This is a genomic window from Pseudomonas sp. S1(2024), assembly GCF_046557535.1.
This window is the reverse complement of sequence record NZ_JBKGFP010000001.1, coordinates 446,164-554,589: the sequence shown is the minus strand read 5'-3', so window position 1 is coordinate 554,589 and position 108,426 is coordinate 446,164. Positions and strand designations below refer to the sequence as shown.

At 55.9% G+C, this 108,426-nt stretch carries 122 protein-coding genes and 1 tRNA gene (2 of these 123 cut by a window edge); 57 read left to right on the top strand and 66 right to left on the bottom strand.

From position 1 onward, the window contains the following. The 4 genes in view from ACLCGK_RS03005 to ACLCGK_RS02990 are tightly spaced (at most 18 nt apart) and all read right to left on the bottom strand, a layout consistent with a single transcriptional unit that may run on beyond the window. A protein-coding gene (locus ACLCGK_RS03005; protein WP_410951245.1) for a DNA topoisomerase crosses the window boundary here: on the bottom strand, positions 1-1,261 show its 5' portion. It extends 1,376 nt beyond the left edge of the window; 1,261 of the gene's 2,637 nt are visible here — the first part of the coding sequence; it begins with the start codon at positions 1,259-1,261; its stop codon lies off the left edge, out of view. Then, positions 1,258-2,001, bottom strand: a complete 744-nt coding sequence (locus ACLCGK_RS03000; RefSeq protein ID WP_410951244.1) for a lytic transglycosylase domain-containing protein — start codon at positions 1,999-2,001, stop codon at positions 1,258-1,260. Before ACLCGK_RS03000 ends, ACLCGK_RS03005 begins: the two co-directional genes overlap by 4 nt. Before the next feature lie 18 nt (positions 2,002-2,019). Continuing rightward, the gene (locus ACLCGK_RS02995) at positions 2,020-2,466 is read right to left on the bottom strand and encodes a DUF1064 domain-containing protein (RefSeq protein ID WP_410951243.1); all 447 of its coding nucleotides are present in this window, start codon (positions 2,464-2,466) and stop codon (positions 2,020-2,022) included. A 2-nt stretch (positions 2,467-2,468) separates the two neighbouring features. Next, the gene (locus tag ACLCGK_RS02990; protein WP_056799949.1) at positions 2,469-2,765 is read right to left on the bottom strand and encodes a hypothetical protein; all 297 of its coding nucleotides are present in this window, start codon (positions 2,763-2,765) and stop codon (positions 2,469-2,471) included. Positions 2,766-2,965: 200 nt separating this feature from the next. Here ACLCGK_RS02990 and ACLCGK_RS02985 point away from each other — a divergent pair, with 200 nt between their 5' ends. The 7 genes from ACLCGK_RS02985 (at position 2,966) to ACLCGK_RS02955 (ending at position 9,630) form a co-directional block, all read left to right on the top strand. After that, the gene (locus ACLCGK_RS02985; RefSeq protein WP_410951242.1) at positions 2,966-5,074 is read left to right on the top strand and encodes an ATP-dependent helicase; all 2,109 of its coding nucleotides are present in this window, start codon (positions 2,966-2,968) and stop codon (positions 5,072-5,074) included. 190 nt (positions 5,075-5,264) lie between these two features. Further along, positions 5,265-5,576, top strand: coding sequence for a hypothetical protein (locus tag ACLCGK_RS02980; RefSeq protein ID WP_056799943.1), 312 nt, complete (start codon positions 5,265-5,267; stop codon positions 5,574-5,576). Positions 5,577-5,597: 21 nt separating this feature from the next. Further along, positions 5,598-7,478: an AAA family ATPase gene (locus tag ACLCGK_RS02975; protein WP_410951241.1), complete on the top strand. Its 1,881-nt coding sequence runs from the start codon at positions 5,598-5,600 to the stop codon at positions 7,476-7,478. Further along, entirely contained in the window at positions 7,471-8,373 is a 903-nt protein-coding gene (locus ACLCGK_RS02970; protein WP_410951240.1) for a hypothetical protein, read from the top strand. The genes ACLCGK_RS02975 and ACLCGK_RS02970 overlap by 8 nt, the downstream gene beginning before the upstream one ends. A 130-nt stretch (positions 8,374-8,503) precedes the next feature. Then, positions 8,504-8,737 carry a hypothetical protein gene (locus ACLCGK_RS02965; protein ID WP_410951239.1) on the top strand — a complete coding sequence of 78 codons (234 nt, stop codon included), beginning with the start codon at positions 8,504-8,506 and terminating at the stop codon, positions 8,735-8,737. 225 nt (positions 8,738-8,962) lie between these two features. Continuing rightward, the gene (locus ACLCGK_RS02960) at positions 8,963-9,247 is read left to right on the top strand and encodes a hypothetical protein (RefSeq protein ID WP_056799937.1); all 285 of its coding nucleotides are present in this window, start codon (positions 8,963-8,965) and stop codon (positions 9,245-9,247) included. Positions 9,248-9,351: 104 nt separating this feature from the next. After that, positions 9,352-9,630 carry a hypothetical protein gene (locus ACLCGK_RS02955; protein ID WP_410951238.1) on the top strand — a complete coding sequence of 93 codons (279 nt, stop codon included), beginning with the start codon at positions 9,352-9,354 and terminating at the stop codon, positions 9,628-9,630. A gap of 416 nt (positions 9,631-10,046) precedes the next feature. Here ACLCGK_RS02955 and ACLCGK_RS02950 read toward each other — a convergent pair whose 3' ends face one another. Further along, complete coding sequence (locus ACLCGK_RS02950) at positions 10,047-10,481, bottom strand: hypothetical protein (protein ID WP_410951237.1); 435 nt, start codon at positions 10,479-10,481, stop codon at positions 10,047-10,049. 61 nt (positions 10,482-10,542) lie between these two features. Here ACLCGK_RS02950 and ACLCGK_RS02945 point away from each other — a divergent pair, with 61 nt between their 5' ends. Further along, entirely contained in the window at positions 10,543-10,959 is a 417-nt protein-coding gene (locus ACLCGK_RS02945) for a DUF4326 domain-containing protein (protein ID WP_410951236.1), read from the top strand. On the opposite strand, the gene ACLCGK_RS02940 is transcribed toward ACLCGK_RS02945, so the two are convergent. The 5 genes from ACLCGK_RS02940 to ACLCGK_RS02920 form a co-directional block, all read right to left on the bottom strand. Further along, positions 10,939-11,520 carry a hypothetical protein gene (locus tag ACLCGK_RS02940; protein ID WP_056799927.1) on the bottom strand — a complete coding sequence of 194 codons (582 nt, stop codon included), beginning with the start codon at positions 11,518-11,520 and terminating at the stop codon, positions 10,939-10,941. The two genes, ACLCGK_RS02945 and ACLCGK_RS02940, sit on opposite strands and share 21 nt — an antisense overlap. A 10-nt stretch (positions 11,521-11,530) precedes the next feature. After that, positions 11,531-13,792, bottom strand: a complete 2,262-nt coding sequence (locus ACLCGK_RS02935) for a hypothetical protein (protein WP_410951235.1) — start codon at positions 13,790-13,792, stop codon at positions 11,531-11,533. 61 nt (positions 13,793-13,853) lie between these two features. Then, entirely contained in the window at positions 13,854-14,972 is a 1,119-nt protein-coding gene (locus ACLCGK_RS02930; RefSeq protein ID WP_410951234.1) for a hypothetical protein, read from the bottom strand. A gap of 1 nt (position 14,973) precedes the next feature. Next, on the bottom strand, positions 14,974-16,365 hold the full coding sequence (locus ACLCGK_RS02925) for a hypothetical protein (protein ID WP_410951233.1): 1,392 nt from the start codon (positions 16,363-16,365) through the stop codon (positions 14,974-14,976). Then, positions 16,355-17,041, bottom strand: coding sequence for a hypothetical protein (locus ACLCGK_RS02920; protein WP_410951232.1), 687 nt, complete (start codon positions 17,039-17,041; stop codon positions 16,355-16,357). The genes ACLCGK_RS02925 and ACLCGK_RS02920 overlap by 11 nt, the downstream gene beginning before the upstream one ends. Positions 17,042-17,113: 72 nt before the next feature. Between ACLCGK_RS02920 and ACLCGK_RS02915 the strand changes: the two genes are divergently transcribed. After that, on the top strand, positions 17,114-17,611 hold the full coding sequence (locus tag ACLCGK_RS02915) for a hypothetical protein (RefSeq protein ID WP_056799911.1): 498 nt from the start codon (positions 17,114-17,116) through the stop codon (positions 17,609-17,611). On the opposite strand, the gene ACLCGK_RS02910 is transcribed toward ACLCGK_RS02915, so the two are convergent. Further along, positions 17,608-17,895 carry a hypothetical protein gene (locus ACLCGK_RS02910; protein ID WP_410951231.1) on the bottom strand — a complete coding sequence of 96 codons (288 nt, stop codon included), beginning with the start codon at positions 17,893-17,895 and terminating at the stop codon, positions 17,608-17,610. The genes ACLCGK_RS02915 and ACLCGK_RS02910 overlap by 4 nt on opposite strands. 59 nt (positions 17,896-17,954) lie before the next feature. On the opposite strand from ACLCGK_RS02910, the gene ACLCGK_RS02905 reads away from it, so the two are divergent. Continuing rightward, positions 17,955-19,508, top strand: a complete 1,554-nt coding sequence (locus tag ACLCGK_RS02905; RefSeq protein WP_056799907.1) for a hypothetical protein — start codon at positions 17,955-17,957, stop codon at positions 19,506-19,508. Between the two features lies 1 nt (position 19,509). On the opposite strand, the gene ACLCGK_RS02900 is transcribed toward ACLCGK_RS02905, so the two are convergent. The 5 genes from ACLCGK_RS02900 to ACLCGK_RS02880 form a co-directional block, all read right to left on the bottom strand. Next, positions 19,510-20,721, bottom strand: coding sequence for a hypothetical protein (locus tag ACLCGK_RS02900; RefSeq protein ID WP_410951230.1), 1,212 nt, complete (start codon positions 20,719-20,721; stop codon positions 19,510-19,512). 132 nt (positions 20,722-20,853) lie between these two features. Then, positions 20,854-21,201, bottom strand: coding sequence for a hypothetical protein (locus ACLCGK_RS02895; RefSeq protein WP_256659164.1), 348 nt, complete (start codon positions 21,199-21,201; stop codon positions 20,854-20,856). A gap of 23 nt (positions 21,202-21,224) precedes the next feature. Beyond that, positions 21,225-22,913, bottom strand: a complete 1,689-nt coding sequence (locus tag ACLCGK_RS02890; RefSeq protein WP_410951229.1) for a DNA topoisomerase — start codon at positions 22,911-22,913, stop codon at positions 21,225-21,227. Further along, entirely contained in the window at positions 22,913-23,401 is a 489-nt protein-coding gene (locus ACLCGK_RS02885; protein WP_056799896.1) for a hypothetical protein, read from the bottom strand. Before ACLCGK_RS02885 ends, ACLCGK_RS02890 begins: the two co-directional genes overlap by 1 nt. Before the next feature lie 16 nt (positions 23,402-23,417). Beyond that, positions 23,418-23,897: a hypothetical protein gene (locus tag ACLCGK_RS02880; protein WP_056799893.1), complete on the bottom strand. Its 480-nt coding sequence runs from the start codon at positions 23,895-23,897 to the stop codon at positions 23,418-23,420. Between the two features lie 104 nt (positions 23,898-24,001). Between ACLCGK_RS02880 and ACLCGK_RS02875 the strand changes: the two genes are divergently transcribed. From ACLCGK_RS02875 to ACLCGK_RS02855, 5 genes are read left to right on the top strand one after another with little or no spacing between them, the layout of a single operon-like run. Further along, a complete protein-coding gene (locus tag ACLCGK_RS02875) occupies positions 24,002-24,217 on the top strand; it encodes a hypothetical protein (RefSeq protein WP_056799890.1) in 216 nt (71 codons plus the stop codon). An 11-nt stretch (positions 24,218-24,228) separates the two neighbouring features. Beyond that, a complete protein-coding gene (locus tag ACLCGK_RS02870) occupies positions 24,229-25,359 on the top strand; it encodes a hypothetical protein (protein ID WP_410951228.1) in 1,131 nt (376 codons plus the stop codon). A 10-nt stretch (positions 25,360-25,369) separates the two neighbouring features. Further along, positions 25,370-26,002 (top strand): hypothetical protein, encoded by a 633-nt coding sequence (locus ACLCGK_RS02865; protein WP_082476851.1) that lies wholly within the window; start codon positions 25,370-25,372, stop codon positions 26,000-26,002. Between the two features lie 29 nt (positions 26,003-26,031). After that, complete coding sequence (locus ACLCGK_RS02860) at positions 26,032-26,448, top strand: hypothetical protein (protein WP_156675981.1); 417 nt, start codon at positions 26,032-26,034, stop codon at positions 26,446-26,448. Then, a complete protein-coding gene (locus ACLCGK_RS02855) occupies positions 26,448-28,913 on the top strand; it encodes a DotA/TraY family protein (RefSeq protein ID WP_082476849.1) in 2,466 nt (821 codons plus the stop codon). Before ACLCGK_RS02860 ends, ACLCGK_RS02855 begins: the two co-directional genes overlap by 1 nt. Positions 28,914-29,024: 111 nt before the next feature. Here the strand turns inward: ACLCGK_RS02855 and ACLCGK_RS02850 are convergent, their stop codons facing one another. Then, a complete protein-coding gene (locus tag ACLCGK_RS02850; RefSeq protein ID WP_056799878.1) occupies positions 29,025-29,393 on the bottom strand; it encodes a hypothetical protein in 369 nt (122 codons plus the stop codon). Between the two features lie 188 nt (positions 29,394-29,581). Between ACLCGK_RS02850 and ACLCGK_RS02845 the strand changes: the two genes are divergently transcribed. Next, a complete protein-coding gene (locus tag ACLCGK_RS02845) occupies positions 29,582-30,838 on the top strand; it encodes a hypothetical protein (RefSeq protein ID WP_410951227.1) in 1,257 nt (418 codons plus the stop codon). 91 nt (positions 30,839-30,929) lie between these two features. Here ACLCGK_RS02845 and thyA read toward each other — a convergent pair whose 3' ends face one another. Both thyA and sbcB read right to left on the bottom strand, forming a co-directional pair. Continuing rightward, positions 30,930-31,907: a thymidylate synthase gene (gene thyA / locus ACLCGK_RS02840; protein WP_410951226.1), complete on the bottom strand. Its 978-nt coding sequence runs from the start codon at positions 31,905-31,907 to the stop codon at positions 30,930-30,932. A 72-nt stretch (positions 31,908-31,979) separates the two neighbouring features. Next, positions 31,980-33,641 (bottom strand): exodeoxyribonuclease I, encoded by a 1,662-nt coding sequence (gene sbcB / locus ACLCGK_RS02835; RefSeq protein ID WP_410951225.1) that lies wholly within the window; start codon positions 33,639-33,641, stop codon positions 31,980-31,982. A 116-nt stretch (positions 33,642-33,757) separates the two neighbouring features. On the opposite strand from sbcB, the gene ACLCGK_RS02830 reads away from it, so the two are divergent. Further along, positions 33,758-34,108, top strand: a complete 351-nt coding sequence (locus ACLCGK_RS02830) for a hypothetical protein (protein ID WP_056799867.1) — start codon at positions 33,758-33,760, stop codon at positions 34,106-34,108. A 48-nt stretch (positions 34,109-34,156) separates the two neighbouring features. Here the strand turns inward: ACLCGK_RS02830 and ACLCGK_RS02825 are convergent, their stop codons facing one another. From ACLCGK_RS02825 to ACLCGK_RS02710, 24 genes are all read right to left on the bottom strand, one after another. Further along, positions 34,157-35,122, bottom strand: a complete 966-nt coding sequence (locus ACLCGK_RS02825; protein ID WP_410951224.1) for an ATPase, T2SS/T4P/T4SS family — start codon at positions 35,120-35,122, stop codon at positions 34,157-34,159. Positions 35,123-35,180: 58 nt separating this feature from the next. Then, the gene (locus tag ACLCGK_RS02820; RefSeq protein ID WP_056799861.1) at positions 35,181-35,729 is read right to left on the bottom strand and encodes a type 4 pilus major pilin; all 549 of its coding nucleotides are present in this window, start codon (positions 35,727-35,729) and stop codon (positions 35,181-35,183) included. Positions 35,730-35,868: 139 nt separating this feature from the next. Beyond that, complete coding sequence (locus ACLCGK_RS02815; protein ID WP_410951223.1) at positions 35,869-36,936, bottom strand: type II secretion system F family protein; 1,068 nt, start codon at positions 36,934-36,936, stop codon at positions 35,869-35,871. Positions 36,937-36,970: 34 nt separating this feature from the next. Continuing rightward, positions 36,971-40,168: an ATPase, T2SS/T4P/T4SS family gene (locus ACLCGK_RS02810; protein ID WP_410951222.1), complete on the bottom strand. Its 3,198-nt coding sequence runs from the start codon at positions 40,166-40,168 to the stop codon at positions 36,971-36,973. 162 nt (positions 40,169-40,330) lie between these two features. Continuing rightward, entirely contained in the window at positions 40,331-41,164 is an 834-nt protein-coding gene (locus ACLCGK_RS02805; protein WP_410951221.1) for a hypothetical protein, read from the bottom strand. Between the two features lie 4 nt (positions 41,165-41,168). Continuing rightward, on the bottom strand, positions 41,169-42,554 hold the full coding sequence (gene pilO2 / locus ACLCGK_RS02800; RefSeq protein ID WP_056799850.1) for a type 4b pilus protein PilO2: 1,386 nt from the start codon (positions 42,552-42,554) through the stop codon (positions 41,169-41,171). Between the two features lie 9 nt (positions 42,555-42,563). Further along, positions 42,564-44,204: a hypothetical protein gene (locus tag ACLCGK_RS02795; protein ID WP_410951220.1), complete on the bottom strand. Its 1,641-nt coding sequence runs from the start codon at positions 44,202-44,204 to the stop codon at positions 42,564-42,566. Between the two features lie 15 nt (positions 44,205-44,219). Continuing rightward, a complete protein-coding gene (locus ACLCGK_RS02790) occupies positions 44,220-45,071 on the bottom strand; it encodes a toxin co-regulated pilus biosynthesis Q family protein (RefSeq protein ID WP_410951219.1) in 852 nt (283 codons plus the stop codon). A 97-nt stretch (positions 45,072-45,168) separates the two neighbouring features. Beyond that, positions 45,169-45,420 carry an IcmT/TraK family protein gene (gene icmT, locus ACLCGK_RS02785; protein ID WP_056799842.1) on the bottom strand — a complete coding sequence of 84 codons (252 nt, stop codon included), beginning with the start codon at positions 45,418-45,420 and terminating at the stop codon, positions 45,169-45,171. A 45-nt stretch (positions 45,421-45,465) separates the two neighbouring features. Further along, entirely contained in the window at positions 45,466-46,605 is a 1,140-nt protein-coding gene (locus ACLCGK_RS02780; RefSeq protein ID WP_082476843.1) for a type IV pilus twitching motility protein PilT, read from the bottom strand. A 55-nt stretch (positions 46,606-46,660) separates the two neighbouring features. Then, entirely contained in the window at positions 46,661-47,560 is a 900-nt protein-coding gene (locus ACLCGK_RS02775; protein WP_056799835.1) for a type IV secretory system conjugative DNA transfer family protein, read from the bottom strand. A gap of 9 nt (positions 47,561-47,569) precedes the next feature. Continuing rightward, positions 47,570-48,082, bottom strand: coding sequence for a DotD/TraH family lipoprotein (locus ACLCGK_RS02770; protein ID WP_410951218.1), 513 nt, complete (start codon positions 48,080-48,082; stop codon positions 47,570-47,572). Between the two features lie 67 nt (positions 48,083-48,149). Then, positions 48,150-51,167 carry an ATP-binding protein gene (locus ACLCGK_RS02765; protein ID WP_410951217.1) on the bottom strand — a complete coding sequence of 1,006 codons (3,018 nt, stop codon included), beginning with the start codon at positions 51,165-51,167 and terminating at the stop codon, positions 48,150-48,152. Positions 51,168-51,176: 9 nt separating this feature from the next. Beyond that, the gene (locus ACLCGK_RS02760) at positions 51,177-51,383 is read right to left on the bottom strand and encodes a hypothetical protein (protein ID WP_056799827.1); all 207 of its coding nucleotides are present in this window, start codon (positions 51,381-51,383) and stop codon (positions 51,177-51,179) included. Beyond that, complete coding sequence (locus ACLCGK_RS02755; RefSeq protein ID WP_410951216.1) at positions 51,380-52,564, bottom strand: hypothetical protein; 1,185 nt, start codon at positions 52,562-52,564, stop codon at positions 51,380-51,382. Before ACLCGK_RS02755 ends, ACLCGK_RS02760 begins: the two co-directional genes overlap by 4 nt. A 379-nt stretch (positions 52,565-52,943) precedes the next feature. Next, a complete protein-coding gene (locus ACLCGK_RS02750) occupies positions 52,944-53,609 on the bottom strand; it encodes an HNH endonuclease (protein ID WP_177339532.1) in 666 nt (221 codons plus the stop codon). A gap of 74 nt (positions 53,610-53,683) precedes the next feature. Beyond that, positions 53,684-54,067, bottom strand: a complete 384-nt coding sequence (locus ACLCGK_RS02745; RefSeq protein WP_410951215.1) for a hypothetical protein — start codon at positions 54,065-54,067, stop codon at positions 53,684-53,686. A gap of 163 nt (positions 54,068-54,230) precedes the next feature. Next, positions 54,231-55,619: a hypothetical protein gene (locus ACLCGK_RS02740; protein WP_410951214.1), complete on the bottom strand. Its 1,389-nt coding sequence runs from the start codon at positions 55,617-55,619 to the stop codon at positions 54,231-54,233. A gap of 16 nt (positions 55,620-55,635) precedes the next feature. Further along, positions 55,636-57,045 (bottom strand): DotG/IcmE/VirB10 family protein, encoded by a 1,410-nt coding sequence (locus tag ACLCGK_RS02735; protein WP_410951213.1) that lies wholly within the window; start codon positions 57,043-57,045, stop codon positions 55,636-55,638. Positions 57,046-57,047: 2 nt separating this feature from the next. Continuing rightward, entirely contained in the window at positions 57,048-58,106 is a 1,059-nt protein-coding gene (locus tag ACLCGK_RS02730; protein ID WP_056799809.1) for a DotH/IcmK family type IV secretion protein, read from the bottom strand. 70 nt (positions 58,107-58,176) lie between these two features. Then, positions 58,177-58,872 (bottom strand): DotI/IcmL family type IV secretion protein, encoded by a 696-nt coding sequence (locus ACLCGK_RS02725; RefSeq protein ID WP_056799806.1) that lies wholly within the window; start codon positions 58,870-58,872, stop codon positions 58,177-58,179. 11 nt (positions 58,873-58,883) lie between these two features. Beyond that, positions 58,884-59,183 carry a hypothetical protein gene (locus ACLCGK_RS02720; protein ID WP_056799804.1) on the bottom strand — a complete coding sequence of 100 codons (300 nt, stop codon included), beginning with the start codon at positions 59,181-59,183 and terminating at the stop codon, positions 58,884-58,886. Positions 59,184-59,706: 523 nt separating this feature from the next. Further along, positions 59,707-60,231, bottom strand: a complete 525-nt coding sequence (locus ACLCGK_RS02715) for a hypothetical protein (RefSeq protein WP_056799801.1) — start codon at positions 60,229-60,231, stop codon at positions 59,707-59,709. Beyond that, complete coding sequence (locus tag ACLCGK_RS02710; protein WP_410951212.1) at positions 60,228-60,923, bottom strand: hypothetical protein; 696 nt, start codon at positions 60,921-60,923, stop codon at positions 60,228-60,230. The genes ACLCGK_RS02715 and ACLCGK_RS02710 overlap by 4 nt, the downstream gene beginning before the upstream one ends. Before the next feature lie 781 nt (positions 60,924-61,704). On the opposite strand from ACLCGK_RS02710, the gene ACLCGK_RS02705 reads away from it, so the two are divergent. The 3 genes from ACLCGK_RS02705 to ACLCGK_RS02695 all read left to right on the top strand — a co-directional run bounded on the left by ACLCGK_RS02705 (position 61,705) and on the right by ACLCGK_RS02695 (position 63,921). Beyond that, positions 61,705-62,085: a hypothetical protein gene (locus tag ACLCGK_RS02705; protein ID WP_056799796.1), complete on the top strand. Its 381-nt coding sequence runs from the start codon at positions 61,705-61,707 to the stop codon at positions 62,083-62,085. Then, positions 62,063-62,653, top strand: a complete 591-nt coding sequence (locus tag ACLCGK_RS02700; protein ID WP_056799793.1) for a hypothetical protein — start codon at positions 62,063-62,065, stop codon at positions 62,651-62,653. The genes ACLCGK_RS02705 and ACLCGK_RS02700 overlap by 23 nt, the downstream gene beginning before the upstream one ends. Positions 62,654-62,757: 104 nt before the next feature. Then, the gene (locus ACLCGK_RS02695) at positions 62,758-63,921 is read left to right on the top strand and encodes a ribonucleotide-diphosphate reductase subunit beta (RefSeq protein WP_410951211.1); all 1,164 of its coding nucleotides are present in this window, start codon (positions 62,758-62,760) and stop codon (positions 63,919-63,921) included. Between the two features lie 43 nt (positions 63,922-63,964). On the opposite strand, the gene ACLCGK_RS02690 is transcribed toward ACLCGK_RS02695, so the two are convergent. Next, positions 63,965-64,480, bottom strand: coding sequence for a hypothetical protein (locus ACLCGK_RS02690; protein ID WP_056799789.1), 516 nt, complete (start codon positions 64,478-64,480; stop codon positions 63,965-63,967). A 113-nt stretch (positions 64,481-64,593) separates the two neighbouring features. On the opposite strand from ACLCGK_RS02690, the gene ACLCGK_RS02685 reads away from it, so the two are divergent. Then, positions 64,594-64,836: a hypothetical protein gene (locus tag ACLCGK_RS02685; protein WP_410951210.1), complete on the top strand. Its 243-nt coding sequence runs from the start codon at positions 64,594-64,596 to the stop codon at positions 64,834-64,836. 62 nt (positions 64,837-64,898) lie between these two features. Here ACLCGK_RS02685 and ACLCGK_RS02680 read toward each other — a convergent pair whose 3' ends face one another. The 4 genes from ACLCGK_RS02680 to ACLCGK_RS02665 all read right to left on the bottom strand — a co-directional run bounded on the left by ACLCGK_RS02680 (position 64,899) and on the right by ACLCGK_RS02665 (position 67,346). After that, the gene (locus ACLCGK_RS02680) at positions 64,899-65,792 is read right to left on the bottom strand and encodes a nucleotidyl transferase AbiEii/AbiGii toxin family protein (protein ID WP_410951209.1); all 894 of its coding nucleotides are present in this window, start codon (positions 65,790-65,792) and stop codon (positions 64,899-64,901) included. A gap of 52 nt (positions 65,793-65,844) precedes the next feature. After that, a complete protein-coding gene (abiEi, locus tag ACLCGK_RS02675) occupies positions 65,845-66,375 on the bottom strand; it encodes a type IV toxin-antitoxin system AbiEi family antitoxin (protein WP_410951208.1) in 531 nt (176 codons plus the stop codon). 125 nt (positions 66,376-66,500) lie between these two features. Next, on the bottom strand, positions 66,501-66,674 hold the full coding sequence (locus ACLCGK_RS02670) for a hypothetical protein (RefSeq protein ID WP_410951207.1): 174 nt from the start codon (positions 66,672-66,674) through the stop codon (positions 66,501-66,503). A gap of 132 nt (positions 66,675-66,806) precedes the next feature. Then, positions 66,807-67,346: a hypothetical protein gene (locus ACLCGK_RS02665; protein ID WP_410951206.1), complete on the bottom strand. Its 540-nt coding sequence runs from the start codon at positions 67,344-67,346 to the stop codon at positions 66,807-66,809. Between the two features lie 111 nt (positions 67,347-67,457). Here ACLCGK_RS02665 and ACLCGK_RS02660 point away from each other — a divergent pair, with 111 nt between their 5' ends. From ACLCGK_RS02660 to ACLCGK_RS02645, 4 genes are read left to right on the top strand one after another with little or no spacing between them, the layout of a single operon-like run. Further along, positions 67,458-67,862, top strand: coding sequence for a hypothetical protein (locus ACLCGK_RS02660; protein ID WP_410951205.1), 405 nt, complete (start codon positions 67,458-67,460; stop codon positions 67,860-67,862). A 10-nt stretch (positions 67,863-67,872) separates the two neighbouring features. Then, positions 67,873-68,112, top strand: a complete 240-nt coding sequence (locus ACLCGK_RS02655; RefSeq protein WP_056799770.1) for a hypothetical protein — start codon at positions 67,873-67,875, stop codon at positions 68,110-68,112. Between the two features lie 4 nt (positions 68,113-68,116). After that, positions 68,117-68,425: a hypothetical protein gene (locus tag ACLCGK_RS02650; protein ID WP_410951204.1), complete on the top strand. Its 309-nt coding sequence runs from the start codon at positions 68,117-68,119 to the stop codon at positions 68,423-68,425. Between the two features lie 27 nt (positions 68,426-68,452). Next, positions 68,453-68,887: a hypothetical protein gene (locus ACLCGK_RS02645; RefSeq protein ID WP_410951203.1), complete on the top strand. Its 435-nt coding sequence runs from the start codon at positions 68,453-68,455 to the stop codon at positions 68,885-68,887. Between the two features lie 61 nt (positions 68,888-68,948). On the opposite strand, the gene ACLCGK_RS02640 is transcribed toward ACLCGK_RS02645, so the two are convergent. After that, positions 68,949-69,107 carry a hypothetical protein gene (locus tag ACLCGK_RS02640; RefSeq protein WP_410951202.1) on the bottom strand — a complete coding sequence of 53 codons (159 nt, stop codon included), beginning with the start codon at positions 69,105-69,107 and terminating at the stop codon, positions 68,949-68,951. On the opposite strand from ACLCGK_RS02640, the gene ACLCGK_RS02635 reads away from it, so the two are divergent. The 4 genes from ACLCGK_RS02635 (at position 69,106) to ACLCGK_RS02620 (ending at position 73,313) form a co-directional block, all read left to right on the top strand. Further along, positions 69,106-70,326 (top strand): RtcB family protein, encoded by a 1,221-nt coding sequence (locus tag ACLCGK_RS02635; RefSeq protein WP_056800096.1) that lies wholly within the window; start codon positions 69,106-69,108, stop codon positions 70,324-70,326. The two genes, ACLCGK_RS02640 and ACLCGK_RS02635, sit on opposite strands and share 2 nt — an antisense overlap. A gap of 101 nt (positions 70,327-70,427) precedes the next feature. Then, positions 70,428-71,006 (top strand): hypothetical protein, encoded by a 579-nt coding sequence (locus tag ACLCGK_RS02630; RefSeq protein ID WP_410951201.1) that lies wholly within the window; start codon positions 70,428-70,430, stop codon positions 71,004-71,006. Between the two features lie 235 nt (positions 71,007-71,241). Next, positions 71,242-72,402: a hypothetical protein gene (locus ACLCGK_RS02625; RefSeq protein WP_410951200.1), complete on the top strand. Its 1,161-nt coding sequence runs from the start codon at positions 71,242-71,244 to the stop codon at positions 72,400-72,402. A gap of 224 nt (positions 72,403-72,626) precedes the next feature. Further along, positions 72,627-73,313 (top strand): lytic transglycosylase domain-containing protein, encoded by a 687-nt coding sequence (locus ACLCGK_RS02620; protein ID WP_410951199.1) that lies wholly within the window; start codon positions 72,627-72,629, stop codon positions 73,311-73,313. A 22-nt stretch (positions 73,314-73,335) separates the two neighbouring features. On the opposite strand, the gene ACLCGK_RS02615 is transcribed toward ACLCGK_RS02620, so the two are convergent. Further along, positions 73,336-74,103: a hypothetical protein gene (locus tag ACLCGK_RS02615; protein ID WP_056799753.1), complete on the bottom strand. Its 768-nt coding sequence runs from the start codon at positions 74,101-74,103 to the stop codon at positions 73,336-73,338. Positions 74,104-74,371: 268 nt separating this feature from the next. On the opposite strand from ACLCGK_RS02615, the gene ACLCGK_RS02610 reads away from it, so the two are divergent. The 18 genes from ACLCGK_RS02610 (at position 74,372) to ACLCGK_RS02525 (ending at position 84,040) form a co-directional block, all read left to right on the top strand. Next, the gene (locus tag ACLCGK_RS02610; protein WP_410951198.1) at positions 74,372-75,043 is read left to right on the top strand and encodes a hypothetical protein; all 672 of its coding nucleotides are present in this window, start codon (positions 74,372-74,374) and stop codon (positions 75,041-75,043) included. Between the two features lie 177 nt (positions 75,044-75,220). Beyond that, complete coding sequence (locus tag ACLCGK_RS02605; RefSeq protein WP_410951197.1) at positions 75,221-75,718, top strand: single-stranded DNA-binding protein; 498 nt, start codon at positions 75,221-75,223, stop codon at positions 75,716-75,718. Positions 75,719-75,886: 168 nt separating this feature from the next. Continuing rightward, complete coding sequence (locus ACLCGK_RS02600) at positions 75,887-76,192, top strand: hypothetical protein (protein ID WP_410951196.1); 306 nt, start codon at positions 75,887-75,889, stop codon at positions 76,190-76,192. A gap of 105 nt (positions 76,193-76,297) precedes the next feature. Then, positions 76,298-76,672, top strand: coding sequence for a single-stranded DNA-binding protein (locus tag ACLCGK_RS02595; RefSeq protein ID WP_410951195.1), 375 nt, complete (start codon positions 76,298-76,300; stop codon positions 76,670-76,672). Between the two features lie 77 nt (positions 76,673-76,749). Further along, positions 76,750-76,923, top strand: a complete 174-nt coding sequence (locus ACLCGK_RS02590) for a hypothetical protein (RefSeq protein ID WP_410951194.1) — start codon at positions 76,750-76,752, stop codon at positions 76,921-76,923. A 555-nt stretch (positions 76,924-77,478) separates the two neighbouring features. After that, the gene (locus tag ACLCGK_RS02585; RefSeq protein ID WP_410951193.1) at positions 77,479-77,847 is read left to right on the top strand and encodes a histone-like nucleoid-structuring protein, MvaT/MvaU family; all 369 of its coding nucleotides are present in this window, start codon (positions 77,479-77,481) and stop codon (positions 77,845-77,847) included. Between the two features lie 110 nt (positions 77,848-77,957). Then, positions 77,958-78,533 carry a hypothetical protein gene (locus ACLCGK_RS02580; protein WP_410951192.1) on the top strand — a complete coding sequence of 192 codons (576 nt, stop codon included), beginning with the start codon at positions 77,958-77,960 and terminating at the stop codon, positions 78,531-78,533. A gap of 329 nt (positions 78,534-78,862) precedes the next feature. Next, a complete protein-coding gene (locus tag ACLCGK_RS02575; RefSeq protein ID WP_410951191.1) occupies positions 78,863-79,114 on the top strand; it encodes a hypothetical protein in 252 nt (83 codons plus the stop codon). Between the two features lie 43 nt (positions 79,115-79,157). Beyond that, entirely contained in the window at positions 79,158-79,451 is a 294-nt protein-coding gene (locus ACLCGK_RS02570; RefSeq protein ID WP_056799729.1) for a hypothetical protein, read from the top strand. A gap of 243 nt (positions 79,452-79,694) precedes the next feature. Further along, a complete protein-coding gene (locus ACLCGK_RS02565) occupies positions 79,695-79,853 on the top strand; it encodes a hypothetical protein (protein ID WP_315695520.1) in 159 nt (52 codons plus the stop codon). Between the two features lie 178 nt (positions 79,854-80,031). Beyond that, entirely contained in the window at positions 80,032-80,256 is a 225-nt protein-coding gene (locus ACLCGK_RS02560) for a hypothetical protein (protein WP_410951190.1), read from the top strand. Between the two features lie 9 nt (positions 80,257-80,265). Next, the gene (locus ACLCGK_RS02555) at positions 80,266-80,760 is read left to right on the top strand and encodes a hypothetical protein (RefSeq protein WP_410951189.1); all 495 of its coding nucleotides are present in this window, start codon (positions 80,266-80,268) and stop codon (positions 80,758-80,760) included. After that, complete coding sequence (locus ACLCGK_RS02550) at positions 80,761-80,919, top strand: hypothetical protein (RefSeq protein WP_156675974.1); 159 nt, start codon at positions 80,761-80,763, stop codon at positions 80,917-80,919. Positions 80,920-81,058: 139 nt separating this feature from the next. Continuing rightward, positions 81,059-81,634: a hypothetical protein gene (locus ACLCGK_RS02545; RefSeq protein WP_410951188.1), complete on the top strand. Its 576-nt coding sequence runs from the start codon at positions 81,059-81,061 to the stop codon at positions 81,632-81,634. 557 nt (positions 81,635-82,191) lie between these two features. Then, positions 82,192-82,268 (top strand) — tRNA-Arg (locus ACLCGK_RS02540). 21 nt (positions 82,269-82,289) lie between these two features. After that, positions 82,290-82,547 carry a hypothetical protein gene (locus ACLCGK_RS02535; protein WP_410951187.1) on the top strand — a complete coding sequence of 86 codons (258 nt, stop codon included), beginning with the start codon at positions 82,290-82,292 and terminating at the stop codon, positions 82,545-82,547. Between the two features lie 41 nt (positions 82,548-82,588). Further along, on the top strand, positions 82,589-82,834 hold the full coding sequence (locus tag ACLCGK_RS02530) for a hypothetical protein (RefSeq protein WP_056799712.1): 246 nt from the start codon (positions 82,589-82,591) through the stop codon (positions 82,832-82,834). A gap of 138 nt (positions 82,835-82,972) precedes the next feature. Beyond that, positions 82,973-84,040: a hypothetical protein gene (locus tag ACLCGK_RS02525; protein ID WP_410951186.1), complete on the top strand. Its 1,068-nt coding sequence runs from the start codon at positions 82,973-82,975 to the stop codon at positions 84,038-84,040. 135 nt (positions 84,041-84,175) lie between these two features. Here the strand turns inward: ACLCGK_RS02525 and ACLCGK_RS02520 are convergent, their stop codons facing one another. Further along, the gene (locus tag ACLCGK_RS02520) at positions 84,176-84,562 is read right to left on the bottom strand and encodes a hypothetical protein (protein WP_410951185.1); all 387 of its coding nucleotides are present in this window, start codon (positions 84,560-84,562) and stop codon (positions 84,176-84,178) included. A gap of 128 nt (positions 84,563-84,690) precedes the next feature. Here ACLCGK_RS02520 and ACLCGK_RS02515 point away from each other — a divergent pair, with 128 nt between their 5' ends. Continuing rightward, positions 84,691-85,104 (top strand): hypothetical protein, encoded by a 414-nt coding sequence (locus ACLCGK_RS02515; protein WP_410951184.1) that lies wholly within the window; start codon positions 84,691-84,693, stop codon positions 85,102-85,104. A 169-nt stretch (positions 85,105-85,273) separates the two neighbouring features. Here the strand turns inward: ACLCGK_RS02515 and ACLCGK_RS02510 are convergent, their stop codons facing one another. Then, positions 85,274-86,593 (bottom strand): HDOD domain-containing protein, encoded by a 1,320-nt coding sequence (locus tag ACLCGK_RS02510; protein WP_056799700.1) that lies wholly within the window; start codon positions 86,591-86,593, stop codon positions 85,274-85,276. 307 nt (positions 86,594-86,900) lie between these two features. Between ACLCGK_RS02510 and ACLCGK_RS02505 the strand changes: the two genes are divergently transcribed. The 3 genes from ACLCGK_RS02505 to ACLCGK_RS02495 all read left to right on the top strand — a co-directional run bounded on the left by ACLCGK_RS02505 (position 86,901) and on the right by ACLCGK_RS02495 (position 92,281). After that, positions 86,901-88,154: a hypothetical protein gene (locus ACLCGK_RS02505; protein WP_410951183.1), complete on the top strand. Its 1,254-nt coding sequence runs from the start codon at positions 86,901-86,903 to the stop codon at positions 88,152-88,154. A 391-nt stretch (positions 88,155-88,545) separates the two neighbouring features. Continuing rightward, positions 88,546-91,191 carry a DUF2201 family putative metallopeptidase gene (locus tag ACLCGK_RS02500; RefSeq protein ID WP_410951182.1) on the top strand — a complete coding sequence of 882 codons (2,646 nt, stop codon included), beginning with the start codon at positions 88,546-88,548 and terminating at the stop codon, positions 91,189-91,191. Between the two features lie 220 nt (positions 91,192-91,411). Next, a complete protein-coding gene (locus ACLCGK_RS02495) occupies positions 91,412-92,281 on the top strand; it encodes a hypothetical protein (protein WP_410951181.1) in 870 nt (289 codons plus the stop codon). A 58-nt stretch (positions 92,282-92,339) separates the two neighbouring features. Here ACLCGK_RS02495 and ACLCGK_RS02490 read toward each other — a convergent pair whose 3' ends face one another. Beyond that, positions 92,340-92,588, bottom strand: coding sequence for a hypothetical protein (locus tag ACLCGK_RS02490; RefSeq protein ID WP_410951180.1), 249 nt, complete (start codon positions 92,586-92,588; stop codon positions 92,340-92,342). 72 nt (positions 92,589-92,660) lie between these two features. Continuing rightward, positions 92,661-94,781 (bottom strand): hypothetical protein, encoded by a 2,121-nt coding sequence (locus tag ACLCGK_RS02485; protein ID WP_410951179.1) that lies wholly within the window; start codon positions 94,779-94,781, stop codon positions 92,661-92,663. A gap of 146 nt (positions 94,782-94,927) precedes the next feature. On the opposite strand from ACLCGK_RS02485, the gene ACLCGK_RS02480 reads away from it, so the two are divergent. Then, the gene (locus tag ACLCGK_RS02480) at positions 94,928-95,767 is read left to right on the top strand and encodes a hypothetical protein (RefSeq protein WP_410951178.1); all 840 of its coding nucleotides are present in this window, start codon (positions 94,928-94,930) and stop codon (positions 95,765-95,767) included. Between the two features lie 73 nt (positions 95,768-95,840). Here ACLCGK_RS02480 and ACLCGK_RS02475 read toward each other — a convergent pair whose 3' ends face one another. Continuing rightward, the gene (locus tag ACLCGK_RS02475; RefSeq protein WP_410951177.1) at positions 95,841-97,148 is read right to left on the bottom strand and encodes a hypothetical protein; all 1,308 of its coding nucleotides are present in this window, start codon (positions 97,146-97,148) and stop codon (positions 95,841-95,843) included. A gap of 217 nt (positions 97,149-97,365) precedes the next feature. On the opposite strand from ACLCGK_RS02475, the gene ACLCGK_RS02470 reads away from it, so the two are divergent. The 3 genes from ACLCGK_RS02470 (at position 97,366) to ACLCGK_RS02460 (ending at position 99,214) form a co-directional block, all read left to right on the top strand. Next, positions 97,366-97,578, top strand: coding sequence for a hypothetical protein (locus ACLCGK_RS02470; protein WP_410951176.1), 213 nt, complete (start codon positions 97,366-97,368; stop codon positions 97,576-97,578). A gap of 76 nt (positions 97,579-97,654) precedes the next feature. Next, positions 97,655-98,326, top strand: a complete 672-nt coding sequence (locus ACLCGK_RS02465; protein ID WP_410951175.1) for a hypothetical protein — start codon at positions 97,655-97,657, stop codon at positions 98,324-98,326. Positions 98,327-98,617: 291 nt separating this feature from the next. After that, positions 98,618-99,214: a hypothetical protein gene (locus ACLCGK_RS02460; RefSeq protein WP_410951174.1), complete on the top strand. Its 597-nt coding sequence runs from the start codon at positions 98,618-98,620 to the stop codon at positions 99,212-99,214. An 88-nt stretch (positions 99,215-99,302) separates the two neighbouring features. Here the strand turns inward: ACLCGK_RS02460 and ACLCGK_RS02455 are convergent, their stop codons facing one another. Both ACLCGK_RS02455 and ACLCGK_RS02450 read right to left on the bottom strand, forming a co-directional pair. Continuing rightward, on the bottom strand, positions 99,303-99,899 hold the full coding sequence (locus ACLCGK_RS02455; protein WP_410951173.1) for a hypothetical protein: 597 nt from the start codon (positions 99,897-99,899) through the stop codon (positions 99,303-99,305). A gap of 99 nt (positions 99,900-99,998) precedes the next feature. Further along, on the bottom strand, positions 99,999-100,427 hold the full coding sequence (locus ACLCGK_RS02450) for a TM2 domain-containing protein (protein ID WP_120715417.1): 429 nt from the start codon (positions 100,425-100,427) through the stop codon (positions 99,999-100,001). 320 nt (positions 100,428-100,747) lie between these two features. On the opposite strand from ACLCGK_RS02450, the gene ACLCGK_RS02445 reads away from it, so the two are divergent. Further along, complete coding sequence (locus ACLCGK_RS02445; RefSeq protein ID WP_410951172.1) at positions 100,748-102,220, top strand: prepilin-type N-terminal cleavage/methylation domain-containing protein; 1,473 nt, start codon at positions 100,748-100,750, stop codon at positions 102,218-102,220. 336 nt (positions 102,221-102,556) lie between these two features. Further along, a complete protein-coding gene (locus ACLCGK_RS02440) occupies positions 102,557-103,291 on the top strand; it encodes a hypothetical protein (protein WP_410951171.1) in 735 nt (244 codons plus the stop codon). Between the two features lie 209 nt (positions 103,292-103,500). Here ACLCGK_RS02440 and ACLCGK_RS02435 read toward each other — a convergent pair whose 3' ends face one another. The 9 genes from ACLCGK_RS02435 to ACLCGK_RS02395 form a co-directional block, all read right to left on the bottom strand. Next, a complete protein-coding gene (locus tag ACLCGK_RS02435) occupies positions 103,501-103,815 on the bottom strand; it encodes a DUF805 domain-containing protein (RefSeq protein ID WP_056799667.1) in 315 nt (104 codons plus the stop codon). A gap of 77 nt (positions 103,816-103,892) precedes the next feature. Then, positions 103,893-104,264 carry a hypothetical protein gene (locus ACLCGK_RS02430; RefSeq protein WP_410951170.1) on the bottom strand — a complete coding sequence of 124 codons (372 nt, stop codon included), beginning with the start codon at positions 104,262-104,264 and terminating at the stop codon, positions 103,893-103,895. Then, complete coding sequence (locus ACLCGK_RS02425) at positions 104,261-104,857, bottom strand: RNA 2'-phosphotransferase (RefSeq protein WP_410951169.1); 597 nt, start codon at positions 104,855-104,857, stop codon at positions 104,261-104,263. The genes ACLCGK_RS02430 and ACLCGK_RS02425 overlap by 4 nt, the downstream gene beginning before the upstream one ends. Then, entirely contained in the window at positions 104,854-105,105 is a 252-nt protein-coding gene (locus tag ACLCGK_RS02420) for a hypothetical protein (RefSeq protein ID WP_410951168.1), read from the bottom strand. Before ACLCGK_RS02420 ends, ACLCGK_RS02425 begins: the two co-directional genes overlap by 4 nt. A 259-nt stretch (positions 105,106-105,364) precedes the next feature. Next, positions 105,365-105,910, bottom strand: coding sequence for a hypothetical protein (locus ACLCGK_RS02415; protein ID WP_410951167.1), 546 nt, complete (start codon positions 105,908-105,910; stop codon positions 105,365-105,367). A 13-nt stretch (positions 105,911-105,923) separates the two neighbouring features. Further along, complete coding sequence (locus ACLCGK_RS02410) at positions 105,924-106,169, bottom strand: hypothetical protein (protein WP_056799659.1); 246 nt, start codon at positions 106,167-106,169, stop codon at positions 105,924-105,926. Between the two features lie 2 nt (positions 106,170-106,171). Continuing rightward, positions 106,172-106,672, bottom strand: a complete 501-nt coding sequence (locus ACLCGK_RS02405) for a hypothetical protein (protein WP_410951166.1) — start codon at positions 106,670-106,672, stop codon at positions 106,172-106,174. 390 nt (positions 106,673-107,062) lie between these two features. Continuing rightward, positions 107,063-107,407, bottom strand: coding sequence for a hypothetical protein (locus ACLCGK_RS02400; protein WP_056799654.1), 345 nt, complete (start codon positions 107,405-107,407; stop codon positions 107,063-107,065). A gap of 153 nt (positions 107,408-107,560) precedes the next feature. Next, positions 107,561-108,426: the 3' portion of a hypothetical protein gene (locus ACLCGK_RS02395; protein ID WP_410951165.1), read on the bottom strand. It continues 139 nt past the right edge of the window; the window shows 866 of its 1,005 coding nt (coding positions 140-1,005); the start codon falls outside the window, past its right edge — the gene reads right to left on this strand; its stop codon occupies positions 107,561-107,563.

Below are 108,426 nucleotides of genomic sequence, written 5' to 3'. Positions count from 1 at the left end.
AGCATTTGGGCTTGAAGGGCTTGTACTTGGGGTCATTGCCGTCGTGAATATCCATGGCCTGTTGGGCGGCAGCAGCGAGCCCAGGCACATTCATCACCGACTTGATCAGTGGGTTGCGCTCGTTGGCCGGGTACAGGTTGGCCGGGAGCTCGCCATGCGCCGTGCGCGGGTAGGAGATGAAGCCTTGCGAGGCCAAGTCCTCAATCACCGTCTGGGCGATTTCACCTGTGATCTTGGTGGCTTTGATCAACGCCGATTTCGCGGCAACCAGGTCGAAGGTAATGGGCGGGTGCTGCTCGCTTGTGCCCTCGGAGTACTCCAGCACCTTGGACTGGGCGGCGTGTTGCTCAAGGCGTTTGACGAACTGTTGCACCTGTTGCTCGCCGGTAAACAACGGCTTGTCCAACTTGTTGTCACCATCATTGCCCTGTGGCTCCCAGGTGACCCCATCAATGACGTTCTCGGTCATCTCGCGGGTTACCTTGGGGGTGTATTCGGCGTTCAGCGAAATGCCCGAGGTGTTGAAGTCGCCGGAGATGTTGAAGAAGGTTTTCTGCACGAAGTTGCGGATCGCCTCCTCGCGCTTGTAGATCATGTACAGGGCGGCAGACTGCACGCGGCCCAGGGAGATCACGCGCTCGCGTGGCGATCCGCCGCGCCCCAGGTGATTGCCCAGCAACCCGTATTGGCCGTAGTGGCTGAACACGCGGGTGATGTACATGTAGGCATGATCGCAATGGGCGCGAGCTTCGGCAGCGCGGGCTAGCGACTTCTTTTCAAAGCCTGGCAGCAGGTTGGCCATGGACTTTTGCATACTGGCCGGGTCTTCACCGGAAGCAAGCCAGCAGCGGCGCACGCCCTTGTTCCAGTTCAGGTGTTCCAGGATCGACCAGCCGATGTATTCACCTTCGCGGTCAGCGTCCGTCGCCAGGATCACTTCGTCAGACTGATTGAGGGCTTGCTGGATGATTTTGAGGTGATCTTCGACACGTCGACCCTTGTAGTCGGGCGCGTCGACGATGGGGCGCAGTTTTTTGGTGCGGGGGATGTTCTCCATCGCCCTGGGGTTGTTCCAGCCAAGGCCTGGCTGGATTTCATCCGGTGCAGGAAGGGTCAGCAGGTGTCCCCGCGCTGGCACCATGTGAACGGTGTTGCCCATCCACTGCCCCGAGAAGCCCAGGGCGCTCTTGCTCCAGCCCATCGCTGCAGCCAGCTTTATGGAAACAGAGTTCTTTTCGGTAATTACCGTGATGGTTGTCATTCAATGAACCTTAACATACGACGTTTATTGTTTATCGCCACAACCTCGACTTTCGGGGTGACTGCCCTGGGCGTCGTGCGAGCCATAGGGGTGGAGAATTGGGGTTGGTTGCCGCCCCGGATGGACTGCTCAAGCGCTGCAAGCGAGGGGACGCCCTTGTCGGTAAACACCATCACGCCGGGGGCTACAGGTGCAGGGGGGCTGGCGGCAGGGCTGCCCCATCCAGTCGTTCTGGGCATGGCGGACGCTTCTTTGGGAGTGCCGATGACGGAGGCCAGATTGGAGTAGGCGGCGGCTATCTTCTTCAGGTAGCGGGTGCGAAATTTCGGGGTCTTTGAATGATAGTTGCCCACGGCCAGCCATGGCTTGCCGGGCACCTCACTCAGGCGTTTGGACAAGATCCAGGAGCCGGCTTGAATGTTCTTGCAAGGGTCGAACACCAGATCCTTCCAGCTGTAGCCCAGTTCGGCTTTGATGCTGGGCAGGTGTAGGGTGTTGACCTGCATGACACCCAGGTCGTAGGAGCCATTTGAATTGGGACTGATGGTGCCAACCCGACCGCCCTCGACCGCAATAATGGTCTTTAGCATCACGGGCTTTAGCTGGTAGCTTTGACTGGACTGATTGACACATTGATCGAGCACCGCCATGGACACGGGCTCTTCTTTGAAAACACCTGCGTGGGCTAGCAGCGGGCTGCCAAGCAGCATGGCAGTGCTAAGGATCAGTCTTCGAATCATGGTGGCTACCGTTTATTATTATGGGGATGCTTTTTTCGGTTTTCTGACTCTACCTGTTTCCAGGATTTCGATGCCAAGAATGTCCCTCATCAGTCGACGCTTCAGACGGTACTCCTGGGTTCTGAACCCCTTGACGTCCTCAACGACTGTCACATCCTGTTTTTTGTAAACAAAATCAGCCACATAGGTGCATATGTGTATACCACCGGCTGTCAATTCGTAGGGCACCTGGCGCTGCAGGTCAGTGATCTCACCCGCACGCAGCATCAGTTTCAAGTTCAGATACCGCTGATACTCCATTTTGGAGTCGAAGCGGCCCTCACTGGTGGTGATGACAATGGCATTGAATTTGCCATTGCGCCCCTTTTTACCTTTCGCTGCCTGGCTGTTCAACTCACGAAATTGCGCGGCGCTCATGCGATTGTTCGCCGGAATATCGGAGGAGGGGCTGGCCAGGCGGGACATGCTTACTCGCCTTCTTCTTCGTTCGACAGTGGCATCACCACTGGATTGCGGCCAGATTTACGACGCTTGGCATCTTCTTCACGTTGCCAGTCGTCCATGCAGTCTTTGTCGCACCAGCGCGGACGCTTGACCTTGGTTGGGTCTTCTCCCGCCGCAGGGGATGAATGAAGGGGTTCGTCACAAAAAAGGCACTTGCCGGTAGCTTTGGGTGAGTCAGAAACCTTTTTCCGCTGGGCTTCAAGGCTGCTCGCCAAAAATGCTTCCTGGAACTCGCCTGCTACATCTGCTTCATCAGCCATTTCAAAAATCCGTTGTAAATCATATTGTTAGTAGGAAGTCGATGGCTGATGCAGCCTTCGAGTAATGACTATATTGACGTTTGAGCTGTCGACCCGGACAATCTGCCAGCCGAACTGATTCTTGTCAATATACGCTATAATTGAATTATGACCCAGACCTGGGCGAGAATAGAAGCATGAATGCACCAGCGGGAGCCGGCATGGCACAGGCGATTACACTCAAAGACATCGTGGCACTGGATAGCGAAGAAGAGCGCATCGAGCTATTGATGCAGGGGCTCAATGAGCGGCAGCGCGAATGCGCCATGACCCTCAATGGTGCAGTTGCGGCGATTGCAGGCCCAGGCGCAGGCAAAACCAAAACCTTGATCGTGCGTACCGCGCACCTGCTGATCAAGGATGTGCCGGCTACTTCGATCATGCTGGTGACCTTCACCAACAAGGGCTCCGACGAGATCAAGGAGCGCCTGGAGACCATGGTGGGCGAGGTCGCCCAGTACATCACCGCAGGCACGTTCCACTCGATCATCTACAAGGTGATTCTTAAGGCCAATGCCAACCACCCGTACCTGGAATCGATCGGCATCGATTTCAACGAGTGCACCATTTTCGATGAAAGCGAGTCTTCAACCTTGTTCGAGGAAGCTATCAAGCAGCTCGACAAGGATACCCAGGAAATGATCGACGAGAAGCGCTGGGCCAAGAAGATCGAGGAGCAAATGGCTGCGGCCAGGGCCAAGGGGCATACCGCCGAAACCTATGCGCGGGAGATGATCGGTTTTGGCGATCCTTCTGACGTGCTGTATCGCGTCACCAAGGATGCCTGGGATCAGTACACCCTGTTGTGCCGTTCGGCCAATGGCATCGACTTTGACGATATCCTGGTCGTGGCCAATCAGCTGATGATGCGTGACCCACGCCTTGGCCAGGAGTTGGCGGAGCGGTACCGCTACATGATGCTGGATGAATACCAGGACACCAACCCGGTGCAAATGCGGATCATGGATCAGATCGCCAGGCACCATGAAAACATCCTGGTGGTGGGTGACGAAAAACAATCGATCTATGGCTTCCGGGGCGCGGACATCCAGGTCATCTTGACCTTCATGCAGCGCTACCGCAAAGCGGTCAAGATCGACATGAACATCAACTACCGGTCAACCCCGGCCATCCTCGAAGCTGCCAACGTGGTGGCGGCCCGGATGAACCAGAAGCTCTCCGATGGCGCCGTGTACAAGGATCATGACCAGTATCCGCAAGGCGCACCGGTTTCGATCGTGGCCTTCGAATCGGACAAGCAGGAGGCCGATGTCATCGCCAGGGGGATCAAGCGTGATCTGGCTAACGGTATCCCAGGCAAGGAAATTGCGATCCTTTATCACTCGCGCCAGGCCAAGCCGGCGATTGAGCAGGCGCTCGTGCAGAATGCGATCAACTACCAGGTGGTGGGTGACATCGGGTTCTATCAACGCGCCGAGGTTAAGAACGCCATCGCCCTGCTGCGCTTCACGTTCCGCCCATGGGATTCCATGGCCGCCTGCCGGCTGCTCAAGTGCACCAGCTTTGGCGTGTCGGACAAGAGTGCGAAGAAAGCCATGGCCCAAGGCAAGACCGCGCACGCCTATCTAGTGGAGATGGCCGCGAAAACCAATGCCAAGAAAGAGCCCTCGGCAGTGTCACTGAAACTGGCCCCGCTGCTGGACTCGATGCTCGCCATCCGCAAGCTGGTGGCCTATGGCGAACACGTGGACTACGTACGCACGGGCGTTGAGCGCCTGTGGGAAACCTACCTAGGCCCAGGCGTCCGCCGCGCTGCGGCACAGAAAGACAACGTGCCGCTGGACGATGCCATTGCCAACTCCCTGCAGAACGTCGCCTTCCTGCTCGACCGCTTCTTCCGCGAGCTGGAGGAGGGGCGCAAGCCCGAGGATATCCTTGAAGAGCTGAGCATGCTCGGCGACATGAGCCGGCAAACCGAAGCGGATCAGTTGCAGACCATCCGCATCATGACCATTCACGCCTCCAAAGGGATGGAAATGGGGCATGTGTACCTGCCGGCGCTGGACAAGGACACCACCCCCGGTGAAAAGGAGCAAGACAATGACGTCCTGGAGGAAAAGCGCCGGGTGCTGTATGTCGGCATGACCCGAGCGAAGCACAAGCTGGTGATGTCCTACGCCAAAACCAAGCGTAAATTCGGTCAGCTTATCGTCACCGAGATTTCGCCGTACCTCAAGGAAGTGTGCTCGGGGCTTGGCAAAACCCCCTTTAACTACAAAGCACCGCAGCAGGATGGCCCGAGTCGCTGATCACCGATTGGTTTGCCTGAAAATTGGCTCCTCGGAGCCAATTTGCATTTCTGTGGTGCAGCCGCATGCGCGAAAATAGCGACTTCCCCGGAAATACGAACCCTCATAAAATTGATTAAATCGAATAACATGTAAATTGACAAAATGGCAATTTACCTTATACTTTCTACATCACACTGGAGGATTCACCATGTCGACTACTGACGCTGCTGCAGACCTCAAGCAGGCTATTGAACTGGAGGGTCAAAATCAGGCGGATCTGATCCGTCTGGGTACCGAACTTCAGCATCACGAGGCTCAGGCTGCCGAGCTGGCGGCTCAGGCCAAGGCAGAAGGGTGCAACACCCTTGACGAGCTGCGTGCGCTGTTCACCACCGGCAATGCCGAAAACCTGCGGGCGGTCGCGGAATTCAAAAACACAGTCAGTGCCCGCCGCACCAAAATCAGCGAAATTCGAGACCAGCTCAACCGCCTGAATAACGCGCCTAGCGCTCGGGGGTAAGCGATGACTCTGCAGCCTACAGTGAACCCCCTTGACGAGCTGAACCTGTTGACCGCGACCGTCCAGCAGCTTTCCCGTGACGAAAGCGAGCTGAAAGGCGTGGCTCGGCAGGCCATGAACGACATGGCGCGGGTATCGGTTGAAATCGGCGCGTGTGATGCCCTGCTGATGCGTAAAGACGACATTCAGCATGCCCTGCTGGCGCTGCAGATGAAAGTGCAGGCCAAGAACAAGGGGGTTTTCGAAGACCTGCTGACCTCCCTGATTCATGAAATCATGCCTAACAAGACCAGTGAAAAGATCGTTTTCACCAGCTCGATGCGCAACAACCTGGCGGCGCTGGATGTGGACATCCTTTCCAACGGCGATCTGGAGAACGTCAGTCGTGACCGGGGCGGCAGCATTGCCAACATCGTGGCCATGGGCCTGCGCTTCGTCGTGTTGGCGCGCCACCCCAACCGACGCGTGCTGTTTTTGGACGAAGCGGACTGCCATCTGGCTGAAATGTACATTCCGGCCTTTGCGGCTGTCATGCAGCAGCTGGCGCACCGCCTGGGCATTCAGGTGATCTACATCAGTCACAAACCCGCTGCGTACTTCTCCGGCTACTCGCGGATCATCGAGATTTACAGCGAAAATGGCAAAACCCACTCGCGCACCATCAGCGATGAGGTGGTCGATGACAGCGTCGAGTATCCTGATAACGCCCTGCGATACATCCGCCTGAAGGACTTCGGGCCGCACGAGAACATCCTGGTGGAATTGGGCCCAGGGGTGAATGTGATCATTGGTGACAACGACCTTGGCAAGAGCAAGTTCATCACCGCCGTGTCGGAGTTGCTGGACAACGACGGCACCGAGACCCGGATTCGCCACCATCGCCCTCACTTCGAGGTGGAGATCGGGCTTGAAGAGGGCATGAGCCTGATCTGGAAATACGCCCGCAAAGGCAGTAACCGCACCAGCCTTGAGCTCAAAGACAAAAACGGGATGTGCATCGAAAGCTCGAACGCCGGCAAGGGCAAGGTGCCCGAATGGCTGCACACCTACCTGGCAATGGGGCGAATCCATGGCCAGGATATTCATGTGCATCCGCAGGATGAGCCCAAGTACCTCCTGTCGAGTCGATACACACCGATGGATCGGGCCAAGATGCTGCCACTGGGGCGTGAGTCGCGAGACGTTCAGCGCATGCTCCAGCAGTTCACCCAGCAGATCATGGATGCCCGCCAGCGCAAGGCTGCGCTGGAGATTGAGCTGAACCGGATCAAGAACCAGCTCAAGATCTTGTCGCCCTTGCTCGACGAGGCACCAGATGACGATTTGCTGTTCGGTCACGAGCAACTGATTCAGCAGTGTCAAAAAATGGCGCGTCTGGCGAAGCTGGATGCCAAGTTGAACCATGCCGAACAAGCGATCGGCATTTTGAAATCCGGAATTGAAGAGGTCAGTCGCTACTTCTTGGTGCCTGTCCAGCTGATGGAAACCCAGAAACTGCAGTCATTGATTCAGGGCATTGAGCGCAACAGCCAGGTGGTCAACATCCTCAGACAGCTGCGTAGCGTGCCTGGAGCGCCGGCAGTGCCAGTGCTGCATGACTCGAACAAGCTCAAGCATCTCGGGGTTCGCTGGGGCAAGAGCATCAAGGCGATTGAAATCCTGCAGGCGGTGCACGCGCTCCTCCCCGTAGCAGCACCAACCCTCAAGGACTTGTCGGCGCAGGCTGACTTGATCAATCGCCTGGACAAAACGTCCGCTGCTGTCGACGCCTGGAAGGGCAAGATCACAGCCTGCCAGCACGAAGCAGTCGCCATCAAGGAGCGCAAGGACGCCTTGATTGCGCAACTCGGTGGCATCTGCCCTACCTGCCAACAGACCATTGGAGCGCATTCCCATGCTTGAATTGAACCCGCAAAGCATTGAAACCTCCGTGATTACCGGCATGAAGGGCTTTCTTCTGATCGGTGACCCATGGTTGGGCTCAGAGCGCCGTGTAGGGCGCGTGGACAACACCTGGGACACGTCCATGGGCAAGCTGGTGAACGCCTTCGAGATCGCTGCTGAGCGGCAGCTGCTGCCTGTTGTCCTGGGTGACCTGCTGCACGAAAACCGTGATATGGGCAAAGTGCTGGAGATCATCAATGCGGTGAAGGGGCGCCAGGCTGTTCTGGTGCCCAGGGATGGCCGCTGGCTTGACCGTAGCAAAGGGCATATCGCCGCGATTCTCCAGGCTTCGGGTTTGGCACATGTCGCCGGATACAGCGCCAAGCGTTATCAAATCCAAGTCAATGACAATGGCCAATGGCATAAGCTGGAGATGGAGTGTCACACCTCCTGGGGTGGGCACAATCGACTGGATCAGGGCAGCCGTGCCCGCGTGGTGATTCCCGCCCTGGGGATTGTTGCAGAGCCCGATTCCTCGATTCCAACCATGGAGGCCGAGCAGGGTCATACGCTCATCAAGGCAGGCCGTCTGATCCGCCTAACTGCACTGGAAGAGTCGCTTGAGGTCAATGTGTTCGCCGTCACCCAGGACGGTGTTGAGCGCATCGCACTTAAAACTGTGCCGATCGTCTTCACCGATGCCTCAATGAATGCTGATCAGTTCCAGCAGGGGTTGGTCAGGGATAGTCAGTTCGTCGAGCGCCTGCGCGCCTCGACCGCCGAAAGCCTTGAGGAGGAGGGGAAGGAAGGCATGATCGAGCAGATCGATGCCATTTGCACGGAAATCGGTGCCGATGACTATGTTCGCACCAAGCTCTATGAGCTTTCCAAAGACGCGGCTGCAGCGGTTTGACCAACCTCCCAGGGTTGACTGGGGGCGCATCATGGGGCGTACCGTAGTAACAGCATTGATGGCCCTAATGCCAATCCGTTGACCCACAAAGGGTGCCCTTTGTAGGCACGAATACCAGCAAGGGGTCGGCATGAGTGCAAAATTGGTCATGCTGACTGCAGCGGAATTCAAATGGCTGCAACAACACCAGGCCCGGCAGTCTTCCAGCAAAACCCGATGGGGGCGACGAATCGCCCATGTCGCAATGATTGGCATTTGGTCGCTGGGGGCGCTGATTTGGCTCCAGGCATTTGAGTTTCAGCAAAAACCCGTACTGGACGAAGTTTCAGCCCCGCTGTCCTGGGTACTGGGCATCGCTCTGTGATGACCTGGCTGTAGTGCTATGCGTCACCCAATGGCGTGTAGCAAGAGTTTACCAACCCATTGTTTCTGCTCATTTTTCTCGTTGTCCGAAGCTGCCCCGAAGTTTAGGGGCGTCGTCGCTTCGTTCGCTTGCGAACGGCTCGCTTTTTGTTTTTTCGGGGTTATTTTGCGTCCAAAATATGAGAGCATGACAAAGCGTCAATTTCGGCGCATGTAGAGATAGGTCATGATTCGAATTCTCTGGATCTTCCCAGGCATGTGGGTTTCTGGGATCTTGTACATGCTGGTTTCCCGCTATCTGGAAATGGGTCACGCTGCTGGGTTCAGTCCGGTACTTGGGATAATGCTGACAGGTTTTTTTGGAACGATAATTGGCCTGCTGAAAGTCTGGATGCGCCCTGATGCTTCGTCGAGTGGGGCTCAGGCATTGGCCGAAGAAGCCCAGGTGACTAGGGTTTTCGGCGATGAAAAGGACGATGTCGCTGAGGAGGGGGCAGCGATCCCCCGGTGACCCCGACCTGAGCTTCAGGGTGGCCTGGTCAAAGGCTCTTGATTTATTCGGTGGCTGTGCGAACATGTGGCTGCGCCAATTTAGGCGTATATCGAGAATTGCTCATGCTAAAAATGCGTTGGATGATGCTCGGATTGTTCATGCCACTCACTGCATCAGCTGCCGAGCTAAACAAGCTTGATGACAGTATGCTCTGGGCTATCGCCATATGCGGGCTGATCGTCTTTGTTTGGACGAGTGCAGCAGTCTGTAGTCAAATGGGTGAGCGCACCGAATCAAGCGGTGGTCGTCGTAGCAATCAGAGCGGCTCTGGTGGCGGCACAGATGCTGGTGGCTGGGGTGACGGAGGCGGTTGCGGCGGTGATGGTGGTGGCGGCGACTAAAGCCGTTAGCATCCGAGTAATGACATTTCGCCCTTTTCCCAGGCGATACCAGGCCCGGTATCGCCACTGATCCTGCCAATCCGTTCGAGTTTCAAATGCCTGTGCTAGCCATTGCTGCCATATTGTTTGTCCTGTGTATCTGGGCCAACGACGCGTGGGGGGTGTTTCGCGGCTTGCCGACACCAGTGTTGATTGTCGCCTTTGTTTTCTGGTTTTGCATGAGTGCGTTCTTCCTGTGGTTGAGTGCTCCCACGAAGTCCGGACACGGTGGGAACGCCCAATCCGGAGGCGATGCTGGCGGGTATTTCGCCGACACAGATGCTGGTGGTGACGGGGGCGACTAAGACGGCCCCGCCTTCGCCATCACCTGGGCTGGGCGCGGGGCATGGGGCAGCCATCCTTGGCTCTCCAGACGTTCAGGCCAACTGAGCGTAGTCGTATTCGTCCTCGAATTTACGCTGTTTTTCGACGTGATCCTGCAGGGCTTTCCAGCCTGCAGATGAGATCCGGATCAACACCTCTTCATGGTGCGCCCGGTTGAAAAAGCCGCGCTCTGAAAGTGTCTGGGCCCCAGCCAGTAATTTTTGCGGGACGTCAATCATGAGAATTTCATCAGGTTTGCGCTCCACGCGATTAACCTGCCTCACGATGCTCTGCGCAACCCTCAGCTCGGTGGGAGAAAGGTCAGCCATCAGGGCCTTGTGCTGCTCCAGGCCAAAGACAATGGCTTCGTGGGCATTGCGGGCAATCACCTTGTACAACCAGGCGTCATCGGGAAAATCTGGAGCAATGGCCTTCGCGTCCCACAGGGTGGTGGTGGGGTCATAGGCAACGAACCAAGTCTCTTTCATTTTATTGTTCTCCTCGACTTATACTAATATTGTCTTCCTTGAGCACCCTTGCGGACAAGCCATGATTACCAAAGTCTCCAATATTCGCGCAAACAGCAATCACACCATTTTCATTGGGCGCAGCCGCGACCCCTATCATTTCGGGAACCCCTTTCCGATCGGCGGTAAAAACCCCCTGGATGAAAATCAGGTGTTCGACCGTGCGGGTTGCATCCTGGCCTTCCATGACTGGCTGGCAGGAAAGCCTGGGTACGAGAAGATCGAGCAAGACCGGCGACGCTGGATCCTTGAGAACCTGGAAACATTGCGCGGCCAGACGCTGGGCTGCTTCTGCGCACCGAAAGCCTGTCACGGGGATGCCTATCGCGTATTTCTCGGTGAAATCACGTACGACGATCTGCTGGACATTGTCCAGGGTCGCCCCAAAGTTCAGGTGGCCCCGGCGCATGAAGCCCCGCTACAGGGCAGCCTCCTCTGAGCCCCTCCGACTGAGGGGGAGGTGAATATCAAGCTGGGGCGGGTTGCTCATCATCTGCCTGAACTGCTCGATCACAAGGCGCGCCCGAGGCTCTGCCAGATGGTATTCGTACCATTCAAGGGAAAGCGCACATTCACCGATGCGCTTAACCACCTCTGGCTGCGGGATATTGCACTTGTAGCGGGGGTCGGTGTTTCGGGTGAGGATGATCTCAGCATAGCCAAACTGGTCTGCCGTAAGATCGAGAATCCAGCCCTGCTCGTGTTCCAGCCAGGCATGGGCTGACCACTGCTGATTCCTGGCAAGCATGCCCCCTGACGGATAATGATCATCCACCCTGAATTCATCGACAAAAGGCACGCCCTCGCGGGGCGTCCAGCCCGTCACACCCGCCTGGGTGAACAGGTGCAAGAGGTAGGCGGTCGTCAGCAAGCACATGTTTTGCGAGAGGGGGTCTCGCAGGTGATCGGGATAATTCCGCTTGAACCAGTCCCAGTCTTCACAGAGCAGGCCCCTGATGGGCACCAGGGCGTTTTTCAGCCTAACTCTGTGAAAGATCATGGGTAGCCACTCAAGTCGGCTCAGGGGACTCTTCACGCTCCCTGCTGCGCTCGTTGCTGCGGCCCTTCGAGAACATGGCCATCATCATCTTGACGATGCTCTGGATCATGGCGATGACTTTATCCATGTGCTCCTTGGCCTGCTTGGCGCATTCGCCTACGGCACCGGGCTCCTTGGCCTTTTCATCAACTACCGAGCGCACCTTGCGCAATGACTGGTCAGCCGCCCCGACAGATTCGGCCAGTGCCGGCGAGCCTTTCTTCTCGCCGTACTTGTGGGCCTTGGTCACGTCCTCCTGCAGGGATTTCATGCTGTTGGTCAACTCGCTCCAGCCACGCAGAGTCTGATCGGCGCTCAGCGGCTTGCCGTCAGCGTGCGTACCGGTCTCCAGCATCGAGGTCAGGCCGTTGATGTGGTTCATCTTGGCATTAATGCTGTTGGCGGTAACACCCGGATCAAAGGCATTGCGCGAGAACACACCAGGCCGAGACGACAGGCCTTTGAAGCTCGGCGTCTTGGGCAGGCCGAAACTAATATTGAACATCGGCGGGGGTGGTGGCGGCATGCCCATGCCGCCCATACCGCGTGGCATACCACCCATACCACCCATGCCGCTCATGCCCATGCCTGGGAAGGCGTCCTTGGGTTTGGTCGGATCTTGAGGCCGAGAAGCAGCCGCCCCTTTCGGGGCCGGAATGTGTTGGCCCGGATCAATCAAACGATCTGCTGCTGCCGCTGCCCCTGCTGCCGCTGTGCGGCGGGTTTGCGGATCTGGCTCACCTGGAATGTAGGCGTCACTGTCGGCGTCCTGCAGGGCAGGATCGTTGTTCTTTTCCTCAGCGCGCCTTTTGGCTTCTTCGATCGCCTTCGGATCCTGGGGTGCTTCGTTGATGTCCGTGCTCATACTCAATACCTCATCTGGATGAAAGCTTCCAACATCCAGGTTGTTAAGAACCAGTGTGTAGCGCCCCGAATCATCGTGAATTTTCTCAATACGAGTCGGCGCCTTGATTTTCGCCATCAGGCCGTCAGCCAGCTCCGCCTTGACGGCGTTCGCGAAGTCGCGGGGCACGTCGAGAATCCGGTTTTTGGCAATTTCGCCACGGTTCACCGAGCTCAGCACGAAATCCTTGAGCGCCCAGTCCTTGAAGCCTGCATTGCGGATCCTGATTTGGCGCAACGGGCCTGCCTCAAACTCCTTGAATGCCTTGTTGTAACGGGCCAGGTCATAACGTTTGGCCTCCATGCAATTTCTATCCAGCGTGGCAGCTTCCTCGGCGTCAGGCTCGTGATTGGGAAAATCTGCAGGGCCTTTGCCGTCAAAATAGGCCTTGGCCCACCGATCGACATCATCAATCGATCGCTCAAAAGACTCGTCCCACTCCATGTCGAATTTCGGGTCAAGCACAGGAAATTCAGCAAGGCTTGCTGGTACTTTTTCCACCGCCTTGGCCAGCTTGATGGCTTCATCCTGCTGCAGCGCTTCGATCTGGGCACGCATTTGAAGAATGTCTTCGCGTTGCTCAAAGCGCGCATTTTCCTCTGCTGCCTGGGCGCTGAGCGCCTCTATGCTGTTACCAGCATTAGCCGCCTCCCGCGAGCTGCGCTCCAACTCCTCAATGCTTGAGCCAGGTGCGGGCGCCATGAACTGCGCTGATGCTTCCTGAAGCTTGGCATGGATGCCCGAATCACTGAGCGCCTGCATGTTCAGTTCGGCAATAACAGTCTGTAGGCCAGCGATTTTCTGGCGATGATCAGGGATTTCCCCTTTCTCAGCCATCATCCTGGCCATGTCGACACGATCCTGATCGCTCCAACGATCAATGAACAGGTTGTCGACGGTGAAGGGTGGATCATATTCCACCTGGAAATGCCGCTTGTTTTCCAGGTCGTAGACGCCCTCAATGCCCGCATAGGCAAACAGCTCCTTCACGCGCTTAAAGTCGATCTTCCCCTTGTTGTCGGACAGGTAGTCAATCTGATCAAACAGCTGCGTTTCGATCTTGCGCGGCAAGTTGGCGCTTTGCACCATGCGCTCGATCTGATCCACGGCGATTTCGAGAGGCTGCTCCCCACGCGTCGAACGCAGAGGCTTGTCGGTCTCGTAGTCGTAGTAGTTCTTGATGTTTGATTCATCAATACGGGCAATCCACTGCTTGAAAAAGCGCTCCTGGTAGGGATTGCCTTTCAACAGGTTGCGGAAGTAGTACGCTACGCCAATATCATAGGATTTAGGCACTTCCCACTTGGGTAGGGATTGGGGCTCACTCATGGAAGCAATCTCTCTTATTTTCTCTATCGTGAGCGATGAGCAACAGTGCCATCAAGCCCGCTCACATTTTATTGGCAGGGTTGTCGATGACGCCCAGCACGTATTTGGCCAGCAGCTGTTCTTTGATCAGGCTGGATTCGTACCGATCAATCATTTGGCGCAACTGAATCGACTTCATGATCGCACCTTCGCGGTTGATGGCACTGGTCGTGTAGGTGTTGTCCTGAGTAACCCTGGTCACCCAGCTTTTCCCGTCAGTTGCCAGAGCGCCTTGGTCGGTGAAACGCAGGGCTGTTTGCGCTTCAAGTGCCGTCAACTTGGAGGGTTGTCCAGGTTCTGGCGGGGTACGCATCTGAATGTGCCGGTTGATGATAGCCCCCACATCATTCACTGCGTTCTTCATCCGCAGCTCTGTCAGGATTTCCTGAGGTTCGGTGGGGTCGGTCGGATTGAAACGCACGTACGGAGGGTAGGTGACATACGCATACGTCTGGGCCATTTCCAGGTCTTCGGGGCTGAATTGCGGGTTGTAGTTGCCCATGGGCATGAGAAGCCGAGGGTCGCTCGCCAATTCGCCTTTGCCCGCATCCCCCCAGGCCTTGATTTTGTCAAAAGTGGCGATCTGTGTGGCCAGATAAGCCGCATAGTTCTTCTGTGATTCAGTGAGCGTCGCTGATGCACCGGACGTTGACGCACTGGTGACCAGCCCGGTAATCCCCTGGCCTACGCTTTTGGCCTTGGCGTACAGCCCAACCACGTTTCCTGACACGGTGTCGATCACGTCTTGATAGGTGTCCAGCACCGAGCTGTCGCCACATGCCAGGTCGGAAATAGCAGTGCCATTGATGGTTGTCGTGCAGGCGTCGCGGGTCGGCAGTGATCGCTCCAGCTGGCGCTTGTTATGAATGTCGGTAAGCACCTGATTCATGCGCGCTACGGTGTTGGCCACACCATTGTTCATCGCCATGATCGAGCTGTCTTTACCCGTGTGGTACATTTGCATGATCGAATCGAGGTGTGCATATTCGATCGCCGCATGCATCTGCGTTTGAATGTCTTCATAAATCTGCTGGGCCAGCTTTGCGTAATCGTTCACTGGGATCAAGAAGGCGTTGGCTCCCAGTGACAGCACCAAGCAGCCAAGACCCAGCGTGTTACGCATCTTGCGCTTGAAATTCATGTTAATCCTCCGGAAGCTGTTCGCTGCGCGACATGATCAATGAATCGGAAATCGCCCAGATCCAGGCCAGGTGATGTTTGGCCTTGTCTCTGACACGATCGAATGAAAGGGTGATGTCCTGAAGCGGTAAGTTACCCTCATTCAGCCGATCCTTCAATTTTTCCTCAAACCGAGAAAAATCCATATGCTCATGCTGTGCCAGATAGGTTTCTTTGTCTTCATCGGACATGGCGCTGATTTTATCGATCAGGTCAGCTCCCGCATCTTCCCATGCCTCCGACATTTGGCTGTCGATGTGCGCAAGATAATTGGATTTCCACCGAGCAGCCTCATCCGGGAGTAAGTCCGGAATCTTGGTGTTGTCGAGGTAACCTTTTGCGAGGGTGCGAACGCGCTCAATCAGGGCCTGAGCGTCCTCATCTTCATATCCCATGTCCAGCGACTCAAATGAGTTTTCAAACAAGGGTAGCGGCATTCCGGGATCACTAGGCAGATACTCGATCGGCTCCAGCTCTTCCATCACGCATTCACGATAGGCTTTTTCCGCAGCGTCAAGGCAATGGGGCAGGGCGCTGCTGAAGAGATTCTCCTTGTCGGAAATCTGGGAGCGCTTGCTCCAGCTGTACGCCACGTCTTTCGCCAGGATCAGGGCAATTTTCGACAGCTCCCTGAGGACATCTTTCGGCTCATGCGCACACCACAGGCCATCCAGTCGCGACTGGGTTTTCAATGTCGCGGTAAACAGTGCCAGCTTGATCACGAGGTTGCCGTCACCGGTGGCATTTTCAGCCATTGAGTTCTCAAAATCACTGCTCTCCAGCACCCATTGCTGTGCAACCTGAACCAGGCCGCTCAAGGTCTCGATGGGGGTGTCCACGTACAGACTGGCCAGGTTTTTGGCCAGGGCCCTGCGCATGTAACGCAGCAAGATGTCCTGGCTGTCGGCGTTGTTGGCCGTCAAGCACAAATCCACCAAACTCAGGTGCTCCTTGCACTTCTGGGCGACCACCTGCTTCAAATCATCATCACTGAGGTGCGGGTTGCGTCGACGTTCACCCACATACAGAGGGGCTGCTTCAGTCATGGCCTGCAAAAACCCCTGCAGCGCACGGTAATACTGGATGCGACCCTGCCCCTGATCCAGCGGCTTGGACTCAGTGGAAGATTTTGGCTTCGGGGTTTCCAGCTTGGGCTGCTCGCGCCAGTTGGCGGGCGCGCGTTCGCGCTCTAAGGCGCGCAGACGCTCGCGCTCACGCACCCGGCGCACAAAGTGGTCATTGCTGCTGTCACTGCTCTCATCGGCGTCATTGAATCCTTTCTCCAGGTTATCCACCATAGAGATGGGATCATCGTCGTCATCGTGACTACGACCGGAACCGCGATTAGAGGCCATCTACACCACCCTCCAGGCCTGCCAGGCGCTCGAAGCGCTGGCGCTGCAATTGCTCCATCTCGAAGGCCTTCTCGCGAGCCTTGTTCAAAGCCAGGAGCGGCTCCGCTTCCATCAGCATGCCTTGCAAGTCGGACAAGGCGACCATGTTCGCATCCAGAAGGGGCAGGCCTTGGCCATCCTGATACTCCTGGGTGATCTTGAACAGACCGTGGATGACCATGTTGTGTGGCTTGATTTTGACCAGCTTTTGTTTGGGGTCAATCTCGAAGGTGTCACCGATCGCACGATCCAGAATCATGCCCATCAAGCCACGGGTCAAGGTGTCCAGGGTCGCCACCTCGCGCTCCTGGCTTTGCTGGATATTGATGTCGGTTTGCTGATCAAAACTCAAGTCTTCGAAGTGCTTAATGATCATTCCGCACGGTGATTCATTGCTGACCAAATAGCACGCATTGGGGAAAAGCCGCACGCCGTACACAAGAATCGCAATCTCCTCGGCGCGCATGGCCAGTCGAGATAGCAGTACGCCAGGGTGGGTTACCACTTCAACCGGGTGTTTTTCGTTGTCCACGTCGACCTTGTACGAGCTCATGTTCAGGCGCGCCATTGAGGCGTTGAAGGCTTCGCGTATGTCTTCGATCGATTCGATCGCAATAGCTCGGGGGTCGTTTGACATGATACAACCTTGCTTTGTTTTTTCTTTGATTCTAATATCTACCCATTCAATAAACAAGAAAATAGATAGCTCATGGCCAGAGATAACAACCCGCTTGAGGGGAAAACCCCTGAAGAGACCTTGCTGCTCAACCTTGGGCATGAGATTCTGAATTTTCGGAGTGATTTTCCAAAAAACTCGTTGAAGCATACCTTTGTGCTTAGCCCTTATGGCTCTTCCATGTTTGGACTCATGCCCTCGAACGGACAGGTGTATTTGGGCATACCCAAGCGATTTTACGAGAAATTCAAATCCGCGAAGTGGCTCTATGCTGCGCGGGTGACGGGGCAATCGGGCTTGTTTTTGGTGATGCAAATCGGTTCAGGGGAAAGTGCCCACCCGATTGGCCTCAGGATTTTTGTCCGGCTGATGCGACTCGATGCCCTGGGGGACGAGATCAAGATGCTCCGGGCAGTACCGATGGACAAGAAGGGCATCACCCGTGAAAACGATCTGCTGCAAGGCTTCAATTTGAAATTGATGCAGGTTAGTCGCTATGTCTGGGAGTTCTCCGAGAACGACGACTTCTAGGGGGCTTCGATCATCTCCACGCTGATCAGCCAGGCTTCTCCGCTGCCCCCGATGTTGCCAATCCAGAAGTCGGCACCTTGGGTAACGTATGCCAGCAGTGCGTGCGGCATTTGGAATTGAATGGAGCGCCCTGTGCCTAGCATGAGGGTCATTGCGCCATGTTCAATGGCGGCGGTCACAGGCATGTCCTGCGTATCGACCAGATCGGTGAAAAAACCGCAGCGAGGTTTCCCGGTTTCCTCGTCGACACCGATAAAGGTTAGATGAGAGTCCAGGGTGATCATGGGGTTTATTTCTCCGATTCGCAGGGTACACAATCAAGTATGACGTCCAGGTGATCAAGATGAAAGCCAAAGATCTGCTTCGCAACGCGATTGTGCTTAAGACGCAGGGCCAAAAAGGCCTCTCCGATCGCCTAACCAGCCTTGTGCGAGACATTGAGTTCAAGGGATTGTCGACCCTGGCTGCCTATGTCATGGCTTTGGTGGACAATGAGCGAGACCCAGTTGTTGGCCTAATGCGCCAGGCCAGCACGGACGAAATGGTGCGAAAGAAGCTGCTTGGCAACGCCATTTTGAAAATGTCCACCTTTAATAAAGTCCTGAACATGCGATTCGCCGTCCCAGGCACACTGCTGATGGACGCGGACGACCCCGCACTGGCAGACATTGTTGCGGTGCTTCCGCCCAAGCTGATCAAGGACGTTCGCTTTAAAAACCCTCATCTTGACCGGTTTGACGAAGTGCTCACTGGCCACATTCCGTTGGTCGGCTACCTGGAAAGCCTGTCGCAGTACGCCAAGGATCATCACCTCTACAAGCGCGCTCAAGCCGAGCTCCACCACGAGATTGGACAGGGCAAGAACTACAATTCCTTCGCCAGGATGGCCTTTCTGCGGCATGAGCAGCAGGACGAGTGTGCCCATTCATTTCGATTTGAAGGCGAGGATGGCTTGCGCTTCGCCGCACTGAAATTTTCGCCAAAATCTGTAGAGGCTTTTGCCCACACCTGGTACCCCCAGGATATCGCCAAAACCTATCTGTTCGGACATGAGCTGGGCCATTGCCTGACCTCAAGCGTGCTTCACGGCGAATCGTATGATCAGTTTGTTAGCGATGGCAATCGTGACAACCTGACGTTTCGCGAAGAGCTTTTTGCCGACATCTACTCCGCATGCCTTATGGCCAAGATCACTGGCTCCTGGGACTTCCTGCCATTGTGCATCCTGCCGTTCAGGGCTTCTGGCAGTGTGACCCACAATACCTTTGATGTGATGCAAAGCCTTCCAAAGTCCGGGGTTGATCCGAAATCATTCCAGGCGCTAAGTGATCGTGATCTGGTGATGGCTGCAGAGAATATCTACCGTGAGTTTGCTCATAGTGCCATGAGTACGCGGCACAAGCCTTTGCAGGATGCGGCAGCGTTGATGATCACCTATTCCCATCGAGGGGATCTGCACAGCGCGCAAGCCTTTGAGAATTCGCTGCGCACGGCAATCACCGCCGTTGGGGTCACCTCGACTGCAGATAATCAGCAGCTGGTAGTTCAATTCATGATGAAGCGTGTTCAGGCTGAAATTGACCTGATCGGCATGCGAGGTCAGATGGGTATCTCATCGCAATGGATACGCGAGAGCTTGCTGCACCTTTCCACCACCATTGATGCCAGCGGTAACGCCTGGGCCGCCAATAACCTGGGCAGAATTGCTGGCCTGGAGGATGACGCCATGCGATCTGAAATGATGACCATTATGTCCGATCAGGCGCTTTCCTCGTTGGAAAACTACGAGCAGACGGCCATGTCGATCGAGGTATTCTGGGAGGATTGGGGCAGGGATGAGTTGAAAATGGGTCGAAAGCCGGGCCCTATCGCTGAGGAAAGGGCCCTCGATCACTGAATCAGCCGAAGATTTTCAGAATGCGCTCACTAACGGCGGCGATGTTGGCTGCCAGCGCGGACATCGACTTGGCCAACTCCACAGCATCCTTGCGATACGACTCGTTTTGCAGGCGAAGATTCTGCGTTTTTTCATCGAACATCCGCGAAATCAAGCGGTTGAATTCCAGCATATCCTCACCACTCAGGCTCATGGAGTCCGCCGACTGGGACGGTTTCTCAGCCAGTTTCTGAGCCCGTTTTTGTGGTGCTGGCGCCGGGGCCGGCATGGCTGCTGGTTGTGCACCACTTTGCCCAGCTTCTGCTGCGCGGCGTTCAAGCTCCGCCTTCGATGGGCGACCGGGTCTGCGTCTTGTTGCTACGGGTTCGGTGAGCTCCAAGACAGGAGCAGCCTGTTGTCCGGCATCGACCTGTGTATTTGTGGCGGTACCAGCCGAGGCTGCTTCTGCGGCCCGGCGCTCGGCCAGCTCCTTGTTGGAAGGGCGACCGGGTCTGCGCTTGGTTGGGGTGGCGGTGACCCCTTCACTTGAAGCAGGAGCTGCTGCAGCGGCGACGGCTTTGACAGATTCCGGCTTGGGCAGTGCCTCGAAGAACGATTTTGGGAACTCAGTACGGCCTTTTTCGGTGAGTTTGAAGGTCATCTCATCCATGATTTTGTCCTGGATGACCAGTTCATTGGCAATGAGGTCGCCCAAAATGGCCTCATGACCATCAATTGCCATCAATTCTTCTTCGCGGCGCGTTTTGGTATTGAGCAATTGCAGTATTTGAAGGCGCGGCTCCAGGGGGGAGGGTGATCCGACTGGCGCGCCAGCCTGGGCAGTATTAGCCGAAGAAGCCGCCTGTTTCTGGCGCGAGCCTTGCTTGATATCCACCACCTTTTGGCCTTTGCCCGCTTTGCCCGCAGGCGCGGCTTTCGACGCGGCTTTGGCAGCGTTTTTCGAGGCAGCTTTTGGGGCGGCTTTTGCGGCAGCTTTCGGGGCCGGCGCGGCGCTCAGCTGGAATTTTGCAGCGCCTTCAGCCATTTCAAACTTGGGTGGGCCGGGCTCAGCGCTGTTGGTCGCAATCAGACCTTCCTTGAGCATTTGGTTAAGCGGAATGTTGACCTTGTTGCGCAAAGTGCCCAGCGACTTGGCGATTTCCTCAGCGGTCAAGGGGGTTTTCGATTTGGACAGGGCACCCAGAATGTCTTGGTGGGTAGCAGTGATATTCATGATGAGACTCCGTCGTACTCGATTTGGTGTGTTGCCGAGGCACGCTATGTTTGATGGAGCATAGAATGGCGCCGGAAACGCAAATTATCAAGTACTCGGAGACTCAAACGGTAAATAAGTGTCAAAAAAACCCTATTTCTTTTGCGCTTTTTTCACATTGCGCGGTTTTTTCATCAGGGTCTGGCGGTTTTTCAGCACCAGGTCGATGAACCCCGCCAAGGGCACCTGGTTCTTCAGCGGCAAGCTCAGTTTTTCGTAGATGCTTTCGCCGAATGCGGTCATCGAAGCATCATCCAGCAATGCCTGGGAAACCTCTTCTTTGCTTCTGGCCTTGATCAGGGTATTTACTTCTTTGAGGATCTGGCTGCTCAGTCTGATGTTGGCCATACCGCCATTGGCCAGGGCTCTGGCCGCACTCATAACACCCATTTTCTTATCTACCTTTCTGTTTTTATTAGGGTTTGTGAAGTATGTAGTCAACCCAGTTTTTCGTCAATAAGCATTTAAATCGGTGATGGCGAATTGTCCAGATCGGTGTGGCCAGGCGCCGGTTCGGCGACCACTTCGACCGAGTGTTGGGGCGGAGTTGCCGGAGCAGGGGAGTGTCCTTTGCTTTTGCCAGTGCTGCCGAGCGGCGCCTGCTTCAAGACCTTCCAGGCCGATTGCAAGCGGGCATCGATTGAAAGTCCAGGGGCCTTTTGCGTCAACACCTCTTCGATTTTGACAGCCACCAGGGGCTTGACCAATTCAGGGGAGCGCTCGGCCACAAGCTTGAGCATCAATTGCCCGCGCCCGTTAACCACGCCATAGCGATCCAGGTAGTTATGGGCAGTTTTTTGCGCATGAATCTTGATGGTCGAGGGTCTGCCGAGCTCCTCCCTGACCAACCTTTCCATCACCACATGCCCCACCTCGTGACGCCAGAGTGAAACGCCAGCCTGGTGAGTGTCTGCAGGTCGCGCCAACTCATTTCTCAGGGGGTGCTTGAGGTCGCCAAGGGGATCAGTATCACGCACAAATTCCAGGCTGCCCTTCCAGGATCGTAAGACATGCTCCCATCGCCGCCCGTCGTCATTGAGCTGAAGCTTGCCCGTTTCACGGGTAAACACCTCTCCCGGCTCCCCCAAGCGCATGCTGTGCATGGCAATGACGCGCAAGACCGCTTCGTCGGTAGAAAGGCTGCTGGTTGGAATGCTGGAGTCGGGAACATCTTCGACCATGGGCATGACTGCTTCGTGGGCTTCGTAGGAGCGGGCCAGCTTCTCCCCTTGCCGAAAAGCAGCCACCTCTCGGTCGAATGGTCTGCTGTAGACCTGCGCCATCCTTTCGGCCCAGCGCATACTGACTTCCCCGAGTTTTCGGCTGTCAGAGCGGGGGTAGCTGAGCTTCCCCTTTTCATAATTGCGCTGAAGTGACTCCAATACCGAATTGAGGGGTTCTTTCAACGATCTGCAGCAAAGCGACAATGCCTCTGGGCCGGTGAGGGGTTTGCACTCAAAGACCTGCTGCTCCTGGCGGAAAACTTCAATCACCGGGGTGGGCAGCGCATGCAGGAGACCAAGCACCGTCTCGGCGTGCACCGATTGCGTAGTCGGGAGGCGCATGATCGCATGCCAGCCATCTGGCAATGCCTTGTCAATCACCACTGCTTCAGCAGGGTCATCCTGCAAACTTCTGACTATGGGCGTTGTGATGCGCCCCATACTCATGCGCCACTTGTCATCCTCAGCTGTCAGCATGAAACCCAAGTGACGATCGAATAAGCGCCGGGCTTTGGCCGCACATACCCGGTCGGCATCAATTCGCATCCGATTGAGCTCTGCTTGCTCAACATGCTCGGCAGAAAACCCCACCAGGTGCACTCGGTCGACAATTTGATCCTTCAGGCACAGGTGGGCCACCTGGCTGGCGATGAGCTCCCCCTCGATATCGCTATCCGTGGCAATCAGGACTTCATCCGCCGATTCAATGAGCCCTTTGAGCTTGCGAATCTGATCGGGTCGCTTGGCTTGCCAGGCAACAATGTGAGGGTTGTTTGGGTCGAGCGCCAGCCGATCTTCGGGCAAGTCATAGAGCCGGCCATAAGTGGCAAGGATCCTGTCGTGTAGGAACCCTGCATCCTTCAGTGCGGCACGTAATGAATCAACCTTGCCGGGTGCCTCGATGACCCAGATCCGGTTTTTTCTCATCATTATTGGCCCGCATTTGCAGCCGCATTCCTGATTTGTTCGGTCACCATGTCACCAATGTTGGTATTGCCACTGTTGATGACGTCGATGCCGCCAACTTGCTGCGACTTGTTGTTGATACCGTTAACGGTGTCGTTCATTGCGCCACGGATCGACGAGTTGACAGTGTCTACCATGGAGCCAGTGACAGCCTTGACGATGGAACAGGCGTTGATTCCACCACCAGTGATCGAACCGAAATCAGGCAGGCCAGGTAGCTGCAAACCGAGGTCGCATCCGCCATCCGCATTCACATAAACAAACGGGTTGTTGGCCAGGCTGGCGTCGGTGTTGATGCCAACACAGGAATCCTTGATCAGGTTGCCGAATACAGCGTTGGCTTTGTCGATGTAGGTCTGGCATGCCCCGGCTGACGCAGGCTCTGCATTGAAGAGCGTCAATGCGCCGCAAAGCGAGATCAGGGCGGTGAGTTTCAGTGAGATCTGTTTCATGTCAGTAAATCCCTAATCAGTTGGACTTCAAAGGCCATTGAGAGTGCATGCCGATGACCTTTCTCACCCTCATCATCGTGGCAATACGCTCGACCAGCTGCTTGGCCAAATCGTAGTGAGGATGGTCAATGACATTGTTGGTAATATTGGTTGCTTCGAGGTAGCACAAGGTGCCCCAGCCGATCGGACTGTCCCCCGCCTGATGATTCAGCCAGTGAATGGCGAACACGCAGGTGCCGAAGGGCATACTCACCAGCAGAGGGATCAATTTCACCAGGACATCCTGGCTCTTTTCATCAATGGGCAATTGGGCAACGCGGGGCAGTGCGTGGGCCATGCGGATGAAAAGCTCGGGAAGCTCCTTGAAATTGTAGGTGAACGTCTCTTTCTTCTCGAACATCAGGATGCAGGCCCGAGCGTCAGGCTGCATGGATCCCCAAAATTCGGCGACAGCCTCCGGGGAGAACAAGGTTGGTGCGGCGGAAATTGAGTCCATGACGACCTCTTGGCCATTCTTTTTTTCATATATTGACTGATTGACGGGTAAATAGCCACCCCGTATGATCATCAATATAAGAATAAATAAGTAGCGGTGGGCCCATGTCTAGCCTCGTCCTTGCAAGCTTCCCAGCCTTTCCCTATACCCTCGAAGAAGTCGCCTCGCCCGACGCGAGCTATAGCGGCAGATCGCACAATCTCGAAACCATCAAAGAATCTCTCGTTGGCTTGAACAAGTATTTCGAGTCCTTTTGCCGTGAGCGTCAGGTTGCCGATCTGAGCAGAAACCTGAACCTTGGCATCGAACTGGCCCAGTGATAGGAATCCTCATGAAAACCCCGAAAAAATACAAGATGCGTGGGCTAGTGGCGGCCATGGCTGTAACGGGCATGCTGTCTACCCAGATGGCGAATGCACTGCTGCCTACAACCGACCCGGCGCTCCTGGCGCAGGCCATTTCGGCGAACATTCAGCGTGCTTTCGAGTGGGCAAAAGACGAGGCCATGCAGCTTGCGCAAATGGATTTAATGGGCGCTCTTTCGGCATTAGAAATAGACTCGCTGAACAACGGGTTCGCCAACATGATTGCCCGCTTCGGCAAAACCCAGCAGGATATCCAGAATACCGAGCAGCTGGAGAAATCGGTACCCGCCCAGGACGCCTGTCAAACTGTCACGGTTTCCAACATCCTGAACGATGCCTTGTGCGCCTCCGACAGTCAGGTAGAAATCATGGAAGCGACCCGCAAGGCCATTTCGGACATGAGCCGGGGTAAACCAGTGGGGAATACCGGCAAGGGGCCGACTGTCGAAGATGTTCAAGAAATACAGGTGAAGCAGTCGATTCAGACGCTTGAGGTCTGCAAAGGCCTGGTGGATGCCAAGGGCAACTCCCTGTGTGAAAAACCCTCGTTGGCAATCAGCCCGCCTGGTGGTCAACTGGACGCCAATGAATACAAGGCGGTGATGATTCAGAACGAGCTGGCCGCCAACGCCATCACCCCTGTTGTGGCCCTGTCTGCAGGGTTTGGGGTGGAAACCGGTACCTACAAGCAGGCCAAACTGCAGGATGATCGTCGAGAGAACGTGCGCAAATTGGCGCTGGCTTCGCTGGATGAGGTGACCATCATTCGCGATGGTACCCTGGAAGCCGATGGGCAGACCCGCAAACCGGGTGAATTGTTTGCCATGCAGAAATTCGCTGACGACCGCTTCGGCAGTGCCGACTGGCTTTGCCAGATAACCAACTCCTGTGCCAACAAATCAGCGAACAGCGGTTATGTGTCACCGGATGAGCTCCAGAAACGTGCCGCAGAAATGGATGCGTTCATGCTCCATCTCTCCGTACAGCAATACAAGCAGTCCCTGCGTCAGGAACAGTTGATGGCAAACCTGGTGTTGATGAACCTGGATCCCGTCAAAAACAACGCAGACACCGCATCCGCACGCTCATCGAAGTGAAACTAATGCCATGAAAACAACAAAAAATACCCCTTGGCTGGCCGCAATGGCACTCTTCCCCGGTTTTGCCAATGCTGCTGATGTGGACACGGTTGGCCAATTGAGCTCCCTGTTTTCAGTGGTGCTCGGCCTCGCTTCCTTCCTTGGCGTGCTGCTTTTCGCCAATGGCCTGATGGCCGTGTATCAGTCACAAACCGGACGCAGCAACAAAACCATTGGGCAAGCGCTCATCCACATGTTCGTCGGCACCTTCATGCTATCGGTAGGCTGGGTCTACGGCCTGATGAGAGCCTCATTTGTAAGCGCCAATGCAACCGGCGTCAGCTATGAAGGACGGGGCACCCTGGCGTTGGACTCAGCAGCCATCTCGGCGGGCAATGCGGCAGCTGCCACCGGCTTTGGCAAGTTCATGCCAGCACAGACGTTGCAGGCGGTCTTCGCCTTCGTCTTCCTGGTTGGGCTTATGGCCTTTGTCCATGGCATCTATCTGCTGAGAAACATTGGTGCCGATGGCGGTAGTCCGGACATGAAACGCGCCTGCATTTACCGAATTTTCGGTGGGCTCGTGTGTATGAACATCACCTGGTTCAGCTGCCTAATTGGCGGAATTCTAGGCATTGAAGCCATGTGCTTTGGAGAGTGACAATGGGCTTGTTCAACGAACTAAGAACCATGAGCCAGACTCAGATCAAATCGAATCTGAAGTTCAAGTCTCTGGCCGAAGATGTGAAGGCCCGCGTACGACAAGAAGAGGATCTGGCCGAAGATCAGGAATGGATGGAAGCCGATGAATTCCGCTTGCGCTACCGCAATGTGAAGATCGCCGCGCTGAGCGCGGCATTTTGCGCGCTGGTGTCATTCATCATGATCGCTTTCGCCAACACCATGCAGGAATTTCTCCTCGCACTGCTCTCGATGCTGGTGCTAAAATTGTTTTACGTGAAATTGAGTTTTTTGCTGTGGGCATCTCGACAGATCTTGGAGACAAGGGAAGTCAAATTCCTGCGCATTGGCGACTATTTTGCGGCAGTGTGTGCAGATCCACGTCAGCTTCTGCCATTGCCTATCGCCCCTAAGGTGAAACAATAATGACAATAAGAAAACACCTGGCTAATTTGCTGCTGTTTGTTTCATCGGTTTTTGCATCTATTGGTGCATACGCCGCAACAGCCGCTGAATCAGCTCAAGCCACGAGCTTCATGCACGATATCCTGGGTGCGACACCATCATCTACCGACCTGGCCGACCAAAGCCTGGTCATGCTGTTCGGCACCTTCATCTTTAAGCCCTTCGGTGGCTATCCCGGCACGGGCGAAGTAACCACCGTGCTGTCCCAGGTACTGGGCTACTCCAACATCGTGGCCATGATTCTCGGGGTCGTGATTCTGTCCTACACCATCCTCGGCGGCGCGGTTAAAACTGCCGCCGATGGCCAATTGCTCGGCCAGGGGTGGTCAAGCGTCTGGCTCCCCATGCGCACGGCCACTGCCTTTGGCTTGATCACACCGGTTTCTGATGGCCAGGGAGTCTTCTCTGTGGCCCAGTCGCTGGTGGTCTGGATGGTCATCGTGGGCTCGAACGCTGGCACCTGGGTGTGGGAAAAGGGGGCTGAAGTGTTGACGGTAGGCAGCCCTGCCATTCCGACCACGGCGGTCTATGATTTCAACGCTTACCGCAATGTTGTCGAGGTGTTGCATTGCTCGGTTGTTCGCCACAAATACCTGGTCTCCAAGGGGGTTTCCGGGGCCCAGACCGGCAACCTGAAATACAGCTTGGGCAGCAACGCCACGGTCAAGAAATTCTCCTATTCCAGTGGCTACACCCTGAATTTTGCTGAACTGAAAACCCTGAACTCGATCAGCTTCACTGATTGTGGCACCATCGCGTTCCCGAACAACACCAACGTGATGGGTGTCTACAACAGCGCGACATCCGGCACCACTGCTGAAAAAACCACGCTCAGCCGCATCCTGAACACCCAGAGCTGGGAAGACACCATTCGGACGAATTACGAAAGCAATATTCCGACTGCTTACCTGGCATTCCTGAACAACGTGCTGGGCAAGGTTGTCACGCTCTCTGATGGCCCAACCCGTGGCGAGATTGAGGCGGCACTGACCAACTATTCGTCCAATCCGGCTGACAAGGCTGTCTACGACAAGGTAGCTACCAACGCTGCGACGCTGAACGAGATTGGCAGTGCGTATCGCACCTACATCGCCGAAGCCAAAAACAAGATTGTGACCCCGGATATCGCCAGTCAATGGAAAACCACCATGAAAGAGGGTGGATGGATGGCTGCAGGCGCTTGGTTCTTCGAGGCCTCCAGGTTGCAGTCGGTGGTGTACAACTACCTGACCAGCCTCACCTCCAGCGCCACGTATGAGGGTAAAGCGACCAATTACGTGACGGGTTGCGGCTTCTTCCACTTCACCAGTTGTGATTCAGCAGCCAAGGATCAGGAGTCGCAGCTGCAGCGGATCGAGGCCCTTCAGAAAGTCGCCAGCACCTCTTCTACAGGTTCGAGCAGCACCCAGGTCATCGAACTCTCGGCGGGCGCTTCGGGCACGCTGGACGCTGGTTTCTTCAGCAGTGTGAGCAGCGCCATCGCCACAATGTTTATGAATGGTCTGATGAACTTTGGCAGCACCCAGGCAGTTGGCTCCAGTATTGGCCTGGTTAGCGGCATGACCACCAACACCTCCGGCATGCTCTCGCCGTTCACCGCCATTTCGTCCATGGGGCGTGGCCTGCAAAGCATCAACGAAACCATCTGGGCGATCGGTTTGGTCGCAGCAGGCATGGCGGGTGGTGCTGACAATGCCGCAGGTGCACTGCCGTTGCTTGGCGCGGCAGGTGGCGGTGTAGCGGGCGTGCTTCGTTACTTGATCGCCACGCTGGTGCCGCTGATGGGTGCCTTGCTTGGCATGTCCTTTGTGATGGCCATGGCCATTCCATTCATGCCTGTGATTACCTGGATCATGATGTGCTGTGGCTATCTGCTGACCGTCATCGAAGCAGTGGCAGCAGCGCCACTGGCGGTGATCATGATGGCGACCCCGGAAGGGGATGGTATCTCCGGGCAGAACATGCAAAAAGCCCTGCAGATGATCAATGCCATCATCCTGCGGCCAACCTTGAGCATTGTCGGCCTGTTCGCCGCGATGACCCTGTCGTACGTAGGGTTCAGCTTGATGAACACGCTGTTCTGGAAAGTGGCGGGTATGAACACCTCGCTGGGCCTGTATGAAATTATCGGCCTGATCACCATCTACATCAGCATGACGATGAAAATGTGTGAATACATGATTTCGGTCATGTACAAGATCCCGGATCAAATCCTGGATTGGATGGGCGGCGGAGTCTCCCGCCCGTTCGGTGAGCAGGAATCGATTGGAGAAATGAAAGGCGCCCTGGGCAAAGGCTCCAACCTCAATGAAAGCTCGTTCAAAGCCGTCAAGGGTGAGCATGACCGCAGCGTGGCCAAAGCCCGGTGGGAAAAGCAAAGGAAGTTCTATGACAGCATGATGGGTGAGGATGACAAGAAGGAGTAATCCTTCAGTCGCAACCCGCCAGGGTGGCCCATGAGGGCCACTCTTTCGTTTGGCCAAAGAAAAACCGCCGAAGCGGAAGCCAGGGCGGTTTGTTCATTGCAGGCAGAGCGATTATGCAGTTTGAGTTTCACCCTGAGCGCGATCGATCAGGAAGCGTGGCGGCTTGATGGCCCAGCACAGCAGGGTCACAACCACATAGAATCCCAGCTGGCCAAAGATCGCCGCGCTCGCGATAAACACCGAAGAACCCTCTGGCATCATCCAGGCCAGCAGTGCCACGGGGGCCGTCAGGATCTGGAAGAGGGTGGCGTAGAGGTCGACATTATCGCTGGCCAGCAGGTCGAAGGTGCTCAGCAGGCCGCCAGTGAGATAGGTGCTCAGCTCCGAAAGCGATGCGGCATCGTAGAGGATGCCCATGCACACACCGGCAGGCAGAACGAAGAATTTGAATACATACCAGATAACTGCAATGGCTTTCATGTCCATCTCCCCGCCGAGGCAATAATTTGTTGGCTGTCGTCAGTTTATGTTTTATGGCCAAATTGTCAAGGGTTTTTTGATGGTCGTTCCTGAGTATTGTGCATTGGTCGGGTTTTTGGGTTTGACCATTTATTTATGCGTATATTGCAACCTGACAATCTCCCCGTGCCATAATGGTGTTAAGAACCTTGAGGAGCATTCCCATGCAATTGTTTTCAGGCCTTGGGGCCAATACACCCATTGATCAGTACCAGGTCAAAAGCTGGTCTCAAGCGCTCGGTCGTGAAACCGTCATGGCCTCGTTGGAGCTCGATGAGCACGGCATCCTGCACGTGAGCGCTACCGACGCAGGGGCGGCATACTATGCCACACTGGGCCTTCCGGAAGCTGCTGATGGTGCTTATGTCGTCAACCTGCACGAAGCTCCCACATCGCTGATCGCCAAGGCCTTGGGGTTGCCAGGTGGCGATACCGCCTTCGAGCGCTCAATGGCCAAAACCACAGGTGAATCTCCGACCGGGTATGACATGCTGGAAGCTGCCCTGCAAGGCCATCCTGCGCAGAGTGGTCGCTTGGTCGCAGGCGAGGAAAAGGGTTCCCGTTTCGTGAAAATTGACGAGAAGCAGTTCGTTGAACCCAATGCCACCAGCCTCCCGGACTTGGCCAGTTTCTATGTCAGGTCGCAAGACACCTATCAAGGCATGGTCAAGACTGACGTGCTGATCAAGGATGGCTCGGAGATCATCCCGGCCTACATTGTCTCGGTGCAGCCAGGTGCGCATGAAAACGCCAGAGATCGCCTGGCCATCTATGCAGCAACCTTACTGGAAGCTGAAAAAATTGGCCATGTCGTCGCAGATAAAATGCGCGGTTTCACCACCACCGCTGATGGCCTGCCGGCCCTGATCTGTCAGGACGCGACCCGCCCGACCTTCGGGATCGTTGCGATTGGGCAATCGGCCAGAAATCCCAACGTCGCCCTGGTCTCTGTCGAGCACGCACTGCTGCATGCCAAGTCCTCAGTGGAGCCTGCCGGGGCCTTCCAGTTCGAGCAGAGCCAGGAAGTCATTCGGGCCTTGGCCAAGGCCAGCGCCCTGCGTGAATTTGCACAGGACGCCAAAGGCCTCTCGGCAATCCCACCTGGAAAACTCGACGGTGGTGTGCGCATTGGCAGGCTGGACATTCCCCGCCACATGACCATTGAATACCTGTCCCTGACTGCCCAGGCTGAAGCCCACACCCTCTCAGGCCCTGTGGCTGCGCTCAGCAAGCGCATCTCCCTCAATGCCACCGAGGTTGAAGACCAGATATCACAATTGCTCAAAGCCGTTTCACGCACGGCTGCGGGGCTGGTGGCTGAAATCGACCGTACCGTCTCAGCGGAAGTTTCTGCGCCAGAGCCGGAAAAACAGATCAAGGGTCAAAACGATTACGGGCTCTCCTGAGCAGGTCAGCAAGAAGAAAAAAGGGGAGCCTAAGCTCCCCTTTTTCATGCAGCGGTGGCAGCGACCCATCATTTTGCCACCTTGACCCCCTTCAAACCGCCATGGGTGCGGTCAGCACACCGTGATGTTGGTAGTCTTTGAGGGCAAAATCACCAGGTTCGATCAGGTCGAGCCATTCCGGCTGGTATACACCGGTCACCGCAAAATCAGGCACGCGCTCACTGATCTCCAGGGTAGGAAGTGGCAGCGGTTCACGGGTCAATTGCTCACGCACAACATCAAGGTGGTTTTCATAGATGTGTGCATCGCCACCGATGATGTAGTTGATCCAGCGTGGCGTATAGCCGGTCAGGCGGGCAAACAGCGACAACAATGCGGCAGCCTCGGCAAGATTCATGCCAAGCCCGAGGAAGGTGTCATTCGAGCGAAGGTAGAGGGAGATGGAAAGCTCTTTCTTCACCGGGTTCGGTAGGAATTGGTACCAGGCATGACAACTCGGCAGAGCCACACTTTCCAAATCTGCCGGGTTCCAGCCGTGGAAAATGATGCGCCTGTCCTGCGGGTTATGCATGATCTTGTCCAGGCATTCGCGCACCTGGTCAATTTCCTTATACAGCACCACGCAGTCTTCATTGTCCGGGTTCTTGAATTCAGCGAGAATCTCGTAACCCCGCCCCAGGGCATCCTTTATTTTCTCCAACTCGGTTTTTTTCAGTCGCTTGTAAGCCGGCCATTTGCGCCACTGCACCCCGTAGATCGGCCCCAGGTCATCATGCCCTTCGCGGTAGGGGTTGTTCAGCCATGCCTGGTTCTCGTTGGCATTTTGATCCCAAACCTTGCAGCCCAGGGCCCTAAATCCTGCTGCACTGGAGGTAGCACGTAGAAAGCCTACAAGTTCGCCCATTGCTGTCTTGAAGGGCAGGCGACGGGTGGTGATAGCCGGAAAACCCACCTTCATGTCAAAGCGCATGGTTGCACCTGGAACACTGAGGGTTTTAACCCCGGTTCGGTTTTCCACCAGGGTGCCTTCGTCCAAAATGTGAGTGAGTAGATCGTGGTATTGTTTCATCGCGAAAATCCCCAGGCTGAAAAAAATGTCCACCTGGTGGGGCCAGGTGGACGTGATGGCTAACCCTGGCAATCAGGGCTGATAGTCGAGTCCCGTCACGTTGTGTCGGGATTCACGGTTTTTCCGATCGGATTCGATCATGCCGATCTCGGTGCGACCAGCCTCCGGGGAGGCCGCTTTGTTCTGCAACTCGGCACTCAGCTCCTTAAGCGACTCGATCATGGCGAGGTTCTGCTCGACGAATGCCTCCATTTCCTTGACCGCACGCTCCTGGTCAGGGGTCAGCGCGGTACTGGCGCGCACTTCGAGCAACTCGGCCTGGTACATCGCGTAGTTGCGAGCATTCTTCGGAGGGTTCTCCTTGAACCAGGCATTTTCAAGGTGCTTGACCCACTCGCTGAGCTCTTCGGGGGTGTATTTGTCGAGGGCAATGACCTGCTCGGCATGGTTGGCCCACTTGGCGCGCAGCGAGAGGTCAAAAGCGCGCAGGCGATCCCTTGCATTGAGGGTGGCGAGCTGGTGGGGATCGGTGCTGATGATTTTGGGCTGCAAGCCATCAAGCCCCTCGGTTTGCACTGGGCGGCGCAGGGATGAGCGCAAGTTCTGTTCGTCACGCCCGAACATGCCCAGGCTGTAAATCCCTTCGTACACGTCCTCACAGGGCGGGAAGACACTCTTCATGCCTTCCTGGAGTCGCTCCCTGAAGCCTGGATCAGCCTCGATCATGGCAGCGTGCTTCAGGCAGCGTTCGATATCCAAACCAGCGCGCTGGAGCACGTCCTGGCGCTGATTGAAGATGTTGAGCGCACACACCAGTGGCTGCTTGTTGAGGGCAATGGCGCGAATCGAGGTGATGCCCTCGCCGTCGCCCAGGTCATTGATGCTGGTGAACATGCGGCGGTTGATCTCGCTAGGCGACAGACTCAGCAGCTCGGTGGGATCCTCGCGCAGGTCAATGCTCCACATCTTGGTCTTGTTCTGCACGCTGTCCATGATCACCGGCAGCATGATCGACAGGTGCCCTTGCTCACGCGGGAAAAACGAATTGATGACAGCCAACGGCTTGCGCTGCAGCACCAGGTCACTGGCAACAGTTTTGTCCGACAAGCTCAGGAAGTAGTCGAACAGCTTCGGACTGTTCTTCTTGACCAGGCGAAGCAGGTCAAGTGTCGCCATCACGTCGAACCGGGCGTCGTGCGCATACTCAAGCTTGATGCCGTTCTCCGCGCACAGATCGCCGAGCTTGAGAGTGTAGCGACCGGTAGCCGGGTTGATCGGCCAACGCAAGGTTTCCGGGCGCAATGCAAAGGCCAGCATGATCAGGCGCATGGCATCACCACGGGTGTTGCCGTTTCGCCATTCATGCTCGTAAGGATCGATCATGGTGCGGTAGAAGGCATTGCGCACCATTTCATCGTCGTAACCCTGCGAGTTGAAGCCCATCATCATCGAAGGAACGCTCGACCCCATGAACCACTCGCGAATACGGCCTGCCGCTTCCCACTCGGTTACTCCATTCTTGAGCAGGGACTCGATGGAAATACCGTGAATGGCGAATGCCTTGGGCCCTGGCACAACATCCGCTCGGGGCTTGACGTCGATCACCAGTTCGCTGCCAGGGATGATATTCAAGTCCTGGTCGACCTTCAGGCCGGCAAACTGCAAGATCTGGTCATGATGGTGCGAGAGCCCTGTGGCCTCAACGTCATACAGCGCAAATTCAATAGGTTTCAAGGTGGCATTCGCTCTGGAAATTGACAATATAGCCCTAAATGAAATGCTTGCAAACTATCATTCTGGGCAGATAGGTTTAGAATAACATGGGAGAAAACCTCTTTGGATCAATAACAATGAAAATCATACCCCTCAAAGAAAAGCACAAGCTGTCCGAAACGGACATTAGCAACCTCAGTCAGTGGATGATTAGCGGCAAGAGTCTGGAAGAGATGGCTTACAGCTTCAACGATCGCATTTCCGTGCCGCAGATCTTCATCGCAGCCGGGATCCTGGCCAAGGAAATGTATGACACCACGCTCGCCGAACTGTGCCCTCACCTGGTAGAGGAGCGCAGGGCGCTAAGTGAATCAAAGCATGGCCAATGGCAGGAAAAAAAGACCGAAAACCGCGTGCTGGACATGCTGCGCAAGCTGGTGGAAGACCTGACACTGTATGAGTACGAGATGATCATACGCCCAGCGTAATACCCCTGAAAAAGCCTGCTCAATTGCAGGCCTTGTCAGGACAAATGATCAATCCAGCTTGCGAAGCTCGATGGGCAGGTTGAGCTGAAACGCTTTGCGCTGCTGCAGCAGATCGTTCTTCAGGGTGTCTAGCGGCAAATTCCTGGCACGGATGGTGCCGGCAACGGCCTGGGTATCCAACAGGGCGTCAACCACCAGCCTGGCCTTGGCAGCCCCAGGCTGGGTCATCAGCTGCTGATGGAGGGCCATGCGAAAGCTCGAAGACAGCAGTTCCCTGACTTCTTCGGCGGTGATGGTACGAGCCGCCATTGAGCACAGTCGCTGAATGGATTGAATGATGTTGCCGGCATGCATGGTCAGCAGCACCAGTCGACCGTCAACCGCTGAACGCAGGGCCAGGGCCGCCGTTTCCGTGTCCCTGACTTCCCCGATCATCATCATCGCATTGGTCTTGGCGGGATAAGCGCGTAATGCTCCGCGAATAGCCTGGGCAAACTCTTCCTCACCGGATACAGGCCTTTGGAAGCAAATGCCCCCGCCATGATCGCCCTGCAAAGGCATCTCGATCGGATCTTCAATGGTGATGCAAATGCCTGAGTACCGCTTCAAACGCTCAACAATGACCGAAGCCAGGGTGGTTGACTTACCGTGCCCTGGGTTGCCCGATACGATGATCAGGCCGCCCTTGTTCATCCGCTCTGAAGTCAAATGGTGGGCAATCGGTGGGGGCATGCCAAGATCCTTCATGGAAAGGATCTCCGAGGGCATTTTGCGCAGGATGTACCATTCACCATTGGCGCTTGGGAAATAGGTGCAGCGGAAAGCCACTCTGCCGTCAGACAAGGTGCAGTCTTCAAGGCGCTTTTTCTTGGCCTGTTCTACCAAAAAAAGAGCACCTGCATGCATCTCGGGTGTTAGAGGTCGTTTCCCTGGATAGCTGTACCCAGCCTTGGGGTTTTCAATGGGCAGGTAAAGGTCTGTAACCGTCTCAAAGGGTGAATTGATAGCGTGCATCTTCAGGCCTTTTCTGTATGCGAAAAAAAAGGGCAGCCTCAGCTGCCCTGATTTTTTGTTAGCGTGCAGTCCAGGACATCGAGACTTCGCCCGAAGAGCCGCAGCCGCTGGTTGCTTGGGCCACGGTGGTGACAGTGGTGGTGCCGGCAACCGCTTTGTCGAAGTGACGGAAGGTGCGGGTCATCAGATCGACGCAGGTGGCGGCTGGAACCTTGGTGAAGGTCACAGTGAAGCTGTCATTTGCCACGTTGGTGGTATCCGGCACGATGGTCACAGCGCCAGTGTTCTGGTTCCAAGGGTGGCGGAAGCGCGAGGCAGTACCCGAAGCGCCACCAGTGCCAGAACGAACCAGCATGTTTTCTGGGACGTTGCCGAAGCGCATCGCCACATCAGCGGTCAGGCCGGTGTAGTCACCCTGGGTGGCAAACTGGTTGCGGATCACGGAGGTCAGGGCTGTGAGGCTGGCGGTGGCTTCCTGAACCTTGGACGATTCGTTAGCCGAGTTGAAGTAGACGAGGGCGCCGATGGTAATCACCGCCATCAGTGCAACAACCATCATGGTTTCGATCAAGGTCGCACCGGCTTGGCGACGGAAATTTAGCTTCATAGCATTACACCTTTTCTTGTTTTTATTGTGGTTGGGTAACGGTTCAAACAATATCACCTTAATTCGAATCCTTCAAGCCAATATATGGTTAAAGCGTAGTTTTTTGCTGTCCGTCACTATTGGCGTTTTGACAATGGCATCAGATGTTCGCAGCCTGGCCCATGGCGTTGGCAACTGCGTTGAAGCACATATAAATCCACCCGACATAAGCCGTAATGCCGAACATGGCACCCGCGTTGATAAGGCTTGAGATGACCGAAATCCTTTCGATCCCGCGCTTGACCGATTGGCGACCGATTTCATTGATCGCCTGCTGGAAATTAGCGTTATTGCTCATCATGTGCACGCTAACCATCATCTCTTGCGAGAGCAACCCAGTGTCCATGGATTCTGATAGCGACAACCCGTCCGCAATGTTGACGATCATCCGATCAAGGTGGTCTTGAAGATAAGCATCTGAATATTTGCTCAATTTCCCCATTGCATCCACGAACGGAACCCCTGAGCGCATCAATGCGGCGAGGGATATCAGCAGGTTGGCGCTGTGAAAGGCCTTGTAAAAGCTGTAGGGTGGGAACTTGTCCAGATACTTGCGCACCGTGCCGGTTGTTCTAGGCAAACTCCACCCAACCAGCACAGCCAATGCTACGAGCGCCAGGCCGACAAAAATCCCCTTGTTCTGCACGAACATGGCTGTGGAGTACATGCTTTTAGAGTTTTCCGGCCAAAGGCTTGGGTCAATCACCTCGGCGATACGCGGAATGATTTTCAGCGAGAAGAAGTAAATAAGCCCAATCAGAGCGAACACGAGCACCACAGGGTAAGAGAGCTTGTTAACAATCACCGACTTCATCTCTGTGGCTGCGCCCACAGCATCAATGGTGTTCTGCATGCCACTGACTGGGTCACCACTTTCCATACCTGCGCGCACGGACATTGCCTCGTTGGCAGGCACCCACCTCGAAAGCGCCTCCGAGAAATCAATCCCCGAGGACATTTGCAAAGAAATGTCTTCGAGAATGGTCACTTGATACATGAACCTTCTTGCCTTCGCTTTCTTGATTGAAGTCGCCAGATCGGTCACGATATCGTTTATGGCCACCCCTTGCTGGAGGTAGTCCAGGAAGGATTGGTACATATTTTTACGCGCATCAGCGCCAAACTGAAACTTTGTCCACCACTCTTTTGCCGCCAAAGTGAATGTCATAGTAGGCTCCAAACTTCATCCATAGCCCGAAGGTTCAATCTTCGGACTGGTCTTTCGAATCAGCTTTTGCTGGCTTCTTGGTTGCTGTCTTGCCTGCTGGCTTGACCCCAGTTTTGGGGGTCGCTTTCCCAGCGGCCTTTCCTGGCGCTTTCGCTGCCACCTGACCCTTGGTTTTCTGGGCACGAGCCACATCCAGGCTTTTCACATTGTCCTTGGATGCTTGTTCAGGGGTTGGCCCTGCGCCAGCAAGCAACTTCGATTTATAGGCCCTCGCCGGTTTAGCCTGAGCCTCCTTGGTCGTCTCCACGGACGGTGCTGTACTTGCATCAGCGCCAACTGGGGTCTCCTCCGGGGCTTCGGTGGCTGCAGGCTTGCGACTACGAGCCTTACCAGCAGCGCCTGATTTCAAGGGAACCACGGTGGAGGGTTTTCTGGATTTTGCAGGCGCAGCAGGCTTATCAGCCAAAGGTGTTGGTTCTACCTGATCGGCCACCACTGCTGGCTGATCAGTCGGCAACCTGGCATCCAGGAAGGCCTGAACTTCTTCAATCGTCAGTCCAAACACCCGGACTTGCTCCGCTGGGTTCAGCGCGCCAAAAGCGTCCTGCAGGTTTGCAGCCTGTTGTTCCGGTACCAGGTCACTGGAAAGCAGTGCCTCAATGGCTGGTGCCGACAACCGGCCTTTCATGAACCGCGCACTGAGGTTGAAGCCATTTCGAGCCACTTCGGTTTCCAGGACTGTCTGAAGGGCTTCGAGGAATGCCGCCTCACAATCGAACTTAACCGAGGGCTCCGGTTGAACAACCTCAGACACGTCAACCACGGGTTCCCGTGCAGCCAACTCAGGTGTGACCGGGATAACTTCAGCGATGGCCACCTCATCAACAACCTCAATCACCCCAGGTTCAGATGCGGACACCATCGATTCCGAGGTGTCAGAATCCAGCTGTGCCCCAGCATCTGCAGCACCAGCCGCTTCAACATCTTCTTCACTGTCACTCAGGTCAGGCACTTCCGGATCGTTCACCTGCGCTGAGGTGAATGGTGGTGATTCAGTCTCAGCCACCTCTGTAAGAACAAGGGTCACAGAAGCCACCTGGGGCTCCTCTGCTGGGCTCGGGTGTGCTTGCTCCTGGGTATCTGCAACGAGGCTCTCTCCAGCTCGCTCGGCTTCAGGCGCCACCACAGGAGTCTCAGGCACCATGGGCATTAAGGCCTCTGCCGGTGGCAGCGGGGTGGCAATTACGTCAGCGATCGCACTGGTAGGTGCATCGGGTTCCACGGATGGGGATTTCTCCAGCGAGATGGCGGTTTCAGCGGGCTGGCCCGCCATGTGCGCAGGCAGAATCAGGGCGGGCGCTTCCGCTGGGCGGGTCACCGAGTCGGGCAGGATGAGTTCCTTGCTTGGCACGTAAATGCCACTCTCGCCATTCGACGACTCAGTCACCGACGAAGCATCGGTCAGTGTTTTTTCAATCCCGCTGATATTGACAAAATGGCGCACCGAAGCCTGCATTTCTTGCAAGGCAGAGATGCGATCAAGCTTGGTCTCGACATCACGCACATCCACCAAGCCCTGGATCAGCTTGTCAATGCCATGATGCAAGGCCACTTTTCCACCTGTGTAGGCGTGGTACATGGCTGCGTCGATATCCTGGCGATCTCGGAAGGCCTTAAGCATGAACGCATCGGGCAGAATGACTTCCGACGCAACGGTACGGCCAATTACCCCTTTTTTGCACTTTGGGCAACCGTCGTAATTGCGGAAGCGGATGTTCTGCACCTGGTTGTTACCCAGGTGGCGATACAGCCGCACCACCAACTCTTCCTCCGCCTCAGATCTGACCGTCTCTTTAAATGCGTCAATGGTGGTCGAGCAATGAGAGCAGACCACTGGCAACAGTGCCTGATACATCAATGCCGTGACAAAGTTTTGGCTGCCCAGCACATCGTCGGGAATGCCCTGGGAGCGCAAGCGAGCAATGATATCGATGCCACTGCCCGCGTGTGTGGTGGTATAGACTTGGTGACCCGATTGTACCGCGTGGATCAGCAGTTCTGCCGATGCATGGTCGCGAACCTCACCAACCATGATGATGTCCGGGTCGCTTCGCATGGTGGCGCGTACAGCTGCAGCAAACGGGTTTTCTTTACTATCGCCGGATTTGGCCGCTGAGCGTGAACGCACAACCGGCACCTGAGTCGCACCGTTCAAAAGGTATTCAGGCGGATCCTCAACTGTGATGACTTTAATGCGACCATCGTGAGCAGCAATTTTCTCAGCCAGCATCGCGTTGAGGGAGGTCGATTTACCAGAACCGGTGGTTCCTGCCATGATAATCGCGCCAGTGGGTTTGGCCACTGCACGTCGCGTCTTGGTAAGTTGCTCTTTGTTGTACCCGAGTTTATCCAGGTGAATGTTTTCACCCGTCTGTCCCATCTTGAGCAGACGCATGATCATGTCGAAGCCCGAGGGATAGGCTGGCAATGTGGCAAGACGCACGCGAATGCGTACACCATCGCCTAAGTCTCGATCGATGATCGCATCCTGGGGGCGAGAGGAATCGAACGCGGTGTCCTTCTCGTCAGCAATTACCATGTAAATTACGCCGGCCATGACGTTTGCATTGCGCACGGCCCATTGCTCAGGGTCGCCAAGGTCGCCATTGACCCGCATACGAATCTGGGCCTGATCGCGGCGAACCTCCATATGGATATCGCTCGCCCCTATTTTTACGGCGCGCAGCAACAGCTCATCGAAGCTTTTCTGTATTTCTGTCGCTGCTTTTTGCTGCTCTTCCAGGGAACGGCGCTGCTCAGTCAGCTCGTAGATAATCTGCAGAATTTCTGGACGTGCAATGTGCTTGCTACGAGCCCGCACATAACCAAGGCGCTTGAGGCGATCAACGATCGCCATATACTCGTCGTCAACGCCCGCCCGCTTGATCACATCCAGCGTACAAATGACCTCGACCTGTTTACTTTCCTGACTGACCAGCAGCACAGCATAATTTTTTTGCAGTTCAGGGCTTAGCGAAACGGGGCCGCCACTGATGGAAAGAACCGCAGAGTAGGGTGGAATGTCTTCTTTCTTGGAGATGACCTTGTAGGGAGGCTCTCCACCGCGATTCTGAATTTCGGTGGGGCCACGCTCAGAGGCCTTCTGAGGTGCTGCAGTGACTTGTGCAGCCGGAGCAATGCTCTTAGGCTTATTCCTGCGAAAAAAATTCATCGCCAGCTCTCTTATTATTTTTCTACTGGCCAGGTATGTTCCCGGTTTTGGTCAATATACAGCAAAAGAGTTTCGATCTAAAGCACTAAAACCGCAAAAATGAAAAAGGCCAGCCGAATGTGCTCGGGCTGGCCTCTGGAGATCCGCGCTCGGATTAACTGCTTATTGGGGGTAACTCACAGACGTGGGCGGGAAACCTGGGCTCATACCGTTAATGCCGTTGTATTGCACGGGACTTTTACCAGCATTCTTATCCACCTCGGTGAACGAACGGGCTTCCGCCTGTTTTTCGGTGGTCAACAAGACGGTACGCGACTTGCCCTTGTAGGAGAACACCGCGCCATTGTCGAGAACGCGATCCATCCTCACGCCATCCGTCACAATTTGACCCCGCTTAACTTTGACGATGCTGTTGTTGTAGTAGACCGTCACCACCTCTTCGCCGCTAAAGCCGTAGATCTGGGTGACATAAACCATTTCCAAGGGCGATTTAGGCTTCTGGGCCGCAGGTGCGGCGTTCTGCGTCGCCTGCTCGGCAGCCGCCTGGATTTCGCTTGGCAGCTTTTCGCCATTGAGCTTGCGGATTTCGCTCTGCGTGCGGGCTTTTTCCTGGTTGATTTTCAAAATTTCAAGCTCGGCCTGGGCTTGCTCGCGTTGGCGGTTGAGCTCATCGAGTTTTTTCGAGTTTTTTTCCGAGGTTTGCAGCTCCTGCTGTTGCTCGGGAGTCGTCTTGCTGTAGAGCGTGGCTGGCGCCAGCTCTTCAGCCTTCAGTGATTCCAGTGCAGCACCGCCGCTGACGACCACAGGGGCAGGTTTGGCCAGGGTCGGTACCGCCGCAGGATTGTCTGTGCTGACGGCCTGCACTTGAGGCGGAGGCGGTGGTGGTGGAGGCGGCAGGGAAGTGTCTGCACCGGAAACATCAGCGAAGCAATGGGCTGACGCGAGGGCGAAGATGGCGCCCGCAATCAGGTTCTTCTTAAAGATAGTGTTCATCATTTCCTCATTCTTCGTACAAAGTGCCGGTGAGTTTCCATTTCACAGATGTTTGCGAACGGTTCAGTTCGATGGACTGAGGCAGGAAGTTTTCAGCTCGCTGCATCACACCCATCAGGACAGTAAATCGATCCAGGCTGTCGCCAGTAATCTCGAATTGGCGGGTCTTCATCACCAACTGGGCCATGTTCGTCATGGCGGGGTTTTTCAACCCCTCAATCGGTTGCTTGCGGTCTTTCTGCTGAGTAACCGTCGAGACAAAATCCAGCTTGTTGTTGAACAAATCAGTCGCAAAAGCCTGGTGGCCAATACCCTTGCTCCTGAGATAGCCAAGAATATCATCAACCCCACGCGACCCGAGCGAAATCTTGTGCCCGGTACGTGACTTACCCATTTCCGGAGTGAATGACATTGACACTTCGCTGCCGAAGGCTTCGCGCAGCAGCTGGGGTGTCCCATAGGACTGGCGCACCCAAAGCGCGGACATCTGGTTGCTGCTTTCGGCGTCGAAACGTACAGTTGCCAGCTGCCAGCCGTTGATGAAACGCGGCAGCTCCTTGTTCAGGAAATAAAACTGCTTGAGCGCTGGCAGGGTGTTCAGGTGGTTGAAGCTATCGCGCAACCAGGTGATTTCCTCTTGGCGTGCACGGCGCAACAACTCTTCATCTGTCGGGCCTTTCGCAATAACCTTCTCCACCGTCACCTGTGACTCGATTTTTCCCAGGTCAGCTTGATCCTGGGCAATCAAGGCATCGAGTTCACGCTGCTTCTGGATTTCCTGATACTTCCAAAACCCCCCCATCAAGGCCACAACCGCAACCAGCGCCGCCCCCAGGTACACAGCACTCGGAATGCCAATCAGGTTCCGGATCTTGGCACTCTCACCTGGGCTTTCTTCCGCCAAAGCGTCCAACGGGCTCTGGTTAGTGAGGTTGGACAGGCCAAAGGTGTCAACATCGAGCTCCATGGCCACTGACGATTGCATCAGTAACTTCATGTATTCCAGGGATATCTCCTGGGATAACTCCTGAAACAGCGACTTGATTTCCGTGCTGGAGGCGATGGTATCAAAGCCCGGCAAGACCCGACCGTCCTGGGCTACGCACAGCCAGTAGCTGTCATCGCCGAGTTTCTCGATCGAGATAAACGACTGATGATGGGTGGCCAGGTGCCCCGCCGCCGAGTAGAAGACCCCCTTGAGCTTCTGGTGGGACAGGCCCACCTGATTCACCGTGCTGACGTCTTCAATTTCAATGGTGCGAAGCACGCCGAAGCGCACCCCGGCACTCTTAGCCTTTACCTTCGCGGCCAGGTTCACGTCCTTACCGGTCAGTGGAACCCACTCAAGACCGGTAATGAAACGCTTACCCCCTACATCAAAGATGCGCTCCATGGGTGCCCCTTATTTTTGCAAGATGTAGGGGGTGAGTACGATCATGGTCATAACCTTTTTCTTGCCCCCTGCCTGGGAGCCACCGAGCATCCAGGTTCTGCGCCCAAACATCGATTCGATGGTGGACTTGTTGGACGTTTGCTCCAACCCGGCAATCATCAGCGGTTGACCGCTTCTTACGGTGACCAGCTGGTTGTACTTGTTGGTGGAGCGGTTTGGCGTTTGAATCTGAGCCCCGCCGTCCAAGCCGTAGGCGTCGATCGAGTTCAGGCGCGAAGAATCCATCGCCAGTTTCATCTGCACCCGCCCCTCGGAGTTGATCCGGGGGATGATGGTCATCGAGAAGCCCTGGCTGGTTTTACCGGGTTTAAGCGTAGCCAGGTTCGAGTCAGAGGCAGTGTCCGAGCTCGCGCCAGCCGTCTCGATCTGCACCTCGGCGAGGTAGCCAATTTCATCCAACTGCTGGAAGGGGGTGGGCTCACCGTTTTGGGCATAAATCGTCGAGCTGGTGACCTGGGTCACGTTCTTGTTGGTGCGCAGCAGCTTCATCGCGGCTTTGGAGTCGCCCGAGAATTTGTTGTCCGAAGCGCTGTCATGACCACCACGGGAGAAGGTCAGGGTGTCATCGGAAATGCCCAGCTTCAGATCGCCCCAGTCGTACAGCGCGGACAGCTGCGGGTCAAACTCGCCATTTTCGTCCGACGAAATCTCGTAGATCTCGGTCTTGATCGCGACCTGTTTGCTGGCGATGGCGTTTTGAGTCTTGATGTAGTTCTCAACGCGCCTCAATACCTGGGGAGTGTCAGTAACCGTCATATTGCCAGTCGACTCGGCAATGGCGATCGAACCACCCGAGCTGAGCATGGACTGCACGCCACTTTGTACCGCCTTGAACGCGGAGTCGGTCTTAATGGTCGACTTGACCGTATGTACCGAGTCCGACGTCGAGGAGCTTTCAGAGCTGGAGCCGTTAGTCGACAGGTCGGATTTGATTTCCGATTCGAACTCCACCCCGCCTGGCGCGACATCCAGGATGAAGGTTTTGGTTTCGTAGCGACGCAGCACGATCTCGCCGTTTTCATGCTTCCAGAACAGCCCGGCCTTGGTCGCCACCAAGTCCAGAAGCCCGGCTGCAGTACCTTTGTAGTTGAGGGTAAAGGTGATCTTGGATCCCGCCTCGGTGCCGGCATTCATGGCCTTGAAGATGCTTTCTTCGTTCATGGACGGCGGTGGCACACCCAGGCCTGAAGCGGCTGCATCGGCAGAGCGGTCTTCCTTCTTCGCCGCCACCACGCCATTGGTGTAGTCGATGGCGTCCTGGGTCATGATGATCTTCACGCCCAGGTCATTGCTGATCATGCTGATGATGTCTGAAGCTGAGATCGGGTCGAGTTGCTTGACCGACACTACACGCTTGAGCACTGCCGGCGCATTTTCTTCCTGGGAGACATGGAACGGGTCACCGCCCAGCCAGATGCCATCCGTTTCATCAACGGAGCTCGCTTTCATCTTTCGCGCATCAGTGACAGAAGACTTCAGGTCGCGCATGTCCTGACGGCCTTGGTCATAGGATTTATCCACAACCGTACAACCTGCTGACAACGTCGCGGCAGCCAGTGCTGATAAGCTGAAAATCTTCTTGAGCATCATGGATACATCCCTCAATTAATAGGCTTCGGTATCAGTCATCGGAGTGCCCGGCTGATGCTCTGGGCTGTATCCGGCTTCAGTGATGACCACCACGTTGTTGCCACGATAGAAACGGCCTGTCAGCGGCGTCTGGCGATCGGCTGTCGCACTTAACACGCGGTCAAGCACGCCGCCTTTGCCTGCAAACGGGCCAACCAGGGTGGCGGTATGGTCGATGGGGTAGTTGATTTCGGTTTTCGACCAGTCGATCTGCCAGTTTGCCTTGGCGGCCCAGTCGTTGAGATTTTCGCGCAACGACTTGCCGGCCTTCAGCGTCCACACCTGGGAACCTGGCTGGGCGAGTTTTTGTGCCATGTCGGCAGTGCGAGATACCGAAATGCGCTTGGCTTGCTCATTGACCGCAATGACCAGGCGGTTGTTTTTCGAAATCTGGTCAAGCGCATCGCGCCAGTTGGCTGCGTCACGCCAGGAAACAGGGGTGTTTTCAGTGCCTGGTTCGAAAACAATCGACCACGACGTGCTGTTCGGCACCAGATTTTCAAGAGCGGCGAACAACGGCACATTCTTGCCGAACGACATTTCCCCGGTGCGCTTGGTCGACTCCATCTCGAATTTGCCATGCACGGTTGAGGTGCCCACCACTTTCTGGGTGGCAGGCGCGGGTACCGGTACGGCTGACGCAGGGTTGTACGGCGCGGGCGCCTTGGTCAAATCGGTGAAAGAGGGCGCTGGAGCCGGCACGTCGGCAGGCTTTTGGTAGGTTACGCTGTCCCGCACGACGGGGGAGATGTAAAGCTCAGCGTGCACTGCGTTTGAGCATGCTGCACCGATGAGCGCAGCCGTCAGAAGTTTCAGCTTGCGGGGCATTGTGAATGTCCTCTTATCTTTAATTGCTGTAGTTTATTATCAATATTGAAAATTGCATAGCTGTTTATGCCATATATTGGTAAGAAAACCAATATCCTCATAAAGCCATTGGTCGCCGCCAGGGCGAGCGAATCTGCCGCCGTTTGCCGACGATCCATCGACGGAAAATGCGCATCATCATCGAGATGGTGATGCCACGACGAGCCAGCATCCAAAGGAACAGGATTGCAACGAGAAGGATGTACGCCGTCCACACCCGTGGGTGAATCATCCACAGGAGAATAGGGTAAACCGCTTGCGCGTCGATGGGGCCCAGCTTGGGTCTTCGGGTGATGTAATGGGCAGGCATGGCGTAATCCTAAAATACAGCGGGCCCTTAGTGACCCGCACTCGGTCAACCCAGGTTTTTCTTAATTGCTTTGTAGTTCATCCGCATGCGCTTGATGACTTCCTCGGAAATGATGCCATCGCGGTACTTGGACTCGGCATCTTCAATCATCGGACGCCCCCTGGAATCGAGCAGTTTGAACGCCGCCGAGGCGATGTTGTCGGACTCCATCATCCTGTCCTTGTCGTCCTGATCAAGAATCATGACCTCGCGAATGGCCGTACGCTTGCCATCAATGGTTGGAATCAAACGCTGAGCCACAATCATTTTCATGGGCTGGAGAACATCAAGACGCGCTTGCTGTTGCATCTCCTTGGGGTACACGTAGACCAGGCGCTGGAAGGTCTCAGGCACATTGTTGGCGTGAACCGTGGAAAAAACCCCGTGCCCAGTCATCGCCGCTTCCAGGGAGGCTTGCACGGTCTCAAGGTCACGGGACTCACCCACCAGAATCACATTGGGCGCCATACGAAGCGAGTTGACGACGCCATCATGAAAACCTGACACGTCGTTGCCGACTTGCAGCTGGGTCACCAGTGAGTTGGTTTTTTCGATTGCGTCGTACACGAACTCAATCGGATGCTCGATAGTCACCAGGTTGGTATGGCTGTTTGGCCCTTCGATGCGGTCGCGAAGAATGGACGCCAGCAAGGTTGATTTGCCGTTGCCTGTGGCGCCCACCACCAGCACCAGACCCTGATCGAGCGCCCGCGTCACTTCGATGATTTCTTTCTCAACCCCGTAGACTTCCCAGTGGGGCGGGGTGGTGGGGATGGTGCGCAGGGTTATGGTCATGCTCTTACGACCATTGCGCAGGCAGCCAACTGCGTTGAGACGGAAGCGGTAGCGATTGCGCTCGCCACTCTCCTCGCGGTAAAACTCATGCGCATCGTTGATCGGCTGTGCAGCCCCGAGCATGGAAGGGGCATTGGTGTTGTACAGCGCAATGATCAGGTCGCGGGCTTCGTTGTCGGTCAGTCGACGGTTGGTCAACTTCACTTTCCGACCGTAGCGAGAAACCCAGATTTCACCCGAACCGATGATGAAGAGGTCTGACCCTCCCATCTGCACCATCTGATACAACAGCTCGTTGACATGTTCCGCCGAGTTCATGCGCGGCGGAACTGGGACTATGAAGTCCTCCATGTACATCCCCTTTTATTATTTTTGTTGGGGTTTAAAGGCGTTTGGTACTGCGGCCTCACTTGCCCTGGTTGATGGCGCGAACCTCATCAGGGGTGCGGTAGCCGCCACGTGGATCCAGATCCAGCGGCACCCATTGCTTTTCATTTCCGTTGAACGAGGCTGGTGCGGTAATCGCAAAAGTTCGCTGGTTCAGGTGCATGCGATCACCCGAATTGACACGACCCGTGTACTGCGAGGCGACGTAGGAGGGCTCGATCTTGCGCTCTTTGACCAGCCTGAGATAACGAATCATGCCGTTGATATCTGAGCCGAGGTTTCGAATGCGAGAAGTCATTTCAGCATTCGCCTGAAGCACGCCAGATTCCCAACCTTCCGAAATCCAGTCCGACCACAGCTGCTGCTCCTGCGGTGTTTTTGGGAGCAAAGCCCCCACGGGTTTCGACACATCCACCGGCAAATCAATCAGCAGATACTCGCGCCAATCCGGTGGGGCTGTCACCAACCGCTCCTTTTTGACAATGTCATAGTACTTGCCGGACACCTTGATGCGGTTGTTGTCGTCGGAATGTGCTGTGACATCGTTGGATTCATGAATGACCGGTGGCAGGAAATACAGGGACTTCTCGCCTGGTGCCGCCAGGCGCATCAAGTCCTTGAATGGAAACTGCATGTCCCAAGTCTTGGACTCTGAGCTGAGCTGCTTACGCAGCTTGTTCATCTCCGCAACGTAACCGTTCTGGGCGCCCACTGCCATTGCTGCCTCACGCATCGCTTCATGGCGTTTGTTAGCAAGATCATCCTCGCCGGCAAGCGGCATGTCTTTGTAGTAGTGAAGCGATTGCAGCTCTTGGAGACTGGAGTTGTCGTACTGAACGCCAGGTGTTAACTCATCGGCATTGGCGGCAGGAACCGCTACGCCGATCGCCAGGGCCAGCAGCAGGGGCTTGAACATCATGCGAGCCTCTTAATTTTTGTAAACCAGGTTGATCACGTTCGCCTGCTCAAGCACTTCCACGCGAATGGATGAGCCAGACTGAACACCAAGCTCACGCAAGGCATCGTTGAGCGGCTGGTTGACAATGTTGATGGTGGCCCACGGTTCGTTGGGCATGTTGACGCTAGGCTTGCGGAACTTGTAGCCGGCCATCTTGGCCAGGGCTTCGGCGGTCTTGGTGACCGTGCCGGTGTAAGAGAAACTCGCTATGCGCTCGAAGCCCTTAGGAACATGGGTGGACTGAAAGTACATCTGGGCATGCTGCTCCTTGGTCAAGGAAGGCGCACTCACGGCGTCATTGACCTTGGCCAGCAGGCGCAGCTCATCACGGGTTTCAATGGCGACAGCCCTGAGTTCATCAAGTGGATTCACAGGGGGCGTCACCAGAACATTGGTGGAACGCGCCGTCTGGTTGCTGGCGCAGCCCCCAAGGGTCACGCTCAACGCCAGTACGCTCAGAGCAAGGGAAAATTTACGGTTCATGAAATCACCTGTGTCGTGGACATATGCTTGCCCTCAATCAATATACGCTATATTAGGTTAGTAAGGGTTACTTGACAACCGGCATCTTGGCCGCATCAATCAGCTCGCGATAATCCTTCATCAGTCGCACAACCAATACGTCGAATATCGTTTGATCCTCTTCAAAATCCACTACATCAAGCGAGTTCTCCGACATAATTTGCTGGATATCGGCCTTCGCTGAACCGTTCGGGTAAGCGGCAGTCAACACCTTCAGCGCGTTGTTCAGGCCAATTTTAAACGTCAGGCGGCGACGCAGGGACACGTCTTGTGGCACGGTGGTATAGGCCCAGATTTCACTCCCGCCTAGGGTCAGTCTCAATACTTGCTCAATGCGAGGCGCCGTTTCACTTTTCAGGGCTCCCAGGTAGAGCATACTGGAGCCTTCCACGCCTGGGCCTGTGAGCCAGCGGTTCATGTGTTTGATCGCATCATTGGACGGCCTGAAACGCGCCTTGATTTCATCCAGGGTGGTTTCGGCAATACCCTTAGACAAGATAATCGTGTTGTTGATCAGCTGAATCAGGTCTTCAGGGAAGTCACTGAGCAGCTGAGAGAGGAGCGTGACGTGTACGTCATATTTTCGCCCTTCACGAATGTCGACAATGGCCTGCTTGCGGATCATCGGTACAGCGGTAGTACGGTGGAATTCGTCCATGCAGAGTTTTTTCGGCACAGACTCGTCCTTCTCGATGACCCGTCTGTGATAATCGCGGAAATGATGAGGGATTTCCGGGAGAGTAAATTCCGCCTTGCGGTAATAATCTTTGCAGATGATCTGGCGACCCAGCAGGTACATCACAGCCGTACGCTTTTCTGCTTGGGCGGAACCATCCTTGGCCACACTCATCAGGTCAATGGAGATGATTCGTGCCTCACCAATACTGAACACAGTTGGCTGGGAGAGGATAGGGTAGTCATTGACCGCCGAAATGATCATCACTTTGAGGTAATTGATCAGCGTTTCATCGCCAACCATGGAAGACCCGAACACATCGCGGATGGTGGTCTCTTGCGACAACACTGTGGTGGCATCGTTGAGGGTCGGTACCGCATAGCGCTGCGCCTGGCTCGCATCGTTAAACAGACCTTCGTCAAAAAGCAGCCGGCTGACTTTCCACCAGGATTCACCGCCCATCAAGCGGATATTGTTGTTTCGGAGGGCCTCGTCGATCAACTCATCCATGCCCACTTCGTAGGGCTGCGGGTACTTGTCTTCGGAGAAATAGTCGTACATCGCGTCAACCAGGCTGGAGATCAGCTCCGGCATCCGATCCACCGGCTCCTTGCGGCCTGCCGGTGTGGTCAGCAGCGTCATCATGTTGACCACGTATTCACGATCGACACTCAAGGGTTTTTGGCAGCCCAGTGGTGTGTCAAAGAAGTTCACCGCGTAATCACGGGTCATTTCCAGGCGGAATGCCTGGGCCAGATGCTTGAGGTGCGGTGGCAAGGAGTCCTTCACCAGCTCCACGAACATTGCCGAGGAAAAGCCGATGTCGAGAATCCCGATACGTGGCAGCACTTCGTTGCCTGGGCGGGTGATAAGGCCCATGTTTGACGCGGCCAGGTAGAACGACTTGCCAAAGCCAGGCGGGGCAAACACAACTTCCATGTTGGCGGTCTGCAGGTCAGAGCCCGGCAAGAAGGGAAAGAGCTTCTCATCGATGGTGCGATACAGCATGGTGCCGTCCGACCACGGCGAAACAGGGCGGGTAATGGGGCTCATCACCAGCGCTTCCAGCACCTCCAGGGGGATGCGGGTCGCCAGGTGTTCTGCCGAGAATCCGGGCAACGTGTTGAACCACGCCTCGATCGCATCTCCGCGTTCCTCGACAACCTGGGTTTGCCCCCAGGATTCGACCGCCGTTTTCAGCTTGGAGCGGTTGCGACGCACCTCCTCGATGTCACGCCCCCACGTAGAGAAAGTGATCTGAGCCGAAACCATCGTGCTCTCGATCGCGGTCTCCAGCAGCTCTTCGGCTGACTCACGGATCAGCTTGTTTTCACTGGAGATGAACGCAATGAACGAGGCAAAGGTTTTACGCCGGGAGAGCAGCTGGCAGACCCTGTCATGCCCGGAGTCAATCACCAGCGACATCTGGTACGGCACATTGCGGTCGATGGAACTGAATAGCTCGGCAAACGGCTTGGCGTCCTGTGGTCGTTGGTCAACCATGATCGGAGCAATCTTCCAGTCGCCGAGATCGACCAGGGTGTTGTCCTCCGCCGCAATCTTCGGCTCCCTGGAGAACAGCTGCTGACCCACATCGGGGAACATGATATGCGACATGTCAGTCTCGACCGGGGTGTCTTGCTCTAAGCGAGCGGCCATGCGATCACCCGGCAGATACGGTCTCCAGCTGTCACTGGTGTCATACTGGGTGATCTGACGGCGGATCTGGTGCAAGAATTCGTGGGTTTTCATCTTGCGCAGCGAAAGCTTCTCCTCCAGCCGCGAGATAATCTGGTTCACGAAACCGGTGTGCACCATGTCAATGCCGGGCACCTCGACATTCAACGACTGGCCGAATTCACCTGGCTTGAGGTTGCCGTTCCTCTTAGCCTTCTCGGCACGCTCCTTTTTGGATCCTGCCAGGATATCCGGGTGGAGGGCACGCTCGGAGGTGGTGATCACCAGGAAGCAGGTTTCCAGGACGGTTTTTTTCTCCAGCTTGTCCGAACGCTCCTGCACCATCTGCTCCAAGTCCATGTTCAACGTGGCCAGTGTGCGAATAGCGCCCTGGATCGATTTGCGCAGGGCTTGCTTGGAATTCAGCGGATCCCGGCGAAAGACGAACTGGAGGCGATGTCCTGGGCGTTTCAGCGCAGACGAGAGTGAATCGACCAGTGAGTCGATGTGTGCACGGGTGGCGTCAGGCCCCATGATGCCGAATGTGCCCTTGATTTCGTAGGCAGTCATCAGGCCACCCTCACGGGTGACCATGGTGAAAGGGTCATTAGCCGTTTCGAACTGGCAATAATGATTGACGCTGCTCTTGAGCAGCTTGTTCATCCAGGAAGCAACAGTAAAGCTAAGGCTCATGGTCTTTCCTCACATCTTGAGCATGGCATCAGTAACGAGCTTTTTGACGAACTCGTTATTGGTGTGGCGTTCGTAGTCATGGTCGATCAGCGAATCCATCTCTTCGAGCACCTTCAGGGCACGCGCTGAGGGCTGCAGCTGCTGGATAGGGATCATGATCATGTCTTGCTGAATGTCATTTGCGAGCTGCAGGTAGCTCTTGGCAAAGGAACTCATGAGGCTTCTCCAGGAAAGGGCGGAATCATTCCAATTTTCAGGGCCAGCTTCTCCGCTCGTTCACGCTCGCCTTCACGAATCAGCACAATGATCCTGCCCGAGCTGTACGAACCAACCACAAAGCCTGCATTGTGGAACGCCTCTGCAGCGCGGCCACAGGCCATTCGATCGTAGGCCCGCATGTAGGCGCCCAGAGCCGTATTGCGCTTGTCTATCGGGGCCATGAGGGCACAGTAGTAGTTCTCAAGGAAAAGTCCCGCGCTCATGCAGTTGCTGTAAAGCGGATTGTCAATGCACGGCACATCCTGGAGCACCCCGGCACCCACGCTCGCCGATTCGTAGACCATCAGTTCGCTGTAGCGCATCAATTCCAGTACTTCCGGATAGGTTGCCCACACCCGAGGACTTTGCGATCCGGCAGCAAAGGTGGCAAAAGCGCGGTGGGTCGGCTCTTGGCTAAGGATCGAGATGCGCAGGAAGATGCTTTTGTTGCTTTTCAAGATGTAGTTTTCCATCATCTTGATGAAATCATCGGTCTGCTTGGTGGTTTTGCCTTCACGGACACCGACTTTCCACTCTTTGTGCAGATTGTCCTTTTTCCAGGTCAGATCCATCGGATAGGATTGCGACAGTAACCAGCGGGCGTAGGTAAAACGCGGGTAGCAAAACGCCACGGCGCTGGAGCGCTCAGGTTTCTTCACCCCGGTCATGGCCTGATTTTCCTGGGTGCAGTGATCGATGATCAGCTGCACTTCATTCGGGTTCAGGCCCCGTGGAAGCGAGTGAAGCGAGGGTACATCGAGTTTTGAGGAGACCGCCTGGGTGTAGCGGTAATTGAACTTCATCGGATCAATTCCCAGGTGAATGTCACCCAACCGTGCTACCCGGCTGAACAGCTGGGACACGAAGCGTGCGAATTCCTTGGGCTCATCGATACCGAACTCGTTCTGGAGCAGCGAGAGTTTGGTGCGAAAATACTGGGACTGGGCCAGGTGCTTGAGCCTGAGCAGATTCAGGGACTTGAAATCTGGGAAGTCCAGGTTGGTCACCCAGAGCTTGTCCGAGGCAAGCTCATGGAACCCGGTGACGCGATAGCTGGCTTCGCCATTGACTGACGCCCAGCCGTCGCGGGCGGATTTGGTGTCGTCAAAAATGCAGACACCGATGGAAGTCTGGCTCATTAACTGAGGCTCTTTTTATTAGAATATTGATGAAATCTATACGGTTTTAACCCGCACTGCAATCAATTTATCGTAAACGCGAAAACAGGAAGCGTCGCAATCACAGGGGGTTGCGGCATGATCACCGCTCAATGGTATCCATGTACTTCCACCGTATTGATGAAAGGCAGGGTGATCAATAGGCAGCCTATCAAGATCAGTACGCTCCCTTTGATGCAATGAGCCTTACTGAGTTTTTTTCATGCTGATGAATAAATGCCAGGCCACGCAGGCTCATCGCCCCGCCCAGGACACAATAGGCAAGAAAAGTCCGCTGAAAGAGAGCGACCTGTTCGAAGACATAGGAAAAACAGGGCATGCGATCGCCCTGCTCATCGTGTCACACGCTGTCGCGCCAGTCAGCGAATTTCTGCCGGGCAGTCTCCACCCAGTCAGCCGGCTTGTAGCTCTTCGAGCCCTCAATCCAAAGCTTCAGGTAGGGCAGGTAGGCCTGCTTGTTGGGCAACAAGTAAATGTCCTGGAGCACCAGGCCGCGCTTTTGATACTCATCGTCCGGCAAGCTGGCCATGTAGTCAGCCATGATTGAGGGGCTGCTGGTACCCAGCAGGGTCGCAGCAGGAATATCCGCACGGTCAAGGCGCGAGAGCAGGCTCGATGCGGTGTTCTTCAAATCCCCGGTGCTCATGTGTTCCGCAATCCAGAGCATTCGCACCAACTGGTTCAGCCCAGCCTGGTCGATCTGTGAGCCGGGCAGGTAGATCAGCTTGCCCCGGTTTTGCGTGGCGGCAAAACCAATGTGGTGGCACATGTGACAAAGCACGCAGGAAGTCACCAGGTTGTCATCGGAGTGATCTTCATGGTTGTCGTTGGCGTGATGGACTTCATTCTTCTCGTGCTTGAAGCCGCAAAAGCGACAAGTGAAATCATCGCGCTTGAGCGCTTTTACACGGGCTTGCCGATATAGGGCGTCCGAGCTAGGAGGGTGTGGGTGGTCGGCACGAAAGGCGCCTCGTTTGACGGAGAGCGCGATAGGGAGGTAGGTCATGAAGGGTCACCGAATTTTCGATAGAAAAAGGGTGGCAAACGCCACCCTTTTTTTGTGTCCAAAGCCAGGCGCGCTTAGAACGTGGTGCCTTTGGTGGCGTTTTCTGCGTTGTCACCTTCACCGGTCGCAACGGTTTCGGTGAACACGCCGAGCAGCCATGGGATGATCATCAGACCGGTACCCACCAGACACGCCACGATGCCTTTCTTGACTTCACCCTGGCCAGGCTGTTTGCTGTCCTTGTAGAAGTAGAAGAGACCACCTGCGAACAGGAAGAAGCCAATCATGGCGAATGCCATCTTGGCAATACCGATACCAGCCGCGAATTGGGTTTTCCACTGGCTACCCATACCATCGAGCCCAGTAGCGGCACTCGCATCAACGGCAAACAACGCCATCAACGCACCTGCCCCAACGACGCTCAACGCACCCTTGCCGAAAAGACGTTTCAACTTCATGAGTTTTTACCCTCGTTATTATTATTGTCCGGGAAGGTGAATTCCTATAGTTAAAATATGCCAATTTAGGCTTAAATGCAACAGGAGCAAACCAATATATGTGAAAAAATATTATCAGAAATGAAAAGGGAGGCCGGTGGCCTCCCTTAGGTGTTGCGATGAATCAATACACCGTTTTAATCACGGTATTACCCACCTTCAGGTCACCGACCTCATCCAGCCCCTTGACCACACCCAGATTGTCAATGGTGTCGCCAATCTTGTAGGACTTGAACTCACCCTTGTTGTTGACGATGCCGAACGAGCGCTTGTCGTTGTACACCGCGTTGAGCGTGTAGCCTTCAGCGGTACGACTGGCAATGGGCTTGGCTTGCCGAGCCGGCGCTAGTTTGCGCTCTGGCGCTGTTGCTGGTGCCGCTGCTTTCACCGGAGCTTTGGCCGGAACTTTTGGCGCTTCCAGCACCTTGTCGATGAAGTATTTGTCACCGACGAGTACCAGCTCGCCGTCATTTTCGATCGACGTCACCTGGCTCTTCACGCCCGCCCAGTTGATGGTCTCACCCTTGAACAGGGTAAAAACCCGACCATTGGACGACTTCTTGATGATCGACATCGCGCCGCCCTGGGAGGTCTCGATCACCTGCAGGCCTGCCATGCGCTGGCGTGGGCTCGCCTCTGCCTGGCGCACGGGAGCGGCCTGTCCGGCGTTCACGGTCACGGCGGGGGTAGTAGGGGCCAAGACCACCGGCGCTGGCTCTTCAGCCTTTTTCACCAGATCCGCTTTGATGCTATTAACACTGTCGATCAGGGCCCTTTGCGCAGCTTCCTGGCGCTCCAGCGTGCGGTTGACACCGCGCAGCAGCTCCTTGATGTCCGAGCTCTGCTCCTGAAGATTGGCAATCGAGGCTTTCAGTTCTTCAAGCTCTTTCGCCGACACAGGTTGCACGATTTCAGTCGCTGGAAGCGGAACCGCGACAGGGGCGGCTGGCGCCACCGGCAAGTTCTGAGGTTGAGTCGCCTGGGCAGCCTGCACCACTTCTGGTGATGCCTGGGGCTTCAGCAAACCTGAGGCATTGCCGATCTGAGGTTCAGAGGCAGGTGCCACCAACACTGGCGCCACGGCCACTTCAGGCTCCGGTTCACCAGGAAACGCACTTGTCACTGCCTTGTAGCCAATGAAGCCCACCATGGTCACCGCGAAGGCAATCGCACACATGCCGATCGGGGTCTTCATGAAGGGTTTTGGCGCCGCATTGGTCGAGGCAACTTTCGGGGCTTTCGGGGTTTTCTCAGGCTTGCTGGGCTTCTCGGCAGAAGGTGGCACAGCAGTGTCATCGGGCGTGTCGAAATCGTCATCCCCTCCGATGATACCGCCAAATTGGTCTTCCTGGCCGAAGCCATGTTCGCCACCCGTTCCGAGGTTGTCGAAGTCATCTTCTTCGCTGAACGGGTCTCTACGGTCGTTGCTCATCGCGGTCTCCGGCAATGGGGTATCAATATACGCAATAATAGTTGAAGGAGGGAGGCATGACAAGCGACCGGAGTCATCCAATCGCTGCCCACTGCCTTTATTTGGCCTTGGCCAGATCGACCGTTGCCATGAACATCACAATAATGCTCTTATTCGCTTCAACCGTGACGGTTGGTGGTCGGTCGAACTCTCGCTCGAAGATTGGCGAGAATTTTTCTCCCATCTTGCCGATGCCCATTTTTATTTGGTCGGCAGCATCAGGAAGGGCATTTGTTTGGGTCGAGGAACTGCCATCCGTGTTAGTCACCGTCTGAGTATCCTGCAAAGCATCGGCATAGCCATCGACAAATGACGCGATGGCCAGCTTGCTGTAACGCTCGAACGTGTGATTGTCCACGCTATCGGCCAGGCCAGAGCGGTAGGTTTCCGGATCGAGAGCAATGGCGTTGATGCTGTAGTTCTTGCCTTTCCAGCTCATGTTCGAAAACTGGATCTTAGCTTTTTGGCCAGTGCGTACAGGTTCACCAGTCAGAACTGCACCTTCGAGCAGGCCTTTTTGCACGGTTACGGCACGCACGGGGCTGATTTCATCGGTATCGACACCGATCTGCAGAACCGAGTAGAAGGTCTGGCCGACGCTGATCGAACCCACTGGAACCTGCTTGGTGATCGAAGCCTTTGCGATTCGCTCGCTCGGGTAATCACTGCCACGCACCTGGGCATCGCCATACTCGTCCTCAGTAGACTCATCATCCATGTTGGCCGGCTGTTGCTGGGCTACAGCACCATCCACCGAATTGGAGGTATTGAATTTGCCGGGGTTCAGATACCTGCTGTAGCCGGAATCCGCAGTACTGGTGCCAGTGTTGGCGGTGGTGCTCTTGACTGGAACCTGCTGTGATGAATCGTACTGAGGTTTTGCCGCCAGGGTCATGGCGTCGGTTTGGATCTCGTCCACTTTGGCAGCAAAGCTCACCTCAAACTCGGTGACGCTCTTTTTCTCCTCATCCAGGAACGCTTTCCACGGGTTTTCCTGGATGTTGGCCGCCCGCTGGGCCCGCTGTGTTTGCACTTTAGCAGATGCAATTTCAGCCTGAGCGTTTCGCTCATTCACCAATTGCTGCAGATTCATGGGGGCGGCAGGCTCAGATTTTGGCTCGATCTTTGGCGCAGCCCCAACATCGCCTACGTTAACCCGCAGGGTTTCCACATGGCTATCCTTGCCCTTGGCGGCTTCTTCAGCACGTTTTTGATTGTCCTGCTGATAGTTTTTTGCAACCTCGGTATTTTCATCGAAAATGAGCTTGTCCGATGCTTTGTCCTTGTGAATTTCCTTGTCGGTCGGCGCCGATTCCAGGCTGGCCACCGCTTCGGTTGGTTTCTCATCTTTACTGGAGATCCGCAGGTAAGCAGAAAGCACGATCACGAACACGAGGACAATACTGATACCAATCATCAGTCGGGCTTTGGTGGTGATGTTGGCGCTGATATTAGCTAATGTACCCATTATTATTTTACCCCAGCATCAAAAACAGTTTTGGCGCGCTGAATGTCTACCGAATACAGATCCTGAATCGTCCCGCTGCGACGTTCGCCGTTCAGGGACATGGAAATGTAGGTTGTCGGGTTGACCTTGTAGAGGAAGCGACCGGTAGGGGAGATGGAGCTGTTAATTGGCGGGGGAAGCAGCAAGCGACCAGGCAGCGACAGGTAGAGGAATTTGCCATCAAACCAGGCTTCAGAGTTCGGCAATCCCGCCACAGAAAGTGTTTTGGAGCCGGCTGGGGCATCACCACCCTGGAGTCGAACCAGTTCATCTGAGACATTGTCCATCTCATGCTGAAATACCGGCTGAATGGTTGCGTTGGGGCTCAGCTTCGGAATCGTCACCGAAACGCGGCTGTCCACCGTTGACGCGGTGCCTTTGAGCACCACCGGAATTGTGGTGTTCAAGCCATCCAGAACGATGGCTGCGTTGGAAGCCTTGTAGCTTTTATTGAGCGTGAAGGAGGAAATATGGTGTTTCTCCCCCATGATCTTCTTCGAGAATGACTGGCCATCCCCAAGCACGCCATCTTTCTTGATCGACCAAGGTTGACCACTCGCATCGTAGAATTCAACCTGCGCCGCATAGCCAGGTGCAATCGAGATCACCAGTGGCTGATTGGAATCAGGGTTGTAAGTGACGTTGCGAATCCGGATCGAAGCATCCCCATAGACGCTTTCGTTCGAAGCCTTATCGATTGCATCGAGACGCTTTCGGAGGTCGCGGATCTCACTAGGCTCCATCGGAGTCTTGTTCTGCAAAACCTTTTTTTTCCGATCACTGGTCTCAACATCATTGAAATATTGCCGAATCTCTTTGAGCTCTTCTTTCTCATTGAGGTAACCAGCAAGCGCCCCCTTTTTGGCAGCCGCTTGCTGCCGATCCATGTTGGTGACATCGGCTGGATCGATCTTGTACTGGGCTGCTGTTTCATTCAACTGATTGTCGAATGACCCGGCTGCAAGGGCATGGGAGCCCTGCAGGATCAGCAGCAGGGCTATCGCCAGTGGCGTCTTGCGCATTTGAGGTGACCTCCAAAGCTTTTCTTTTTATAGGGAGCCAATTTACATTAAAATCGACATTGCGTATAGGCTATCTTTTGGTCATCACCACCTTGGAAATGCCCAGGCCTGATACGTCTTCCAACATGCTTCGACGCTCAACGGTCACCATGAACCGCACCTTGTTCGTAAATTGCTGGGTCTGGGTATAGAAGGTCATCAGGCCATCCACCTGGAAAACCCATTGAAAGACACCCTGGGTATTCGCTGGCGACTTGCCAACCAGGATCGGAGTCGAATCGAGGCTGGTGTTCAGCAGCATCCGCTTTTCAGTGATCACATCGAAGTTGCCGGAGTCTTTCAGTGCCTTGAGCAGTTCTTTGGCGCCATCGTCGGTAAACCAGCGCATAGTGGCTTCGTTCTGGTGAGTGTCAAGGTTTCGCCAGTTGGCTGTGAACGTATCAACCAGTGCATTGGAAACCCACTGGGCCACCACTGGATCCTTTTGGTTCGGCTGATTGAGCATCTGCATCTTGATCAGTGAGCCGTTAGGGTCAGTGGCAAAATACACGCGCTCATTGCGAGCATTGAACCCCAAAAACGCAATGAAAATCTGGATGACCAGCACCACGGACACAAATCCGGCGACGAAAAACAGCTTCTTGTCACCCTCCTTGTAGAAGTCATTGCGATGCTGAACCGCCTGGAGGCCTTCGCCGACAGGAATGTTAGCGCCAGGGTGCTGCCGAACAGCAGGCTTGGATGCTTTGGTGTTGGGATTGGGCATGATCGCTCTTCTTATTTTTTTAGGGGGGTGACTTCAATGATCCGCCCATCCTGCGTGGTGACATAGGAGTAGGGCGCAGGGATCATGTTGAAATAGATGCTCGACGCCAAAACCAGGCTGGAGCCCAGGACGGCGCAGAAGACAATGATGTTGAGAGAAAGATTGAAACGTGCACGGCGTGAGGTGGAGGGAACTTCGGGCTCGCCGTACTGATCAGCGGCTTCAGCCATCTGGCTCAGGTATTCTTCGACCTTTGCTTTGCGCTCGGCAGGTTCAAGGTCGCGAAGACCCAGGCTGTCTTTTTTTTTCATTATTATGGCCAGCTTTGTATTTTAGCCCGAATATACCATTGACTCCTGGGCTTATCAATTAACCACATAACCGAAGTGCGCAGGTTATCCGGGTGCACTGACCGGGGCTGTGACCAAGGGTTGTCGAAAATCCAGATCACACATCCAGACTGTGACATCTATCGGCAAAAAAAACCGGTCACAGTGGGTCATTGCGACCGAAATCAGCGCCGCAAGGGCTGGAAAATCTCCCAAGATGGTCGCTCTCACGTAAAGCACTCTACAAGAGCTGGCGATCATCTGCTGCACACGCTTCTGTAGCCAGTTCACGAAACTGCACAATGCCTATTTGCGATGAGTGGGGCATTTTAGGCCCGATGAAAGCCATATTTGGCATCGACGGTGTCAAAATTTACCCGAGAAATGCCAGAAATGGCACCCGACATTTCTGTGAAAATCATGAAAAATCTAAAGCCCACGTGTTTCGGGGCTCGCGACCTTATTTTAATTATAATTTATATAATTTCTATAATTACTATAAGCATTATAACCTACCGCACTCTGAGAAAATGCCAAGTCGGAATTTCTTGGCTTCCTCGATCGCAGTGGCCATCCCCAGGCTTTTTATCGAAAAACGGCGCTTCGATGGCCTTCCATCGACCTGAAAACTGACCACAATGTACAGCAATGCCCCACGATGAAAGGAATACGACAACCCTGCCGGCAACTGGGCAAGCTCTTCACCAGACACCGGATCAAACTTGACCTGACTGACCCGTCGACTCCCCAGCTGGTAGATCTTTTCCGACACTGGGTAGCCAAAGATCCTCATGTGCTCAGCGTTTCTCCAGGCGATGGCGGCATTGAGCGCTTTCTCCGTGGATTCATAAGCACGAATCTTGAAATGACGGCAGACATAGGGGAAACCCTTGCGCTCGATCTTGACCCGTACAGACCCTTCACAGTAACGAATGTATTTCAGCGATGCCTGGTTGAGTGCATCAAGGATGGATGACCCTCGGTTTGCAGAAGCGAGGGGAGCGGTGGCAATCAAAGGCGCGTCTGTCATGGTCTAGTGGCCGCAGTCAGGGAGTGGGAGGTGGGCGCTTCTTTCGAACCGGAAAGGAGCTTGAGTACCGCAGGCAGCATCTCGTGGTAGCCAACCCCGTTGCCAAGCTCGATCAGGCTTTGTTTATTGACCAGCATGGCCGGAACACCCCTGAGGCCAACCGCCTGGACGAGCTGCTTGGCCGCACGAATTTCCGCATCGGTTTTCGGGTTGTGCATGTCAGCAGCCAGCTTGTCCCCCGTGGTCATCACGCCTGGGTTGTGGGCGTTAACGTAGCCGGCGATCTCGCCGAGCGATCCCGACAGCCTGCTGGTGTTATGGAGGCGCTTCTCCTGGATGAGGTTCATCACGTACCAATGGGTGTCACTGGAAACCTTCAGGTGATCCAGGGCGTAATACAGCCGTGCATGCATCTCCCAGGTCGGGTTGAGAGGCGCAGGGATCTTCAGGAAATGCTCGCCATCCTTGAGCAGGGCTGTAATTTTCTGTTCAGCGGACTCTGCGCGAAAAATCCGTTCCACCTCTCGGCAATGCCCGCAGCCATACCAGAAGAACAGCACAGCATCACTGGTGGGCCGCTCGACGGAGGCTCGCGCTGAAACAGAAGGGCGCTCGTATGCCAGGTAGCCGACTACCAACAACTGCAGGGCAAAGGTGATCGCAATGCACTGCCACATTTTGCGGATGGTCATGGTAAGCCTCAAACCAATATATGGCTAAAAGATAACGCCAAATTACGGTCATGGCAAGTTGCCGGGCGCCCCTGTTCGGCGCGCAAGCGCGGCTGCTGTTACGAGCGGAAGCGAGTGCCTTTCGGCGCGCAAGCGCGGCTGCCGTTGCGAGCGGCAGCGAGTGCTGTTCGGCGCGCAAGCGCGGCTGCTGTTGAGGGAAGGGTGGACAAAAGCACGGTCGGAACGACCAGGGGAAATAGCCAGGGCAAGAGGCAGGTCGAAGACCGAGCCTGGGCGCTTTAAAAAAGCACGACAGCCGGCTGCGCCGAAGAAGGCGACCCCATCATGGTGTGGTGACTTCGAAAGAAAAACACCACATCTTGTGGTTTTTTCATTTTTTTTGAATAAAGCGATAGGTATTTGAAGCCAAAATCAAAAGCAGCGGTCGCTGGCGCTCCCGAATAAAAGCGATTCCCTCCTTGCCCTCCAGCCTCCGGCTAGGGGCACAACCCGGTTGTTTCCTCAAGATCTAGGCCAAAACACAGCAAAAGCGTATTTCCTTGAGACCGTATTTTTTCAGGAAAAATGAGGTGGCTGGGACACCGCTGCTTTTTCTTAGGTCTCAAATATATAAGCTCCGTCTCGCAAAAAAAAATGACAGAGTGGAAATCGAAAAAAAATTTAAATGCGGACGAACGGTCGTTTTTATTGACATTTTGGCAACGCTGTTTTAGATTATTGAGGAGATGAGACCCAGGCTGGAACCCGCAGATTTACTGGCTCTCCCGTTTTGGGAAGGTGTATGGAAGTCGCTTATCGAGACAAAAAGCTCGCGCAGAGCTTGACCTCGTTAAAATCATCAGGCTTGGCGCATGAGACGCCGAAATTGTCGTGGGTGATCTCGGCAGACAACGCTAAAATTCCTGACCTCCAGGCCGCTCCGCGTGCGATGGACGAGGTATTCTGCATACCCCTGGGGGGCAAGCTGAGCCAGTTCGACATTGCGCTGCTGCCCAATGGCCTCATGTCCCTGCGTGAATACCAGGCAGACACGATGACCTGGAAGGTGCTGTTCTACCAGACCAATCCTGGGTACATCGTGGATCTCGCCCGTGATCTTGATGTAGGATCGTCCTGTGTCCATCTCCAGGAGAAGAGTCGTGCCCAAGTTGCAGGCCAGTGAACTCACCGCCCCGGCCAACCTCGATTTGCTTCATCGTTTTGCCCTGCGTATCCATTCATTGTCGTCGGCCATGGGCCTGGATGCGATGGACGAACAGCTGCTCTGGGAATTCCTGGCGAAAGTCGGGCCTGAGCGGATTGAATCTGATTGCGCGCCGATCGCACGGTTCTTGAAAAAGGCTGGCGAGGGAGAAGCACTGCACGTCAAAGCCATGTACTACACCTTGAAGATGGATGAACGTTTTGACCGACGACCCTGGTGGAAAAAAACCACCCAACCACTGTTCAAGAAGGGGCAGGTGACGATTGACCAGGTGGTTGCGATCGAGCGTCCCGAGAGCCAAGCCTATTTCGACCAGATCATCGAGAACATCAAGGCGGAGTGTTTTTCTGAATGGTACCCTCACCTGAAGTCCATCCCGCGTGAAAACGGCGTGGATTGGAACCCGCCTGAGACCTCGGATATCGCCGTGCATGCCATTTGCTCGGTCAGCGTGCTGGTGCCGGCTAACTTGAGCAACTTGCAGGATCGACTAACATGCGGCGGCACCATTCTGCCAATCCGATAACGGGTATTGGATATATTGGTTCGGCGAGCCTAGAATAGACCTATGAACAACATTCCGTGGCGGCTATCCCTGGCCGCCACAGTCGTCTTCAAGAGGAAACTACTATGCTTGACTGGAACGAAACCGAAGAACCTACTGCCGGCTCGCAGCCTGCTGCAGCCGCCCAGGGTGGTCTGTCCCACGCAGCACGCGCTGAGCTGGCGGCACTGGACATCGGTGTCGGCAAGGCCGAACTCGAACAATCGGCGGCCAGCCGCGTGCAGGTGAGCCAGAAGGCCATGATCAATGCCCGCGCTGACGTCAACCAACTGGTACCGTTCAAATACGACTGGGCCTGGCAGAAGTACTTGGATGGTTGTGCCAACCACTGGATGCCCCAGGAAGTGAACATGACCGCTGATATCGCCCTGTGGAAGAGCCCGCAAGGCCTGTCGATCGACGAGCGGCATATCGTCATGCGCAACCTGGGCTATTTCTCGACGGCAGACAGCCTGGTGGCGAACAACCTGGTGCTGGCCGTGTACCGCCTGATCACCAACCCCGAGTGCAGGCAGTACATCCTGCGTCAGGCGTTCGAGGAAGCCATCCACACCCATGCCTACCAGTACTGCGTCGAGTCCCTGGGCCTGGATGGCGGCGAAGTGTTCAATATGTACCGCGAGGTTGAATCGGTGGCCAAGAAGGCCGCCTGGAGCATCAAGCACACCGATGCGATCATCGACCCGACCTTCACCACGGGTACCCCGGAGACGGATGCCATCCTCCTGGAAAACCTCATCGCCTACTACTGCGTGACCGAAGGGATCTTCTTCTACTGCGGTTTCACCCAGATCCTCTCGATGGGCCGTCGCAACAAGATGGTGGGCGTGTCCGAGCAATTCCAGTACATCCTGCGCGACGAGTCGATGCACCTGAACTTCGGCATTGACGTGATCAACCAGATCAAGCTGGAGAACCCGCACCTGTGGACGCCTGAAATGCAGCGCAAGGCGACGCTCATGATCATCCAGGGCGTGATGTTGGAGACCGAATACGCTCGCGACACGATGCCACGTGGCGTCCTGGGCATGAATGCCGAGATCATGGAGGAGTACCTCAAGTTCATCGGCAACCGCCGCCTGGCCCAGATCGGCCTGCCGGAAGAATGGCCTGGTGCGACCAACCCGTTCCCGTGGATGAGCGAGATCATGGACTTGAAGAAGGAGAAGAACTTCTTCGAGACCCGCGTGATCGAGTACCAAACCGGTGGCGCGCTGAGCTGGGATTGATGCCCAGCAGCAGGAATAGAGAAGGGCCCTACGGGGCCCTTTCTTATGCCATCGATTCCTGAATCAAGGCTTCAAAAGCTGGCGAGGTGAGAAACCCTGCTTGAAGGAAGCTCTCTCGAATGGCGTCCAGGGTCAGGTCTTCCTCGATGGCAAAAACAGCCTCCATGTCTTCACGGCAGCGTAACCCTTTGGGGTAGAAGGCCTTGACCGTGTGCTCAAGGTGCACGGAATCCATGTAACCATGTTCATCGAAGTAGTCCTTGTACACCATGTTAACCATGGCGCTGGCAGCAGCCATGCCCTCGTCGTCGTAGGGCTGAACCGAAAAATAGAAATCGGATGCCGCAAAGGTTTTTGGCTGCCTGACATAGAAGTCACGTTCGTTGGTGATGACCTCCTCATAATCTTCGTTGACCCAGACGGTACCCACGGTGGGGTGCGCAAACCGGCGAATTTCGCACTCCATCACGTTGTTGAACTTGGCCTCGCGCTTCCACTCCTTTGCTTGGGTGGCAGGGTAGCGGGCGACCAACAGGGCTTTGCAGTCTGCTGTACTCATGCGGCGTGTCCTGGGAGAATGCGATAGAGTTTAATTAACGGCTTATTGACAAATTGTCAATGCCTGGTGATCCTAAGCTTCATTTTGACCAATATTTGCTTAAGGGGATTTCCATGGCAGAGACCGTCGCCGTTCGGGCCAAACACCTCAAGGCACTCCTGGAGCAGGCCGGGGATGAAGATGTGCTGCTCTTTCGCATTTTCTCGGAAGATGGGGATGATGCGCCGAGGTTCTGCAGTGATGTAGCAGATGCTTCCACCCTGCAAGGGGTGCGCAAGTTCGCCCAGCAAACGAGCGCAGGAGACAGTGATGTGTTCCGGGTGGATCTTGTCCTAGATCTGAATCCGGTCGACTAAAGCCGTTGGGGGCAGCTCGTAGCCGGCTACCATGAAAAAGGGCCACGCTGGGGCCCTTGGTGTTAGGGGTTCGGCTCTGGATCGGGCCTGTGCTCGGGGACGAGCGCCTTCTGCAGGGAGAGCATGTGATCCAGGGCGAACTGAACGTAGTCAGCGCCTGGCGGGGTCATCATCTTCAATGCCCGGATCGCATTGGGCGAGAGGAACTTCTCCATTTCGGCCATGAACGTCTTGCAGGCGTCCGGTGAGCGCAGGCGATCGATGGAGGTGGCCAGCTTCTCGGCGAAATGCTGCGCGTCATAGTCCTTGAGCTTCTGGCTGACCAGGGCTAGGTCTGCCGGCGTGTTTCGATCGGCTAGAAACTTGAGATCCCAGAGGTCGCGGCCCTTGAGGTACCTGCGGTTGGCAATGGCCACCAGCTTGTCGGCCATGATCTCACGCTCGGACTCGACCCTGAGCATGATCGCCGAGTGGGTATCATTGAGGAACGAGTAGCGCGGCTTGATGAGCTTGGCTTTGACGTCGTGTGCCGGCACATTGCAGAACTCGACCTTGATCATCTGTTTGCGAGCAAAGCCTGGGATGGCGATCTTGCACTGCCAGGTGCGCACGTCGACGCCATTGAACTCATTGTTCGACGGCTCCTTGATTTCCACTTCCAGGCCATAGCGATCAACCATCTGCTGCTTGAGCAGCTTCATCATGCCATCGACCACGAAGCCCTGGTTGTCGCCGGCACCGATGACGAAGTCGAGGTCTTCGCTGTAGCGCTGACCGTCATAAAACAGGCGCAGTGCCGAACCCCCCTGGAAGGTGACGTCCCTGGCCAGGTCGCTGTCGCTGATCGCTCGTAGAATGTCGTAGTGCAGGAGTTCCTTGGCGACCACGTCCAGGGGGGCGCCATCTTTGGATTGGTTCTGTGCTTGTTCCAGCAGTTGGGTAAAGGCGAGTTTCACGGGAATTTTCCTCTTGTTATCAGCCTATTTTAAGGGCGCAGGAGCCTCGGCGTCATTCCCTTTCCTCTGCCGGAATGACCAGGTCGAGGTTTTTTCCGTAGCGTGTTAGGTCGGCCAGGGCTTTTTCGGGAGTGGCTTCCCACACCTGGCGAACCTCGCTGTAGTGCAGGTTGTTGGCCCAGGTGTCTGGGTTTTCCTCGGTGTGAACGAACTCAATGTCGCCGAGGAGCGTGCTGTAGCGGTAGGAGCGACCGGTGGTGACGAAGGTCAGGCAAAACGGCATCTGGCTGATCCAGCCGTGCTCGCTCAACACCGACTCAGTGCTCAGGTAGAACTGGTCATTCGGACGCAGGAAGTTGGCCAGGCGGTGCAAGGCGAACAGCGGCGGTTTGAGAAAGGGGTTGGCATAGAGCTTCGGGCCCATTTTTTCGACCAGGCCTGCCTTGACGTGACGGTTCAGGGCGACCCTCAGGGTATGAAGGTCAGGGTGACCTGCAGCAGCCGCCAGGGTCGATTCAGGAATGCACCAGATGCCGGCATCGGCGAGGGTGCGACAAACCTGAAGGAAGAGGGTGCGTTTCATGACGAAGGCCTTCCGGAGATGGTGGAAGTAGCCTACGGCGCATCATGGATGCAGGTCAACGAAAAATTATCAAAAATGATGATTTATTTGAGGTGATGGGTGTTGGATGGCATTGGCCCGAGGATTTAGGCTGCTTGTGCCGAAGATGAGTCGGCCAGGCGCAGCAGGGCCTGTTTATTGGTGCGCTTGTAGTCGGTTTTTTGCGAACGCACTACCTGCGGGCGGTACAGTGGCTGCATGACCATGGATTTGGCATGCGCGGCGCCATTCTTGACACCTTTGGATTTCTTCTTGGCCATGGGGACTCTCCAGATAGACAAAAGGGCCTTATGGCCCCGTGTTGTACGAAACGAGTACTGACCCGTTCTTTATTTTCCAGTATACGTTGGAGTTGGATCGAGTCAATGACTGATCGTCAATATATGCCAAACTCAAAGTCCTAGCTCGCGACCCAGGCCTTCCAGGATGCCACCGGATATCTGGTCGGTGGTACTGATGTCACACAAATCCATCTGTCCATTGCCATTGAGCTGATAGATGAGCGAGAAGAAGGGGTCTTTCGGGGTGCCAGGCACCGTCTTGAGCACCACCAGCGCGTAGTTGCCAGAATTGCGCTGGAGAGACTTCAGGGTCACCAGGGCCAAATGCGCATTCGGTTTACCAATAACTTTCTCATAGGTCTTGGCCAGGCGCGCACCGACCACAGGCACAACTTGTTGCTTCATGGCGGTAAAGTTGCGCTCCGGCAGTGAGATGCGCTCTCGGTAGCCACAGCTGTCACTGATCTTCTCCGGAATTTTCGATTCCAGGATGACTTTCCAACTGTAGCCCTCGGCGCGCTGATCAATCATGGAACTCATGAATTCCCTGGCGGTCGATTGCGCATGGTTCTCCAGTGCTTTGTCAAAACCCTGGTCAGCAAGCACGAGTGGGGAAAAAGCGAGCAAAAACATCGATATAAACTTTTTCATGGTCGTCTCTGACTTGACAGAATTGCCAGTCAATTTATACTTAAACTAGCAATTTCTCAAGTTTTGGGGGCGTCAATGCGCAGGTTCTCTTGGTTGGGCGGATCAATGGTAATGGCTGCACTGCTGGCAGGATGTGCCTACCAGGGCGGGTACCAGCAGCCAACGCGCCTGGAAGTTGGGCGTGTGATCGATGTCCAGCAAGTGCGCACCAATGGCAGCTGGATGCCAGGTGCGGCAATCGGCGGCGTTGCAGGGGTGCTGAGTGGAGGTGGGCATTCGACCGAGTCAAAAGTCATTCGGGGCGGTATCGGGGCGCTAGCCGGTGCTGCGATCAACAAGGCACTGACCACTGGCAATACCCAAACTCACCTGGTCATTCAAAATCGTCTGGGGCAGGTCATTCAGGTCTCGCATGCCCAGAACGACATGATTCCGGGTGATTGTGTTCAGATCCAGAGTCGCTACGACGGTGATGTGCGCGTCTACCGAACCAGCTCAACCCAGTGCAATTTTTGAGTATTTCCACATGAAAGACACGACCCAGCCCTGCATAATCCTTGAGAAGCATCCTGTCATAGGCGGGTGCGTAGCCACGTTCTCCGCGAATGGCCAGCTGCTGTTTGCAGACATTCCGCTGGGTCATGCGCTGCCTGACAATTTTGAAATTTCCCTCGATGGTGAATTGTTTCAGGTCAGCCTACAGGGCGATGATCACTTCATCTGTGCAGATGACCGGGATGCGTTCATCGCCCAGGTATTCGGATGATTCTATGTGTGAAGGCCAGGATTTTGAACAGTTGGTGCACATCCTGCAGCGCAGGGCGCACAGGCTCTGCAGCACCGTGAAAGGGGCGAGAATCCAGGCCGCAACCAGTACGTTGCGCTTTGATGGCTTTGCCGGCTCCGTCCTGGTCAGTCGTGATGGCTCCGGTATCACAGTCACTCAGCCGCGCTCAGATGTGGTGGTGTTCTCAACCTATCTGAGTGAACACCCGGTGACGGAGCAGGGGGCGCAGCTGTGCCGTGCCCTGGTGAATGAGATCACCGCGCTCCTGAGGGAGAACCAGCTGAGCCCGTGATCAGCATTGCTCTCACAGGTGGGCTTTATGCTGCGCCTGGATATCCTTTTCCAACCGAGTCAGCACTGGTTCAGCCATCCTGGTCAACTTGATCCTCGGTATCATTCAAACCCACGGCTGCAGGTGCATGCTGAGGGATCCATCCTTGGCTTGGAGGTAAGCATGCCTGTGGAAGTTGCCGCATACGCACTGAAGACAATGTTGGTCGTCATGGTTATCCATTCCGCCTGCAAGGCCCGTGTTGATCGTCTGCTGCTCGCCGTCCCGCCCCTGTTGATGATTGCGGGCGTTGAGCAGGGGCTCGCCCAGTATGGAGGATGGTCGGTCTTGCTAGATCTGACAGAAGATCAGGCCGTAGATGTGTTTGTCAGCGGTCTGATGTATGGCGGCCTGTTTATGTGCCTTGCCCTGTTGATTTGCTCGCGTACCGACAGAGTGGATACCGAGCGACCAAGCAGGTGAAAATAAATTGAAATCGAGCGTTGACAGTTTGGCAATATACACATAACCTGAGTTTAACGAATCAACCACCGTCTCCCCCGACTGGTGTTTTTAGGGCAAGTCTTTCTCCCCAGAAGCTTGCCCATTTTTTTTGTTCATCCTGTATGCTTGCGGTCGAAGCCTTCAGCGCTGCTGCCGCCTTTTTCTTCGCAGCACCTAGAATTGAGGTTGAGGAAATCATGAAAAAAGTAATTCAAGAGCCAGGATCGTCCCCAATCAAGATCTGGACGAACGACATTGAAGATGCAGCGCTGACCCAGTTGAAGAACCTGGCACGCCTGCCGTTCATTGCGCGCAACGGCATCGCCGCTATGCCTGACGTCCATCATGGCAAGGGCTCGACCGTGGGCAGCGTGATCGCGACCGACAAGGCGATCATTCCTGCGGCTGTTGGGGTGGATATCGGTTGCGGCATGAACGCAGTTCGCTTGTCGCTCAAAGCTTCCGACTTGCCTGAGAGCCTGGCCAAGATCCGCGCCCAGATCGAGCGGGATGTACCGCTGGGTGCTGGTGGTCGTCACCAGAAGGATGACGTGCTGCAAAGCAACTACGGCAAGCTGCCAGTGGCCGATGGCCTCGCTCGGCGCGCCATTGAAGAAGGCGTGTTCGGCGGTGATGTGGGTGGCTGGGAGGCGGCGGTCAAGAAGTCGATGGCGCAGCTGGGCACCTTGGGCAGTGGCAACCACTTCATCGAGCTGTGCCTGGACGAGAACCAGGATGTCTGGATCATGTTGCACTCGGGTAGTCGCGGCATTGGCAACATGATCGGCGACTACTTCATCAAGCAGGCGCAAAAGGCCATGGATCGCTGGTTCATCGACCTGCCAGACCGTGACCTGGCCTACATTCCGGAAGAGTCGGAGCTGTTCAAGGAATACATGGCCGCTGTTGGATGGGCTCAGGCCTACGCTTTCGAAAACCGTGCGGTGATGATGGAAGCCGTCCTCAAGGCGCTGCGCCTGCAAGTGGGCCGCGAGTTCGAGATCACCCAGGAGGCGATCAACTGCCACCACAACTATGTCGAGCGGGAAAACCATTTCGGCCAGAACCTGTGGGTGACCCGTAAGGGGGCGATCCGTGCTCGTGAAGGCGACCTGGGCATCATTCCGGGTAGCATGGGGCAACGCAGCTATATCGTACGAGGCAAGGGCAATCCGCAATCGTACTGCTCCTGTTCGCATGGAGCGGGTCGTCGGATGAGTCGCGCCCAGGCTGTGCGTACCTTCACCCTGGAAGACCTCAAGCAGCAAACCCAGGGTGTGGAGTGCCGTAAGGACGAAGCGGTACTGGATGAGATTCCAGCATCCTACAAGGACATTGACGTGGTCATGGGTAACCAGACCGACCTGGTCGAAGTCGTGCATACGCTCAAGCAGGTTTTGTGCGTGAAAGGTGCGTAACCAGCCCTGATCTGGCCAAGGCCCGCAGCGATGCGGGCCATTTTTTTTGGCTGATGCACCGATTTCCCGTATCATCCCGACACCCTGAAGTGAGAGTTCCCATGCACCTGACCTACGATCAATTGCCGGTGAATGCCCTGGATACCACAGCGGTGGATGCGCAGCGTAGCGAAGCCCTGTTCATCACGCTCAGTAAAACCCTGATCGACAGCCTAGCGCGGTTCTTCGAAGGCAAGCGCGTGCTGGAGTGCTATGCCGGTCGTGGTCACCTCAGTGCCTTGCTTCAACAACAGGGGATCGACATCAAGCCCACCAGCCTGCAAATGGGCCATGATCAGACCGCCGAGCTCGGCTATGTCACCGAGGTCGAGATTTTGAGTGTGTTGGAAGCGGTGAACAAGTATCGGGACTGGATGGAGGTGCTGCTGGTAGCCTGGCCAATTTCCGATGAATCCCTGTGCCAGGTGCTGCCAGCGCTGCCTACCGGCTGCCCGATCGTGTTTATCGGCGAGGTGACCGATTACAACCGGCAGCCCTTTCCCTTCCTGGGTGGGTGCGCCAGCGATCGTTTCTTCGAGGCGGTGCAGGAGCAGCCCGAGCTGACCGCGCAGCTTGCATACCCGACTCGCCGGCAGGACACGATCAAGGTATTTCAGTACGTCGAGCCAATAAACGGTTAATCCCGACGCTGGTTGACGTCCTGGGTATCGAATTCCTATACTCAGGGCGTCAGTCAGTTCCTGCGGATCCTGCGCAGCGAGAGGTCTGATCGCTTGGCGAAGCGGCCCCGCCCGACCACCTGGTCAAGGTTCAAACGCGTGTCACCTGCACTACACCTCTCTTCCATGATGGCTCTTGATGAGCATGCGAAGTGAAATGGGCGGATCATTGCTTGGCATGCACAGGAGAAGCCTCATGAGCACGATCGATCTGTTTGAATCCAAAGAGCAGCTTTTGTCATTTCGTGACAGGGTCGGCACTGTCCTGAGCGAAGTACTCTCCACCCGCATCAAGGGACGTCGGCTCGACGAGCTCGCGGCGCGTCTGCTGGGCGCCGCTGACTTCAATACCGCCCTGGGCCTGGTGGATCGTAAGGTAAGCACTTCTGTGCAGTCGATGGAGCCGTTGACCCAAGCACTTAACCTGATCTGGAGGTTAAGGGAGTACTGCAAGCAGCACGGGGCATATCCTCTTGAAGTCAAGCGCCTATTGAAGTCGGATGAAAGTATCGAGGACTTTTTTGCTAAAGTAGCCCATGCCGCCCTTACCGAAGGAAGTGCTCCGGCACTGGATATGAGCTTCTTTGACAATATTTTCCTGCGCCTACCGCGCAAGATCACCGTCGATAATGGCAGCACCCTGATTCACCAGGTCTCCAATCACCTGGGTAAGCACCTGCACCCTTGCCATGGGCTGATGGGCCTCCATGCCTATTCAGATGAGCGCTCCTGGAGTGTGGAGCCGCCCCGCCAGTGTTCAGCAGCGTACCGAAGCGGTTGGCTGTTAGCTGATTGTCAGGCTGTTGAGGGGGTGCTGAGTCTTGATGAGCAGGATGCTGCAAATCATGTCAAGGACGGCCAGATTGGAGGGTTCCGTGGTCGACAGGCAGAACAGCGTCGATTGCTCCAGCACGATATCGACAACCTCCTGGAAAATGAATCGAGGCTGAGTTTGCACCTCCGGCGTTCGGTCGAGGAGGATGGGTGGCGGTGGATGTGCGATCGTGCCGGCTATGAATCCGTGGAGACATGGGCATCTAAAGAATTGGCTCTGTTCGACGGCATCAAATGCATGGGCGGCTTTGGTTTTTGCAATCAAAACGACTTCGAGCGCATCTATGCCACCGAAGGCTGGTTCTTCGACTTTTTTGAAAGCGACGCTGATGGCCTGGTAATCCAGCTCATGGGCTCGGAGCCTGAAGACGACACCACGCCAGCACTGACTGACGAGGAGGCCTGGGAATGGGTGGTGGCCCAAGCTAAGCTGGGTTCAGCACTGCACTTGAGGGCCTTGGAATGGCTCGGCGAGGTCAGCGAGAAAGAGCGCCAGCGTATCCGCGAACATACGGGTTATTGAGTTCCTAGGGTGGAAAGGGCCGCATTTGCGGCCTTTTTCTTAGACGTCGTAAAGTGGCTCAATCGTCACCGCCACATATCAATATATGCAATAAAAACTTGATTCCGTGCTGTCATTTACTTTAAAAAGGAAAGTGGACGTTTTTGGCGTTCATCCACCCGAGTGAGGACAGTCATGTGCGATCGTACGTTTTTTCTCCTAAATTGTTAAGCGCCAGCGTCTGCATGACGTTGTTGATCGGTTGCGCGCCGATCACATCGCTGCAGCGCAGTGCACCTGTGGACAATCCGGTGTTCAGGGCAAACCAGGTGCTGATCAATCAAGCCACCAGTGCCTACCTTGAAGGCAATACCAGCTACTGGGACTGGTTTCGAACGCCAGAGATTCGACAGCCAGTCAAAAAACCTGCAGCAACCCAGCCTCTCAATATCGATAGCAACCTCAAAGCCAAGGCCCTGGCAGGCACCTTGCAAGCCAAGCTTGAGATCTCCGCCAAGGTTGCTATCAATATCGCCCCGCTGATCGAAAAAAGCGCCGAAACCCATCAAGTCCCTTCTTCACTCATCGCCGCTGTAGTCAATGCCGAGTCGGAGTTTCGCAGTGGCCGGCGATCGCCTGCCGGTGCCGTAGGGCTAACCCAGGTCTTGCCCAGGGTGTGGGGAAAGCAGTGCAACCTCAAGACCGATGCTGGCAATATCGACTGCGGAGCCAAGATCCTGGCCCACTATTACGAGCTGTCCGGGAGCTGGGGAAAGGCGCTGGCTTACTACAATGTTGGGCCTGGGAAGTATGAGCGGAGTAGGGCGGCGAGGAAGACTGGGCATCGCTATGCCAGTACGGTGCTGGCCAGCATGCAGCAGATCAAGGCGGGTAGGGAAAAGCTGATTCGCGAGTCAATTCGGGAGATTTGAGGGGGCATCCCTGCCCTTTGCGTCAGTCTCTTTTGACGACGGACAGAAACGATGCTTTCTTGCCGTTTTCTGTGGCCTTGGGCGTGGTGTTGCCAGGTGTCCCAGGGGTTGTAGCAGGTGTTCCCTGAACAGCTCTGATAGCCGGCTTGGCGGGCTTCTGGCGGATCTGCTCCATGGCAAATCGCTCAACCATGGAGCCGCTCACCAGCTGTGACAGCATGCGTTGCGCACCATGCGAGTCACGGGGCACCAAGGCAAGCTCCAGCAGGTACTGGGCGACATGGTGAAAGATGTTGGTCTCGGTGGCTTCGGCCATGGCGGTGGCCATCATGTCGACCAATCTGCTCTCGAAGCCCTGATCGACCATGAAAGAGAAAGTCTCGTGCGCGGTTTCTTCGCAGTGCGGCTTGACCACCAGGTTGTTAACCAGGGCTTCAACGTCGGTTGCGATCTCGCGCTGCCGGGCCATGCCTGCACCAAAAGCCTCCATGATCATCAAGGCAGTGCGAATGAAGTTGGTAACAAAACCCATGTCCTTGGTCGACATGTCCATGAAGATGCGATCATCCTCACGGCGGTAGCTGCCAAACAGTGGCCCGAAGGCGCTCTCAATTGCCTTCATTTCGTGGAGGCAAGCGTTCTCAGGGTCGACTTCAGACAGGTCTTCGGCCTTGGCTTCATTCATCCGATCATTGATTTCGGCAAGCGAATCAGTGTTCGCAACCAGGCCCCGAGTCATCATTTCGTTGAAAAAGTTTTGTAGCACGTCGGGATTATGGTTGTCTGTCACGTCGGGCGCTCCCCAGAGTTACGTACACGTGCAAAATAGTGACCTAGAGCGTGCGTGTCAAGAATATCTGGTCGTTTTTGCGACAAATAAATCAAAATCGTTGTGATGACCAGTAGGTCAACTTTTTTTGATGGTGGGTGAGCCTGGGTCATTGAAAAATATCGATTTTTTCAGAAATTGGCTTCAGTGGTCGGAAAAGCTTGGCAGCGAAGCCTCGCACGGTTTATAAATAAATTGAGAACTAAAATACATCCCCAGGGGAAACGGCATGACCACTACCAATAGCAACATCGAACTGGCCAAAAACGACAAGCTTATGAAAATGGAGCTGCGCCTTAAGGACGATGGAAAAATCCACGCCTTCCTGCGCGAAACCACAGCGGACGGCGTCGAGCTTCCCGTGCGCATGGCCTACGTCGACAAGATCGGTGACGGCGAGAACGCGTTTTTTGTCGTCAAAGCACCAATGCGTGAAAAGAATGAGGACGGCAGCTTCAAGACCCGTGGCCGCCAGAAGGATGGCAAGTTCCTCGATGCCCAGGGCAAGGAAGTCGAGAGCGAAGACCAGGCCGAGCGCCAGTTTGTGCTGCTGACTCAGCGCAACGACCCTACCAAGCTGGTCTACGGCCAGATCGGCACCTTGAACATCAAGAACTTCAAGGTGGACAAAACCCCAACCGCCATGACCCTCATCACTGCCAAGCTGTGGAGCGACGAGGATGCGTTGGCTGCTGAGCGCATCGCGTTCCGCATGAGCGCCCTGGGCGCAGAGCATGCCGATTACCCAGCCTTGCAGCAGGAGCTGAAGGACTTCCGTCGCAGCACCGGATCCTTTGCTGATTTCTTCATCAACAAAGGCCATCCGATCCTGCGCGACATGGGTTTCTCCATCCGTGAGCGCGTCAAGCCAGGCGTTACCTCGGAATCGGAGCCGGGTTAATACCCAGGGAAACCCCTGCAAACCCCAATGGGCCTGCCTTGCAGGCCTTTTTTGTAAAATATTTTCGAAATCGCTTTAAATATATATTGACGACCGGGTATAGGATCCCTATACTTTGAATCGTGAACTGGCAACAACTAGTCAGACACTCAAATCACAACGCGAGAGGCAAAACCCATGAAAAAGCATATTGTCGTCGGCAACCTGGTTTCCGCAGTTTCCATCTCCAGCCAAAATGGCCGTGACACCGCCGCCATGACCGTTGCGGTCAACGAGTTCAAGAAAGCTGACGGCACCCAGGTCACCAGCTACCACTCGATCGTCGCCACCGGCAAGTCGGGCTTCCTGGACAACGTCAAGGAATACCTGACTAAAGGCAAGGGCGTCACCGTGGTGGGTACCCCGTTCCTGAGCGAGCGTGAGAAGGACGGCCATGTCTACCGCAACCCAGGCATCCGTCTGACCCGCCTGGGCGATCTGCGCTTCACCGGCCAGGACATCGCCGCCGCCCCGGTCTCCGGTTCGGCACAGGAGCAGAAATCGCCTGAGCAACTCGCCGCCGAGCAGCAGGCCGCCGAACTCGCCCAGTCGGTTCAGCAGCAGGCTTCGCCACAACCGGCAGGCAACGCCCCGGCAGCTGATTTCGACGGGCAGGATGATGATATCCCGTTCTAATTGAGTATCATTCGCATCTAGATTTTGCGGTTTAGATGCGCTGAGAATCCAGTAAAGCCCTGTTAACTCAGGGCTTTTCTGTTTTTCTTTACAAAAAAGTCTAGGTAGCGTTTCAGTCGAATTTATGACGGGATAGCCATAAATTGGGTTGAGGGGTACGGAGGTAGCATGAACGTCAATCTGCCATTTCTGGTGTTCGGTCAAAACGACCTGGGGGACAGGGAGGTGGCCGTGGTCGAGGTGGATATCTCGGTGGCTCACTACCTGGCAGGGGAGCATTACGCCGAGGCCGCGCTGCTGGCCCAGGAGCAGGGCCTGAAGCCGCCGATGGTTGCGTTTGGCCCCGAAGAAGTGGGGATCCTGGCGGATTCCCTGGGTACGCTCAAACAGCTCCTGGTGGGCCGCGAGCGTCTGCAGGTGCTGTTGCAGCGCGCCCGCCAATACGACCTGAAAAATATTCGAGAAATTGCGTAAATCGCTTTAAATATATATTGACGACTGGGTATAGCATTCATATACTGAGAGCGTGAATTAGGGAAAACACCCTGATCCAAATAAACCACAACGCGAGGATTCACCATGAACAAAATCATTCTTTCCGGCAACCTGGCTGCTGACGTACGTGTTGGCACCGTCAACGAAAAAACCCAGGTCATCAACGGCACCCTGATGGTGGACAACTCCTACACCAAAGATGGTCAGCGCGTCGAGCAGTCCATGGCCTACCCCTTCGCCTACTTCGTGGAAACCGGCAAGACCGGCGTTGCCCCGCACCTGACCAAGGGTCGCACCATCACCATCGAAGGCAGCCTGCAGCGCCCTGAGGGCAACCTGGCCAGCAACGGCAAGACTTACCATGACGTGCAAGTCCGTGTCGACGAAATCGAGCTGGGTCGCAAGCCACACGCCCAGGAAGCCGCCGAGCGCGCAGCCAACGCTGCAGCCAGCGCCTAACGGCCAGTGATCAAGGGGTGGCCTTCGGGCCACCTTTTTCAATTCAAGTATTCGAGGTGCACGCCCTTATGAGCGGTATGAGTCCGAAAAAAGTAGAAACCTTGGCAGCTGAGTGGTTGGCCGGCAACGAATCCACCCGTACGCGCATCCAGCACGAGATGCGTGGCGGCACCAACCTCAATCTGCTGGTCACCGCGATCGGCAAGAAGGTTCCGGCGCCAGCGCCCGAGGCTCTGCAACAGACGGCTTGATCGTTTGGGAGCAAAGAAGGTCAGCTTAGCTGGCCTTTTTTTATGCCTGTCATTCGGGATAGATGAAAATTGGTCGGCATCGGGGGCATTGCCTGGAGGGGATCGCTACTTCCGGCTTGCCGGGCTGTCGTACAGGCACCCTGGGTCAGTGAGAACGGGTGATCGCGGGGCAAGCTCCCACTTATCAGGGCGCTTTGCGCCTGTTCCGGAGGAGTGAGTGTTATTCACGAAGTTCAGGATATGGTCGACACTTATTTGACGGCGAGTTAAATAAGATATTGACGTCACGGTATAGTATCCTTATACTCCCAATACAGACCAAAAATGCTGTCCGATCAGCCGCTTAGGTCAATTTTTTCTCTGCACCGGGGGCTTCCTGGTGCGCAGATTAGTGCACTCGCGTTGTGCTAATCTTAGGGCTCTTCGGAGCCCTTTTTTTCGTCTGCAATTTTGAATTTGATGTATAGGTCGTTGACATGAATTAGTTTTATTACTAATATTCTTGTCAGGCCATGAGCCATTTAATTCACCTGCGCCCTGTATGGAGTCAATCACATGAGCAAAATCGCCGAATATCGTGAACTTGAAGCTCAAATTCAGCTTCAAGCGGCCCGCCTGGAAGAACTTCGCCCGAAGTACGAAGCCACTGAAGTACTGGTTGATCTGATCCTTTCCGAAGCCAAAGAAAAAGGCCTGGATCTGGAAAGCATCGCCCTGGCCATTGCCCCTCACCTGGGCAAGGCATCTGGCAAGACCGCCGCCATCGCCGGCGTTACCCGCACCCCGCGTAAAGCACGGGTGGTGAAAAAGTACAAGAATCCGCACAGCGGTGAAACCGTCGAAACCAAAGGTGGCAACCACAGGGTGTTGAAAGAGTGGAAGGCCCAGTACGGCGCCGATGTTGTAGAAGGCTGGCTGGAATAACAGCCTTTTCAAAGAAACCCCGCCTCAGCGGGGTTTTTGTTTAATGGTATATTGACAGATTTCGAGGGGTGGTTATAATTTGCCCATTCAACGAGACATAGGTAAGTTACATGGCCAAGGTAAAGGTGTCGCTCGCAGCAGCCCACATCCTCACGTCGCATTTGATGCGTGAGCTGTCTAACCAGAATACCCTGGTGACTCGCGCCATGTGCCCGATGACCGTGCACACCGCCGATAATGTCAGCACGAAGGTCGGCCTGGCCAAGGACGCTTTCCTGCAGCAGCTCAGGGTGTCACACCTGCTGTATGATTCGGTTGGCATCATTCGTGAAGCCATTGGCGTGAAAAATGGCGAGATCGGCCTGCAGGCCCTGCTGAGCAAGCGCAAGGCGCTAGAAGCCAAGCGCGATTTCCTCAAAGATCTGATCGATAGCGTGAGCTACCATGACAGCGCGATCGAAGCCGCCTTGGTTGGAAATGCCTTCGATCGTCTGATCAACTCGGAGCGGCTGCCAGCGATCAACGTTCAGGTGATTGAGCAGGAGGAGTTGGATCAGCTGAACCAGGATGTGCGGGATCTGACCAAACAAGCAGATCGTTTGGGTCGCGAGATCAGCGAGCTGAACAGCTACCACAAGATCGAAGTTGAGCTGGATGACGGCGTCGCCGAACTGCTCAGCCTGTAATTGACCCTTGAAGGCTTGCCAAGAGCGGGAGTAGGCAGGCCTCAGGCTCCGTCCTGTTGGTCATGGAAAATCCCGCAGGCGCTCTCCTAACTGGCGCCCGAAAGGGCAGATAGCAGCCTTGGTTCCTCGAAAACCCCTCGTCCCTCAAATGGGCAAACTTTTGTTGTGAGGAACCGGCGCACCACTCATGTTGTTCGTTGTCAGTTGTTGATCTGATCACTAGAGCGCCTGGCCATCCCTGTGATGGCCTTTTTCTTTTCTGCATTCTGAATTTGACATGTAAGGTATACCAAGTATACTCACGCTCAGTATCCATTGGAGTATCGACCATGATCCGCGTGCATCATAAACCCAGGAGCCGAGACCTGGGCTCGCTGGTGGGATGGGCACTGTGTATTGCCGGCGCCTTCGTAGGTGCACTGCTCATCTACTTTGGCTTGTCCTCGGGCCAGGTAGACACCGAGCCGAAGGCGCTGGTAACCACCCTTCTGGGCGTCAGCATCGTACTCTTCTTTGTTGCGGGTTTACCGAAAGGCGCCCGCTCGGGCATTTCGGACAAGCCGCCACACACCAACAGATAGCCGGGTGTGGCAGAGCCTGACTTTGCCCGCCCAGGAGACCGCCATGCCTAGCGCCCAAGCTCACTCCTCCCGCTTCGTGCCTATCGTGCGCACCTTCCCTACAGCATCCCCCGCGCCTGAAGCGCTTGCTCAGGTGTGCAGGGCCCTGATCTTTCTGATGGTAAGCCTGGGGGCCTCTATTGGTGCCTCCCACACCCATAGCTTCCTTGCGCTGCCAGGCTATCCCGTGGTGGCCATTGAGCTCCTGGTGATCTGCCTGGCCATTGCCCTCTGCGCGCTTATCAGCTGCGTATTGGCTGCTGTGCACGCCGTCCGCCTGGCGTTCAGCCATGGCTAGTGTGCTGGCCCGGTGCAAGCGCGGCTGCATGCGCGTTCTCTACGCATTGGTTTCCGTGTTGCTATGGCTTAAAAACCTGATCTCGACCAAGCATGACCACATGGGTTTGTAGGGGTGATGGGTGGTTATGAAATTGGTCTTGATATGCTGGCTTTACATTGAATTTCATGGCTACAATGAAATTATCAACCACCGCTGAGCCGCCGCCCAGCGACTCTGCAATCCCTCTCAGGAGTACCGCACATGAGCCAAGCACAAGCTGTAGCCACCCCCAAGCCAGCGATCAGCTGGGATGAAGACACCGCCGATAACGATGAAGGATTTGTCCTGGAAAGCGACTTGGCCGCTGATGTACCCAAGGCCTGCTCGATCGACAATCCGGAATGCGAAGCCTGCCAGTGACCGGGTTCGCGACCCGCTGGTGATCAAAGCCCGACACGTTCGGGCTTTGTGCATTTTGAATGACCATTTTGGCAAATATTGGGTTGCCCGTAACAATATACGGGTATATCATCAGTATACCCCACTGAGGGTCACAGAAGCCATCAGGCTCGGTCACACCACAACGCGAGAGACAGCCATGCATACACTTGATACCCCTCTGGCGGCTGGTCAGGATCTGGCTTGCCCCCACTGCAATGCTGATCAGGGCGAGCAGGTCGAAGACTTCGTTATCCCTGGTCGCGTAGGTGCGGCCTCGGCGTGTGCCGACAGCTGCTGCAGCTGCGGCGCCCCCTTCCGCGTGGTGTGCGTGGAGCCGGGTAAGTTCCTGGTGTCCGTTGCCGACGCTGATCTTGTGGCGTAAGGGGGGAATATGCACGATCGAACGGATCTTCAAATTCAGGCAATGGCTGTTGGCATGTGGGCCAACTACATCGAAACCGGTGATGTCAGCATCAGCGCCCGCGATGCCCAGAATGCTAAACTGTCCTTCAGGGCGCTGACCACTGAACAGTCGCGTACGGTGCTGCGCTTCCGCGATCTGAGTGCCAGCTTACTCAGGCAAGACTCGCAGCTCAATTTGGGTGCAAAAGCTGGCTTGTCAGCGCCAGCGCCAGCGGCCCAGACACCATCTTTTCAGCTGGTGTGGAGCGACGATCCTCAGGCCGTCCAATCGCTGAAGGTCGGGGCAATCAAGTTCGCCACCATCAGCAATGCGGTAGTGGCGAAGAACACGCCCAGGAAATTCCAGGCAACGTTCCTGCTCAAGGGTATCAAGCCTGATCAGGGGCTGTTCGATTCGATTGAAATGGCCAGGGCACATCTGGAGCGAGCCGCGAAGGGCTGGCTTAAGGCGCTGGAGGGATGAATGATGATCAAGCAAGCGGAATCGCTGCAAGCGCGGCGGGTCAAGGCGGTAAAGGCGGCGGCACTGGTAGTGCTGTTCGTGCTGGTCTCGTTCGCCCCATGGTCAAAAGACCATCAGCGCCACACGGTGCCAAGCTACCAACTGCAGGTCGCCAGGTGAAAGGCGAGTGGCTGTCCATGGCCTTCATTGTAGGACTGGTAGCCGCCAGCTCACTGGTAAAGGCCGAGGTGGATGCTCAGGCGATCGGCATTGCAGGTGGGCATGCTCACTGGCACAACGTACAATCGGGAGAATAGCCATGGGTCTGTCTACCTGTAAGGCCGAAGTACCGCCAGCGCCTCCGGAAGCGCTGGATGATTTTAGCTACGTGCAACGGCTGAGGCTGGCTGACGCCGACCTGCGCCCTGGCTTGCGCTTTGGCGAGGCCTTCAGCCTGGAGGACATGGGCGCTGCCGAGTACGAGTTTGGCGCCTTTGCGCGGTTCCTGCGCACTGCCAACGATTGTCGCGATCACCTGGTCGAGGCCAAGGCAGTCATTGCCTACGGTGATGACCGGGTGAATTGCGCGGTCACCTGTTTTTACGATCCTCAGGCGCAGAGCTGGGCGCACATTGAAAGGCAGCTGACGCTGCTGGCCCAGGGCAAGCTGCACACCAAGCGCGGCGCAAACTTCCCAGCAGCGGACACCAGGCCACCAGCCCCCACCAAAGGGCGCAGGAAGGCCGTTGAGCCGCCACCCAGGTCAACCACCTGCGGATGGGTGGAGATCGGCCAGAACGTGTTCTGGACAACGTCCGAGATCACCTTGGCGCAGTATCGAGATCTGCTGCACGCATCCGTTGAGTACATGGATGCGCAAAAGGCCCAGCAGTAGGGCGTCTTGAGTTGCCAAGGCGCCCCTCCGTGGGGCGCTTTTCGTTTTTCGGGGGCTGAGTCAGCGCCCATCACTACTCACGCAAGCCGACCTGGCTTGCACCTTAGGCACCTGATGGCGGGTGCCTCGATCCACAAGGAGGGTCATCGTGGCTTCACTGTTTCGCATTGCTTCACTGTTGGGTGCTGTCTGGGTCAGCTTGGCAGGGCACCATGACGTAGGATCCGGGGCGCACCTAAGCGTCCGTCGCGCCCGCACCAAAGAGCATGCTTTCCACCAGGTGCAGCGCGGCCCGCAGCCAACCTGAAAGTGTTTGACAGCTCGTTTGCTTAACCATAATATTGAACCCGCTTCGACGCTTCACCCCCGGCAGGCTGGATAGCTGCCGACGTTTGTCTCCGCTCATTGAGTGCTGATGCCTCGGTCAGTTAACAGCCATTGACCCATCTGCGCAGGTGGCCAGGATGCCGGACGGTGAGTGTCACCCGCACATGACCTGAAGCGAATGCGCAGGTTGTGGAAGCAACGGCCACCTGGTGGGAAGGGTGGCCACTCCCGCGCCAGTAGCTCAGCTGGATAGAGCATCCGCCTTCTAAGCGGATGGTCGCAGGTTCGAGTCCTGCCTGGTGCGCCATTTTCCCTTTGAGTAGCCTCCATGACGACTGCCCATTGCGATGCCAGCCTCAGCGCCTGGCTTGAACAACACAAGACCGCCATGCCCCGCAAGATCGCCGTTGTGCTCAGCACCAGACTGGTTGCCGTGGACGACTGCATACTGATGGTGGCTCCCTCAAGGTCTGAAAGTGCAAAACGGGCAGGTCAGCCGCTTACCGTGCATATTGCCAAGCCACGGCCCAGTATGGGTGAATTCACCTTCCAGTACGCCCCTGGTGCGCTGGATTTGCTTCGGTGAGTCCTGCGGGCTTTTAGAAATCTTTCTGGTGGAGCCATTCCATGACCGAAACCGTGCCCGAGCCTGACTATGAAGGCATTGCCAGGGTCAAGCTGAGCTCCGCCAGGGAGTCCCAGCTCGTCGAGCTGTGCTCCGCCAGGACACTCACTCGCTCGAACGTGCGCGCCAACACCAGGGCTCTTGCTGCGCTAGTCAAGCTCGGGTTCGCTATCGAGATCACTGCTTTTGGCGAACGTGCCTGGCAGATCACCGACACCGGGCGTATCCGCTGCACGACGATCTACTGATCTCATTCAAAAACAATTTAGGTGTAAACTGACCGGCCTGATGGTTGACGGATAGTGTATACCGAGTATACTTTAATCCATGGCCGGAACAATCGGTCTGCGCATAGACGCATATCACCTACAACGCGAGGATTTGTCATGAGCGAAATTCAGAAAGATGCCCTGTGCGATCACGTTGCGAGCCAGTTCGGCCTGAACCCGACGCTGCGCTTCAACCCCATTGCCGGTCGCGTCAAGGTGGCGATGGAAGACATCGGCACCAAGAAAGACATGTACAGCGTCAAGCTGACCGAAACCATCGTCATTGACGGCTTCAACCCGCGTATCAAAGACGAGAAGTACTGGGAGGGCATCCGCGCCCTGGCAGCGTCGATGGAAAAGCATGGCTGGTACCCTGACAAGCCACTGGCCGGCTATGCCATCAAGAAGGATGGCAAGGACGTGATCGTCGTTGTCGAGGGTGGTCGTCGTCGTGATGCCGGTCTGATGTACATTGAAAAAATGTCCAAGACCGACGAGCATTTCGCGGACAAATGGCTTGCACCGATGGTCACCAAGAAAATGGGTACCAGCGAGCTGGATCTGCAGTACGGCCTGGCCCAGGGCAACAACACCGAACCGTTCCGTCCGTACGAGCTGGCGATTCTGTGCAAGCGCCTGCACGTGGTCTTCGACCAGACCGAAAAACAGATTGTCGAAGGGATGCAAGGCCTGGTCTCGGCCTCGCACCTGCCAAAACTGCTGCTGCTGGCATCGGCGCCCCTGGAGATCGTTGAAGCGGTCGAGTCGGGCTCCATGTCGGTGACCGAGTCCTACGACCTGATGATGGCTCACGGCGACAAGGCTGTGGAAGTTCTCAAGCAGGCGGCCCTGGTCTCCAAGGCAGCGGGCGCGAAAAAGATCATGAAAAAACACATGCCTGGCGTGAAGTTCGCAAAAGCATTGGTCAAGGAATCCCGCCCGCTCTTCGAAATGGCCGAGGAGATCCAGGCCGACGAAGGCTACCAGGCTCTGTCCGAAGGCACCCGCGCCAAGCTCGACGACATGCTGCGCGAAATCAAGGCCATGCAGACCAAGTTCGCCGAAGACGACGCCAAGATCCTGCAAGCGGCGCGTGATGCCGAGGCCGAAGCCGCTGGCCAAACCAGCCTGGACATGGCGGGTGCGGACAACGACGAAAATCTGGGTGCGCAGCAGGTCGCCTGACGATCACCTGTTTTGTAAGGGGCCCTCCGGGGCCCTTTTTTCTATCCGCAGGGCGCCTGCCCCATTTTAAAATGAAGGTGCCCTGGTGGAGCTGGGCAGGGGCGGGGTCGTATCTTCCAGCTTGCTGGTCTGCCGTTAATGTGGTTGACGCTTATGCGCCTTGTCATCCAGGGCTGCCAGGTGCCTGGCTGTCGCTTGCAGCATATGGAATGAGGCCAGCGCCGTCGCATTGCTCAAGGTGTTCATGAAGCCTGGCGAAATTTCCTTGGCGTACTGGGTGATCACACCCTCAAACGGCGCATAGGCTGAATTCGGCGGAATTTGAATGTCGAATTGCACCTGCATGCCATGAATGCCATTGATGTAAATCTCAAGCAGCACGGGCATGACGCGCTCAATGCCCGCCTGGGTGAGGATACATTCATTTTTCAGGAATTCATGCAGCTTGAAACGCAGATGTTCGTCAAACGCATGTTCCGCCTCAGCAGCGGTGCGCTCTTTGAGCAGTAGGGTAGTGTGCATTCTTATTGTCCTTGTCAATATACGCTAAAATACTGCTGCGACCGATTCCTCGCAAGCTCAAAATTTGACAAGAGTTCGAATTGGATACAGACTCCGCCTCCATGGATGGGTCAAGTGAGTAAGTCAAGATGCTACAGCACCGGGTCACGCGACAAGAACTCTTCGAAGCTGATAGCCACTCCTGCGACTGGCAAACCCACCAGCTGTGGCGCATCGAGCGCTGCAAAGCCCGCGCTGCAGAGCAGCTGGGACTGCCGCTGGAAAAGATTCACCTGATTTACCAGGACAAGCAGCCTCTGGAACTGATCAATCGCAAGGGTGAGCACACCATCTATCGTCCTGAGGGCATCATTACCGAATGCGTGCCCGGCAGGGCGCCTGCTTTTTTCATGGAATTTGAGGTCAGCTGGGTTGACCCCTGGCTGTTTGCCCACCGCGCCACCCGCACTTTTACCGACATCATCATCGGAGCCACCGATGAATTCACTTACCTGCGCAAAATGCGCGAGATTCGTCGGGTGCGTGAAAGTCGGATGGTGTAAGGCAGAGCGTCAGCAGCATCACCAAGTCTCCTCGCCAGGCAAAGCACGACCAGGCGAGGATTCAGCCCGTTAGGGCGGCTCCGGTTTGTGCGCAAAGCTGTTGATCTTCTTTGAGACCAAAAAAAACCAGAGCTTTTAAGGGCTCTGGTTTGCAAGTTTAGGCCTTTGCTCAGGTCGATCGACGGGAAATCATGTTGGCCTGGGTTCGGTAATCAGAAATTTGTTTCAAGTTGGCATTGATAACCGATTCCGCGACCGGGAAGCTGGGGATTTCGCGCCAGCCGAACGGCACAAACGACAGCGGGACAAGACCACTGTCACCTACGGCGATCTGCCAGCTGCGCACGTTGTTGGCCAGACTGTCAGCACCACTGTCATTGTAGGTCGACAAGGCCGTACAGGAGTCGACCATGTTCTGCGGCATGCTCCAGGACTTCATCAGCAAGTGGGTGGCAGACGCAAAGCTGATCCGGAACACTTCACGGGACAGCGACTCGCGGGACAGGTGAGGGTTCAGCTCATGAAGGCGCATGAACCGCACCGCATGGTCGGAGAGGAAGTGCATCAGCAGCATTTCGCCCAGGTTGTGCATGAGCCCCACCAGGTAAGCCGACTGGGGAGAGGCTCCACCCTCAAGGCGGTGAATGTGGCTGGCTCCGAAGGCAGACATCAACGAGTTGAAGCAGGCTGACTCCACCATGGGGGCCAGGTCTTTGCGCACCCGGAAAGAGTTGGACATTGCCGACTGCATGGCGTATTGCAGCGTTTTGTTGATGCCAAGGCGGCTGATAGCCCCCTGTACCGAGTAAATCGACCCTGCAGGGCGATTGGTGGTCGCCGCAGCATTGGCCCAGGAAATCACTTGGGCGCTGATCGGAGCATCCTGCTCCAGGATCTCGACCAGGTCTTGCATCGGGAATTCCCCGCCTTGCTGGAACAGCTCAATGATCCGCCGCGCCGTTTCAGGGAAGGGTGGGATCGTGTTGTCCTCAAGGCCGAGCTGCTCAATGCGCTTTCGGTTGTAGACCCCGACATCAAATGCCTGCTCATGCAAGGCCTGAACGTTTTTGAACTCGGTGGGAACAACCAGATCCTGGTAGTGCTCGACAAATGCCTCGGTTTTCAGGCAAAGGTATTGACCGCGCTTGCCGGTGGGCAACACCAGGTGCTCACGCTCAAGCAGCTTTGTATCAACAAACATCTGGATGTTGTTGTTCAGAAGCGTCATGGCTTCAAGCCGACCCCGTTCGAGCAGGGCACTGATGACAGACTCAGGGTAGGATTCAAAGCCCTCGAATCCTGCCGGCAGGTCTTCGGGGGCCAGGAACGACGTTTGCGCAAGCAGGATTTGCGCTGGCCGCCCGTTGAGCTTGATCGCATAGGGGCTGACGGGATGATCGTAAGGCGGGCGCGGGAGCCCTTTGGGCATCATCTCGAATGCGACGCCTTTGTCAACCAGGTACAGGTCGAGAGTATTGATTCCGGTCATAGAGTGTCCCTCGGTGTGCAGTCAATATATGGAAGAACACGTGGAGCGTCAAGTTAGTTATTGCCAAAGTGGCAATCATTAACGAAACCACACTTATTTTTTTCACGTAAATTGAGAAAAAAATGGTGCAATCGGTTAGACTCCGTTGCTAATGTGGAATTATCAGATCGGGAATGCCCAGCTACTGCCGCCCCTGCGGGGATTTGTGCTAGGATCGGGGGAGTCCTGAAGGAAAGGTCAATTTTTTGAGGCTAGCACAGCAATGACTACCAAGCTCAACGTAATTCCCCGTCAAGAAAACAACAGGATGCGTGGACTCATCCTCAGTGGCCGTGCTGGCATCGGCAAGACCAGCGCCCTGATGGCCCTGGTCAGTGACGGAGAAGAGTTTGTCCGTATCCCGATGGCCTCGCGCAGCGCCGAAGACTTCGGTGTGTACCCGGTGCCTGACAAGAAGTTCAAGCATGACGCCGAAGGCAAACGCCTGAAAGACGCCGACGGCGAGGATGTGTCGTTCTGGACAATGGCTCAGCCGCTGATCGAATCGCAAATCATCCCGCTGCTCAAAGAAAACATCAAAGGTGGCTACGGCGTTCTGCTGCTTGACGACGTGACGCTGGCTGACCCGCGTCTGCAGTCCGGTCTTCTGGAGCTGGTGCAGTTCGGTCGCATCGGCGACTTCGAGCTGGGCGAGAACGTCCTGATTGCCATGACCGGTAACGGCGTCGGCGACGGTTGCTCTGCAGTCGAGTGGAACAAAGCGCTCCTGGGTCGTTCGATGTTCGTTGAATACGAGCCGGACTTCGACGCCTGGCTGAAGTACCCCTGCAACGAAACCCTCGATCCGTCCGTTGTCGGCTTCCTGAAAGAGTATTCGGGCTACTTCGCCCCCGGCGCGGATGACGACAAGTACTCGGACGAGAATGGCAAGACTCCGTCGCCACGCGACTGGACGTCGCTGGGCCTGGAGTTCGCCAAGTGCGGTGGCGTGCGCAACTACACCCCACGTGCCTTCTGGCCAACCGCTTCGAGCTTCGTTCGCTCCATGTGCGGCAAGCCTGCCGGCGATGCGTTCAACATCTTCGCCACCATGCTGATGGAGTACCCGACCTCGGAAGAGATCCTGGAAAATCCAAAAGTGTGGCGCGAGCTGCCAGAAGAAAAACGCAACCAGATGGGCTGTGTTTTTACCATCGCCACCTCGCTGCGTGCCACCGTGATCCGCTTGAACGACAAGATCAACGAGAAGCACGCCAACCTGCAGAGCGACCAGGCACGTGCGGCCAAGGAAGAACTGACCAAGAAGATGTGCTACGCCACTGCGGCCCTGATGTCGGGCAACCGCGAAATGGGCGCGTTCGTGGTACGTGATGTGATGGCCAATCAAATGGCGACCAATCTGGGCAAAAGCGAAAAAGACACCACCCGCGACCCGTTCGGCTCCATCATCGCGAAGTGGGTCTACAACCTGAAAGGTTTGAATGACCCAGTGCTGCAAGAAGCCCAGTTCGACAAGGTGATCGACGACATCAAGCGCATGAGCGCATCGCTCGGCAACTGAGCAACAACTGCATTGTAAGCCCTCCTCTGGAGGGCTTTTTCGTTATTAAGGAATTGAGATTGTATAATTTTGTTATAGAAAGGCGTTGGGGGAGGCAGGATCAAGGGCGTGTTTGGGGGGTGCGGGGGAAGCGACGGGATGGAGGGGCGAGTGAAGCGAAAAAGCGGCAAGGCCGAAGCGAAGCCCCTTCCATCGCCGTCAAACCTCCGGTCGGTGTCGGACAACATGTGTGGACTGCAGTCATGCGAAGGGTATTTTGCCTTCCCCTTTGAATCGCCGGTCAATGTCGGACAACATTCAGCCCGGCCAAGCAATTTACGTTAAAAAGGAGTAGAATGAAGCGAAGTGCACATGTCAGACTGAATTATGACATTACAACAAGGTTCGCATCATGAGTGACCAGGCCACAACCATCAAGCCCGCGATGACCGAGAAGGGTCAGTACGATAAGGATTTCCTCGACTACATGCGTGTGGTCTTGATGGAGCTTCGCAACCACAACCCGTTCTTCGGGGTGTTGGCCACCGAGATGTGGATCGCCGGCCCCACTAACAGCATCGAAACCATCGGGGTTTCTCCGAAGGGCGTGGTGGTCTACAACGAAGAGTTCATGAAAAAGCTCCCTGTGGGGGAGATGATCGCCGTGCTCGTGCACGAAGCGCTGCACGTGGCTCTGGACTACTGGAAACGCTTCGAGGGCCATGACCCGGAGATCGCCAACTGGGCGCACGATTTCGCCATCAACTCGATCATCATCAAGGGTATGGCGACGATCCAGATCAAGAAGGTCAAGGGCGACTCGTATACGATTTCTGTAAAGCTGCCTGAAGGCGGCCTGTATGACAGCAAATACGACAACAACTCCGGCGAAGAGATCTACCACAAACTCTACGAGGGTGTTAAAGAGCGCACCAAGCAAATCCGTGAGCAGCTCCAAAATGCCATGGCCGGTGGCCAGCCCAGCGCTGACCAGCAGCGCGAGGAAGCGATCAAGGCTGAAACTCGTCAGTCGGTTATCGACGGCATGCGTGTGGTCGGTCAGAAGCGCGAGCGCCTTCAAAAAGAGCTGGGCATTTACCGGGATTTGCATGCCGAGCGCCAGGAGTTCAGGTCGCTGATCAAGGACAATGACGGCTTCTCCATGCGGGATAACCTGGGTGAAGTCGATCGCCCCGACAACAACCCGTTCGAGCAGAACGGTGTGGCCAATGCCAACAAGAAGGCCGGTAGTTTCGATCACAAGGCGCCGCAGCAGCCTAGCTCGCACACCCACAACCCATTCTCGGAAGCCAATGAGAAGCTGAACCAGCAGCTCATGGAGGACTTCAAGGAGTACATGGGCAAGGAAGTCGAGCGCATCACCTGCAAAGTTGACGGCGAGCCTGAGCCGACCACCAAGGAAAACAACCTACGTGAGTTGGACGAGGCCATGGGCAAGACCGCCGACGAATATGTCGACGAAGTCACCAAGGATCCTCAGCCAAGCATGGAGGGTGCCAACGACCAGCCTCAGCCGGGCCAGGACAACAGCCCCAATAATGGCAACCAGCCTGGGAATGAAAGCCAGGACAAGCTCGGCAATGATGCTACCGACCCCAATCAACAGGGTGGTGCCGAACAAGGCAACCAGCCTGGACAGGATGGCGGTGAACCGGGACAGGGTCAGGGTCAGCCGGGTCAGGGTCAGCCAGGTCAGGGTCAGCCGGGTCAGGGTCAGCCAGGTCAGGGTCAGCCGGGTCAGGGTCAGCCAGGTCAGGGGCAGCCGGGTCAGGGTCAGCCAGGTCAGGGTCAGCCAGGTCAGGGTCAGCCGGGTCAGGGGCAGCCAGGTCAGGGTCAGCCGGGTCAGGGGCAGCCGGGTCAGGGGCAGCCAGGTCAGGGTCAGCCGGGTCAGGGTCAGCCGGGTCAGGGGTCGAATGGGCAGCCTTCACAGGACGCTCAAGGAAGCCAGCAGCCGGGCGGTGGCCAGGGTCAGGATGCTGCCAATGGCCAACAAGGCACCCAAGCGGGTCAGCAAGCTGGCCAGGCTCCTGGGCAGGGTTCCGGGGCCACCGGCAATGGCCCGATGTCCGAGGGGCAGGCTAAATCTGACGTGGCTGATGCACTGGGCAATCTCGAAAAAGAGATTCAAAATGCCCTGCGCGGCAAGGACAACTCGACCGGCCTCGACAAGGGCATGGCGTCGGGCCAGAACATGATGGAACAGGGTGCCTGGCAGAAAGCGCTGAAGGAAATGGCCAAAGAGCTGGGTGCGGGTGGCATGCAGGGCGACATCAACATCAACTGTGATGACATCGCCGGCAACCCCTTCAAAGGTGAGACCCCTGAGAAGACTTCTGAGCGTAAGCGTCAGATGCTCAGCCAAGCGGCTCGCCAGGACAAGATCCATGGCGGTAACGGTTGGGGCAGCCTGCCGAACTGGGCCAAGGACGAAATCAACGGCATTCTGAATCCGCCGCTGCGCCTGGGTCAGAAAATCAAGAAGGTGATCGGCAACTATGGTCGTCCTGACAGCGCGACCTTCAAGCGCCCCAACAAGCGCAACAGCTTCCGTGAGTACACGCCGCTGCTGCCGGGCAAGAAGAAGAACTCCTCCAGGATTTACATCCTGATGGACACCTCTGGCTCGATGTTCAACGAGACGGACAAGGACAACCTGCGGATGGCGATGGGCCTGGTCAAGCGCCTGGCCTCCTCCAAAGGCATGGAAGTAGTGGTGGTGCAGTGTGACGCCGGCTTGCAGCGGGTGATGACCACCAAGGAAGCCCTGGCCCAGATCGAGCAAGGTAAGTTCGAGGTCAACGGCGGCGGTGGTTCCGACTTCTCCGAAGGTTTCGAGTACATCTGGAAGGAGATGAAGGAAAAGGATGCCCTCTACGGTGCCCCGATCATCGTCTTCACTGACGGCGCGATCACGGTACCGGAAATGCCACCCAAGCATCTGCCTCGGCACCAGACGCTCTGGATCACCACACCAGGGCAGAGGGCACCAACCAGTAAATGGGGCGAGCACCTCATCCTGGCTGACCTCAGCGGTTAAACACAAAGCCCGGCGAAAGCCGGGTTTTTTGTGTCCAAATATCTTGCGCTTGAGCAAGCTCTTTGTGCTGTGATCATGACAAAAATGTGATGGACATCTGGCCGGCAGCTCTCCAATATTAGTGTAAATGTCTGTATACTCAGGCCTTCAGTCATTATCTTCTGGCCTCTGTGGAGTAGACACGTACTAGGAAGCAGCCGGAACCTATATAGCAGTCATGATGATCTATCTGTTTTTCCCTGTATTGCTGCTCCTGACCATCCATCTTCAAAAGTTGCAGGTCAACCAGTACGCGACCCGATACCTGACCTCAGCCACCCTGAGCCTCACTGGTTTTTTACTCATGGCTGGGTATCTGTGCGTACGGCAAGCGCCGGTCACCCTCGATTTTCTCAGTGACTATCGTTTCTGGGTAACTCAGGTCGGGCTGCTGGTCTTCGTAAAGACCCAGATCAAGGCGCGCAAGCTCAATGAGAAAAACCTCACTGTCTTCAACTTTGCCAATTTCCTGATCGATGCCCTGGTGCCTTTTACCTCTGTCCTGGTGGTGTGGTTCTTCGGCATGCAGGGGACAATCGAGGCGCATGACCGAACCTGGTTCGATCGGGGCTTGATGAGTGCGATCATCGTGTCGCTGCTGATCCTGTTCTACCGCAGCAAGATCAAATCTCGCGAGTGCAATCGCCCAGGCCTGCTGCTGGGGAACTGTGTCCTAGGCGCGGTGGTGCTGATGATGCAGGGCAAGATGATCCAGCAATACGACCCGGCAAGCTTTCAAGCAGCAAGCTCCCTGATCATGCTGGTGGTGTTCGGCTACTTCTCCCTCAGCCGCAAGGAGTATCGGCGGTTCGACCCCAAGCAGTTCACGCCATCAGTGGTGTCTCAGTTGGTCATCTGCCATTGCGTCACACTGGTGCTGGTGCTGATGATCGTTACCCAGATCCCTGCCGAGAATTATACCATCATCCGCAACAGTGGCCTTGTGCTGGCGGGTTACTTGTATGCCCAGGTGCTGGAGCGCAAGAAGCTCTACAACTGGCAGGACTGCCTCATCCTGTGTGGGATCATTTCGGTGGCTGTGCTGATTTAGTTTACAGCTTCAAACCAAGTAGGGGGCGCTGCGGCGCCCTTTTTACGTCTGAACGGGGTTACTTCGGAGTTGTGCTCTGGAGGCTGAGAAGTCGCGAAGTCAGGCCTTCAATCGGCAAGTTGATCAGTCGGTCAATCCGCAGGCCAGCGTTCATGTTCTGAATGATCATGACAGCCTCGGAGACTTGCTGAAAGTCCTCGTCCTGTCCGACCTGAGCGGCAAGTCGCCTTAAGTCGCTGGCAGCCTTTTCCAGGTTGCTTGCCATGCCTGCCAGCGTGCTCTCAAGTTTTTCCGTGTACGTGCTCATAATAGGGGCTCCCGCTGGAGTTGTTTTGAAGTCAGGCCTGGTCACGCCAGGCACACTCGTGGTGGTGAAAGGCTAGTTGTCTTCGCCAGCTTTCGTGGATTCTTCTGGCTCTGGGTCGAGACCAGGAACATGATTACGGAAGGGGTACACATAGCCGCTTTCCGAGAAGTAGCCGAACGCTTCAGGCCTTGGAGCCGACTTCCTGATGTGGTTGACGGCGCGGGTGGACAGGGCCACGCGGATGTTGAACAGGTAGTGCTCTTCCCATGGGTTCTGCAAGGCCCAGGCGATCGGGTCGATACGGGATTGCAAGTGATTGCCTGTGTTTTCCGTCTCGACATGCCAGTGCTGCAACACATCAGGCAGTTCATCCACCGGGGTGTTGGTCAGGAAGGCCAGGTCTTCTTTGCACTGCGGGCTGATGCCCAGGATGTAGCTGGAAGTCGAGCCATTCAGATGGCAGTAGGGCACCTTGGCCTTGCTGTTCCAGCCCTGGTTCAGGGCGGTTTTCGCTTCAAAATGGCGATGCTTGCGCTTCCATTCCTCGTGGGTAAGCATCTCGGTCAGCTGGTAACGCAGGTGCCCTTCCTCTGTTTTGTAGGTGCAGGTTGCACTGAAGCGCTTGTTGCCCCGTGGCAGCTGATATTCGCCCCAGGCCCCTTCCGTATGCGCCATGGCGTACACGCGTTCGATGTTGGCTTCGATGCGGGCGCGGTACCAGGTCAGGATCTCTTCTTTGCGCGCCTCGAATTCCCTGTCCGCCAGGCGCTGAATCTCCATGGCCAGGTTGTGGCGGGCGATGAAGATCCGGTCGGCGGCCAGCTTCTCACGGGTGCCGAAGGAGGAGCTATCCAGGTGGCGGATCGGATAGCGATGTTCCTTGTCCATGATGCTGTTGCCCAGGCCACGACGATCAGCGACCGCCAATGCAGTTGGTGCATCCTCGTTGGCAGAGGTGATGTAGGTGGTGGTGGTGCCGGTGCTCAGCATGTTCATGGAGACTTCATGAACCCGGTGCTTGTAGCGGTCGATCAACCATTGGTTGTGATCCCCGCCGTCCTTGCCCAGGGCGGACACCAAGTCACCTTCCAGCGTGGCGACATCCTCCACGGCCAGCGAGGGCAGGCTCAAACCCTCATACTGAACCACTGGCAGCCCCGCCGACGAGGCGCGCTCCAGCAGGGTGGATTCAACCCGGATCATGTCACCTGTGTAGGACAGCTGCTTGGGCTGCACTGGCTGGCGCCAGAAACGCTCCACAATCAGCTCGAACATCAGGGTGATCCAGATCACTTCGTGGGGATTCAGATCCTTCAGGGCGCTCAAGGGAAAGGCTTGCTGGTTGATCGGCACGATGCCGCTTGCACCGTGTTTGTGTTCAAAATAGATCCGCCCCTGCTCTTCATCGTACTTCATGTCGGTCAGGTGGTAGGGGAACCAGTTCTGGAACACGCGTTCGCCAAACTGCTTGTCAGGGCGCCGCGACATGTACTGTTGCAGGGGGTGGGCGTTCTCCGGCACGTCGGAGAGGGTGATGACGTGGCCACCGTTTCGAATGGAGAAGACGAAGTACGACTGGAAGTTGTCAGGGGTTCTGATCAGGTTGATCGAAACCCCCGAGGGCGAACTGCAGACACACTGCAGCAGCGAGTTGATGTTCCAGAACTGAAAGACCTCGCGGTTGTAGCGGGGCCGCAAACCCTCAGGCTCGGGCTCTCCGGCGAGGAAATGGTCGACCCGCAGGTTCTTCATCGAGCGCAGGGCATCGCGGCGCAGGAAGCCCATTTCGTAGTCATTTTCGATCAGGCTCATGACCTCGGGGGTATCAGCCTGATAGTGACGCACTGCCTGGCGGGTGGTCAGCTGGAAGTGTCGAAGGTCTTCGAGCATTTCAGGGTCTGTGACGATGGCCCGCAACTGGCCAGACCTGGCCAAGAAGTCGTTGACCTTGTCCGGGTCGGCCAGCATTTCACTCACGGTGAAGTGCGTGCTCTTGAAGAAGCTGTCGGCAAAGTACCCCAGCAGCAGAAAACCGGTGATGTTCTGGTTGTCGAGCTCAAGGCCTTCGCGAATCGCGTTGCTCATGCGATTGATGTCCCAGTCACGCACGCGACCCTGGCTGCGGCGATCATCGAACTCGGTGAGGGACACCCAGAGATTCAGCGCTTGGACTAGGCGTTCGTGATTGGTCATGGGAAAACTCCGGCTTAGGTATACCGAATATACCGTATATTGGCTGGATGTCAAATGAGGCTAAATTGACCCTCGGTTCGAAGCTATGCAAAACTTGAAAGTACATTGAGGACAGGCGTCTGTAGTGCAGGGGCCGGAGAAATGACATGCACAGATACAGGACATGGGTGGCAGCGTTGGCGCTGGCCTGCGCATCGGGTGGCGCCTACGCCGCAAACGAGATCCGTCTGGCAGCCCCGATCATCAAAGGAAGCGGGGGATCCGGTGGCAGTGTGACGCCCCCCGTGGACAGCGGACGTTGGCTGCCCAATGACCCACTGCTTGGCGAATGGGTCGATAGCGGAGCGGCGGGGTGTGCCAGCTGGTCGCCAGCAGTAGAGACCCAGGTCAATCGGGTCGAGTTCACCCAGACTGGCGAGGCCTGCTCGCAGGTGCAGAGCCGCAGCGTCCAGCCAACGGAATACAATGACCTGACTTACGAGGTCAGAGTGGTCGGCGAGCCCTATACCGAGAGCCAGCGCATCGAGGTGGCGGCGCAAACCCAGACGGCCAAAGGGACGCTGCAGGGCGACTTCATGGACATTCCGCGAAAGTACCGGATTTACGCTACCAACAACGAATATTGGGGCTTCGCCGATCTGTATTTCGGCAGGGAGAACTTCTCCAATGGGGCACGGATGGGCAGCGTCCGCTACTCCGACTACACAAAGGCCGGGGTCAAGGGCAACTACATGCTGATCCTGCAGCTGTTCGACAACCCTGGGTTCGCGAGCAATGCCGAGGCGGCAGCGTACATCAAGAATACGTTCGGTGATGTCTACGTGCCGGCGCTGGGCATTACCCTGGAATCAAGCAAGGCTTCTTTCAAGACCAGGGCTGAAAATGACCTCCAACCCTTCTGGCCGCTGACCAAGGCACAGTTTGAGGCCATGGGTGGACGCACCACCGAAGGCTCCTTCCGGATTGTGTTTACCAATCCTCAGTGACCGAGCCTGGCGCCAGCCTGTTGCGCCAGCGGGAAAAGCTTCTTCGGGGTTGTCTTGCGCAGCGCCCCGGCGCTTAAAGACCCAGGTCTTGGGCAAGGGCGCGATCCAGCTGGGACTCCAGCTTGTGAAGGTACTTCCTGTCGCCTGTGGCGCGGTACAGCGCGTTCCAGTGGGCATCCTGGGTGCATTGGGCCTCCAGGGTTTCACGCGGCTCCTGGCGAATCAGGTGATTGACCTGGCGCAGTTTGGCTTGGGCATGCCAGGCGGTGGGATCCTCGCCGTATTCAACGGCCTTGGTCATCAGTTGTTCCAGGTACAGGGTGTGGCGCTGCTCGGGTGTCATGGCCCTATAATCCAGTATTGCGGCCTGCTTGATTTGCAGAAGATTAGGTGGGGCTCCGTCCGCCAGTCTGATACTGGATGCGTCGAAGCGGTCTGCCAAATCTTCATAGTTGAGCGTCGCAATGTTGAGGATGTCGGCTCGTGAAATGCCCGCCTTTTCGAAATCCAACATCAGATTAACCATGAGTGCGTGTTGGTCTGCATTGATCGCAGCCTCCATGCGGCACAAGAAGCCAAAGTCCTGGAGCATGCCATTGTCTTCTTTGGCCAGCATCTCAAAATACCCTGGGAGCACACTCACCTGATGATTCACGGAGGCGATTGTGGCGCACTCAAACCTGTTGCCTGGCAGCAGGGCGCAAGGGAAGCGAGGGTCGAGGAGAGGGACATGCTCTTTTGAGTACAGGGCCGACACCTGGTTCTTGTACCGCCTGACCATTTCCGCATCGCTAATCAGCACACCTTCGGGTAAGGATGACCGTATGTACGACAGGGGGTCATAAGGCACCCTGGCCAGGGCGGACAGCGCAGTGCGTGGGTCATGCTCTTTCAATTTCGCGTACGCGATTGAATTGTCATCCAAGACTACTTTTTCAGCGAAATGGTGCTTCCCCACACAGTAGAGCATGAGAAACAGGTCGAGACTGAGCTCGCCGCAGTTTTCAAATTGCTGCACATAGTCAATCTCCACACGATGTGCCAGCTGGCCGACCAATCGAGATATCTGGCCCAGCGGGAGATTGTCGTTCAGCGTGCACTGCTTGAGGTGGCCGATGTCTTCGACAGCTACCAGCGCGACGGTCATGCACAAGAACGGTGAGCAGAAGCGATCGGATTGGGACAGTGAATCCTTGCCGACATGGGCTTCAAAAATGGCGTTGTAGATCTCACTGTGATTGGTGTCGCCATGCTCACGCACGACCTGAGCAAAAAAATCCATCGCCTCCCGCTGATAGCTGCCGTCGCGCAACCGATCAGGATCAAGCGCGGAAACCTCCTTGATCAAGGCGTAACTGGGCAATGTGGCGGGTATGTTCATGGCGATGGCTTCTCTGTGCTTTCCCTCATCATAGGGAGTGCGAGGGCATGATTCCAAGCAACTTTGCACGTTGCCGTGCCTGACGGGGCGGGGTTTCTTGAATGAGCGGGCGCTGACTGGTATTTTGCGGGAGTATTGCCGCCCTCGGCTGCAGACCAGCACCTCACCCTGGCCAACCTTGGGTCTGAGGCTTTCCAACTGCCTTGTGGAGATGATCATGAGCGAAAACAGTGTTTCAGACATGTCGGATCTCTCCGAGGGGGATGCGAAGTCGCTGGTGGGGCAGACCATTGCCAGCGTCCAGGCAACGGAGTATGGGCTGACACTGACCTTCGCCAGTGGCGCGGTGCTGACCGTTGAAGGGCAGACCTACGGCGACTGCGCCTTGTCGGTGAATTTCGCTGCATCGCCAGAAGACAAGGGCATCTAACGCAAACATTTCCGGGCGTAGTCAGACATGCGCCCCGCCATTCAACATTCTCGAACGAAATCAGGGCTCCCAAGACATGGACTTTCGTATCACCACGGCGCCAGCGCTACTGGCTGCCATGCTGCTTTTCACACCGACCTTCGCGGGCGCCGCCACGCTGGAGGAGCAGGCCAAAAGCCTTGAGCGCTCGGTCAAGACCGTCGAGCAGCGGCGCAAGGAAGCACTGGCTGACCTCAACACCCATGTGCTGAAAGCCTACCGTGACGCCATCCAGATCACGTCTGTGAACACGGATGTCGCGGAGGTGTTTGATCGAACTGTACGGGTGCGGGTGGTGGTCACCTATGCCGTGGATTTTGAACGCGCCAGGCAGGTGAGAAGCACCCTCAGCCAGTACTTCACGACCAACACCGACAAGGAGGTCGGGGTGGAGCCGTACGGCATGATCTACACCAACTTCGACGACTGCGTTGGCGAGTTCTGCGCGGTGAAGAAGGAAACCACGCGTTTCCTGAAGAACTCGGGGGTTGGCATCAACGTCTCCTTTCTCGGCGACTGGGAAACGGGCCTTCTGATGAACGGGAGTGGGCGCTACGAGCTCAAGCCCGGAAAATTCACCTTCCTGATCGATGTACCGAAGTACAAGATCAAGGGTGACCCGAAGCCGGTGGTGAGAGGACAGATCTACGATGTACATTATTGCGATGGTAATGGCGCCTGCGATGGCGTGACCTTCTCCCAGCGATAATTCTAGGTGTGCAGGTAGGCCAGGGTGGTGGGTGTGACGTCCTGGCCAGTATTTTAAGTAGAGGGTGATATTTTTCGCCCTCACTCAATTGGGTGGTATTGAAAATGTCGGATAATCAGAAAATTGATGTTTTTCAGGTGGAAATGGGCCGTGGAGTAAGTGCTGGCATCCAGGATGCAGCGGCCACACCCCATCCGAATGATGGCTGTTGCGGTCGCTGCTCGGGAAAAACAGCGGTGGGCAGCGAGCAATCGGAACCACGCAAAACCTGTGCATCCAGGGGCCATGACCATGCCTAAAAAACTGGTTGCAGGGCTGTGTTTCGCTGTCACTGCCGGAATGCTGGGTTTCACGTGGATGGATACCGCGCCCTACCGAAAGGCCATGGCCGAAGTCCCCCAGGCCATGCCGCTGGCTGAAATTCAGAAAGGCTATGACGAAGCTTCACTGGAGGCTACCCGGTTCACGGGATGTACGGGCATCGGCGGGTTCGGCCTGCAGTACAGCGCAGAAGAAAAGGCCTGTTTGATCCAGGCGATGGATCAGACCACGGGCGTGATGGGAGCGATCATGTATGGCACCACCGCCTCGGCGTGGATTAGGCACCAACCGGCTGATGAGGAGGTGCGTGCGGCGGCTTTGCGATCGATCGAACGGGGTCGAGCGGCCATGGTAGCCACCAAGGCCTGGGCCTATGACGCGCCGCAAGCCTTGGCCAAGGCCCATGACCAATCCCTGTTGCTCAGGCTTGCTCACGGGCGTATGAATACCGGTAGCCGGTTCGTCGATGATGCACAGCGACTCGATACCCTGGAGTTTTCGCTATTGATGCCGGCAGTCAGTTACCGGCAAAGCCAGTGGCTGAAGGCTGAGTTTATCTCCAAATAACCAGGGGCAAAGGCCAGCCCTGCGGTAGGCTGCTCGACCTGGATTGGGCGGGCGCACCCGTCGAACCCAGGCGAGTGCTGCAGGTGCCTCAGCGCGGCGTGTCGTCAGCGCCCACAGCTTGTCGGATGTCCTGGAGGACACAGCGCCCCAGCAGTGTCTGGAGGCTGTGCACGATGTTCTTGCCCGCCGCCTCGCCATCCCCATCAAAGGGCGTCAGGAGCAGGTTGTGCTCGATCAGGAAGTTCTGCACCGGCTCCAAGGCATGCCAGTTGTTCCAGGCGATCTTGTCTGCATCCTCTAGCTCGGCCAGACGCGCCAGCAGGCGATTGACCGTAGGCCCATCAAACAACGGCTCCAGGGGGCCCACACGGGTGTAATGGCCAGGCTCAGGGTGGAACTGATCTGACTCTGTGTATTCATGAAACGTCTTGCCCTGACGGCTGACCAGGGCCCGCCAGGCGCTGGGGGTAGGTTGCGCCAGGGCGGGAGCGTCCGCACGCCCGTTCCACGCCTCCAGCAAGTCATCATATGCCTCTGATTTGGCCTTGAAGTACGAGCCGCACGCCAGGCACTGGCAAAACGGCCCAATGTTCATTTGCAGGCCCTGGTCGATGTAGACCTGGAAGCGCACCTGCTCCTGATCCGTATTGCCACAGCTTTTGCACGGCTGCAGATTGGGTTGCATGGAATTCTCCAAAAAGGATGTGATCAGCCAATTATTGCGAAAATCGTTTTTGGGTACAAAAAACCCCGGCTCTGCCGGGGCTCTTTGAGGGCCTGGAAATCAGTAGGGCGCGTATTGGCGCTCGATCTCGCGCTGGGCGCGGATGTACTGGAACTCGGTCAGGGTCTTGTCTTCGTACTTCTTGTCGTTTTCGACCAGTTTCTGGTCTTTCAGGAATTGGGCATGGGTGCGGGTTGCGTAGTAGTTGCGGGCCTGGGCAGCATTGTGGGTGTCAAAGGGCATCCACAGAGGCCCCAGGAAGGGGTAGAGGGGCAGGGTCGTAAAGGCTAAAACATAGTTCCCCGAATAGAAATAGCCGACCATTGGGAGTATGCCCAGCCCTGCGGCCAGGGCTTCGTTGCGTTCGTTCACCTTCAGACCCTTGGCCTCGTAGGTCGCCAGCTCTTGTTTCTGGCCTTCGATCAGCGAGGTGGTGCAGCCTTGCAGGGCAGTTGCGAGAACCAGCAGCGACAGTGCTTTTTTCAACATGGGAACCCCCGGACGTCAATGAGGGCCTCAGATTATTGGTATATTGCCAAATCGTCAATACTCGCAAAAAGGAGTACTGATAGTTTTTTCATGCTTTTCCTGGTGTCAGTCTGGTTTTCCGGTTGCAGGCTTCACACCAGATCCCTTTCCTTGGGCGAGGCTTGGGGTCGATACGAACAGGGCTGATTGGCACAGCCTCAGCCTCCGTCATTCGGGTGAAGACCTTGAGGAAGATGCGATGGTTGGTTGGCACAAAAGAATGCCATTGTCGGTCGATTTCTGTATCATAATCTCAGCAATAAAAATATTTAGGGCCTGAGATGAAAAATGGTATCTATCCGCCTCCGCCCCAGCGTGGAGTCACTCTTCTTGAGATGATTCTTGTCATGGCGCTGCTGGCGATCGCCACTCTGATGGGGTTAGAGAGTCACCAGGCCGAACTTGAGCAAGCCCAAGCGCGGGCCGTGGGACTTAAGCTCAGTCAATACAACAATGCTGTGCGCAGCCTGATTTCCAAGACACCAAGCTTGGCAGCAGGGCAAAAAATGGGTAGCGCCTGGCTGAAGAGCACGGAATGTGGTGGGCCTTTCACCAAAGGTAGTGAATTTCTTCCTTGTGATTTTCCCGCCGCCACGGTGGCAGATCCTATCAAGTATGGCCAGCTCAGCATCAATTCGACCATTGATGTTGCCGGTACCGGCAGCGACAAGCGCATTACAGTTACGACACTGAGCGCCCCATTTACTGTCATGGAATCTAATCGCAAGAAAGTGCGCTCCGATCTGTCGGGTTTGGCTGCGATTACTGCCGCCTCTGCGACCGAGAATGGCTATTCAGCGGGCTCCAGTTACAACTCAAACCCGGCTGATGGACGCATTACCATGGTGGCCAACAACAAGCCAGACAATGATGTGTGGCTGCGCACCGATGGTAGCAACAAGATGCATGCCAACTTGCAATTCGATAATGCCGATCCGCTGGGACGACAGATAGTCGGTGCGTCCAGGATTCAGAACCTTGCTGGCCAAATGCTGTACCTAGGCGCCGCGTCTGGTATCGCCGCTGTCTGGAATAGCGGTGTGGTGGTCGATGCCAATACCGAGATCATTGGTGATGTATTGATGAGGCGGACGTTGAATGTGCTGTCCAATGCATCGGTGTCGGGTTCTGCGACGGTCGGCGGCAATGTTGCCGCAAGCGGTAACGTCACAGCTGCAGCCAACGTGATAGCGGGTGGCAGTGTGGGCGCCAGCTCCAACGTCACTGCGGGAGCTGCTGTGATGGGGCAGTTGTTCTACGATTCCAACAACACTGCGTTCTACCTTGACCCCGACAAGTATAGCAATCTGGCTAATCTGCAAACCCAGTCACTCTACAACACGGGGGCGATGACGTCGTTAGGCCGCATTACCGCCAACGAATACGTGGATCTCAATGGCATCGCCTATGTTGGCCAGCTCTGCCCTAAGCGTGGCCTGATCGCGAGCGATGCCAATGGCAAGACCTTGTCGTGCCAAGACGGTGTGTGGAAAGCCGGTGGTGGTGGCTCCAAGGTGCTGACAGGGTTTGTGACTAATGGCCAGCAGATCCCAATCCCTGAAGGCGCCGACCCCTCGTCGTGCACCTGGTCATCGGCGAGTGCAACCAACGCCCACCCAGGCTCACGCCCAGACTACGCTGGAGGCAACTACTCAATCGTGGGCGCGGACAGAATCGTGACGTGCGGGTTCAAGGACAAAGGGGCGGTCATTGCGGGCGGCTACTGCAGCTTTGTCATCTCGTGCGAAGGTTGATGGAGGGATTGTAAGTCCCTGGGGTAATACCTAGAAGGCAGTGTCGACATCAGGCGTGGCCCTGTAGCGCACCCATAAGAAGAAGCTGGCCAGCATTCGCGCTGATAACCGGCTTTTCGAAATTCCGGCCAGAAGCCCATGACAAATCAAAACATTCTGCTCCTAGAGGCCGGGGGGGGTATCCGCTTCGTAGCCCTCAGTAAGAGGTCGAGCAACCGGTTACCGGCTAGTCACTCAGCGTTTCGGGCGATTTTACACAGGGGCTGGAGTGTGTCACATTCCTGGGTGGTGGCAGCATGCCGTCCACTTTATTGTCCAGGTAGAAAGGAGCTCAAAGTGCGTGACACCATCGAGCCTGTTGATCCTGGTGGAGTATCAGGCAATCAGGGCCAAACCGGGGTAGCTGGAAGTGTGAGAAGCCTGAAGCGGACGAACCAGCCGCCTCAGATGATCGAAAATATTGGCCCCGACATCCTGGCGCTGGTTGCCAAGACAGAGCGAGCCATGGGTGATGTCCAGCAGGTGGGAGAGTGGCCCTTGAAGCCCAGGCTCATCGGTAAACTGTTTGCTGATCAGTCTCCCTCTGTGGCCCGACAAGTGGAGATGGCCCTCGGCAACCTCAGCAAACCATCGAGCATTCAATGCATCGTTGGATGGCTTCGCGTCATGGCGGAGCTGGCCAAGACCAGCAAAGCCAATCTTGAAGGGGTAGACCACCCTGGCGTGAGGGAGGTGCGTGACCTCAAGTTGTCCGGGATGGATTTGACAATCCCATCAACGTTCAACGCCAAGGAATTTGCTAGTTTGTCGGTACTGGGTGACGTGATGATCAATAGCGACGGGGGCTATTGCCTTTGGTGGCTTGGCATGAGCATCACAGGTCGCGTAGCCGAGGATTTCTGTGTGCCCAGAACGCTGTATGACATCGAGGGGCCGAATGCCACGGTAACAGAGCGCATCACGTGTCTGGACTGGACGGTGCTAGTTCGATGGGGCCGTGTCGCTTGCAGGGGGCGTGATGAAAAAACCGCGCCCTTCTATTGCTATACTTTGCGTGCACAATCGCAGTGAAAATGCGTTAATGATGGGCAAAAAAATACCCTCAACGGCGAGGGCGGCAGGCGATTTGCTTTCTAGTTATTGTGTGAAAAGTATACCAAGGTTTTTTGATGTTGCAATACATGGATAACCCGAATTTCCGGTGTGACAGGCATGAAAAAGCCGGGGTATCCCGGCTGATCTCAGCGCTCAACGACTGGTAGGGCTGTCCCCGCAAGCAATCAGAGCGCGTGATTGGCGGCGGGCTTGCTGATCTGCGCCCACATGATCCACAGTGGAATCCAGCCGACCACAGGCACGAAGTACAGCAGGGTCAGCAGCGCATGGAAGCCAGCATCACGCAGGCGGCGCGCCGAGATCGACAGCACTGGCAGCAGTGCCAAGGCCAGGTAGATGGCTTCCAGGCGCTTGTTGAGGACGAAGAACACGATTGCGATCACGGCATGGATGGCGTAGAACTCCCAAAATGCTTTGCGATCGGTCTTGCCCGTGAAGTCCAGCAGGTTCTTGTAGGCGTTGATGTAAGACTGAAACATGTCTCTGTCCCTCAATGAGTGTGTGGCGCGAATTATAAGCATATTGTGCTGGACTGACAATTGCCCAGCAATATTCTTCAAAACCGTATTTCAGCAATTCGTTGCGCGAGGAGCGGATCGTCAATCTCCAGCTCCAGGGTGAATGCATCGGTGCTGATTTCAAGCAGCCGTGGGCCCAGGGAGGCATCTACCACTGTGCCGTTGGCTGCCGACCATGAAATCACCAAGTTGCCGTTGTGTTCAAGGAAGACTGCAAGATCCTGCCCCGGCAGAGGCAAGGTCTGGCTCAGTGTCGCCAGGCTTTCCAGTGACTGGGGGTTCATGGGCAGGGCGTCGCGGCCATCCCAGCCAGCCTCAGCCGCGCTCAACCGCTGCAGACGATCGCCAACCCGATCCCCTAGCTGGTGGCGCAAGATGGCAATCTGGTGGTCGATGACTGATTGGCTCATGCTGGGCCATCCAGGCCTTCAGGCTCGTTTCGCAGGCTGACGGTTTGCAAGTAGCGGGGCGGCACCACATCGGTCAACCAGACGTTGTTCTCGCTCAGGTAGAATGCGTGACCCTCGGCGAGCATGGCCTTGCAGTCTACACTGAGCAGCACTGTCTTGCCTTTGCGGCGCTGGGCAACACGCTGGGCGGTTTCGACATCCGCCGACAAGTGCACGTGCTGGCGGGAGCGGGGATAAAGTCCCTGCGTCATGATCGCGGGGATGAAGCCCTCGATGGTGCCGTGAAAGAGCCTTGCGGGCGGGGTGGCAGCCTTGAGCTGCAGATCCACGTCAATGGAATGCCCCTGCAGCGCCCGGATGTGCTGACCGTCTGGGGAAATGGCGTAGCGGCCCTTGTCGTTCTGCGCCACCACCTGATTGATCTTCTCGCGGGACACGTCACCCAGGTTGGCGGGAGCGTGCGCCACGATGTAGTCGATGCTGCCCCAGCCCTGTTTATCGACATCCAGCTGTATCAGCTGAGGCTCGTGCCGAAGGATCAGGGCAAGAAACCGACTGAGGTTCTTGAATTCGCGTTCTGTCATGCTGGTCATTGATTGTTTCCATATCTGAATGCTGAGGCTCCTGGCCACTCCACTGAAGGTACCACCGTGACGATTTTCGGGTCAATTCGCTTCTTGGCGCAGATCAGAAGCTGTTTTTTTGCCGTCAAATGCCCCCGCGCTTTTGTTTTTAGGAATGCTGTTTGTCTTTTTCCAAGCTTTTGCACTGGCTCTGCCGTTGAGGGTGAACTTGTGCTGTGCGGTTTCGCTGTCGGTGAAAGGCCGATGCCATGGCGCATGGGGCTGAGCCTGGGTACGCGGTGCGTACTGCTACGGTGATACGGGGAAGCTCAGGCTGGCGGGCATGGTCTTCTACAGCGCGCAGGTGCCGGCAGAACAGGGCGTCAGGAGCAGGGCACCAGGGCAGAGCAAAAGCGCTGGGGGAAAAACGGACGGTCGTGTTTGGGGGTTGTAGGGGATGGGCGTGTCCTGAAGCGGCTCAAGCGAAGCCGCCAACCGCTCTCGCTCAAACCTTCGGCCAGTGTCGGACAACAAGCCTTAGCCGGTAAACATTCGCTTGAACTTCGCCGTCATCTGGGCCTGGGTCATGCGAGGGAATAGCTCCTCTCGGGCAGCGTCGCCGTACTCAAGGGTCAGGACGGCTTCAACGACCGTGTCGATCAAGTCCTTGAGTTTCTCGGCGCTGAAATGCGCATCGTCAATGTCAGGCGCCTTGCCAAGGATGCGTCGCAGTGTCTGCCTGTCGTCCTGCAAGCTTTTGAGTTGCGCTTCGGCAGCGCTGATCTTGAGCGTCAAGCCAAGGTCAGTATCAAGCATGCGCAAGACGTCAGGGGCGCGATAGGTGGGAGGCAATGACCACCACTCAAGTTGCTCAAACAACTCGCCCAACTTGGCCGACAGCAGCATAACCTCCAGGGGGGTGTGCTGGGCGGGATCAGGCTCTCGCAACAGCTGAATGTCGCGCTTCACCAGTGCCATGAGGTTGGCCAGGTGGGCGATATGATTCTGGAGCGCGGCGAGGTGTTCAGCCATTTCCTCAGGCCTCATCCCGGACAACCTGTCGTACATGTCGTTGGACGTCATGAGCGATGCCTTCTTAGTCGTCATCCGGGTCGTTGGCGCGCACCCTGTCATAAGCGGCTTTGGGATTGTCGCTTGCCAGCTGGGCCAGCTCAGGGGAGAGGGCCTTAAGTGCATTCCAGGCGACAGCGCGGTTCTTGTGCTCGATATTGAAATACTGAATTTCCGTCAAGTACCGCAGCGCTTCCTGCAAGCGTTCGTCGGTCAATGCCGGGATCTCAGCCCTGGGCACATAGGCGACACCGTCGATTAGGACTTCCATGGTCACACCCCTTCCCCAGAGGCGGACAGGGTTGAAATCAGGTGGCCGGTTTTCGTGCGCCACTCACGCCCATACCTGAAGTACTGCTTCATCAGCCAATGCTGAACGGCGACACGCTGTTCCACACCCTGGTCAGGCAGACCCACGCCAACGCTGAGCAGCTTGGCGCCCTGCTCGGCAATATCGGTATCGTTCAGGGCCAGGATCTTTTTGAGGTCGGCTGTCAGGGGCAGCTCGGGTACGCCGCCTGGAACAAACCCTGTATCAATGGGTGAGCCGCAAGCTGGGCAGAATTTGTAAAGGGTTTTGAACCCGATGTGGGGAAGGGCGTGGCGTTTTGTCGCCTCGTTCCACAACTCGATCATCCCCTCGAACTTCAGTGCCTCCACCGCCCAGTCGCGAACCATAACCTCCTTGCTGCCAATGTGGCCAGCCAGGCACATGCCTTCAGGGCAAGGTGTGGTAGGTGCCGCAGGTTTGGGGTTCTTACGGGTGACTGACATGGGAGACTCCTGTGGCTCAATTGCGTCAGGCATCGGCGAAACGTGGCGCTGGCCGATACGACCAGGTGCTGCGCTGGTTGCGACAGGTCATAGGCCTATAGCGCCAGCGATTAGGCCGTGAGTATAGAGATACAGGCTGGACACCGTCAATTTGTCGCTAACGCCCGATAGGGCGTTAGCAGGTAATCCCGCATTTTGGGCAATTGCAAGCAATCCCGTGAATGCAGGGGCCGTGGGCGCTTCGCCCGGTGCCATGGCAGCGCGGACATTGATCATGCAGGCAGGGCCTGAATGGAGGGTTGTTTGCCTCAAGCGATTCCAGGTGCTTGCGCTGGCGCTCACGCAAGTCACGCTCATACGTGGCGCGGTCGATCTCGGACATTTGGCAGCCTATTGGTCGGATTGATGGGGGAACAGAACAAGTAAACCAGGTTTCGGCGCATAGGAGTCTACCGCGACGAAATAGCCTTTTCCGTCGTCGGCATTGTACTCCATCAGCATGAAATCGGAGTCGTGGCGTACCAGCAATTGACTGAGTTCAGCCCAGGAGGGGCGAATACTTCCCTGAATTTCGAACCAGGCGGTGTCAGAGCCGGCGCCGGGGAAGAGGTGGCTGGGCAGGTTGTCGTCACTCGGCGGCGTGCAGGGGCCAATCATCAGCGAAAATTCGCCAGAATGAGGCTGCGGTTGCTCCGCTGTGTCGATACCATTGCCAATTTTACTGGAAACCATCATTAACCCACTGTTTTTATTGTACTTATTGGAAAGGTTGCGGGATATAAGGTGTCTCCTGTTGCACATTAACCCGGTTAAGGTGCCGCCAGGTGCGTTTTAACTCGCCAATGACTTTCATTTGCCCGGCACCATTTGCGAACCCTGCGTTGCGGGTTAGCGATCGCATTCGGCTTGCTCTAGCGAGCGGACTGCGCTGGCAAAGGGACGCTGGGGTAGGTTCGCCCCTGTGTAAACACCTTTCTCGGAATGACCATGGGCCGTGCGCAGAATCCCGGCCATCCCACCCTGGAGAACCTCATCGGTGTCCAGCGACATCAGGTCGCTGCTGATCGTCCCGAAAGCCAGCAGGTCGGGGGTGTTCTCGTCCAGTTCTTTGCGGTGCGCTTCAAACAGCGCCAGATCTTGACGGAAGCAGTAGAGGTACACCGAGCCGAACTCCGGATCCGATTCGAGCAAGGTGTGCTCAAACACCGACCAGTACTCGGGATCACCCTTCAGGGCAAAGATGTCGCCGATCAACCGGGTCTTGTCATAGCCTGCCTGATCCCTTTGCTGGGGATTCATGTACAAGGCGGCATGACGCTCCGCCAGGTGATTGAGGACGGTGCCAGGGGGCTGATCAGTTGGGGCGATTTCGGGCGCTCCCAGGTGGATGCTGCGAAAACGCTTGAGGTCTTGATGGAAGCTGTGGGGGCTGACCTCACGTTGCATCAGGGCCTGAATGAACGCAGTTTTGTAGGGCGGATGACCCAGCCCCAGGATAATCCGCGACCACATCTGCTGCGTGTTCCGGGTGCTTTCACAGGGGCTGTTGGCCACGTATAAGGCCGCATCGCCTTCAGCGACTTGTTCAATCGTCTGGCATTCGAAATGGAGTGGATCCGAGCTGATCAGCGCGTGAAGCTGATCTGTCAGGCGCTCCTGATAACGGGCACGGAACTCCCCATAGCTGGTAACGCCATGTTGCTTGTCGACCCTGTGCAGGGTTTGGTCAAATGCCTGCCGGTAGTCCGGGTGCA

What these genes read in the sequence shown, in the direction of transcription:
- thyA (WP_410951226.1), bottom strand. Translation starts at nt 31,907, where the DNA reads ATGAAACAATACCACGATCTACTCACTCACATTTTGGACGAAGGCACC.
- ACLCGK_RS02555 (WP_410951189.1), top strand. Translation starts at nt 80,266, where the DNA reads ATGCACGATCGAACGGATCTTCAAATTCAGGCAATGGCTGTTGGCATG.
- ACLCGK_RS02420 (WP_410951168.1), bottom strand. Translation starts at nt 105,105, where the DNA reads ATGCGCCATGGCATCGGCCTTTCACCGACAGCGAAACCGCACAGCACA.
- ACLCGK_RS02595 (WP_410951195.1), top strand. Translation starts at nt 76,298, where the DNA reads ATGAACAAAATCATTCTTTCCGGCAACCTGGCTGCTGACGTACGTGTT.
- ACLCGK_RS02780 (WP_082476843.1), bottom strand. Translation starts at nt 46,605, where the DNA reads ATGGAGGACTTCATAGTCCCAGTTCCGCCGCGCATGAACTCGGCGGAA.
- ACLCGK_RS02940 (WP_056799927.1), bottom strand. Translation starts at nt 11,520, where the DNA reads ATGATCTTTCACAGAGTTAGGCTGAAAAACGCCCTGGTGCCCATCAGG.
- ACLCGK_RS02805 (WP_410951221.1), bottom strand. Translation starts at nt 41,164, where the DNA reads ATGATGAACACTATCTTTAAGAAGAACCTGATTGCGGGCGCCATCTTC.
- ACLCGK_RS02950 (WP_410951237.1), bottom strand. Translation starts at nt 10,481, where the DNA reads ATGAAAGAGACTTGGTTCGTTGCCTATGACCCCACCACCACCCTGTGG.
- ACLCGK_RS02530 (WP_056799712.1), top strand. Translation starts at nt 82,589, where the DNA reads ATGACCGAAACCGTGCCCGAGCCTGACTATGAAGGCATTGCCAGGGTC.
- ACLCGK_RS02500 (WP_410951182.1), top strand. Translation starts at nt 88,546, where the DNA reads ATGAGTGACCAGGCCACAACCATCAAGCCCGCGATGACCGAGAAGGGT.
- ACLCGK_RS02865 (WP_082476851.1), top strand. Translation starts at nt 25,370, where the DNA reads ATGAAAACAACAAAAAATACCCCTTGGCTGGCCGCAATGGCACTCTTC.
- ACLCGK_RS02990 (WP_056799949.1), bottom strand. Translation starts at nt 2,765, where the DNA reads ATGGCTGATGAAGCAGATGTAGCAGGCGAGTTCCAGGAAGCATTTTTG.
- ACLCGK_RS02885 (WP_056799896.1), bottom strand. Translation starts at nt 23,401, where the DNA reads ATGAAACAGATCTCACTGAAACTCACCGCCCTGATCTCGCTTTGCGGC.
- ACLCGK_RS02665 (WP_410951206.1), bottom strand. Translation starts at nt 67,346, where the DNA reads ATGAAAAAGTTTATATCGATGTTTTTGCTCGCTTTTTCCCCACTCGTG.
- ACLCGK_RS02815 (WP_410951223.1), bottom strand. Translation starts at nt 36,936, where the DNA reads ATGACATTCACTTTGGCGGCAAAAGAGTGGTGGACAAAGTTTCAGTTT.
- ACLCGK_RS02520 (WP_410951185.1), bottom strand. Translation starts at nt 84,562, where the DNA reads ATGCACACTACCCTACTGCTCAAAGAGCGCACCGCTGCTGAGGCGGAA.
- ACLCGK_RS02600 (WP_410951196.1), top strand. Translation starts at nt 75,887, where the DNA reads ATGAACGTCAATCTGCCATTTCTGGTGTTCGGTCAAAACGACCTGGGG.
- ACLCGK_RS02795 (WP_410951220.1), bottom strand. Translation starts at nt 44,204, where the DNA reads ATGATGCTCAAGAAGATTTTCAGCTTATCAGCACTGGCTGCCGCGACG.
- ACLCGK_RS02625 (WP_410951200.1), top strand. Translation starts at nt 71,242, where the DNA reads ATGAGCACGATCGATCTGTTTGAATCCAAAGAGCAGCTTTTGTCATTT.
- ACLCGK_RS02970 (WP_410951240.1), top strand. Translation starts at nt 7,471, where the DNA reads ATGCTTGAATTGAACCCGCAAAGCATTGAAACCTCCGTGATTACCGGC.
- ACLCGK_RS02955 (WP_410951238.1), top strand. Translation starts at nt 9,352, where the DNA reads ATGCTAAAAATGCGTTGGATGATGCTCGGATTGTTCATGCCACTCACT.
- ACLCGK_RS02435 (WP_056799667.1), bottom strand. Translation starts at nt 103,815, where the DNA reads ATGTTTCAGTCTTACATCAACGCCTACAAGAACCTGCTGGACTTCACG.
- ACLCGK_RS02640 (WP_410951202.1), bottom strand. Translation starts at nt 69,107, where the DNA reads ATGATTTCCTCAACCTCAATTCTAGGTGCTGCGAAGAAAAAGGCGGCA.
- ACLCGK_RS02820 (WP_056799861.1), bottom strand. Translation starts at nt 35,729, where the DNA reads ATGAAGCTAAATTTCCGTCGCCAAGCCGGTGCGACCTTGATCGAAACC.
- ACLCGK_RS02855 (WP_082476849.1), top strand. Translation starts at nt 26,448, where the DNA reads ATGACAATAAGAAAACACCTGGCTAATTTGCTGCTGTTTGTTTCATCG.
- ACLCGK_RS02655 (WP_056799770.1), top strand. Translation starts at nt 67,873, where the DNA reads ATGAAAGACACGACCCAGCCCTGCATAATCCTTGAGAAGCATCCTGTC.
- ACLCGK_RS02430 (WP_410951170.1), bottom strand. Translation starts at nt 104,264, where the DNA reads ATGAGCCAATCAGTCATCGACCACCAGATTGCCATCTTGCGCCACCAG.
- ACLCGK_RS02735 (WP_410951213.1), bottom strand. Translation starts at nt 57,045, where the DNA reads ATGGGTACATTAGCTAATATCAGCGCCAACATCACCACCAAAGCCCGA.
- ACLCGK_RS02860 (WP_156675981.1), top strand. Translation starts at nt 26,032, where the DNA reads ATGAGCCAGACTCAGATCAAATCGAATCTGAAGTTCAAGTCTCTGGCC.
- ACLCGK_RS02580 (WP_410951192.1), top strand. Translation starts at nt 77,958, where the DNA reads ATGGCCAAGGTAAAGGTGTCGCTCGCAGCAGCCCACATCCTCACGTCG.
- ACLCGK_RS02875 (WP_056799890.1), top strand. Translation starts at nt 24,002, where the DNA reads ATGTCTAGCCTCGTCCTTGCAAGCTTCCCAGCCTTTCCCTATACCCTC.
- ACLCGK_RS02455 (WP_410951173.1), bottom strand. Translation starts at nt 99,899, where the DNA reads ATGCAACCCAATCTGCAGCCGTGCAAAAGCTGTGGCAATACGGATCAG.
- ACLCGK_RS02610 (WP_410951198.1), top strand. Translation starts at nt 74,372, where the DNA reads ATGACCACTACCAATAGCAACATCGAACTGGCCAAAAACGACAAGCTT.
- ACLCGK_RS02400 (WP_056799654.1), bottom strand. Translation starts at nt 107,407, where the DNA reads ATGATGGTTTCCAGTAAAATTGGCAATGGTATCGACACAGCGGAGCAA.
- ACLCGK_RS02560 (WP_410951190.1), top strand. Translation starts at nt 80,032, where the DNA reads ATGCATACACTTGATACCCCTCTGGCGGCTGGTCAGGATCTGGCTTGC.
- ACLCGK_RS02445 (WP_410951172.1), top strand. Translation starts at nt 100,748, where the DNA reads ATGAAAAATGGTATCTATCCGCCTCCGCCCCAGCGTGGAGTCACTCTT.
- ACLCGK_RS02985 (WP_410951242.1), top strand. Translation starts at nt 2,966, where the DNA reads ATGGCACAGGCGATTACACTCAAAGACATCGTGGCACTGGATAGCGAA.
- ACLCGK_RS02690 (WP_056799789.1), bottom strand. Translation starts at nt 64,480, where the DNA reads ATGAGTACAGCAGACTGCAAAGCCCTGTTGGTCGCCCGCTACCCTGCC.
- ACLCGK_RS02635 (WP_056800096.1), top strand. Translation starts at nt 69,106, where the DNA reads ATGAAAAAAGTAATTCAAGAGCCAGGATCGTCCCCAATCAAGATCTGG.
- ACLCGK_RS02830 (WP_056799867.1), top strand. Translation starts at nt 33,758, where the DNA reads ATGAAAATCATACCCCTCAAAGAAAAGCACAAGCTGTCCGAAACGGAC.
- ACLCGK_RS02770 (WP_410951218.1), bottom strand. Translation starts at nt 48,082, where the DNA reads ATGAACCGTAAATTTTCCCTTGCTCTGAGCGTACTGGCGTTGAGCGTG.
- ACLCGK_RS02710 (WP_410951212.1), bottom strand. Translation starts at nt 60,923, where the DNA reads ATGACCATCCGCAAAATGTGGCAGTGCATTGCGATCACCTTTGCCCTG.
- ACLCGK_RS02915 (WP_056799911.1), top strand. Translation starts at nt 17,114, where the DNA reads ATGGCCAGAGATAACAACCCGCTTGAGGGGAAAACCCCTGAAGAGACC.
- ACLCGK_RS02750 (WP_177339532.1), bottom strand. Translation starts at nt 53,609, where the DNA reads ATGACCTACCTCCCTATCGCGCTCTCCGTCAAACGAGGCGCCTTTCGT.
- pilO2 (WP_056799850.1), bottom strand. Translation starts at nt 42,554, where the DNA reads ATGGAGCGCATCTTTGATGTAGGGGGTAAGCGTTTCATTACCGGTCTT.
- ACLCGK_RS02720 (WP_056799804.1), bottom strand. Translation starts at nt 59,183, where the DNA reads ATGAAAAAAAAAGACAGCCTGGGTCTTCGCGACCTTGAACCTGCCGAG.
- ACLCGK_RS02760 (WP_056799827.1), bottom strand. Translation starts at nt 51,383, where the DNA reads ATGAGTTCCTTTGCCAAGAGCTACCTGCAGCTCGCAAATGACATTCAG.
- ACLCGK_RS02405 (WP_410951166.1), bottom strand. Translation starts at nt 106,672, where the DNA reads ATGTCAGTCACCCGTAAGAACCCCAAACCTGCGGCACCTACCACACCT.
- ACLCGK_RS02485 (WP_410951179.1), bottom strand. Translation starts at nt 94,781, where the DNA reads ATGACCAATCACGAACGCCTAGTCCAAGCGCTGAATCTCTGGGTGTCC.
- ACLCGK_RS02725 (WP_056799806.1), bottom strand. Translation starts at nt 58,872, where the DNA reads ATGCCCAATCCCAACACCAAAGCATCCAAGCCTGCTGTTCGGCAGCAC.
- ACLCGK_RS02575 (WP_410951191.1), top strand. Translation starts at nt 78,863, where the DNA reads ATGATCCGCGTGCATCATAAACCCAGGAGCCGAGACCTGGGCTCGCTG.
- ACLCGK_RS02765 (WP_410951217.1), bottom strand. Translation starts at nt 51,167, where the DNA reads ATGAGCCTTAGCTTTACTGTTGCTTCCTGGATGAACAAGCTGCTCAAG.
- ACLCGK_RS02945 (WP_410951236.1), top strand. Translation starts at nt 10,543, where the DNA reads ATGATTACCAAAGTCTCCAATATTCGCGCAAACAGCAATCACACCATT.
- ACLCGK_RS02695 (WP_410951211.1), top strand. Translation starts at nt 62,758, where the DNA reads ATGCTTGACTGGAACGAAACCGAAGAACCTACTGCCGGCTCGCAGCCT.
- ACLCGK_RS02935 (WP_410951235.1), bottom strand. Translation starts at nt 13,792, where the DNA reads ATGAGTGAGCCCCAATCCCTACCCAAGTGGGAAGTGCCTAAATCCTAT.
- ACLCGK_RS02605 (WP_410951197.1), top strand. Translation starts at nt 75,221, where the DNA reads ATGAAAAAGCATATTGTCGTCGGCAACCTGGTTTCCGCAGTTTCCATC.
- ACLCGK_RS02550 (WP_156675974.1), top strand. Translation starts at nt 80,761, where the DNA reads ATGATGATCAAGCAAGCGGAATCGCTGCAAGCGCGGCGGGTCAAGGCG.
- ACLCGK_RS02545 (WP_410951188.1), top strand. Translation starts at nt 81,059, where the DNA reads ATGGGTCTGTCTACCTGTAAGGCCGAAGTACCGCCAGCGCCTCCGGAA.
- ACLCGK_RS02960 (WP_056799937.1), top strand. Translation starts at nt 8,963, where the DNA reads ATGATTCGAATTCTCTGGATCTTCCCAGGCATGTGGGTTTCTGGGATC.
- ACLCGK_RS02880 (WP_056799893.1), bottom strand. Translation starts at nt 23,897, where the DNA reads ATGGACTCAATTTCCGCCGCACCAACCTTGTTCTCCCCGGAGGCTGTC.
- ACLCGK_RS02525 (WP_410951186.1), top strand. Translation starts at nt 82,973, where the DNA reads ATGAGCGAAATTCAGAAAGATGCCCTGTGCGATCACGTTGCGAGCCAG.
- ACLCGK_RS02905 (WP_056799907.1), top strand. Translation starts at nt 17,955, where the DNA reads ATGAAAGCCAAAGATCTGCTTCGCAACGCGATTGTGCTTAAGACGCAG.
- ACLCGK_RS02715 (WP_056799801.1), bottom strand. Translation starts at nt 60,231, where the DNA reads ATGACAGACGCGCCTTTGATTGCCACCGCTCCCCTCGCTTCTGCAAAC.
- ACLCGK_RS02490 (WP_410951180.1), bottom strand. Translation starts at nt 92,588, where the DNA reads ATGAGCACGTACACGGAAAAACTTGAGAGCACGCTGGCAGGCATGGCA.
- ACLCGK_RS02995 (WP_410951243.1), bottom strand. Translation starts at nt 2,466, where the DNA reads ATGTCCCGCCTGGCCAGCCCCTCCTCCGATATTCCGGCGAACAATCGC.
- ACLCGK_RS02505 (WP_410951183.1), top strand. Translation starts at nt 86,901, where the DNA reads ATGCGTGGACTCATCCTCAGTGGCCGTGCTGGCATCGGCAAGACCAGC.
- ACLCGK_RS02810 (WP_410951222.1), bottom strand. Translation starts at nt 40,168, where the DNA reads ATGAATTTTTTTCGCAGGAATAAGCCTAAGAGCATTGCTCCGGCTGCA.
- ACLCGK_RS02470 (WP_410951176.1), top strand. Translation starts at nt 97,366, where the DNA reads ATGAGCGAAAACAGTGTTTCAGACATGTCGGATCTCTCCGAGGGGGAT.
- ACLCGK_RS02965 (WP_410951239.1), top strand. Translation starts at nt 8,504, where the DNA reads ATGAGTGCAAAATTGGTCATGCTGACTGCAGCGGAATTCAAATGGCTG.
- ACLCGK_RS02980 (WP_056799943.1), top strand. Translation starts at nt 5,265, where the DNA reads ATGTCGACTACTGACGCTGCTGCAGACCTCAAGCAGGCTATTGAACTG.
- ACLCGK_RS02620 (WP_410951199.1), top strand. Translation starts at nt 72,627, where the DNA reads ATGACGTTGTTGATCGGTTGCGCGCCGATCACATCGCTGCAGCGCAGT.
- ACLCGK_RS02570 (WP_056799729.1), top strand. Translation starts at nt 79,158, where the DNA reads ATGCCTAGCGCCCAAGCTCACTCCTCCCGCTTCGTGCCTATCGTGCGC.
- ACLCGK_RS02925 (WP_410951233.1), bottom strand. Translation starts at nt 16,365, where the DNA reads ATGGCCTCTAATCGCGGTTCCGGTCGTAGTCACGATGACGACGATGAT.
- ACLCGK_RS02585 (WP_410951193.1), top strand. Translation starts at nt 77,479, where the DNA reads ATGAGCAAAATCGCCGAATATCGTGAACTTGAAGCTCAAATTCAGCTT.
- ACLCGK_RS02535 (WP_410951187.1), top strand. Translation starts at nt 82,290, where the DNA reads ATGACGACTGCCCATTGCGATGCCAGCCTCAGCGCCTGGCTTGAACAA.
- icmT (WP_056799842.1), bottom strand. Translation starts at nt 45,420, where the DNA reads ATGCCTGCCCATTACATCACCCGAAGACCCAAGCTGGGCCCCATCGAC.
- ACLCGK_RS02745 (WP_410951215.1), bottom strand. Translation starts at nt 54,067, where the DNA reads ATGAAGTTGAAACGTCTTTTCGGCAAGGGTGCGTTGAGCGTCGTTGGG.
- ACLCGK_RS02670 (WP_410951207.1), bottom strand. Translation starts at nt 66,674, where the DNA reads ATGGCCAAGAAGAAATCCAAAGGTGTCAAGAATGGCGCCGCGCATGCC.
- abiEi (WP_410951208.1), bottom strand. Translation starts at nt 66,375, where the DNA reads ATGAAACGCACCCTCTTCCTTCAGGTTTGTCGCACCCTCGCCGATGCC.
- ACLCGK_RS02650 (WP_410951204.1), top strand. Translation starts at nt 68,117, where the DNA reads ATGTGTGAAGGCCAGGATTTTGAACAGTTGGTGCACATCCTGCAGCGC.
- ACLCGK_RS02460 (WP_410951174.1), top strand. Translation starts at nt 98,618, where the DNA reads ATGCCTAAAAAACTGGTTGCAGGGCTGTGTTTCGCTGTCACTGCCGGA.
- ACLCGK_RS02850 (WP_056799878.1), bottom strand. Translation starts at nt 29,393, where the DNA reads ATGAAAGCCATTGCAGTTATCTGGTATGTATTCAAATTCTTCGTTCTG.
- ACLCGK_RS02475 (WP_410951177.1), bottom strand. Translation starts at nt 97,148, where the DNA reads ATGAACATACCCGCCACATTGCCCAGTTACGCCTTGATCAAGGAGGTT.
- ACLCGK_RS02515 (WP_410951184.1), top strand. Translation starts at nt 84,691, where the DNA reads ATGCTACAGCACCGGGTCACGCGACAAGAACTCTTCGAAGCTGATAGC.
- ACLCGK_RS02825 (WP_410951224.1), bottom strand. Translation starts at nt 35,122, where the DNA reads ATGCACGCTATCAATTCACCCTTTGAGACGGTTACAGACCTTTACCTG.
- ACLCGK_RS02660 (WP_410951205.1), top strand. Translation starts at nt 67,458, where the DNA reads ATGGCTGCACTGCTGGCAGGATGTGCCTACCAGGGCGGGTACCAGCAG.
- ACLCGK_RS02755 (WP_410951216.1), bottom strand. Translation starts at nt 52,564, where the DNA reads ATGAGCCAGACTTCCATCGGTGTCTGCATTTTTGACGACACCAAATCC.
- ACLCGK_RS02910 (WP_410951231.1), bottom strand. Translation starts at nt 17,895, where the DNA reads ATGATCACCCTGGACTCTCATCTAACCTTTATCGGTGTCGACGAGGAA.
- ACLCGK_RS02450 (WP_120715417.1), bottom strand. Translation starts at nt 100,427, where the DNA reads ATGTTGAAAAAAGCACTGTCGCTGCTGGTTCTCGCAACTGCCCTGCAA.
- ACLCGK_RS02920 (WP_410951232.1), bottom strand. Translation starts at nt 17,041, where the DNA reads ATGTCAAACGACCCCCGAGCTATTGCGATCGAATCGATCGAAGACATA.
- ACLCGK_RS02425 (WP_410951169.1), bottom strand. Translation starts at nt 104,857, where the DNA reads ATGACCAGCATGACAGAACGCGAATTCAAGAACCTCAGTCGGTTTCTT.
- ACLCGK_RS02790 (WP_410951219.1), bottom strand. Translation starts at nt 45,071, where the DNA reads ATGCCCCGCAAGCTGAAACTTCTGACGGCTGCGCTCATCGGTGCAGCA.
- ACLCGK_RS02415 (WP_410951167.1), bottom strand. Translation starts at nt 105,910, where the DNA reads ATGACGTCCAACGACATGTACGACAGGTTGTCCGGGATGAGGCCTGAG.
- ACLCGK_RS02930 (WP_410951234.1), bottom strand. Translation starts at nt 14,972, where the DNA reads ATGAATTTCAAGCGCAAGATGCGTAACACGCTGGGTCTTGGCTGCTTG.
- ACLCGK_RS02510 (WP_056799700.1), bottom strand. Translation starts at nt 86,593, where the DNA reads ATGACCGGAATCAATACTCTCGACCTGTACCTGGTTGACAAAGGCGTC.
- ACLCGK_RS02465 (WP_410951175.1), top strand. Translation starts at nt 97,655, where the DNA reads ATGGACTTTCGTATCACCACGGCGCCAGCGCTACTGGCTGCCATGCTG.
- ACLCGK_RS02480 (WP_410951178.1), top strand. Translation starts at nt 94,928, where the DNA reads ATGCACAGATACAGGACATGGGTGGCAGCGTTGGCGCTGGCCTGCGCA.
- ACLCGK_RS02775 (WP_056799835.1), bottom strand. Translation starts at nt 47,560, where the DNA reads ATGATGTTCAAGCCCCTGCTGCTGGCCCTGGCGATCGGCGTAGCGGTT.
- ACLCGK_RS02870 (WP_410951228.1), top strand. Translation starts at nt 24,229, where the DNA reads ATGAAAACCCCGAAAAAATACAAGATGCGTGGGCTAGTGGCGGCCATG.
- ACLCGK_RS02705 (WP_056799796.1), top strand. Translation starts at nt 61,705, where the DNA reads ATGGAAGTCGCTTATCGAGACAAAAAGCTCGCGCAGAGCTTGACCTCG.
- ACLCGK_RS02565 (WP_315695520.1), top strand. Translation starts at nt 79,695, where the DNA reads ATGAGCCAAGCACAAGCTGTAGCCACCCCCAAGCCAGCGATCAGCTGG.
- ACLCGK_RS02495 (WP_410951181.1), top strand. Translation starts at nt 91,412, where the DNA reads ATGATCTATCTGTTTTTCCCTGTATTGCTGCTCCTGACCATCCATCTT.
- ACLCGK_RS02410 (WP_056799659.1), bottom strand. Translation starts at nt 106,169, where the DNA reads ATGGAAGTCCTAATCGACGGTGTCGCCTATGTGCCCAGGGCTGAGATC.
- ACLCGK_RS02630 (WP_410951201.1), top strand. Translation starts at nt 70,428, where the DNA reads ATGCACCTGACCTACGATCAATTGCCGGTGAATGCCCTGGATACCACA.
- ACLCGK_RS02645 (WP_410951203.1), top strand. Translation starts at nt 68,453, where the DNA reads ATGCTGCGCCTGGATATCCTTTTCCAACCGAGTCAGCACTGGTTCAGC.
- ACLCGK_RS02685 (WP_410951210.1), top strand. Translation starts at nt 64,594, where the DNA reads ATGGCAGAGACCGTCGCCGTTCGGGCCAAACACCTCAAGGCACTCCTG.
- ACLCGK_RS03000 (WP_410951244.1), bottom strand. Translation starts at nt 2,001, where the DNA reads ATGATTCGAAGACTGATCCTTAGCACTGCCATGCTGCTTGGCAGCCCG.
- ACLCGK_RS02590 (WP_410951194.1), top strand. Translation starts at nt 76,750, where the DNA reads ATGAGTCCGAAAAAAGTAGAAACCTTGGCAGCTGAGTGGTTGGCCGGC.
- ACLCGK_RS02890 (WP_410951229.1), bottom strand. Translation starts at nt 22,913, where the DNA reads ATGATGAGAAAAAACCGGATCTGGGTCATCGAGGCACCCGGCAAGGTT.
- ACLCGK_RS02900 (WP_410951230.1), bottom strand. Translation starts at nt 20,721, where the DNA reads ATGAATATCACTGCTACCCACCAAGACATTCTGGGTGCCCTGTCCAAA.
- ACLCGK_RS02730 (WP_056799809.1), bottom strand. Translation starts at nt 58,106, where the DNA reads ATGCGCAAGACGCCACTGGCGATAGCCCTGCTGCTGATCCTGCAGGGC.